Origin of the sequence: Pseudomonas sp. sp1636 (genome assembly GCF_030376615.1) — a bacterium.
Taxonomy (GTDB): Bacteria; Pseudomonadota; Gammaproteobacteria; order Pseudomonadales; family Pseudomonadaceae; genus Aquipseudomonas.
This window is the reverse complement of the sequence record NZ_JARRAB010000004.1, coordinates 1-114,321: the sequence shown is the minus strand read 5'-3', so window position 1 is coordinate 114,321 and position 114,321 is coordinate 1. Positions and strand designations below refer to the sequence as shown.

The window sequence follows — 114,321 nt, the reverse complement described above, 5'->3', positions numbered from 1 at the left end:
CCGGCTTCGATCAACCGGAAAGCCTCGGCAAACAGGAGTACGGCGGCACCATCGCTCTGCCGATCTGGATGAGCTACATGGGCAGCGCCCTCAAAGACAGCCCCAGCCACCCCCCCGCGGAACCCAAAGGCCTGCTGACCCTGCGCATCGACCCCTATAGCGGCCGTGCGGCCATGCCTGGAACCGCTGACGCCTACTTCGAGCTGTTCAAGAGCGAAGACTCGCCGCCACCGATGAGCGAACTCGATCCAGGCTTCCGCGCCCCGGGCAGCCCGCTACCAGCCGACGAATCGGCACCGATCGACTTGTTCTAGAGAACGAAAAACAGCGACAAGCCGCAAGCAATAAGTCCCGCTACCCAAGAATCCGGAGGCCTGGATTGCGCTCAGGCTTATCCAGGGTTCCGCAGCGGACGGTGACTGCCAGCCCGATTGAGGCCAGACGCATGGCTTGGAAGTATAAAAAAACCCGCCGAAGCGGGTTTTTTGTTTTTCCTGGCCGGCTTAGCCGTTGAACACATCATCCACCGAAGTCAGCGGATAGTGTTGCGGGTAGGGCAGCGTCGCCACACCGCTTTCGATGGCGGCCTTGGCCACGGCATCGCAGACCAGGGTGATCAGGCGCGGATCCATCGGCTTGGGAATGATGTATTCACGACCGAACGACAGCGCAATGCCGCCGTAGGCATCACAGACCTCCTGCGGCACCGGCAGCTTGGCCAGGTCACGCAGGGCCAGGGCGGCGGCGATCTTCATCTCTTCGTTGATGCGCGTGGCGCGAACGTCCAGGGCACCGCGGAAGATGAACGGGAAGCCCAGCACGTTATTGACCTGGTTCGGGTAATCCGAACGACCGGTGGCCATGATCACGTCATTGCGCGCGGCATGGGCCAGTTCCGGAGCGATTTCCGGATCGGGGTTGGAACAGGCGAATACGATCGGGTTGGCCGCCATACGCTGGAGGTCTTCCGCCTGGAGCAGATTGGCGCCGGACAGGCCGACGAACACATCGGCCCCCTCGAGAGCCTCGGACAGCGTGCGCTTGTCGGTTTCGGTGGCGAAGATCGCCTTGTACTGGTTCAGATCGTCACGACCCGCGTGGATCACACCCTTGCGGTCGATCATGTAGATGTTTTCGACCTTGGCACCCATGCTCACCAGCAATTTCATGCAGGATGTCGCCGCGGCGCCGGCGCCCAGGCAAACGATCTGCGCCTGCTCCAAGGTCTTGCCGGCAATCTCCAGGGCATTGAGCATGCCGGCGGCGGTAACGATGGCGGTACCGTGCTGGTCATCGTGGAACACCGGAATGTCACACTGTTCGATCAGCGTGCGCTCGATCTCGAAGCACTCGGGTGCCTTGATGTCTTCCAGATTGATGCCGCCAAAAGTGATGGAAATGCGCTTGACCGTGTCGATAAAGGCTTGCGGGCTTTCCGCGTCGACTTCGATGTCGAATACGTCGATACCGGCGAAGCGCTTGAACAGCACGCCCTTGCCTTCCATAACCGGCTTGGAGGCCAACGGGCCGAGGTTGCCCAGACCGAGAATCGCAGTGCCGTCGGAAATCACCGCGACCAGATTACCTTTACCGGTATAGCGGTAAGCCAATTCAGGGTCACGGGCGATTTCACGCACCGGCTCGGCCACACCCGGGCTGTAGGCCAGTGCCAGATCGCGAGCAGTGGCGGTGGGCTTGGTCAGCTCGACACTCAGCTTGCCCGGACGGGGCTTGGCATGATATTCGAGAGCGGCAGTTTTCAGATCAGACATAGGGGCATTTCCGCTTTTTGGCTGTTGAACAGGCAGGCGGCCGAGGATACGCAAGTTGTATACATCTGCACAAGACTGTTGAGCCTTGCCTGGCTACACGTCGCTAACGCACGACCTTGAGCCAGCTGCCAGGGGCCGGCTCACCCGCAGGGTAGAGATTATTGAGCAGGCGCAAGGTCGCCTGGGCATCGCCCGGCAACTTGCTTTGCTTAGCCAGGGCCGCCATGTCCTGCCCGCTTTGCGCCTTGACCAGATGCAGGCGTAGCGGCTCCGCCAGACGCCGTTCGGCCGCGGTCAGCGGACGCAAACTATTGATCACCTTGAGAAATTTGTCATCCTGAGCGCCCAGCGATGCGCGCCCGCGCAGCGCCGCGACAAACAGGTAAGCCCGCTGCCCGTGCAGCAGCACTGCGACACGCTTGGCGGCAGCACCGGGGATGATGGCGCTGTAGCCTGGCAATCCGGCCTGCTGCAATTCGCCCTCAGCTTCCAGGCGCTGCCCACCGACGCGCTGGCGCAGCAGTTGCGCCGCAGAGAGGCGCTGCGGATTGGCCTGCTGGGTCATGACAATGAAGGCCTGCTGATCGGCACTGTGCCCGATCAGCGCATCCGGTCGATTGACCATGCTCCAGCCCTGCGGGAATGCCAGGGTCAAGCCCAGCTCGGCATGGTAGAAGTGCTGGCCACGGCGTACCCCACTGGCGGCGGAGTCGCCAAATGGCAGCCCATCCAAACGCTTGAGAAAGGCATCACGATTAATCTCTTGCTGCCCGGTCGCCAGCGCCCGCGCAGGCCCCAGAACCTGCTGCAAACGTCGATCATTATCCGGATGGGTATCGAATACGCCGTGATAACCGCCCGCCGGCTGCGCCTGACCGCGCTTGGCCGCCTGTTCACGGGCGAAGTCTTCCTGATTCTTCAGCACCTTGACCACTTCGCTCATCGCCTGCGGATCATAGCCACTGCGCGCCAGGTACTGAGCCCCCAGACCGTCGGCCTCCAGCTCCATGTCGCGACCGTAGCCACGCACAAAGGCGCTACCCAGCACATCGGTCAGGTCAGCCGCCGCCCCGACTCCGGTGCCGATGGCCAGCGCCTGGCCGAGAATGCCCCAGGCACTCGCCTGACTTTGCTGCTGTACGCTGTGCCGCGCGGTGACATGCCCGACCTCGTGGCCCAATACCGCGGCCAACTCGGCTTCCGAGTTGAGATAGGCGAGCAATCCACGGTGAATGTAGATGTAGCCGCCCGGCAGGGCGAAGGCGTTGATATCCGGGCTGTCCACCACGGTGAACTGGTAATTGAGTTGGCTGCGATGGCTGTGCTTGGCCACCCGCTCGCCGACTTGCTGAACGTAAGCCTGCAATGTCTCATCGGCGTAACGGGGGTATTGCTTGAGGATTTCCTGATTATGGCGCCGGCCGAGCTCCAGCTCCTGCTGCTCACTCATCATCACGAAATTGCTGCGCCCGGTGGCCGGATTGAGCGCACAACCGCTCAGTTGCCCGAGCATCAGCAGCCCTACCGCCCAATAACGCACGCTCATGGCAGCACCTCCAGCATCGCCTCATGGGTCACGGACAACATCCAGCGCGCCTGCCCTGGTTTTACCCCGGCGCGCCGGGAGCGGTCAATCACCCAGCCCCGGGCTTCGACCTGGCGCCCAGCCAAGCCTTGCAACTGACGCATATCGAAGCCGTTCAGCGCCTGCGGCGGCACACGCAGAACCAACGAATCGCCCAGCTCCAGCCAAACCCCGCCGCGATTGCGCTCGACTCGCGCGACCCGCCCCTCGATCAGGGCAAAACCGCCGCGACTCAACTGCCTGGGCGTTTGTACCGGCGAGCGCCGCCAGAGACCGAGGCGCGACTGCCGGGCAACCCGTTCGGCCGCCTGCTGGCACTCGACCAGCGCCACATTGGGCGCAATCGCCACCAGATAGCCCAGCCCCTCGGCCAACAGTTGCGCTTCGAGGTTGCGCCCCTGGCCGTCGTAGGCATGCGCCAGGGTGCGTCCGTAGCGATCCTTCGCCTCACCGCCAAGCTGCAAACCGACACGCCCGTCATTGGCCGCCACCAGCTCGCTCAAGCGCCGGCGGGCGGCCTCGGCAAAGGGTTCGGCGCTGCGCCCCTCACGCCCGAGTTCGGGGCTGTTCAGACCGATCAAGCGCACACTGCGGCCATCGTCCAGGCGCAAGGTGTCGCCATCGACGATCCGCTGCACGCCGAAGCTCGGCAATTGGCCGGGCTCCGGGCAGAACGCCTGGGCAGAGGCCAGGCAAAACGCGGACACAAAAAAGGCGCCCACCAGGGACGCCTTTTTCACTAGCGAGGAACCACCCATCAGGGCATCCGTCGCTGCGCGCAAACTTACTGCTTGGCGCCGAACATGCCGAAACGCTGCTTGAAGCGATCGACGCGGCCGCCGGTATCCAGCATTTTTTGCTTGCCGGTGTAGAACGGGTGGCACTCGTTGCACACGTCCAGGCTCAGCGGCTTGGCCAGGGTGGAGCGGGTTTCGATCACGTTGCCGCAGCTGCAGGTAGCAGTGAGGGCTTCGTAGTTCGGATGGATATCGGCTTTCATGGTGTATTCCTCGGGGCTGACATGCCGCCACCCGACACTATTGTCGAGTACCGCACTGAATTAGGCCGGCGATGATACCAGAGCTCTGCCACGACGCAAGCCGCTGCTGACGCCGGCCGTCGCCGGGCCTCGTGCTAAGATCGCGCCCTTCTGCCTGGAGCCCGCCGCGTGCCCGACGCCATTTTGCGCATTGCTCTGCCCTCGCCGCTGCGCCGCCTGTTCGACTACCGTGCCCCGCCCGGTGTGCCGCGCAGCGCCCTGCAGCCGGGCGCACGACTGCGCGTGTCCTTTGGCCGGCGCGAACTGATCGGCATCCTGATCGAGGTGACGGATCACAGCGAGGTTCCAGCCGACAAGCTCAAACCCGCCCTGCAACTGCTCGACGCCCAATCACCGTTGCCGCCGGCGCTGTTCAAGCTGTGCCTGTGGACAGCGCAGTATTACCAACACAGCCTGGGCGACACCCTCAGCTGGGCGCTGCCGGTACTGCTGCGCCAGGGCGAGCCGGCGGAAGTTCGCCAGGAGCGCTTCTGGCACCTGAGCGAAGGCGCCCAGCTGGACGACCCGCGCCTGGCCCGTGCGCCGCGCCAGCGCGAGGCCCTGAAAACCATCGCCCAGCACCCGCACGGCGTCGCCCATCAGCTGCTGGGCCAGCTGCAACTGAACAAGGAAAGCCTCGGCCTGCTGCGCGAGAAAGGCCTGGTGCGCCTCGAGATACGCCGGCATGCCGCCAGCGCACGCCACCGCAACTGGCTGGCGGAAGCGGAACTGCCCCTCAACCCGGAGCAGCGGGCGGCCGCCGAAGCGGTTCGCACCGGCTTCGGCCGCTTCAATGCCTTCCTCCTCGCCGGGGTCACCGGCAGCGGCAAGACCGAGGTCTACCTGCAGCTGATCCGCGCGACCCTGGAAGCCGGCAAACAGGCCCTGGTACTGATCCCGGAGATCAACCTCGGCCCGCAGACCCTGGCGCGCTTCGAACGGCGCTTCAACGCGCGGATCGCCCTGCTGCATTCCGGGGTCAACGACCGCGAACGCCTGGACGCCTGGCTGGCCGCCCGCGACGGCGAGGCCGACATCATCATCGGCACCCGCTCGGCACTGTTCACCCCGATGCAACGCCCCGGCCTGATCATCATCGACGAGGAGCATGACGCCTCCTACAAGCAGCAGGAAGGCCTGCGCTACCACGCCCGCGACCTGGCGGTGGTGCGCGCGCACCAGGAAAACATCCCGATCCTGCTCGGCTCGGCCACGCCCTCCCTGGAAAGCCTGCACAACGCCCACGGCGGCCGCTACGCCCTGCTGCACCTGCACCAGCGCGCCGGCGGCGCCCAGCAACCGCGCTTTCTGCGCCTGGACGTGAAGAGCCGGCCGCTCGACTCCGGCATTTCCGGCCCCATGCAGCAAGCCATCGGCCAGACCCTGGCGGCCGGCCAGCAGGTGCTGGTGTTTCTCAACCGCCGCGGCTTCGCCCCGACCCTGCTCTGCCACGACTGCGGCTGGCTGTCGGAATGCCCGCGCTGCGATGCGCGGATGACCGTGCACCAACGCTCCGCCGAGTTGCGCTGCCATCACTGCGGGCACCTCGAGCGCCAGCCGAGCAACTGCCCGACCTGCAACAACGTCGACCTGCGCCCGGTCGGCGCCGGCACCGAGCGCGCCGAAGAGCGCCTGGGCATTCTCTTCCCGCAGGTGTCGGTATTGCGCGTGGATCGCGACAGCACCTCGCGCAAGGAGGCCATGACCAAGCTGTTCAACACCGTGCAACGCGGCGAACCGTGCATCCTGGTCGGCACCCAGATGCTCGCCAAGGGTCATCACTTTCCCCGCGTGACCCTGGTGGCGATCCTGGATGCCGACGGCGGGCTGTTTTCCGCCGACTTTCGCGCCAGCGAGCGCATGGCCCAGCTGATCGTCCAGGTCGCCGGCCGCGCCGGCCGCGCCGAGGAACCCGGCAAGGTGATCATCCAGAGCCACCTGGCCGACCACCCGTTACTGGTGCAGCTGACCGAGCAGGGCTACTTCGCCTTCGCCGAGCAAGCCCTCAGCGAGCGCCGCGGCGCCGGCCTGCCGCCGTTCTGCCACCTCGCCCTGCTGCGCGCCGAGGCGCACAGGCCGGGACAGGCCGAAGGTTTTCTCGATGCGGCCTGCAGCGAAGCCGAACTGCTGGTAAACGAACTCAAGCTGAGCGGCATCGAACTGCTTGGCCCGGTACCGGCACCGATGGAAAGGCGCGCCGGCCGTTACCGCGCGCAACTGCTGGTGCAAGCCAACGCCCGCGCGCCGCTGCACCGCCTGCTCAGCTCCTGGATGCCGGCCCTGGAGCAGATGCCCGGCGCTCGCGCCGTGCGCTGGTCGCTGGATGTCGACCCCATCGATCTGTTCTAAGGTAGGGTGCGCCATGCGCACTCTACAGCTGCTTGTGGCTTGCCGCTTGCCGCTGCTCTTATAATGCGCAGTTTTCGACCAATGCCCATGGGCGATCCGAGAGACCATGAAAGACACTATTCGCCATCTGATCCAGCAAGCTCTGACCCGCCTCACCGCCGAAGGCGTGCTGCCCGAAGGGCTGAGCCCGGCTATTCAGGTGGAGAACACCAAGGACAAGGCCAACGGCGACTTCGCCAGCAATATCGCCATGATGCTGGCCAAGCCGGCCGGCCTGAAACCGCGCGAGCTGGCGGAAAAGCTGATCGCCGCGCTGCCCGGCGACGAGCAGATCAGCAAGGTCGAAATCGCCGGCCCAGGCTTTCTCAACTTCTACCAGAACAGCCAGGCCCTGGCCGGTCGCCTGGACGCCCTGCTGGCCGATAGCCGGCTCGGCGTGCGCAAGGCGGGCAAGCCGCAGACCGTGGTGATCGACCTGTCCTCGCCGAACCTGGCCAAGGAAATGCACGTCGGCCACCTGCGCTCGACCATCATCGGCGACGCCGTGGCACGGGTGCTGGAGTTTCTCGGCGACCGCGTGATCCGGCAGAACCACGTCGGCGACTGGGGCACCCAGTTCGGCATGCTGCTGGCCTTTATGGAGGCCAACCCGGCGGCCGCCGAGAGCGAGCTGGCCGATCTGGAAGGCTTCTACCGCGCGGCGAAGAAGTGCTTCGACGACTCCAGCGAGTTCGCCGAGCGCGCCCGCGAACTGGTGGTGCAGCTGCAAGCCGGCGACGCCGAATGCATGCGCCTGTGGCACCGTTTCAACGCGATTTCCCTGTCGCACTGCCAGAAAGCCTATGACCGTCTGGGCGTCAAGCTGAGCCCGGCCGACGTCAAGGGCGAGAGCGCCTACAACGCCGAACTGCCCGGCATCATCGACGCCCTGCGCGACCAGAACCTGCTCAGCGAGAGCGACGGCGCCCAATGCGTGTTCATGGACGAGTTCAAGAACGCCGAAGGCAATCCGCTGCCGGTGATCGTGCAGAAGGCCGGCGGCGGCTACCTGTACTCGACCACCGATCTGGCCGCCATGCGCTACCGCAGCCAGGCGCTCAAGGCCGACCGCGCCCTGTATTTCGTCGACCAGCGCCAGGCCCTGCACTTCCAGATGGCCTTCGAAGTGGCGCGCCGCGCCGGCTTCGTGCATGACGGCATGCAACTCGAACACATGGGCTTCGGCACCATGAACGGCGCCGACGGCCGCCCGTTCAAGACCCGCGACGGCGGCACGGTGAAGCTGATCGACCTGCTCGACGAGGCCGAAGAACGCGCCTACAGCCTGGTCAAGGGCAAGAACCCGGAGCTCGATGAAAGCGAGTTGCGCAGCATCGCCCACGCCGTCGGCATCGGCGCGGTGAAGTACGCCGACCTGTCCAAGCACCGCACCAGCGACTACCGCTTCAACTTCGAGCAGATGCTCAGCTTCGAGGGCAACACCGCGCCTTATTTGCTGTACGCCTACACCCGGGTCGCCAGCGTATTCCGCAAGCTGGGCAACAGCGCCATCGAGGGGCCGATCATCCTCGCGGCCGAACAGGAGCTGGCGCTGGCCGGCAAACTGGCGCAATTCGGCGAAGTGCTGAATAACGTCGCCGACAAGGGCGAACCGCACCTGCTCTGTGCTTATCTGTACGATGTGGCCGGGCTGTTCTCCAGCTTCTACGAACACTGCCCGATCCTCAGTGCCGAGGATCAGGCCACCCAGCAGAGCCGCCTGCGCCTGGCCGCCCTCAGCGGCCGCACGCTCAAGCAGGGCCTGGAACTGCTCGGTCTGGAAACCCTGGAGCGCATGTAAGTGGCCGCGCGCAAAAAGCCCCCAGCCAAACGCGGCGCCAGCCGCTACAAGGCACCGCCGAAGCAACCGGTGCCCGGCTGGATCTGGCTGGCCTGCGGCCTGGTCGTCGGCGTGTTCGTCATGTTGCTGATGAACCTGCAGCCGGGTGGCGATGCGGTCAAACGCAACAAGGCCGAGAGCGCCCGCGCCAGCAGCCAGGCAAAACCGAAAGCCGCCACGCCGGCGCCGAGCAAGCCCAAATACGACTTCTACACCCTGCTGCCCGAGTCGGAAGTCATAGTGCCGCCGGACGCCCTGCCGCCACCCGCCCCCGTGCAGCAACCGGTGACCCCGGAACAAGCGGCGAAGATCGACGCCGCGCGCGCCCAGGCCGCACTCAACGGCGAAACACCGCCACCGGCACCGCCGGTAGCCCCCGTCCCGCCAGTTGCCCAGGCGCCGCTGAGCACCCAGTTTTTCCTCCAGGCCGGCTCGTTCCGGCGCAAGGACGATGCGGAAAGCGTGCGCGCGCAGATCATCCTGCTCGGCCAGAACGTGCGGGTGGAGTCCGGCAGGGTGCGCGAGGAGACCTGGTACCGCGTGCTGGTCGGCCCCTTCGCCAACCGCGAACAACTCGCGGTCTCGCAAAAAGCCCTGGCGGCCAACGGCTTCAGCAATCTGCTGCTGCAGCAACGCCAGAACCGCTGACCCTCGCCCCGACCGGTTCGACAGGAGCCGGCCAGGACTTTTCCCGATCGCCCGCACCCTGCCGCGGCAATCTGCGGTTACAGCCGCGGCAATAGCGTTTGGTCGAGAATCATCCGCCGCCGGTTGAAAAGCAGCCCACGCCCCCCCATCTGAATCTGCATTGGGCATTTTCGCCCCACTGCGTGGAGACTCTCCCCTTGACCACCATCGTTTCAGTGCGCCGCCACGGCAAAGTCGTCATGGGCGGCGACGGCCAGGTTTCCCTGGGCAACACCGTGATGAAAGGCAATGCGAAAAAAGTTCGCCGCCTCTATCACGGCCAAGTGCTGGCCGGTTTTGCCGGCGCCACCGCGGATGCCTTCACCCTGTTCGAACGCTTCGAAGGCAAGCTGGAGAAACACCAGGGCCACCTGGTGCGCGCCGCCGTCGAACTGGCCAAGGACTGGCGCACCGACCGCTCGCTGAGCCGTCTGGAAGCCATGCTCGCCGTGGCCAACAAGGACGCCTCGCTGATCATCACCGGCAATGGCGACGTGGTGGAACCGGAACACGGCCTGATCGCCATGGGCTCCGGCGGCGGCTTCGCCCAGGCGGCGGCATTGGCCTTGCTGGAGAACACCGAGCAGATGTCGGCCCACGAAATTGCGCAAAAGGCGTTGAACATTGCCGCGTCCATCTGTGTCTTCACCAATCACAACCTGACCATCGAGGAATTGGACTCGGCCATCTGAGCCGATTTCCGTTCGGAGCCGCCTGCCATGTCCATGACGCCCCGCGAGATCGTTCACGAACTCAACCGCCACATCATCGGCCAGGACGACGCCAAGCGCGCCGTGGCCATCGCCCTGCGCAACCGCTGGCGACGCATGCAACTGCCGCTGGAATTGCGCGCCGAAGTGACGCCGAAGAACATCCTGATGATCGGTCCGACCGGCGTCGGCAAGACCGAGATCGCCCGGCGCCTGGCCAAACTGGCCGGCGCCCCCTTCATCAAGGTCGAAGCGACCAAATTCACCGAAGTCGGCTACGTCGGCCGCGATGTCGAATCGATCATTCGCGACCTGGCCGACGCGGCGGTGAAAATGCTCCGCGAGCAGGAGATGGTCAAGGTGCGCCACCGCGCCGAGGACGCCGCCGAAGAGCGCATCCTCGATGCCCTGCTGCCGCCTCCGCGTGCCGGCTTCAACGAAGACCCGGCGCCGAGCGGCGACTCCAATACCCGCCAACTGTTCCGCAAGCGCCTGCGCGAAGGCCAGCTGGATGACAAGGACATCGACATCAAGGTGGCCGACAGTCCGGCCGGTATCGAGATTATGACTCCGCCGGGCATGGAAGAGATGACCAGTCAGTTGCAGAGCCTGTTCTCCAACATGGGCAAGGGCAAGAAGAAGAGCCGCACGCTCAAGGTCAAGGAAGCCCTGAAACTGGTGCGCGACGAAGAGGCCGCGCGCCTGGTCAACGAGGAAGAGCTGAAAGCCCGCGCCCTGGAGGCGGTGGAGCAAAATGGCATCGTCTTCATCGACGAGATCGACAAGGTGGCCAAGCGCGGCAACGTCGGCGGCGCCGATGTCTCCCGCGAAGGCGTGCAACGCGACCTGCTGCCGCTGATCGAAGGCTGCACGGTCAACACCAAGCTGGGCATGATCAAGACCGACCACATCCTGTTCATCGCCTCCGGCGCCTTCCACCTGAGCAAGCCCAGCGACCTGGTGCCGGAGCTGCAAGGCCGCCTGCCGATCCGCGTGGAGCTCAAGGCGCTGTCGCCGGAAGACTTCGAGCGCATTCTCACCGAGCCGCATGCCTCATTGACCGAGCAGTACATCGCCCTGCTCCACACCGAGGGCTTGAACATCGAGTTCGCCGCAGACGGCATCAAGCGGCTCGCCGAAATCGCCTGGCAGGTCAACGAGAAGACCGAGAATATCGGCGCGCGCCGCCTGCACACCCTGCTCGAACGCCTGCTCGAAGAGGTGTCCTTCAGCGCCGGCGACCTGGCCACCCAGCATGACGAGAAACCGATCCGCATCGATGCCGACTACGTCAACGGCCACCTCGGCGAACTGGCCCAGGATGAAGACCTGTCGCGTTATATTCTTTAACGTAGCGGAAAGCGGCAAGCTACCAGCAGCCAGTAAGAGCGCTTGTAGCTTGCCGCTCGCTACTTGAGGCCAAGCCCATGCACATCCCCAGCGCAGTCAAACTGCACAAGGCATCGCGAACCCTGGAACTGCAGTACGGCAGCGCCAGCTACAGCCTATCGGCAGAGTTCCTGCGCGTACACTCGCCCTCTGCGGAGGTGCAAGGCCATGGCAAGCCCATCCTGCAAACCGGCAAGCTGCACGTCGCCCTGAGCGGCGTCGAACCGGCCGGCAATTACGCCCTGAAACTCTGTTTCGACGATGGCCACGACAGCGGGCTGTTCAGCTGGGACTACCTCTATCGGCTGGCCACCCATCAGGACAGCCTGTGGGCCGACTACCTGGCCGCGCTCGCCGCAGCCGGAAAATCCCGCGACCCCGACGAGTTCGTGGTCAAGTTGATGCTCTAGCAGGCGTGCCAGAACCTCTCCGCCTGTTCCTGCCGCCTGCAACGGGTGGACGGATTCACGCGCAAGCCCTTCCCTCGCCGAGGTTAGAGCGCACTTTCTAATCTATCTCGGCATAATCTGCGTGCATGTGCCCATATCGCGGCAAACTTGCGCAAATTCACAAACTCGGGTAACCAAGGAACTGGCAGGTTCCCTGCATTTGGCCAAGCCAGGTGCATAGATTTGATGCGGAGTAACTCCGCCCCCGGTAACCCGAGCAATACCCGGCCTGCGCCCTCTGTCGCCTTGCACAGCAACCAGCCGGTATTCGCCTCAGGACAATGGAGCGTCGTAGATGACTGAAAAAAATGATGATCTGAAACAGCAAGCGTCGGAGAACACCCTCGGCCTGAACCCGGTCATCGGCATCCGCGGTAAAGACCTGCTGACCTCGGCGCGCATGGTGCTCACCCAGGCCATCCGGCAGCCGCTGCACAGCGCCAAACACGTGGCTCATTTCGGCGTGGAGTTGAAGAACGTCATATTCGGCCAGTCCGAGCTGCAGCCCGAAGGCGGCGACCGCCGCTTCGCCGATCCGGCCTGGAGCCAGAACCCGCTGTACAAGCGCTACCTGCAGACCTACCTGGCCTGGCGCAAGGAGCTGCACGACTGGGTCGAGGAAAGCAACCTGACCGCGCAGGACGCCAGCCGCGGCCATTTCGTGATCAACCTGATGACCGAGGCCATGGCCCCGAGCAACAGCATGGCCAACCCGGCGGCGGTCAAGCGCTTCTTCGAAACCGGCGGCAAGAGTCTGCTCGACGGCCTCTCGCACCTGGCCAAGGACATCGTCCACAACGGCGGCATGCCCAGCCAGGTCAACATGAACGCCTTCGAGGTCGGCAAGAGCCTGGCCACCACCGAGGGTTCGGTGGTCTTTCGCAACGAGGTGCTGGAGCTGATCCAGTACCGGCCGATCACCGAACAGGTGCATGAGCGCCCGCTGCTGGTGGTGCCGCCGCAGATCAACAAGTTCTACGTGTTCGACCTGTCGCCGGAGAAGAGCCTGGCGCGCTTCCTGTTGCGCAATGGCGTGCAGACCTTCGTGGTCAGCTGGCGCAACCCGACCAAGGCGCAGCGCGAGTGGGGCCTGTCGAGCTATATCGAGGCGCTGAAGGAGGCCATCGAGGCGATCACCGCGATCACCGGCAGCAAGGACATCAACATGCTCGGCGCCTGCTCCGGCGGCCTGACCACCGCCTCGCTGCTCGGCCACTATGCGGCGCTAGGCGACCAGAAGGTACACGCCCTGACCCTGCTGGTCAGCGTGCTGGACACCAAGCTGGACACCCAGGTGGCGCTGTTCGCCGACGAGAAGACCCTGGAAGCGGCCAAGCGCCGCTCCTATCAGGCCGGCGTGCTGGAAGGCAGCGACATGGCCAAGGTGTTCGCCTGGATGCGCCCCAACGACCTGATCTGGAACTACTGGGTCAACAACTACCTGCTCGGCAACGAGCCGCCGGTGTTCGACATCCTCCACTGGAACAACGACACCACCCGCCTGCCGGCCGCGCTGCATGGCGAGTTCATCGAGATGTTCAAGAACAACCCACTGACCCGCCCCGGCGCCCTGGAAGTCTGCGGCACGCCGATCGACCTCAAGCAGGTCACCTGCGACTTCTTCTGCGTCGCCGGCACCACCGACCACATCACGCCCTGGGACTCCTGCTACAAGTCGGCGCACCTGTTCGGCGGCAAGTGCGAGTTCGTGCTGTCCAACAGCGGGCACATCCAGAGCATCCTCAACCCGCCGGGCAACCCCAAGGCGCGCTACATGACCAACACGCAAATGCCGCTCGAGCCGAAGGACTGGCAGGACAGCTCGACCAAGCACACCGACTCCTGGTGGCTGCATTGGCAGACCTGGCTGGCCGAACGCTCCGGCGCCACCAAGAAGGCACCGAACAGCCTGGGCAACAAGCGCTACCCGGCCGCCGAAGCTGCCCCCGGGGTCTATGTCCACGAGCGCTAGAAGAGCGTGCATTGCGCAACATCGCCCGCGGCACGGGGAAGTGCCGCTCGCCTCAGGCATGGCCGCCGGGCGACCAACCAGGCGTTTGCCTGGTGATTCTGCGAGTGGCCGGGAAGGCCACTCGCAGCGATTTAACTGATAGGGCCTGCGCGCATGTCGTTACCATTTGCCTTTCGCACCATCGACCTGGATGGCCAAACCATCCGCACCGCCGTTCGTCCAGGCAGCGGAAAGATGGCACCACTGCTGATTTTCAATGGCATCGGCGCCAACCTGGAGCTGGTCATGCCCTTCGTTCGGGCACTCGACAGCGATCTTGAAGTGATCGCCTTCGACGTACCCGGGGTGGGTGGTTCCTCGACCCCCAGCACGCCGTTCCGCTTTCCCGGCCTGGCCAAACTGGCCGCGCGCATGCTCGATTACCTGGACTACGGCCAGGTCAATGTGATCGGCGTGTCCTGGGGCGGTGCCCTGGCGCAACAGTTCGCCCATGACTACCCGGAACGCTGCAAGAAGCTGGTGCTGGCCGCCACCTCGGCCGGGGCGGTGATGGTGCCGGGCAAGCCCAAGGTGCTCTGGCGCATGGCCAGCCCGCGGCGTTATGTGCAGCCGTCGTATGGCGTACAGATCGCTCCGGACATCTATGGTGGCGCCTTCCGCCGCGATCCCAAGCTGGCCCTGGCCCACGCCAGCAAGGTGCGTTCGGGCGGCAAGATGGGTTACTACTGGCAAATGTTCGCCGGCCTCGGCTGGACCAGCATCCACTGGCTGCACCGGATCCGCCAACCGACCCTGGTACTGGCCGGCGATGACGACCCACTGATCCCATTGATCAACATGCGCTTGCTGGCTTGGCGTATCCCGAACGCCGAACTGCACGTAATCGACGATGGCCACCTGTTCCTGGTGACTCGCGCCGAAACAGTGGCGCCGATCATCATGAGTTTTCTCGCCGAAGAACGCCAACGGGCCATCATGCATCCACAGCCTGCTCGCCAACACTGAATGGCGGTGAGCAAACGCTCGCCTAGGACGTTCGACACCTGCCCAAACACCGAGCCAACGGGAGCATGGACGCGACCCTGGCGCCCCGTCTCGGTGCAAACTTGATGGCGTCGCCACTCAAGCGACCGTTGAAAAACCACCCAGGTTGCCGATACGCCGTTCAAAACGGCCTGTTAAGTGCCGAAGCAGTCGCCCCTCCGGGAACAACCTGCGCTAGTCTAGGAGGCTGTCGGACTTGACCGTTCGCCGCGTGGAAAAGCCCGGTTTGAAGTGGTTATGCGCGCGTTCGAGGCGAATAGCCGCTTTCTGCAACGGCAACACGCGCAAAAAACGAGCAGACCCGGCTTTTCCGCAGTAGCACAGTGTGAAGTCCGACAGCCTCCTTGGGTGCGCCTTGGCCACCTTTGGGTATAAGTCTTGCTGTATGCCATGCCTCCTTGATCACGGATAGTTTTGGAGTGTCGCCTTATGCACAAACAATTCCCGACACGCAGCCTTCCGGCCTCGGCCGGCTCGATGAACGCCCAGAATGCCGCCGCGGGCCTGCGCGCCAGAGACATGCTGTCCACCCTGCGCAACCTGGCCTTCCAAGGCGTGCGCCAGCCGGTTCACAGCGCCCGTCACGTGCTGGCCCTGGGCGGACAGCTGGGGCGCGTCCTGCTCGGCGACACGCCGTACAAGGTCAACCCGAAAGATCTGCGCTTTGCCGACCCGACCTGGCAGCTCAATCCGTTTTACCGGCGTAGCCTGCAGGCCTATCTGGCCTGGCAAAACCAACTGGGTAGCTGGATCGACGAGAGCGATCTGGGCGCCGACGATCGCAGCCGCGCACGATTCATCGTCGGCCTCCTCGGCGATGCCCTGTCGCCCTCCAACACCCTGCTCAATCCAGTAGCGCTCAAGGAGCTGTTCAACAGTGGCGGCAACAGCCTGGTCAAAGGCCTGAGCCACCTGTTTGACGACCTGCTGCACAACGACGGCCTGCCCCGCCAGGTCAACAAGCGGGCCTTCGAAGTCGGCCGCAGCCTGGCCGCCACCCCCGGCGCGGTGGTGTTTCGCAACGAACTACTGGAGCTGATCCAGTACAAGCCGATGAGCGAGAAGCAATACGCCCGGCCACTGCTGATCGTCCCGCCGCAGATCAACAAGTACTACATCTTCGACCTCTCCAGCGACAAGAGCTTCGTCCAGTACGCGCTGAAGAACGGCCTGCAAACCTTTATCGTCAGCTGGCGCAACCCCGATGCGCGGCACCGCGAGTGGGGCCTGTCGAGCTACGTGCAGGCTCTCGAAGAGGCCGTCGATGTGTGCCGGGCGATCACCGCCAGCAAGGAGGTCAACCTGATGGGCGCCTGCGCCGGCGGCCTGACCATCGCCGCCTTGCAGGGGCATCTGCAAGCCAAGCGTCAATTGCGCAAAGTTGCCAGCGCCACTTACATGGTCAGCCTGCTGGACAGTCAGATCGACAGCCCGGCCATGCTCTTCGCCGACGAAAAAACCCTGGAAGCCGCCAAACGCCGCTCCTACCAGCAAGGCGTACTGGACGGCCGCGACATGGCCCGGGTATTCGCCTGGATGCGCCCCAACGACCTGATCTGGAACTACTGGATCAACAACTACCTGCTCGGCAAGCAGCCGCCAGCCTTCGACATTCTCTACTGGAACAACGACAACACCCGCCTGCCGGCGGCCTTGCATGGCGATCTGATCGACTTCTTCAAACACAACCCCTTGCTGCGTGCCGGCGGCCTGGAAATCTGCGGCACCCCGGTCGACCTGCAAAAAGTCACGGTCGACAGCTTCAACGTCGCCGGGATCAACGACCATATCACCCCCTGGGACGCGGTATACCGCTCGGCCCTGCTGATCGGCGGCAACAAGCGCTTCATCCTGTCCAACAGCGGGCATATCCAGAGCATTCTCAACCCGCCGGGCAACCCCAAGGCCAACTACCTCGAGAGCGGCAAACTCAGCAGCGACCCGCGCGCCTGGTACCATGACGCCCAGAAGCACGACGGCAGCTGGTGGCCGCAGTGGCTGAGCTGGGTTCAGGAACACGCCGGCGAGCAACGCGACAGCCTTCTGGCCCTGGGCAGCGTGGATTACCCGGCGCAGGAAGCGGCGCCCGGCACCTACGTGCACGTGCGCTAGCAGAGCGGCAAGCGAACCACACCGAACACTGGCCGAAGCCACCTTCGGCCGGCTATCTTCCAGCCTCCCCTGCCAGCATAAGAAGACCGGATGAAAACCCGCGATCGTATCCTCGAATGCGCGCTGATGCTGTTCAACCAGCAAGGCGAACCGAACGTCTCCATCCTGGAGATCGCCAATGAACTGGGGATCAGCCCGGGCAACCTGTACTACCACTTCCACGGTAAGGAACCGCTGATTCTCGGCCTGTTCGAGCGTTTCCAGGCGGAACTGGCGCCACTGCTCAACCCGCCCGCCGATGTACGCCTGGATGTCGAGGACTACTGGCTGTTCCTGCACTTGATCGTCGAGCGCATGGCGCATTACCGCTTTCTATTCCAGGACTTGTCCAATCTGGCAGGGCGCCTGCCCAAGCTGGCCCGCGGCATCCGCAACTGGCTGAGCGCATTGAAACGCACCCTGGCCTCGCTGTTGGCGCGACTGAAAGCGGAAAACCAGCTGGCCAGCGACACCCACTCCCTCGGCCAGTTGGTCGAGCAGATCACCCTAACCCTGCTGTTCTCCCTCGACTATCAGCGCATCATCGGCCGCGAGGGCGAGAGCCGCCTGGTGGTCTATCAGGTGATGATGCTGGTGGCGCCACACCTGACTAGCGAATCACGCTTCGCTGCCGAGCATCTGGCGCAACGCTACCTGGAAGCCTGAGGCTGCAAACCCGATGCGGGGATAAACGCCAACGCCCGGCACCAGGCCGGGCGTGTCGATGTCCAGGCTGAGCCATATCGCGCCAGGGCAAACCTTCGCCCTTGGCCGGATCAGCCGTCAGGCAACAGCAGGGCCAATATGCTTTCGGTCATGACCAGGGATCGACGAATGCGCGTCTGCTTTTCGTCCGCTTGCCAGTGCCGTGCGTTGGTCATACCAGGGGCGTTGCATGCGCTGCACCAGGCCATCGATCTGCGGCACCAGCAGGTTGGCGGCGAGGACGGCGAAGCAGAGACCATCGGCGTACAGCCCGAATTCGCGAATCAATTCGGTCAGCACGCCAATGACAGCGCCGAACAGGATGCGCCCGGCACGCGTATCGGGACTGGTGACCGGATCGGTGGCGATGAAAAAGGCGGTGAACAGATAGCCGCCGAGGCTGAGGCTGTACAGGCTTTCCTGCAGGGTATGGCCGGCTGCCAGGCACAGCAATGCCGTGCTGGCGAGCATCGCCAGCGGAATCTCGATGCGGATCACCCGCAAGACAGCCAGTATTAAACCGCCGGCGACATAGCCGAGCCCCGACAGATTGGGGGTGGTCGGAGTGAACTGCCCCAGGGCCAGCTGGGTGGCGCCAGCGAACGCATCGAGGCTGAGGCGCGGTGCCAGCTGCAACTGCTGCAGAAGAACCTCTTTAGCGTCCAGGGCGAAGGTCCATGGGGCCTGATTCGATGGCGCGGGGTACAGCTGTTGGTAAAAGCAGATGGCGATGATTCCCAGGCCAACCATGGCGGGATTGAGACGGTTGCGGCCAAGCCCCCCACTGCCGTGTTTACACAATGCGAGGGCGGCAAAGCTGGCCAGCGCGATCATCCACAGCGGCACCAGCAGCGGCAGTGCCCGAGCCAGAATCAGGCCCAGCACCAGCCAGCTCAGATCGCTCAAGCCCTCGCGTACATTACGTCCGCGCAGACGCAGCAGACCGGCTTCGAAGCCAAAAGCCAGCAGCACGCACCAGAAGGTCTGCAGCCAGACCACGACACCGAATTGCCAGGCATAAAGAACGGTGCCCGGCAGCAGGCACAGACTGACCAGCAGCATCAGCGTGCTGAGTCGCTGCGGGGTAGGACGGCGTACCAGGCTCATTGGGACATCTCCATCTTGCTCTGGCGAAAGCGCTCGCGCAGCGGCAGGTTGCTGGGGCAGGTGCTGCTGCAGCTGCCGCACTCGATGCAGGCATCCAGGCGCAGCGTCTGCAGGGTCGCGTGGTCATCGCGTTCGGCAGCGGCGTAGAGATCCAGGGGGCGCAACGACATCGGGCAGACGTCGACGCAGCGTGTACAGCGAATGCAACTGCCCGCGGGTTCGGCGGCCGGCAGGTAGCGCTCGGCGGCAAAGATCAGGCAACTACTGGTCTTGCTGATGACCGCGGCGGGATCCGGTAACGGCTGTCCCATCATCGGGCCGCCGACCTGGGTCAGCTGGCCTTCGGGATCGGCGCCGGCAATCTTGCGCAGTGCGCTGACCGGATAACCCACCGGCACCTCGACGTTGCCGGGGCGTTCACAGCCCCCGGTCAGCGTCAGTACACGCGTGATCAGCGGCTCGCCGTGGAACACGGCGCGTCCCAGTGCATAAAGCGTCGCGACATTCAGCGCCAGCACGCCGATCTCGGCCGGCCGGGCACCCGGCGCCAGATTACGGCCGCTCAGGCTCTTGATCATCAACGGTTGGCCGCCTGCCGGGTAGCGCGTCGGCAGCGGGCAAATCTCGACCTGGGTGCGCGCCTGACGGGAGGCGTCGCGCAACGCCGCCATCGCCTCCGGCTTGTTGCTTTCGATGCCGAAGCGGGTCTGCGCGATGCCCAGCAGGCTGGCGAGATAGTCGGCGGTCTCGATCAGCGCCTCGGCACGTTCGCGCATGAGTCGATCGTCGCAGGTCAGGAAGGGTTCACATTCGGCACCGTTGATCAGCAACAGGTCGGGCTGCTGGGCACCGGCCAGCTTGAGGCCTGTGGGGAAGCCCGCCCCACCCAGGCCAACGATGCCCATCTGCAAAGCCCGTTCGACCAGCGACTCGGGCGATTGCGGTGGCGTCAGCACGGGACGCACGAGCCACTCATCCAGACCGTCTGCGTGCAGCATGACCGCCATAACCGGCTCGGCTGAGTCGGCCGCGAAGGCGGGGCCGATCTGTACCACGGTGCCGGAGGTGCTGGCATGCACCCAGGGGGTGTTGCCATCGCCCATGCCGATCACCTCGCCCTTGCGCACATACTGCCCCGGCTGCACGCAGGGCTGAGCGCATCGGCGCCCCCGCTCGAGCGGGATCGCCAGCTGTATTGATCCGACCGCGACCGGGGCAATCGGCGTGGTGTTGGATAATTGCTTGTAGCCTCTGAGCTTGAGGCCGCCGCGCCAGCTACGTTGTGCAGGCGTGGCGATGGCGAACAGGCGGCGCCAGAAGGGCTTCGCTGGCGACTGGCGCTGGCTTAGCAACGCTGGCTGCATGCGCTCGGCGCTCTGAAACGAATGACTAGACATTTTCCGTCCTTCAATTTTTTGGCATAAAACACCCCCTGCGCGGCAATGCACATAAGAGAGTTTTGCTCCGGGTATTTGAGGGAAAAGCGAGGCAGGACACTCAATCACTCACGAGATTATGTGAGCGAATAATGAGCACTATGTTCATTTTTTGATCAAATCTGCCGACAAACGGCAGATCAGGTGCCGGCCAGTATGATGATCGGCAGGTGCACTTCGAGGCGCCGCAGGGCAACTTCCAGGCGGAGAGCGAATGCCCGCACATCCGACGCGGCATGGGTTCGAGGCCTGCCAGGCTCCGACGACCCACTGCAGCACTAACAGTGCTGTTGAAAAACTACCTACGTTGTTCGACAGCCTGCTAACCGGCCGTTGAACAACTACGGCGCCTGGTGATGCCGCGTTGCAACGCAGCGAAGCGCAGGAGCAGGCTGGATCGCGGGGCGAGCCAAGCGGGTGACCTTGCCCTGCCCCCGCTCGCCCCCCCCTTCAACGCCCTGCTAAGGCCGTAAAACGCCAACGCCCGGCACGGGGCCGGGCGTTGGCGTTTGCGGCTGCGGGTCTTTAGGACTGGCTGGCCGGCGTTGCTGGCGCCGCTACGGGCGTCGGAGTCGGCGCAGGAGCAGGAGCAGGAGCAGCAGCTGCCTCAGGGGCAACCGGGGCGGCAGGTTTTACCGCCGGCTTGGCAGCGGCTTTTACCGCAGGCTTGGCGACGGATTTAGCGGCCGGCTTGGCCGCAGCCTTGACGGCCGGTTTAGCGGCGGTCTTGGCCGCAGGCTTGGCTGCAGTTTTAGCAGTCGGTTTAGCGGCGGCCTTGACTGCAGGTTTGGCGGCGGGTTTGACCGCCTTGAGCGAAACACCGGTCAGTTGCTCGACCTGCTTGGTCAGGCTTTCGACCTTGGCGTTGAGCGCTTTCACTTCATTACGGCTCGGTACGCCGAGACGCGAAATGGCGTTGTTCAGACGCTTGTCGAAAGCCTCTTCCAGCTCGCCCCACTTGCCAAGCGCCCGATCCTTGACCTCGTCGACCTTGGACTTGGTGCTGCCCACTTTCGACTCGACAGTGGACTTCACGGCATCGACTTGTTTCTCGACTTCGCTCTTGGCCAGTTTCTCGGCTTTTTCGCCGTCCTTGACCAGAGTGTCGAACAGTTTGGTGCCATCCTTGCTGACCTTGGAGTAAGCACCCAAACCTGCCAACCAGATCTGCCGCGAGTATTTCTCAACCTCACCGATCCAGGAGCTGGTCTGCTTTTCGGTTTTCTTCTTAACGGCCATGCTGTTCTCCTTATTTGGTGCGCGCGGCGTGTTCGAGCAACTCGCTCAGCTGATCAAGCTTAGCAGAGAGTGCGGCAACATCCTGCTTGGACGGGATACCGATACGGTTGAGTGCGGAGGCCACGCGGTTGTCGAAAGCCTTCTCGATTTTATCGAGCTGCACTTCGACTTTGCCTTTCACGCTATTGACGTTGCTGGTCACGCTGGTCTTGACGCTGTCGATCTGGCTGTTGGCTGCTTCGACCTGCTCATTGACCAGCGTTTTGCCTTGCTTCTCGGCGCTTTCGCCGCTCTTGACCAGCTCTTTGAAATACTCGGCGCCCTCCTGCCCGGCCTTGGCATAGGCACCCAGACCGGCCAGCCAGATCTTGCGGGCATAACCTTTGACGTCGGTCAGCACGGTGGCTTTATCTTCGGCTTCGGCTTCGGCTTCGGCTTCGACTTTCTTCTTCACGATAACTTTCGACATGGTGCACCTCACGCGCAGTGGTTTGAGGAAACGCCCACGGGATGCAGGCTTGACTGCACGGTATCGGGGAAAATTAGAAACCACATACTAGTCGCAAAAAAATGCAACCCGCGCCTCAGGCCTTGAGGCTCTTATCCAGCACTTCTTCGATTTCACGCTTGATGCTGCCGCTCATGGCCGACAACAGCAGGCCGAGGTTGAGCTGCACCCGCACCCGATCCTCGGCCACCTCGATGCGACCATCGGCACCGCTGCGTTTGAACTCCAGGGTGTCGCCGTTCCAGCTGTAACGCACGGCGTACTCGCGGGCCAGGCGTTCGGCCAACTGCTCGGCTTTTGCCCGGGCGACCTCGCGACCGAGCGAATGGGGGCGTTGCACATCAATTCTGGCCATCACGTCTCTCCTGACAGACTAACTGCGACCTTAAGTCGCGCGACTATAGCAAGAGCGAGGCGGCAAGCTCGAATCAGTGTGCGGCCGGGCCAAGCTCACGCTTATGGCTTGCAGCTTGCCGCTACCTTTTCGGTTTAGAATAGCCGCCACTTTGATTCAGCCTCTCTATATTCAGGTAAGGGCGAGATGAACGACCCGCGCAAGAACAGCGACAGCGAACCCACCACGCATTTTGGTTTCCAGGATGTGCCGGAAAGCCAGAAGGCGCAGAAAGTCGCCGAAGTGTTTCATTCGGTGGCGGCCAAATACGACCTGATGAACGATCTGCTCTCGGGCGGCCTGCATCGATTGTGGAAACGCTTCACCATCGAACTGTCCGGCGTACGCACGGGTAACCGGGTGCTCGATATCGCCGGTGGCACTGGCGACCTCGCGCGCAAATTCGCCAGCCTGGTCGGGCCCACGGGCGAAGTGGTGCTGGCCGACATCAACGAATCGATGCTCAAGGTCGGTCGCGACCGCCTGCTCGACCGCGGCGTGGCGGGCAATATCAGTTTTGTCCAGGCCGACGCCGAGAAGCTGCCGTTCCCGGACAACCATTTCGATTGCGTGACCATCGCCTTCGGCCTGCGTAACGTCACCCATAAAGACGACGCCATCCGCTCCATGCTGCGCGTGCTCAAGCCCGGCGGCCGCCTGCTGGTGCTGGAGTTCTCCAAGCCCTCGAGCAGCCTGCTGTCGAAGGTCTACGACAGCTACTCGTTCAACTTCATGCCGCTGATGGGCAAGTTGATCACCAACGATGCCGAGAGCTACCGCTACCTGGCCGAGTCGATCCGCATGCACCCGGATCAGGACACCCTCAAGGCGATGATGGTCGAGGCCGGCTTCGAGCGCGTGACCTACCACAACATGACCGGCGGCATCGTCGCCCTGCACCGCGGCATCAAACCCTGATGCTCAGCACCGCCCTGCTGGCCGGCATCGAACTCGGCCTCAACCGGGTGCTGGCCCTGGACAGCACGGCGCTGCCGCGCCTGGCACGCCTGGGCGGTCGGATCATCGCCGTGGACTGCACGGCACCGGCGCTGCAGCTGTTCATCCTGCCCAGCGGCGAAGGCTTGCAGCTGGCCGGGCAATGGGCCGGTGCGGTCGATTGCCGCCTGCGCGCACCCGCCACGAGCCTGGTGCGCCTGGTCACCGGCAAGGACAAAACGGCGCTGCTGCATAGCCCGCAAGTCGAACTGGACGGCGACAGCGCCGCCCTGCTGGAACTGGCCGGCATCCTTCAGGATCTGGAGCTGGACTGGGAGTACGAGCTGTCGCGCTGGCTCGGCCCGGTCGCCAGCCAACTGCTGGGCAGCCATATCCGCAGCCGGGCCAACTGGGCCGGCCAGACCCTCGACAGCCTGCGCCTGAATCTGGCCGACTACCTCAGCGAAGAATCGCGTAGTCTGGTCGGCCAACGGGAGGCCGATGCCCGCTTCGCCGAACTGGATCGACTCAAACTCGACCTCGACCGTCTCGATGCCCGCATCGAGCACCTCATCCAATCGCATAAGCCCAACGCATGAAGCTGCTCGCCGTTCGTCGTCTGCTGCGTATTCAACGCGTGGTCATCCGCTACCAACTGGATGACCTGCTGTTCGCCCAACCCTTGCCGCTATGGCTGCGCGCCCTGCGTTATGCCCTGCCGTGGCACTGGCTGCCGCGCAAAGCCCTGCACTTGTCGCGCGGCACCCGCCTGCGCCTGGCCCTGGAAGAGCTGGGGCCGATCTTCATCAAATTCGGCCAGTTGCTCTCCACCCGCCGCGACCTGCTGCCGGCGGATATCGCCGATGAGCTGGCCAAGCTGCAGGATCAGGTGCCGCCGTTCGATCCGGAACACTCGAGGGCGCTGATCGAAGCGCAACTCGGCGCCAAGGTCAGCGATCTGTTCGCCCGTTTCGACGCCCAGCCGCTGGCCTCCGCCTCGGTGGCGCAAGTGCATGGCGCGCAACTGAAGAGCGGCGAAGAAGTGGTGGTCAAGGTAATCCGCCCCGGTCTCGAACCGGTGATCCGCCAGGATCTGGCCTGGCTGTTCCTGCTCGCCAAACTGGCCGAAAAAGCCTCTGCCGATGCGCGCCGCCTGCGCCCGGTGGAAGTGGTCGGCGACTACGAAAAAACCATCTACGACGAACTCGATCTACTGCGCGAGGCGGCCAATGCCAGCCAGCTTCGGCGCAACTTCGAAGGCTCGCCGTTGCTCTATGTACCCCAGGTGTACTGGGAACTGTGCCGGCCCAAGGTGCTGGTGATGGAACGGATCTACGGCATCCAGGTCACCGACCTGGCCAGCCTCGCCGACCAGCGCACCGACATGAAGCTGCTGGCCGAGCGCGGCGTGGAGATTTTCTTCACCCAGGTGTTCCGCGACAGCTTCTTCCACGCCGACATGCACCCCGGCAACATCTTCGTCAGCACTCGCCAGCCCTGGAACCCGCAGTACATAGCCATCGACTGCGGCATCATCGGCAGCCTCACCGCGCAAGACCAGGACTACCTGGCGCGCAACCTGCTGGCCTTCTTCAAGCGCGATTACCGCCGCGTGGCGCAGTTGCACATCGACTCCGGCTGGGTGCCGGCCGAGACCCGGGTCAACGACTTCGAGGCGGCGATCCGCACCGTCTGCGAGCCGATCTTCGAGCGGCCGCTGAAAGACATCTCCTTCGGCCAGTTGCTCCTGCGCCTGTTCCAGACCGCGCGGCGCTTCAACATGGAGGTGCAGCCGCAGCTGGTGCTGTTGCAGAAGACCCTGCTGAATATCGAAGGCCTGGGCCGCCAGCTCTACCCGGAGCTGGATCTGTGGACGACCGCCCAGCCCTTCCTCGAACGCTGGATGCGCGAACGGGTCAGCCCGCTGCATTTGCTGCGCAACCTGCAACAGCAGGCCGAGCAGGTGCCGTACCTGTCGCAGATGGCCCGCGACACCCTGGAACGGCTCAACCAGCAGCCCCAGGACAAGCCCGCCGAATCGAGCGACAAGCCGCATTGGCCGGTGCGCCTGCTCGGCGTCGTGCTGATTGGCGGAGCGGCCACTCAGGGTCTGCTGCTCAGCCTGGCCGCCTGGCCAAGCTGGGCGATGCTCGCAGGCGGGGTGTATCTGGTCATGCACCGATAGCCACGCCCGAGCCGCACTGGCACACTAGGACTCTACCGAGAAGGCCCGCAACCAGCGGAAATGGCGATGAACGACTGGCTCGACGAAATCAACTGGAACAGCGACGGCCTGGTGCCGGCGATTGCCCAAGATCACCAAACCGGCCGCGTGCTGATGATGGCCTGGATGAACCGCGAAGCCCTGGCCCTGACCGCCAGCGAGCAGCGCGCGATCTATTGGTCACGCTCGCGCGGCAAGCTGTGGCGCAAGGGCGAGGAGTCCGGGCATGTGCAAAAACTGCATGAATTGCGCCTCGACTGCGACGCCGACGTGATCATCCTCAAAGTCGAGCAGTTGGGTGGCATCGCCTGCCACACCGGCCGGCCAAGCTGCTTCTATCGGGTGTTCGACAACGGCGTCTGGAAAACCGTCGATGCGGTGCTCAAAGACCCGCACGCCATCTACGCCAAAGGACACCGCCATGACTGACACCCTGAGCCGCCTGGCCGAGGTTCTGGAGGCGCGCAAAGATGCCGCGCCCGACAGCTCCTATGTCGCCAGCCTGTACCACAAGGGCCTGAACAAGATTCTCGAAAAAGTCGGCGAGGAGTCGGTGGAAACCATTCTCGCCGCCAAGGACGCCGCCGTCAGCGGCGACTGCAGCGAACTGATTTACGAAACCGCCGACCTGTGGTTCCACAGTTTGATCATGCTCGCCGCCCTCGGCCAGCATCCGCAAGCGGTGCTAGACGAGCTGGATCGCCGCTTCGGCCTGTCCGGGCATGCGGAGAAAGCCGCACGCCCGCAACCCTGACCGACTTACAATCCAAGCCGGCTTACAATCCCGATCAACTTATCACTGAGGAGTACGCATCATGGGTTTCGGTGGCATTAGCATTTGGCAACTGGTGATAATCCTGCTGATCGTGGTCATGCTGTTCGGCACCAAGCGCCTCAAAAGCCTGGGCTCCGACCTCGGCGACGCGATCAAGGGCTTCAAGAAATCCATGGGTAACGACGACGGCGACAAGCCTGCGGTGGAAGAGCCCAAGGGCCAGACCATCGACGCCCAGGCGCGCAAGGTCGAAGACCCGACGAAAAAAGACTGAGCCATGTTCGACATAGGCTTTACCGAGCTGCTGCTGATCGGCGTGGTCGCCCTGGTCGTGCTGGGCCCTGACCGCCTGCCCGGCGCCGTGCGCACGGCCGGCTTATGGATCGGCCGGATCAAGCACAGCTTCAGCACGATCAAGGCGGAAGTCGAGCGCGAGATCGGTGCCGACGAAATTCGCCGGCAATTGCATAACGAGCAGATTCTCGAGCTTGAGCGCGAAATGAAGGCGATGAAACAGAGCGTTAACGCGCCCCTCAGTAGCCTGATCGAACCCGGCCCTGCGGGCGAAGCCGCTGCCAAGGCCGAGACAGGCACCAGCACCAGCCAGGATAAAAACCCGCAACCATGAGCCAAGCTTCCGACAGCGATCAGGAAATGCCCCTGGTCTCGCACCTGACCGAATTGCGCACGCGCCTGCTACGTATTATCGGGGCCGTGCTGCTGCTGTTTGCCGGGTTGTTCTACTTCTCCCAGGAGATCTACGCGCTGGTCGCCGCGCCCCTGCGGGCTTATCTGCCGGAAGGCGCGACCATGATCGCCACGGGCGTGGCCTCGCCCTTCCTGACACCGTTCAAGCTGACCATGATGGTCGCCCTGTTTCTCTCGATGCCGATCGTCCTGCATCAGGTCTGGGGCTTTATCGCGCCGGGCCTGTACAAGCACGAGAAGCGCATCGCCATCCCCTTGCTGATTTCCAGCATCCTGCTGTTTTACGGCGGCATGGCCTTCGCCTACTTCGTGGTGTTCCCGATCATGTTCGGCTTCTTCGCCAGCGTGACCCCGGAAGGCGTGGCGATGATGACCGATATCGGCCAATACCTGGACTTCGTCCTCACCCTGTTCTTCGCCTTCGGCGTGGCCTTCGAGATCCCGGTGGCGACCTTCCTGCTGATCTGGGTCGGCATCGTCGATGTCGCCGCCCTGCGCAAAGGCCGTCCCTATGTGATCGTCGGCTGCTTCGCCGTGGGCATGGTGCTGACCCCGCCCGATGTGTTCTCGCAGACCCTGCTGGCCGTGCCCATGTGGCTGCTGTTCGAGGCGGGCCTGCTCTGCGGCAGCCTGGTCAAACGCCGTGACGAACACGACGCCGAAGCCGCCGGGCAAGAGCACAACGACCAGCCGCCTAGCACCCAACCGTGAACCTGCTGCTGCTGGAAGACGGCGACTTTATCGCCGCCGACCGCGTGCGCCTCAGTGGCCGCCGCCTCAAGCATGTGCATGAAGTGCATCGCGCCGAAACTGGCGACAGCCTGCGGGTGGGGCGCCTGAATGGCCTGATGGGCAGCGGCACCTTGCAGTGCCTGGAGCCCGATCACGCCGAGCTGTCGATCCGCCTTGAGCACGCCCCGCCGAGCAAACTGCCGCTCACCCTGCTGCTGGCTCTGCCGCGACCGAAGATGCTGCGCCGCGTGCTGCAAACCGTCAGCGCCATGGGCGTACCCAGAGTGGTGCTGCTGAACAGCTATCGGGTCGAGAAAAGCTTCTGGCAGACGCCCTTTCTCGAGCCGGCGGCGATTCGCGAGCAACTGATCCTCGGCCTGGAGCAGGCCCGCGATACCGTGCTGCCGGAAATCATCATCGAGAAGCGCTTCAAACCCTTCGTCGAAGACCGCCTGCCGGCGCTGGCCGCCGGCAGCCTCGGCCTGATCGCTCACCCCGGGGGCCATCCGCCCTGCCCCCGCGCCGTCGAACAGGCCGTGACCCTGGCCATAGGCCCGGAAGGCGGCTGGATTCCCTACGAAGTCGAGCTGCTGCACAACGCCGGGCTGCAACCGGTGCAGCTGGGCGAGCGCATTCTGCGGGTGGAAACCGCCGTCACCGCCCTGCTGGCACGTTTATTCTGAGTTCGTAGCCGGCTGGGCGTGCCAATGCGCCGAGAGCAACTGGCCCTTAGCTTGCAGCAGGGCAGCCTGCGGCTCGTCGCCGCCGGAACACACCGGCACGCCCTGTTTGTCGGCAGCTCGAGGTTTTCCCAGGATCGCCTCGACTTCGGCGCCCGGCAGCCGCGAGGTGCAATGCCGCGACAGCGGCGTTAGGGTCAATCAGTCGCCACCTGGAGCCAACGGCCATGCACCCCCTGACCATCGATCTACAGAGCCTCGAACAGGCACTGCTCAACCAGGACGACGCCGAGCAGTACCTGGATCTTGAAACCGGCACGCTGCGGCGCCTCGCCCCCGGTGCGCCGGCCCCGGGGGCCGAAGAAAAATACGCTGTTCAGCCGGATCGCTACCTGGCCATAGCCCCCTTGGCACTGGACGATCTGCTGGCCATGCGCGCAGCCTTTCTGTTCAGCCTGCCCGACCCGCACACGCATACCCTGCTCAGCCATGCCCTGAGCGGGCGCAGAGCCTTGCGCACCTTCGACTATGAGCTGGAAAAGCTGCCGCAGCTGCAGCGCACCTGGCAGGCCTATCAGGCACAACAAATACGCGAACTGGCGCTCGAGTGGCTGCAGGCCAATGGCCTCGAAGCGGCGGACTAGCCAGGGCGGCATGGCGACGCGGGAGCCCGGAATCCCCGAGAGACCAGCGGGCTGCTCAGATGCTTAACCAGCCGCGCTCCAGTGCGTATTTAACCAGTCCGGCCGGGGTATCGATGCCCAGCTTGCGGCGAATGCTGAGCCTGTGGGTTTCGACGGTGCGCACGCTGATCTCCAGCGTGCGGGCGATGGCCTTATTGCTCAGGCCCTGCACGAGCATTTGCAACACCTCGCGCTCACGCGGAGTCAGTTCGTCGGCGGCGACGGCCGGCAGGCTAACGGTCTTTTCCAGCAAGTCGGCGCTGTAGTAGGTCGCGCCGGCGGCAATCGCATCGATGGCGGCGACTATTTCCCGCGAGGCCGCATCCTTCAGCACATAGCCGCGCGCACCGGCACGAATCGAGCTGGTCACGTATTCGGCGTGGTCGTACATGCTCAGGATCAAAACCTGAATGCCGGGGTAGTCGCGGCAGAGGATCTCGGTCAGCTGCAGGCCGGTCATGTCCTTCATGCCGATGTCGACCAGCAACAGATCGGGGCGAATCCGGCTGACCAGGGTGAGCGCCTCGGCACCGCTACTGGCTTCGCCCACCACCTCCAGCTGCGGCATGGCCGTCAACAGCGCACGCAGGCCATCGCGCACCAGTTCGTGGTCATCGACCAGGGCAACACGGATACGCTCGGAATGCAGGGGCAACTTGGACATGGCTTAACCCGGTAGCGGCAGACTCACCGTAAGCTCGGTGCGGCCTGGCGTTGAAGATAGGCTGAAACGGCCGCCCAGATGCTCGACTCGTTCGCGCATGTTGCGCAGGCCGATGCCGCTACTGCGCGTCTGCTCGATCCGGGCGATGTCGAAGCCGATGCCGTCATCGCGCACCCTCAGCTGCACCGTCGGCCCATGCTGGGCCAGGCTGATGCCGACCCGGCGGGCCTGGGCGTGCCGCGCGATATTGGCCAGCGCCTCCTGCACGATGCGAAACAACGCGACCGACTCGGCATCGGCCAACCGCAGCATCCCCAGATTCTGTTGGTACTCGACCGGCAGCCCGCTGCGTTGCTCGAACTCGATCGCCAACTGGCCGATGGCCGCCGGCAGGCCGAAGCTGTCCAGCAGAGAAGGACGCAGGTCATGGGAGATACGCCGCACCTCGGCGATGGCCCCCGCCAGCCGCGCCAGCCCGCCGCGCAGGGTCTCCAGCGCCTGACTGCGGCCGTGTTCCAGTTCGTGACAGGCCAGTTCGAGGCGGAACTTGACCGACACCAGCAACTGGCTGATGCCGTCGTGCAGCTCGCGGGAAACCCGCGAGCGCTCTTCCTCCTGGGAACTGACGATGCGTTGCGCCAACAGCTGCAGTTTGCGGTCGGCCAGGCGCTGCTCGCTGACGTTGAGCATCAGCCCAGCAGCGGACACCAGCAACACCGCCACCAGCGCCACGCCGGCCAGCACCCACATGGTGCTGCGGATGTTCTCCGCCACCTTGGCCCGTGCCTGCTGGGTGGCCTGTTCGACATCATCGAGATAGAGGCCGGTGCCGATCATCCAGTCCCAGCGCTCGAGCATCACCACGTAGGCGAGCTTTTCGGTCAACTGACCGGAGGAGGGTTTCTCCCATTGATAGCGTTGAAAGCCATCGCCGCTACGTGCGCTGAGCAGCAGCGCCTGGATCGCCTGCACCCAGTGCGGGTTGCTCATGTTCACCAGGTCGCGCCCCGTCAACTCCGGCTGGCGCGGGTGCATCAGGTTGCGGCCCTTGCCGTCGTAGACGAAGAAATAGCCATCGCTGCCATAGTCGAGGCCGCGCAGGATGCTCAGCACCTGCTGCTGGGTGACCGCATCGTCGCGGTCGCTGGCATATTGCGCCGCGACAGCGCTCAAGCCCAGCTCGACGTAGTGCTGCAGCTCGGCCTTCTTGCTGGCGATGATGCTGGTTTCGATCAGCCGCTCCTGCTGCTCGCCCAAGCGCTTGGCGTGCGACAGCAGCAGCGCGCCGATCACGGCAATGGCCAGCAGCAGCGGCAGAATGGCGAGGGCGACGATCTTTTGTTTGAGCGGCATAGGATCCGTTGGTGGCGGTGCGGCTACGTTGCCTGCGTAGCCGCAGGCGGATGGCGCGTGGGATTTTAGCAAAGCATGACGGCGCGCCAGCGAGCCGTCATCTCGGCGGATTTACCGGCGCAACCGGCAGGGCCCGGCGGACGCTCATCGCCGCCGGCCAAGACACGCCCTTCAGACCTCGAGGAGAAAGGTCACCGGGCCATCGTTGACCAGATGCACCTGCATCTCGGCGCCGAAGCGGCCGCAGGCGACCTGCGCATGCTTGCTCCGGGCCTGCTCGACCAACAGCTCGAACAACGCGGCGCCCAGGGCCGGCGGCGCGGCGCTGGAAAAACTCGGACGCAGGCCGTTGCGCGTGTCCGCCGCCAGGGTGAACTGCGAGACCAGCAGCAGACCGCCGGCGACATCGCCGAGCGAGCGATTCATCTTGCCGTCGGCGTCGCCGAACACCCGGTAGTTGAGCAGTTTGTGCAGCAGTTTGGCGACGCTGGCCGGGTCGTCCTGCGGCTCGACCGCGACCAGGGCCAGCAAGCCCCGATCGATGGCGCCGACCACCTCGCCGCCCACTTCCACCCGCGCGCCGCTGACGCGCTGGATCAGCGCCTTCATGCTTCGTCGGGCGACAGGTCGAGCAGGCGCCGGGCGATCTGCTTGGTGGCACGCACCAGGGCGTCGGTGATGCCCACCTCGGAGGCGGCGTGGCCGGCGTCGCGGATGATCTGCAGCTCGCTGTTGGGCCAGGCCTGGTGCAGCTCCCAGGCATTGTCCAAGGGGCAGATCAGATCATAGCGGCCATGCACGATCACCCCCGGCAGGTGGGCGATTTTCGGCATGTCGCGGAGCAGCTGGTCGGCTTCGAGGAAGGCGTTGTTGATGAAGTAGTGGCACTCGATCCGGGCAATCGACAGCGCCCGGTGCGAATCGCTGAAGCGCTCCACCACGTGCGGGTTCGGCCGCAGCGTGGCGGTGCGGCCTTCCCAGGTCGACCAGGCCTTGGCCGCGTGCATCTGGGCGATCTGGTCGGAACCGGTCAGGCGTTTGTAGAACGCCTGGATCAGTTCGCCACGCTCCTCCGGCGGAATCGGCGCCAGGTAGTCCTGCCAGTAGTCGGGGAACAGGCGGCTGGCGCCTTCCTGGTAGAACCAGTGAAACTCCTGCGCACGACAGAGGAAGATGCCGCGCAGGATCAGCGCCTGCACCCGCTCGGGGTGGCGCTGGGCGTAGGCCAGCGCCAGGGTCGAGCCCCAGGAGCCGCCGAACAGCACCCACTTGTCGATGCCCAGGTGCTCGCGGATACGCTCCAGGTCGGCGACCAGATCCCAGGTGGTGTTGTTTTCCAGGCTCGCATGGGGCGTGGAGCGCCCGCAGCCGCGCTGATCGAAGGTGACGATGCGGTACAGGTTGGGGTCGAAGAAGCGCCGGCTCAGGGCATCGCAACCCGCGCCCGGACCGCCGTGGATGAACACCACCGGCAACCCCTCCGGCGTGCCGCTCTCGTCCACATAGAGCACATGCGGCGCCTCTACCGCCAGCTCGTGGCGAGCGTAGGGTTTGATCTCCGGATACAAAGTCTGCATGGTGCGCTCCTGGATGTATACGTAGGGTACGGCGCCAACTCGTGTGCAAACGGCCCGATAGCGCTTCCCGCTCTGCCTCGCATCATAACCATGTAAAAGGAATTCAGCATGTCAGCTCGGCGATTTGCCTTACTTTTAGTCATACCGTTGATTCTGTTGAGCGCTTGTGGCGCCAAGGATGACCCACAGGCGAGCCTGGAAGCGGCGGTACAGCGCCTGCAGGACAACCTGGAAGCGAAACGCACCGGTGCCGTTCTCGAGCAACTGCACCCGCAATTTTCCGCCCAGCAGGAATTCGACCGCGACTGGGCCAAACGCACCATGACCCTGCTGTTTCTGCGGCACAAGCACGTCAGGGTGCTCGCCCTGAGCAAGACTAGCCAGCTCGACCCGACTTACCGCGAGAAAGGCCACACTGAAGCCCAGGTGGCGCTGACCGGCGCCGAAGGGCTGATCCCCGACAGCGCGCGGCACTATGCGGTCAAGCTGGAGTGGTGGCGCGAAGACGATGAATGGCAGCTCGCGCGCTTGAGCTGGCAGTGAGGCCAGCCGCGCCTTGGCGCGCGGCTGGCTGACGCTCTACCAATCCCAACTGAGGGACAGGTTGACGCCATGCTGACGGTCGTCGGTGCCGCGGAACTGATAAGCCGCACGCAGCTGCAGCTCCTCGGCTAACGCATGACTGATGCCCACTCCGGCGAGGGTCTGGCCACTGGCCGGGGTATGCCCCTGCAGCTCGAAGCTGTTGCCGGCAACCGAATTGAGGCCCATGCGCAGATCGCGGCTATCGTCCTCGAACTCACGTTCACGGGCGATCTCGGCAAACACCTGGGTCGCCGGGCTTAGCCGGTAATTGGCTTGCAGGCCCAGGCCCAGCCGCGTGCTGTCGCGCTGCTGATCGTCGTAGTTGAGCGCCGTCGAACTGGAGCCGCGCTCGCGATAGCCGTCCACATCGACCTTGGCATAGTCGGCACTGATGAACGGGCTGACCCGCCAGCCGGTGTCGGCATTGGCCAGGTCATAGCCCAGACGCCCGGACAGCGCCCAGAGCTGGCCATCGCTATCGCCCTTCTCGCTGCGTTCGGTGACGCCCAGGGCGAACTGCCGATTGAGGTCGCTGTAGTCCAGGTGGCCCAGGCTGAGACTGGCATCGGCCCACAGGCGATCCTGCTGGTATTGGGCGAAGGCACTGAGCAGGTAGCTGCGCAGGTCGTATTCGGAGTCGGCCGCGCCCACCTCGAGGGTCTGCTGCTGCAGGCCCAGGGCCAGGCCCAGGCGCCACTGTTCGCTCAGCCGGTAGCTGCTGCCCAGGTTAACGCCCAGGCCATCGCTGTCGCCGCTGGCCACCGCCTCGCCACGCTCGAACTGCTGGCGCTGACCGCTGGCGCCGACGAAGCTGCGCCACTGGCCCACGGCTTGCCAGGCACCGCGGTCGGCCTGCCATTCGCTGCGCAGCTGTTGCTGGTGGCCGTTGAGGCTGGCCATGGCCATTTCCGGCAGCAGCGACACTTCCCAAGGCGCCGAGAGGATCGAATAGATGTAATCGGCGGTGATTTGCTGGGTGGCGCCCGATGGGTGAATGCCATCGTTGAACAGCAGCTTACTCGGATCGGCGCTGAGGCTAGCGATGCCCCAGGTGGGGTCTGCATTGCAGTTCACACCGGCGATGGGGGCGCCATCAAAACAGACCGCTGTTTGCACGACGCTGGGGTCGAAGCCATACGCGGCCAGATCGCCTTGCACCTCGGCCAGCAGGCCACGCACGTTCAGACGCACGAGATTGCCGCCCAACGCGGAGAGTTGGGCATTCAGCGCCTGATTGAACAATGCCGAGTTTGCCGAGCGGGTGGCAACGGTGCCGGCGCCAAGCATCGCGCTTTCAGGCGTCATGCCCACATCGGGCAGGTCGGAGACAATGATCGCCCGTGCGCCAGCGGCCTGCAGCGCCGCTACGGCGGCCACCAGGTTGCTGGCGGAAACTGCCGCACTGGCCTGATCGACGACCACACCATTGCGCACGTCGTTGCCGCCGCCGTTGACGTAGAACAAGGCGTTGGGATCGACCCGCGGCACATCCACCAGGTAACCGTTGCGGGTGCGAACGAAGGGCCCGCCGGCATTGACCACCGAACCGCCGGGGTCTTTGACCGATGCCAAGATGGCGGCAGTTTCATAGCCGCCCACCGCATAGTTGGTGCCGTCCGGGTTGCCGGTCAAAACCTGCGGCAGTACCGGTGTGGAAGGCAAGGCCTGCAGACCCAGCAGACCAGCCAAGCGCTGCGTAGAAACCTCCGCGTAATACTCGCTGCCGTTGTGCCGATACGTCGGCCCGGTGCGGTTGGTAAAGCGCGTGCCGCCAGTCGGGTTACCCGCCAACAGCGGGCTGCCGATATCGGGAAACTGGCCGCTGTCGCTCAGCGAGTCGCCGAAGATGATCAGTTGTGAATACGGCATGGCGTGGGCGGCGGCTGGCAGGCCGGCCAAGAGTACTGCCGCGGTCAACGCTTTGATGGGGAAAGTCATGGCTACTCCGTCTTGTTGTCTTGCCGGTAGGCAAGCGCGGCAGAGTAGCCAGTAAGTTCAGTTTCGACGCTCCCCCAAATGGGTGAACGCCACGAGCGGGAACGGCTTGTGGCTAAGCGCCATAGCGCTCTCTTCCCCAGTCGAGCATGGCCTGGAGCAACTGGCGCAATACCGCCCGGGTCGGCTCGGCGAGGTCTTGGCGATAGTCGAAGGGCAGCTGTTCTTCCATGTACGTGCACTGCGCCAACTCCAGCTGCACGGCATGTACATGCGCCTGCGGCTGGCCGTAGTGGCGGGTGATATGGCCGCCCTTGAAGCGGCCGTTGAGCACGTGGCTGTAGTCCTTGGCTCCGGCGCAGACCGCCAGCAGACGCTCGCTCAGTTGCGGGTCGCAGCTGGCGCCGGCATTGCTGCCCAGGTTGAAGTCCGGCAGCAGGCCGTCGAACAGGTGCGGCACGCAGGAGCGGATCGAGTGCGCATCGAACAGCAGCGCATAGCCGAACTCGTCTTTGATCCGCGCCAGTTCGGCGGCCAGGGTCTGGTGATAGGGCTGCCAGATCTCGGCCAGATAGCGCGCGCGCTCCGCACTGGACGGCTCGAGCCCTGCGCGGTACAGCGGCTCGCCGGTGAACAGGGTCGCCGGAAACAGTCCGGTGGTTGCGCTGGCGTAGAGCGGCTGGTCGTCCTCCGGGCGGTTGAGGTCGATGACATAGCGCGAGTAGTAGGCCTCCAGGGTGCTGGCGCCCAACTCATCGGCGAAGTCATACAGCAGCGGGATATGCCAGTCGGTATCCGGGCGTTCTTGCGCCTGCGCCACCAGGCCGGCCTCAACGGCAGGCGTCAGCAGGATGCCGGGGTGCGGCATGCTGATCAGCAGCGGTGTGCTACCGCGACTGAAACTGAGTACGTTATTCATGCTCGATCTCCTGCGCGTGGCGGATCACCCGCTTGGGCAGATCGCCACCTAACCAATAGGCCAGCTCCGCCGGCCGCTGAATGTCCCAGGCAACGAAATCGGCGAGCTTGCCCACCTCCAGGCTACCGCGACTGGCCGCCAGGCCCAAGGCCTTGGCGGCATTCAGGGTCACCCCGGCCAGGGCCTCCTCCGGGGTCAGGCGGAACGAGGTGCAGGCCATGTTCAGCATCAGGCGCAGCGACAACGCCGGCGAGGTGCCGGGATTGAGGTCGCTGGCCACCGCCATGGCCACGCCATGGCGGCGCAGCAACTCGATCGGCGGCACTCGGGTCTCGCGCAACAGGTAGAAGGCGCCGGGCAGCAGCACCGCCACGCTGCCGGCCTTGGCCATGGCGATCACGTCGGACTCGTCCATGTACTCCAGATGATCGGCCGACAGCGCCCGGTGGCGCGCCGCCAGGCTGGAGCCGTGCAGCGAGGACAGCTGTTCGGCGTGCAGCTTGACCGGCAGCCCCAACGCCTGGGCGGCGACGAACACCCGCTCGACCTGGGCCGGGGAAAAGCCCAGGTGCTCGCAGAAGGCATCCACCGCATCCACCAGTCCTTCGCCCGCCAACTCCGGCAGGATCTCGCGACAGACCCGCTCGATATAGGCGTCGGCCCGACCCGCATATTCCGGCGGCACGGCGTGAGCCGCCAGGCAGGTGGCGCGCACGGTCAGCGGCAGCATCTCGCCGAGACGGCGGATCACCCGCAGCATCTTGCGCTCGCTGGCCAGATCCAGGCCGTAGCCGGACTTCACCTCCAGGGTGGTGACGCCTTCGCGCAGCAGTTGCCGCGCCCGCCGCAGCGCGCCGGTCAACAACTCGCCCTCGCTGGCCTCGCGGGTGGCGCGCACGGTGCTGGCGATGCCGCCGCCGTTTGCGGCGATCTCGGCATAGCTGACGCCCTCGAGGCGCTGCTCGAACTCGCCACTGCGGTCGCCGCCGAACACCAGGTGGGTGTGGCAGTCGATCAGCCCGGGGGTCAGCCAGGCGCCGCCGAGGTCGTGGGTTTCGGCATAGTCGCCGGCGGGCAGTTCGGCGCGCGAGCCGATCCAGGCAATATGCGCGCCCTTGGTAACCAGCGCGGCGTCCTCGATGATCGAGTAGCGCCCGCCGGCCAGGGTGGCGGCATGGCAATTGAGCCAGAGGCGTTGCATAAGGGGTGTTCCTCCTCGCGGTGCATGGCGGCCAGCCGCCTGCTGCAATGATCAGCATCCGAACCGGGATGGCCTTTACCACAAGCATGGCCGCCGCCTCGGCAAAGGCAATCGCGGCCCGCTTGAAATGCGGGTAAAACCGCCAGCGCCAGCCCGACTGAACGTGTTAGCACGGCCGGTTAATAGCCAAAACGCGCCCCTGCCCCGTCGCAATCGACGGGGCAGGGGCGCGCATCCGGCGGGCTTAGGCCTGGGACGGCAGCAACTGCGCCGGCAGCAGGCCGCTCAGGCAGCGCGACGCCAACAGTTCGCTGGCCGCCTCGATATCCGGGGCGAAGAAGCGATCCTGCTGGTAGTGCGAGACGCGCTCGCGCAGCGCCGCGCGCGCCTGCTCCAGCTTCGCCGAAGTCTTGCGCCCTTCGCGGAAATCCAGGCCCTGGCAGGCGCCCAGCCACTCGACCGCGAGGATGCCGCGCACGTTGTCGGCCATCTCCCACAGGCGCTTGCCGGCAGCCGGGGCCATGGACACGTGGTCTTCCTGGTTGGCCGAGGTCGGCAGGCTGTCGACGCTGTGCGGATGGGCCAGCGCCTTGTTCTCGCTGGCCAGGGCGGCGGCGGTGACCTGGGCGATCATGAAGCCGGAGTTGACCCCGCCATTGGCCACCAGGAACGGCGGCAGCTGCGACATGTGCTTGTCCATCATCAGCGAGATGCGCCGCTCGGACAGCGCGCCGATCTCGGCGATGGCCAGGGCCAGGTTGTCGGCGGCCATGGCCACCGGTTCGGCGTGGAAGTTACCGCCGGAAATCACATCGCCTTCGGCGGCGAACACCAGCGGATTGTCCGACACCGCATTGGCCTCGACCGCCAGCACCTCGGCAACCTGACGAATCTGGGTCAGGCAGGCACCCATGACCTGCGGCTGGCAACGCAGCGAATACGGATCCTGCACCTTGTCGCACTGTTCATGGGAGCGGGAAATCTCGCTGCTGGCGGTGAGCAGATCGCGATAGGCCGCCGCCGCATCGATCTGCCCACGCTGGCCACGGGCCGCGTGAATGCGCGGGTCGAACGGGGCGCGCGAGCCGAGCATGGCCTCCACGCTGAGGCCGCCGCAGACCAGCGCCGCAGCGAACAGGTCTTCGGCCTGGAACAAGCCGCGCAGGGCGTAGGCAGTGGAGACCTGGGTGCCGTTGAGCAGCGCCAGACCCTCCTTGGCCGCCAGGGTCAGCGGCTCGAGGCCGGCCTTGGCCAGCGCCTCGGTGGCCGGCAGCCATTCGCCCTGATAGCGCGCCTTGCCCTCGCCGAGCAGCACCAGCGACATGTGCGCCAGAGGTGCCAGGTCGCCGGAGGCGCCGACCGAGCCCTTGAGCGGAATGTGCGGATAGACCTCGGCATTGATCAGGGCGATCAGCGCGTCGATCACCAGCCGACGGATACCGGAGAAGCCACGACTCAGGCTGTTGACCTTGAGCAGCATGATCAGCCGTACCAAATCGTCGTCCAGCGGCTGGCCGACGCCGGCGGCGTGGCTCAGCACCAGGGAACGCTGCAGATTCTGCAGGTCTTCGCTGGCGATGCGGGTCGACGCCAGCAGGCCGAAACCGGTGTTGATGCCGTAGGCGGTGCGGTTCTCGGCGAGGATCTGCTCGACGCAGGCGACGCTGGCCTCGATGCCTGCACAGGCGCTGTTATCCAGGGTTACGCGGATCGGTGCCTGGTGGACTTGACGCAGTTGGGCCAGGGTCAGTTGGCCGGGCAGCAGATTCAGGGTGTTCATGTTCAGGCTCCTTTAACCGGGGTAATCATCGGCAGGTTGAGACCCTGCTCCTTGGCGCAATCGATGGCGATCTGGTAACCGGCATCGGCGTGACGCATCACCCCGGTGGCCGGGTCGTTATGCAGCACCCGAGCGATGCGTTCGGCGGCTGCATCGCTGCCGTCGCAGACGATGACCACCCCGGAGTGCTGGGAGAAGCCCATGCCGACCCCGCCGCCGTGGTGCAGCGAGACCCAGGTGGCGCCGCTGGCGGTATTCAGCAGGGCGTTGAGCAGCGGCCAGTCGGATACGGCATCGGAGCCGTCCTGCATGGCTTCGGTTTCGCGGTTGGGGCTGGCCACCGAGCCGGAGTCGAGGTGGTCGCGACCGATCACCACCGGCGCGGACAGCTCGCCGCTGCGCACCATCTCGTTGAACGCCAGACCGAGCTTGGCGCGCTGGCCCAGGCCGACCCAGCAGATACGGGCCGGCAGACCCTGGAAGCTGATGCGCTCGCGGGCCATGTCCAGCCAGTTGTGCAGGTGGGCGTCATCGGCAATCAGTTCTTTGACCTTGGCATCGGTCTTGTAGATGTCCTGCGGATCGCCGGACAGCGCGGCCCAGCGGAACGGACCGATACCGCGGCAGAACAGCGGGCGGATATAGGCCGGAACGAAGCCGGGGAAGTCGAAGGCATTGGCCACGCCCTCTTCCTTGGCCATCTGGCGGATGTTGTTGCCGTAGTCGAAGGTCGGCACGCCCTGCTGCTGGAAGTCGAGCATGGCCTGCACGTGCACCGCCATCGACTGCTTGGCCGCCTTGACCACCGCCGCCGGCTCGCTCTGCGCGCGCTGGCGATACTGTTCCCAGCTCCAGCCGATCGGCAGGTAGCCGTTGAGCGGGTCGTGGGCGCTGGTCTGGTCGGTGACCATGTCCGGGCGCACGCCGCGCTTGACCAGTTCCGGGAGAATCTCGGCGGCATTGCCCAGCAGGGCGATGGAGATGGCCTTGCCTTCGGCGCAGTACTTGGCGATACGTGCCAGGGCGTCGTCCAGGTCGCGGGCTTGCTCGTCGACGTAACGGCTGCTGAGACGGAAGTCGATGCGGCTTTGCTGGCATTCGATGTTCAGCGAGCAGGCACCGGCCAGGGTCGCGGCCAACGGCTGGGCGCCGCCCATGCCGCCCAGACCGGCGGTGAGTACCCAACGGCCCTTGAGGCTGCCCTGGTAATGCTGGCGGCCGGCTTCGACGAAGGTTTCGTAGGTGCCCTGGACGATGCCCTGGCTGCCGATGTAGATCCAGCTGCCGGCGGTCATCTGGCCGTACATGGCCAGGCCCTTGGCATCCAGTTCGTTGAAGTGTTCCCAGGTCGCCCAGTGCGGCACCAGGTTGGAGTTGGCGATCAGCACGCGCGGCGCATTGCTGTGGGTCTTGAACACGCCGACCGGCTTGCCGGACTGCACCAGCAGGGTTTCGTCGTCGTTCAGTTGCTTGAGGCTCTCGACGATCTGGTCGTAGCACTCCCAGTTGCGCGCGGCGCGGCCGATGCCGCCGTACACCACCAGCTCCTTGGGGTTCTCGGCCACTTCGGGGTCGAGGTTGTTCATCAGCATGCGCAGCGGCGCCTCGGTCAGCCAGCTCTTGGCGGTCAGCTGGGTGCCGCGCGGGGCGCGGATTTCGGTGTCACGGAAACGGGTGGGGTTACTCACAAGAAATCCTCCAGGGAAAAACCGCCGTCAGCCTGAGTAGTTTGGCGCGTTACGGCTGGGCATGCGTAAATATAAACATGTATATACAACCTGGATCAAGCAAAATTCTCTCCGCTCGTCGAGCAATCTGCGACGTCCGCCCGCCCTTGGCAAAAACGACAGCGCAGGATCGCCGCCCGCACCAGCAACAACGCCGCCACGAACGCCTTTTGCCCAGCAATTACGCGACATCCAGTGAGTAAACGCTGCCTCCCCACTGCCGAAACGAGCCTGAGTCAAACCCGCCACCTGATGTTTAGACCATAGCCACGGGCCTTCAACGCGGCCCTGCCGCCCTCTCCGCGCGCCGCGCGCGGAGCAATTCCGGTCTGGAAACAGGTCTTTCATCCATGCATGTCTATACATGTATGGCATATAGGGGTATACCTGCCTGCGGCTTCGGCCTCCCCCATCCAATAAAAAGAGAACCTTCATGAAAAAGCTCTTTTCCGCACTGCTGCTCACCGCCACCGCCTTCAGCGGCCTCAACGCCCATGCCGGCGCCATCGACGACGCCGTCAAGCGCGGCAGCCTGCGGGTCGGCATGGATCCGACCTACATGCCCTTCGAGATGACCAACAAGCGCGGCGAGATCGTCGGCTTCGAGGTGGATCTGCTGAAGGCCATGGCCAAGTCCGCCGGGGTCAAGCTGGAAGTCGTCTCCACCTCCTACGACGGCATCATCCCGGCCCTGCTGACCGACAAGTTCGACATCATCGGCAGCGGCATGACCCTGACCCAGGAACGCAACCTGCGCATCAACTTCTCCGACCCCTTCATCGTGGTCGGCCAGACCCTGCTGATCAACAAGGCGTTGGAGGGCAAGATCAAGTCCTACAAGGATCTGAATGACGGCCAGTACCGGATCACCTCGAAGATCGGCACCACCGGCGAGATGGTCGCCAAGAAGCTGATCGGCAAGGCCCAGTACCACGGTTTCGACAACGAGCAGGAAGCCCTGCTCGACGTGGTCAACGGCAAGGCCGATGCCTTCATCTACGACGCGCCCTACAACGCCGTGGCAGTGAACAAGGCCGGCGCCGGCAAGCTGGTGTACCTCGACCAACCCTTCACCTACGAGCCCCTGGCCTTCGGCCTCAAGCGCGGCGACTACGACAGCCTCAACTGGATCAACAACTACCTGCACCAGGCCAGGGAAGACGGCACCTACGCGCGCATCCACGCCAAGTGGTTCAAGAGCGTCGCCTGGCTGAAGGACATGGAATAGCCAGTCAAACCCGCCGCCGAACCGCGGCCTGCCCTGGTTCGGCGGCTTGCGACCTTTAAGTAAGCCCGCGACCGAGATCCTCCCCATGAATATGCAGAAAGTACTCGCCCTGCCCCGGCAGGCACTGACTCGCCAGCCCGCGGCGCGCAAGCGGCGGCGTCCGCGGCAGTGGCCCTGGCACGCGCTGACCGTGCTGAGCCTGATCGCCCTGATCTATTGCATCTGGCTGTCCACCTCGATGATCGCCTACGAATGGCGCTGGAATCGCATTCCCCAGTATTTCGTCTACCAGGCCGAGGAGATGGAGCGCGCCAACGAGCCCGGCCGCATCGACTCGATCGAAACGCTCGGGAAAACCGCCCGCGTGACCCTGGCCAGCGACGGCGGCAGCCAGCAGGTGCTGACGGTGGCCGCCGACAGCCTGCTGCTGGGCGAGGGCGATGAGGTCGACGAAGGCGATGCGCTGGGCTTCAACCGCCACTGGACGGCCGGCCCGCTGCTCTGGGGGCTGTGGAACACCCTGTGGATTTCGGTAGCGTCCGGCGCCGCCGGCCTGCTGATCGGCATGCTCACCGGACTCTGCCGGCTGTCGCCCAACCCGACCCTGCGCGACCTGTCGACGGTTTACGTCGAAGTGGTGCGCGGCACGCCGTTGCTGGTGCAGATCTTCATCTTCTATTTCTTCATCGGCACCGTGCTCAACCTGTCCCGCGAGTTCGCCGGGGTCGCCGCCCTGGCGCTGTTCACCGGCGCCTACGTCGGCGAGATCGTCCGCGCCGGGGTGCAGTCGATTGCCAAGGGCCAGAACGAAGCCGCCCGCTCCCTGGGCCTGAGCGCGCCGCAGGCGATGCGCCACGTGATTCTGCCGCAGGCCTTAAAACGGGTGCTGCCACCGCTGGCCGGCCAGTTCATCAGCCTGGTCAAGGACACCTCGCTGGTGTCGGTGATCGCCATCACCGAGCTGACCAAGAGCGGCCGCGAGGCGATCACCACCTCGTTTTCCACTTTCGAAATCTGGTTCTGCGTCGCGGCCCTGTACCTGCTGATCAACTTGCCGCTGTCGCAGATCGCCAACCGTCTGGAGCGGAGGCTCGCGCAAAGTGATTAAAGTCCGAGAACTGGTTAAAACCTTCAACGCCCGCGGCCAGCTGGTGCGCGCGGTGGACAACGTCGACACCGAGGTCGCCAAGGGCGAAGTGCTGGTGGTGCTGGGCCCGTCCGGCTCCGGCAAGTCGACCTTCCTGCGCTGCCTGAACGGCCTGGAAACCCTGGACTCCGGCTCGGTGAGCATCGACGGCGTCGACCTGGCCGACGCCAGAACCGACGTCAACGCCTACCGCCGCGAGGTCGGCATGGTGTTCCAGCACTTCAACCTGTTCCCGCACATGACCGTGCTGGAGAACCTCTGTCTGGCGCAGAAGGTGGTGCGCAAGCGCAGCAAGCGCGAGTGCGAGGACAAGGCCCGTGCCCTGCTGGACAAGGTCGGCATCGCGCAGAAGGCCAACGAGTACCCCTCGCACCTGTCTGGCGGCCAGCAACAGCGGGTGGCCATCGCCCGCGCACTGTGCATGGAGCCCAAGGTGATGCTGTTCGACGAGCCCACCTCGGCGCTCGACCCGGAGATGGTCGGCGAGGTGCTGGACGTGATGAAGACCCTGGCCCTGGAAGGCATGACCATGGTCTGCGTGACCCACGAGATGGGCTTCGCCCGCGAAGTGGCCGACCGCGTGCTGTTCTTCGACCACGGCAAGCTGCTGGAGGATGCCGCCCCCGCGCAATTCTTCCAGCAACCCCAGGATCCGCGCGCCCAGGCCTTCCTGCGCCAGGTGCTGTAAGCCCTAGCGGGAGCCCCGCCGGGGGCTCCCACTCCCGCGAGGCGCTAAAGCGCGATCAATTCGATCAGGCAGCACGCCCCCGGCGTATCCGCCGCCAATTGCAACTCGACCAGGCCGATGGCGCGCTCGATCTGCAGACAGTCGTAGCGCCCCAGCAGCGCGCAGTCGGCGTCATCGACCGTCACCTGCAGCGCATCGACCGCACCGAACAACAGCAGCGTGCTGGCCGAGCTGAACAGGCGCTGCGACCGCGCCAACGCCAACCACTGCAAGCGCACGCGGTAGCGCTGCGGCGCATAGATCAGGTTGAAGTCGCGGATGGCGCCGGCCAGCAACTGGCACTGCACCCGGCTGTCGCCACTGAAGGCAAAGGGATCGAACGGCAACAGCGGCCGCGACGGCACGCCGTCCACCTGCAACTGCATGCCCGCGCCTTCCAGCACGGTGATGATGCGCTGGTAGCCGGCAAAGGCGGAAAAGCCGCCCGACTCGCCGATATCGGCGAGCGACAGGCGCCAACCGAACCCCTCCAGGCCTTCGCCCTGGTCGCGGGCGATTTCCAGGGTACTGCCGCCGCCGTTCTTCCAGGGCATGCGCGGATAGTCGGCGGCTCGATGGAGATGAATCTGGCTCATGAACTGAAACGCCCCTCCAGGCGATGGCGCGAGCCCGGATGCAGCAGGCGCGCCGAGGTTACGGCCTGGGAACCGGACCAGGTGCGCCGGCGAATCAACAGGCAGGGTTCGCCGCGCTCGATCTGCAACAGCCGGCACTCCTCGGCCTCGGCGAGAATCGCCTCGACCACGTGCTCGCCCTCGCTCAGCGGCGCGACGCGCGACAGGTAGGCGTAGGGCGTGAGCTGGGTGAAATCCTGCTTGAGGTAATCCGGCGCCACGGCCGCATTGACGTAGCGATCCTCCAGCTGCACCGGCACATCGTTCTCGTAGTGCACGATCAGCGAGTGGAATACCCGCTGGCCTTCGCGCAGATCCAGCGCCATGGCCCGCTCCGGGCTGGCCAGCTCCTCGCCCAGGCGAATCAGCTTGCTGTGGTGACGATGGCCGCGCGCGGCAATCTCGTCGGCGATGTTGTTCACCGCGAACAAGGCCGAACGCCCCTTGGGCTCGGCGACGAAGGTGCCCACGCCTTGCATGCGCAGCAGCAGGCCGTCATTGGTCAACTCGCGCAAGGCGCGGTTGATGGTCATGCGACTGAAACCCAGCTGCTCCACCAGCTCGCTTTCCGAGGGCACCCGGTGGTGCGCCGGCCAAGCGCCGCTGTGGATCTGCTGGACGATCATCTGCTTGACCTGGGCATACAGCGGTGCCGGTGCTTCACTGAGCTGACCGGCAAGAGCGGACGGCTTCGACAATGTTTTTACCATGCATCTCTCCTTGTCGCCTGATCGGTAGTTTACCCTCGACGCAAACACCTGTATATGTATATACAAATAAATACCAGCAAGTGGACTAGCATTATGCCTGCATTCTTCGCCCCCCGCGCCCTGCTCGCCCAAGGCTGGGCACAGAACGTCCGCCTAGAGGTCTGCGCCTCCGGCATCCTGCAAAGCATCAGCGTCGGCGCCTCGGCCGCGGGTGCCGAACGCCTGTGCGGCCCGCTGCTGCCGGGCATGCCCAACTTGCACTCGCACGCCTTCCAGCGCGCCATGGCGGGCCTCGCCGAAGTGGCTGGCAACCCCAACGACAGCTTCTGGACCTGGCGCGAACTGATGTACCGCCTGGTCGGCCAGCTCAGCCCCGAACAGGTCGAGGTGATCGCCCGCCAGCTGTATATCGAGATGCTCAAGGCCGGCTACACCTCGGTGGCCGAGTTCCATTACGTGCACCATGACCCGCAGGGCCAGGCCTATGCCGACCCGGCCGAGCTGGCCCTGCGCATCAGCCAGGCCGCCCTGGATGCCGGCATCGGCCTGACCCTGCTACCGGTGCTCTACAGCCACTCGGGGTTCGGCGGGCAACCGGCGAATGCCGGGCAGCGGCGCTTTATCCACAGCAGCGACAGCTACCTGGCCCTGCACCAGCGCCTGCAGCCCCTGCTCGAACAGCGTCCGGCGCAGCGCCTGGGCCTGTGTTTCCATTCGTTGCGCGCGGTAACCCCGGAACAGATCGAGACGGTGCTGGCGGCGCACACCAGCGACAGTCCGATCCATATCCATATCGCCGAGCAGCAGAAGGAGGTCGACGACTGCCTGGCCTGGAGTGGCCGCCGCCCCCTGCAATGGCTGTACGAGAACGCGCCGGTGGATCAACGCTGGTGCCTGGTGCACGCCACCCATGCGCAGGCCGACGAAGTCAGCCTGATGGCGCGCAGCGGCGCCGTGGCCGGACTCTGCCCGAGCACCGAGGCCAACCTCGGCGACGGTATCTTTCCGGCGGTGGACTTTCTCGCCCAGGGCGGTCGCCTGGGCATCGGTTCGGACAGCCATGTCTCGGTCAGCATGAGCGAAGAGCTGCGCTGGCTGGAGTACGGCCAACGCCTGCGCGACCAGCGGCGCAACCGCCTGTACCGCAGCGACCAGCCGCTGATCGGCCGTAGCCTGTACGACGCGGCCCTGGCCGGCGGCGCCCAGGCGCTCGGCCAGCCGGTGGGCGAACTGGCCGTCGGCAAGCGCGCCGACTGGCTGGTACTGGATGGCGATGACCCCTATATCGCCACGGCCAGCGACGATGCCCTGCTCGGTCGCTGGCTGTTCGCCGGCAGCGCGCGACAGATCCGCGATGTCATGGTCGGCGGCCGCTGGGTGGTTCGCAACGGCCAGCACCCCGGCGAAGCGGCAACCGCCCGCGCCTTCGCCGGGGTGCTGCGCGAGCTGCTGGGTTAACCGCATCGGCCACGCTGCAGCGGCGTTGATCCGGGATCGCTATCCCGGATTGCGCCGCGTACCGCGACTTATCCAGGCTACAAAACCTGCAAGGCGATGGCTGACAACCCCACACATAGGCGCGGCGCCTTATTTCAGCCCCTTGCCCGAGAACATCAGCACCTTGTCGCCGGCGTACTGCACGCTGATGAAACTCTGCTCGTCGCCCCAGGTGCAACTGCTGAGGCCCAAGACGCCCGTGCACTCGCTGGGCGCGCCGAGCAACTGCTCGACCTCCGGCTTGCTCATCCCGGCTTTGAGCCTGGAATAATTGTCCTGATTGACCTTGCTGCAGGCAGCCAGCAACAGACAACACAACAGCACGGCGAAATAGCGCAACGACATGGCGCAGGCTCCAGAATGGCAAAGGGCGGGCAAGCTTGGCACAGTGCCGCAGCAGCCGTGCGATAGGACGTCAGAAACGCGCCCCGGGTTCCTGCAGGAAGGCCAATTCTTGCGGGGTCGAAGATCGACCCAACACGTCATTACGATGGGGAAAGCGGGCAAACCGCTCAATCACCCGCCGATGCCGCTCGGCGTAATCCAGGTAATCGGCAAACAATCCACGCTCGGCAAGCGCCGCGACGGACAGTAGCTGAGTGAAGCGGCGCACCGCTTCGTCTTGCAGGAGCAGGTCTTCGGCATGCTCCAGAACCAGGTAGACGAACACCCGCTGGATCGGCGCCAGCGCCTCTTCCCGCTCCCCGTCCAACCCCCCGAGCACCAATTGCCGGGCTCGGCCGTCGCCGGCAAACGCCTGCGGACTGTCGCGAAAGATCATCCGCGGCAACTGGTCGAGCAGCAAAATCAGCGCCAGCCAGCCGTGCGCCGACTCCGCCCAGCCATCCAGTTCGCCGGCCAGCGCCTGCGCCACCAGCCCGCCGAAGCGCTCACGTGCCTCGGCGTCCTGGCTATCCTGCTTGCCGAACCACAGCGCAGAGCGCGTCGCCGCCACCTCGACGGCGGCTGTCCCGGTACCGAACCACCAGTCGAACAACGGCTGCCAAGGTTTGCTCATGACTCACTCCTGATGGTAAGCGGTCACCCGCGCGACTTCTTCCTTGGAGCCAAGGAAGACCGCCACCCGCTGATGCAGGGAAGTCGGCTGGATATCGAGAATGCGCTGGGTGCCATTGGTCGCCGCGCCTCCCGCCTGCTCGATGATGAAGGACATCGGATTGGCTTCGTACATCAGGCGCAACTTGCCAGGTTTCTCCGGCTCGCGACTGTCGCGCGGGTACATGAACAGGCCGCCACGGGTGAGAATACGGTGCACGTCGGCCACCATGGAGGCGATCCAGCGCATGTTGTAGTTCTTTTCCAGCGGCCCGCTTTCGCCGGCCAGCAGCTCGCCCACATAACGCTGCACCGGCGCTTCCCAGTGGCGCTGGTTGGACATGTTGATGGCGAACTCCTGGGTGGTTTCCGGCACCTTGATGTCGTCGTGGGTCAGCACGAAACTGCCCAGCTCGCGATCCAGGGTGAAGCCCTTGACGCCTTCGCCCAGGGTCAGCAACAGCATGGTTTGCGGGCCATAGATCGCATAACCGGCGGCAACCTGCTGGGTTCCAGGCTGAAGAAAGGCTTCTTCACCCAGGTCGCCCGTGGCGCCGTTGCGATCCGGGCAACGCAGCACCGAGAAGATGGTGCCCACCGAGACGTTGACGTCGATGTTGGACGAGCCATCCAGCGGGTCGAACACCAGCAGGTAAGCGCCTTTCGGGTAGCGACCGGGAATCTGGTAAGCCTTGTCCATTTCTTCCGAGGCCATGCCGGCCAGGTGGCCGCCCCACTCGTTGGCCTCGAGGAGGATTTCGTTGGACAGCACGTCGAGTTTCTTCTGCACTTCGCCCTGCACGTTCTCGGTTTCCATGCTGCCGAGTACGCCGCCCAGGGCACCCTTCGAAACCTGATGGCTGATGGCCTTGCAAGCCCGCGCCACCACTTCGATAAGGAAGCGCAGATCGGCGGGGGTGTTATGGCTGCGGGTCTGCTCGATCAGATAGCGGCTCAGGGTAATGCGGGACATGGATGGCTCCGGGAAGGAAAGAAATCGTGCGCAGTTTAACCGGTTACGGGCGCCGGCGCCTCCTGCCGCCGCCCGTCGGTTGCCATCCGCCCCAAGCCGGCGACAGACCGACACCGCCCCCTACGCGGGCTCTGGCAACCTGTCGCAACCCGGCAGCGGCTTTAGCCAAGAAAACCGACCAGCCGGCAGATGTTGGTTCACAAATCCGTCAACGCCGTTATCATCGCCCGCTGCCCAGCCAACACGCGCCCATAGCCCCATGAAGAACAACCTGATCGCCGCCGCCGAACTCGACCGCCTGGACACCTGGGCCAAATACACCAGCGACATGTGCCACAGCTGCATCTCCAGCTGCTGCACGCTGCCGGTCGAGGTGCGCATCGGCGACCTGATCCGCATCGGCGTGGTCGACGATTTCGAGCGCGGCGATCCGCCGAAGAATATCGCCAAGCGCCTGCAAAAAGAGGGCATCGTCGAGCGTTTCAACCAGAAGTCGGGGATCTTCACCCTGATCCGCATGAGCAACAACGACTGCCTGTACCTGGATCGCAAGAGCCGCCTGTGCACCATCTACGACAAACGCCCGGACACCTGCCGCAACCACCCGAAAGTCGGCCCACGGCCCGGCTACTGTGCGTACAAGCCGAAGGCGCTGAGCTGAATAGTGCCAGCTAAAAGCCCCCGCCAGCCGGGCTGACGGGGCTTTTAGGCTCAGGGCGCGGCGGGCCTGGTCCGCAGCAGACTCAGGGCCATCAGCACCAGCAGGCCGACCCCGGCGAACAAAACGCCCCATAGCGCCAGGCGCTTCCAGTCCCAACCCGCCGGCTCGGCGCTTGCCGCCGCTTCGACCTGTTTCGGCTCAACCGCAGTCGCCAGCCCCAGCGTGGCCAAGCGCTGGTCGTCATAGCCCGGAATCAAGGTGCTCAGCGGCAGATTGGCCGACTTGCCGCCTGGGCTGCCGATAGCCAGCACATAGGGCGGCGTGCCGCGGGTGAGAAAGACCACCTGGGTCGCGCGGATGCCGACCCTGATGGTCGGTGCGTCGCCGCCCAGGCCGCCGCCACGTTCATCCACCTGCACACGCAGCTGCTGCACCGGCGCACCCTGCAGTTCCAACTCATCCTGCACGACCTCTTTGCCATCCTGCGGCAGGCGATAGAGCAGACCGCGCGCCAGCGGCTGCCACTGTACCCGGCCTTCACGCCGGCCCGCGACGCTTACCGGCGCCAGGGTATTGGCCTGCCCCAGCTCGACCCGCAAGCGCTGCAACGGCAAGGCCAGGGGCAGGTTCCAGCTGTACTCCCCGGCCTTGGCACTGCTCGGCGACAACGCGGCCGACCAGGTCAGGGGCGCCGCCAGCATGTCGCTGCGGGCACTCAGCAGCCGCGCGGACAACAGCTGCGGAGCCTGCCGAGGGCTGCTCCAGAGCAGGCGCAGGTAACGGGCGGACTGGCCCGGCAGGCGGATTTCGCGCTGCTCGATACGCTCATCGGCAAACGACAGCCGGGCAATCTGCCCATCGCCCCAGGCGCGCCACTGCTGCAGGTCGTCGCTGGCCTCGATGGAAAAGCGCTGAAAGCCTTCGTCCCCGGAGCTCCAATCGAGAATCAACCGGTGCAATGGCGCCTCGATGCCGCTGGTATCGAGCAACCAGCCGCGCAGCACCTCTGCCTGGGCATCCGCTGCCGCCTCCCCCAGCACCTCGACCAGGGTGCCACTGCTGCTGCGCTGCACACGCACGTTCGGGGCCTGTTCGGCACTCAACGGGCCGCGCAAGGGGAACCACTTCACCGCCGTGTCCTTCGTCTCACTCTGCCGGGCACTGCCCAGGGTCAGGGCATAAGCCAGGGCCTCGCCTTCGCCGTTGAACACCCGCAGGTCGCGCAGGTCGGCGTAACGCGCGGCCAGATGCGCGGCCATCGGCAGTTCCAGGCGGTACCAGGGGCCCTCGCCGCTCAGGCTCAGCGGCACCTTGAGGGCATAGTCGCTGGCGTTTTCCTGACCCAGCGCCAGAGGGGCGAGCAAGGCCAGCAACGTCAGCAGCAAGCCGCGCATACCGATCAATCCACTCATAGCTGCACCTGCTCCGCTTCAGGCACCGACTGCCGGGGCGGCAGCGGCGCGAAATAACCGACGATCAACAACAACACGCCCACCCCGATAAAGGAGACGATGCGCTCCAGCCCGCCCTGATTGCCCAGTTCGACGAAGAACAACTTGGCCACCACCACGCCGATCAGGCTCGCACCGACCAGCCACAGCTCGCGCCGCGCACGCAGGTGGCCGCCGATCATCAGCGCCAGGGCGATCAGCGTCCAGACGATGGACAACCCCGCCTGCACCCGCATCGATTCGAGCAACCCCGGCAACCGGTAAGGCACATCGCCCCAATGGTGGGCCGCGCGCAGCACCGCCGCCGTGAGCAGGGCAAACAGCGAAACGCCCGCCAGCAACTGGGCCAGTTGGCCCCGCGCCATACTCGCCAGGCCGAGTTGCGCCAAGGCACCGCGCAGCCAGTGGAACACCGCGAACAGGGCAATCAGCAAGCCCAGCTCCAGCGGATTGAGCAAGGGCAGATAAGGCAACGGCTCGGCACCGCCATCGCTGGCGATATTGGCCAGCCAGAACCAGGCCAGCATCAGCAGCGCCAGCGGCGCCGCCGCCAACAGACGGTATTCGCGCGCATACGCCGCTATCGGCCACGGCCACTGACGGGGTGCCGCCATCAGCAGCAGATACAGGCTTGGCAGCAACGCCCAACCCAGCCAACGCCAGGCGTTGTAGTGCTCCGCCAGCAGATAGAGCAGGTAGCGCAGCTCAAGGGCCAAGACCCCGAGAAGCAGCCAACAGCCCAGCACATGGGCGGCACTCAACACCCCGGCCGGCAGCAGGCCGCTCAGGCGCCGCAGCGCCAGTAGGTGCACGGCGAACAGGGCGCCCCAGCCGAGCCAACCGAAGTTCGCCAACGGGTGATACTCGAGGTGCCAGGCAGACAGCAGGATTAGCGCGGCCGCGGGAATCAGCAGCGTGCATAGCAGCGCCAGCGCCCGCCACTGCAGGCGCGCGGCAAGCAACAACCACAGCGCCACACTCAGGGCCGCGCCGAGCAACAACAGCGACGCCTGCACCTCGGCCGCGGCGAACCGGACAATTTCGCCACTCAGGGTCAGCACCCACCAGCCGCCGCCCCACACCAGCAACAGTTGCGACAAGCGCTGCAGGCTCCGGGCAGACAGCGTGGCGGCCTGCTCACGGCGCGCCACCTGCTGCAGTCGCCAGGCACCGATCAAGGCGGCAATGGCCAGCACGGCGGGCGTCCAGAACCCGGCGTGGGCCAGCGGACGCAGGCCTTCGCTGGCGAACGAGGCGAACAGCAGCGGGCTGGCGACCAGGAAAGACAGGCCGCCGAACAGCTGCAACAACAGACCGAAGATGAAGCTGGCGCGCTGCTGCAACTGCAGGCTGAGCCAGACGATCAACAAGCCGCTGCCGCCCCAGACCGCGCTGGCGCTCTGCCAAGGCAGGACGAACAGCACCGCCAGGTTGATAAACAGCAGCCCGATCAGCAAGACCGCCGACAGCCCGCGCATCAGCCGTCGATCGCCGCTGACCTGCCGATCCCGCGCCGCCAGCAGCATGCCGCCGATCAGCGCCAGACCGATCAGCGAGGCGCTCAGTAAGCCGCGCCAACCGGCAGCGGACGCCCCGGAGCCGATCCCCGAGGCGGCGTCCAGTTGCAGCAGAAACAGCGCCCCACCGAGCAACTGCACGGCAAAGGCGCTGAACAGGAAGCTGCGCGACTGCAGGCGCAGGCCGATAAACAAGCTGGCCAGGCCGGCCAGGGCCCAGCTGATCGCCGTGGCCTCGGCGTTGAAACACAGCGGCGCGAGCAGGTAGAGAAAAGCCAAGCCGGCGCCGGCCAATAGCGGCAAACCGCGCCGCTCCCAAGCCGAGGCCTGAGCGTCAGCCGCCTGACGCAGCCTGTAGAAGCTGAACAGCAGCGCCGCGCCGAGCATCAGCGCGCCCAGCGCCGGGCCAGCCAGCAGGCTGTCCACGCCGGGCCGCAGCTCACCGAGAAAGGCCAGCGCCGCCCCCGCCTGCAACAACAGGGCGAAGGCCCGGGCCAGGCGGCGCCGCTGGCGTAATCCCAGCCAGAAGATGCCGGCGCCCTCCACCGCCCAGGCGGCGGACGTCCAGCGCGCATCCAGGCCCAAGGGAATCGCCAGGGTGCCGAACACCAGGCCCAGCGCCAGGCAGGTTTCCACCAGCAGCAAGGCGCGCCCTTCCGTGCGCCGGGCCAGCAGCAGCGCCAGGCCCAGATAGAACAACCCCAGCGCCAGCGCACTGAAGGCGGCGGCGAACTCGAGATGCTGCACCAGCGCGTATTGCAGACCAAAACCCACCAGCGGCGGGCCGAACAGCACGCTACCGTCGACATAATCGCCCTGGCGCGTCGACCAGCGCAGCAGTTCATCGCGACCCTCGGGCGCATCCCCGGCCTCGCGCAGCTTGCGCCGGGCGAACAACAGGCCGATGGCCACGTACATCAGGAAGAACAACAGCAGAAACGGCTCGGTACTCCCCAGCAACTCCGGGGTGTAGGCACGCAGCCCCCAGGCGAAACCGATGCCGAAGGTGCCGACGAAGCCGATCAGGTTGAGCAAACGCCAGGCCTTGAACCAGGCGATGGCCAGGATGGCGCTGTTGAGCAGGATGAAATAGGAAAACAGCGCGACATGGTCGCCGCTGCCGGTCGAGGTCAGGATCGGTGCGGCAAAACCACCGAGCGCGGCCGCGGCCGCCAAGCCCAGGGCGTTCTGCGCCACCGCCAGAATCGCCGAGCAGAGGGTCACGAGCAACAGCAGGGCGAACGCCTGCGCCGGCGCGAGCAACGGGTGCAGGCGCATGGCCGCGAAGATCGTCAGGTACAGCACGGCAATGCCCGCGCCTTGCAGCATCAGGCCGTAGTTCGGGTTGCGCAGACGCAACCACCAGCCCAGGCCGAGCAAGCCGACGGCACTGGCCGCTACCCCGGCGTAACGCAACTGCACCGGCACCACCATGCCTTCGGTGGCGTAGCGCAAGAGGAAGGCCAACCCGAGAAATAGCAGCAACACGCCGATGCGCAGCACGGTATTGCCGCCGAACAGCCAGGCCTGAGCCAGATCGATGGCGCGCGCGATCGGCGAAGGTTCGCGCGGCTTGGTCGGCTGGCGCGGAGCCGGCGTGGCACGCGGCTCCTCCGCGCCCTGCGTCCAGGCATCGGCAGCACTCGGCGCCGGCCCGGGTTCGAGTGGCTCAAGAGCCTCCGCCGGCAACTCCCAGCTCAGCTCGGGCTCGGGCTCGGGCTCGGGCTCGGGTGCAGCGGGCGCCATCTCGACCGGCGCCGCCATGGCCGGCGGCGACTCATCCGCCGCCGCAGGCTGCGCTTCGACCTTGCACAGGCGCTCATGAACGGCCTGAGTACCCTGTTCGAAGCGCTCGGCGAAACTTTTCAGCTGCTTCGCCAGCTCGGCGTTCTGCGCTTCCAGCCCTCTGAGCTTGAGCGCCTGAACAATACCCAGCCCGACCAAGCCGCCCAACAGCGCGCCCGTCAGCGACTCTGCAACCAGAGCCCCCAGCACCAGCCCGACCAGCATGAAGATCCATTGCATGCGCTAACTCCTAGACGGATTGAACCGAACCACAGGCTTCCCTGCACTGCGCGCACCCGCGCCTGGGGCGTGCCGCGAGTATAGCGACCCGGCCTCCCCGCCTCCTACAGACGAGTGTCGGGCATATCACAGGCACGGCAATTTCACTCACCTGCAGGCGCGCAACAACACAAAAAAGCCCCATCAACCAGGATGGCGGGCGGGGCTTCGTTGGCAGCGGCCGATGCATTAAGACCGCGAAAAGAACACTGACACGCCACAACAGCGCGACACAATCTGACGCGCTGCCAGGGCAAGCTATATCCATCGCGAGAGCAACCAAGGAGGCCGCCCATGCCAAATGCCCTGACCCATTTCTGGCAAACCTGTGATTGGCACGAAACAACACAGACATTGCAGGCAGATACCTACAGTCACTGCCCACGCTGCCGATCCAGCAAACTCAACCAACGCCCAGCAACCCGCCTCGAACTCATTGCCGCAATGATTCCCACCCATGCCCCGCAACAAGCGCCACCCCGTCCGCTTCGCGCTCAGCTAATCCGGCAAGAGGAAATCATCCGAACCTGGACGCGCCAATAATCGGGCAACAGAAACGGAAAGGACGCAACAGCGCGAGATTGAGTGCGTGCAACCCGGCCTGACGCGCGCCATATAGCAAAGAGCCATCAAGCACGCTAAAGTCGCCACAAGAATGGCGTCATCCTAATGGCGGAAGCCGGCAACAGCACAAGGTAGTCACGATGTCCGATGCAAAGGATACGCTGCTCAGGCAACTCGCCCTGCTCCGCCTGATACCCCGCGAACCCCAGCGCCGCGCCACCACCACCCTGTTGGAAAAGCTGCGGGAGCAAGGCTTTTCCGTCAGCCAGCGTACCCTGCAGCGCGACCTGGCCAATCTGTCGCTACCCTTCGCCCTGCAATGCGAAGTCCAATCTTCCGGCAATCGCTGGAGCTATATGCGCGATGCTCCACTCGACCTGGCCGCCATGGACACGCCTACCGCGCTGGCGCTCTACCTCGCCGAGAACCACCTCAAGCCCCTGCTGCCGCAGATCGTCCTGGATCAGCTCGCACCACAGTTCAACCGAGCCCGCAACCACCTGGACGGCCTGCAGCGTAATGAACTGGCCCACTGGGCACGTCGCGTACGCGCCATACCTAATGGCAAAGCGCTGCATCCCGCTGAAATCAATCCGAATGTCTGGGGCGAAGTTTCCACCGCCCTGCTGGAACGCCGCCAGCTCAAGGTCACCTACCTCAGCCGCAGCAAGTCCGAGCACAAGGTACTCACCTTGCACCCGGCCGGTTTGGTATCGCGCCACTCGGTCAGCTACCTGATCGGCACGGTCAACGGCTACAGCGACCTGCGCCAGTTCGCATTGCATCGCATAGATATGGCCGAAACACTCGATACCCCAGCCCATGAAGCCGAAGCCCTGGACATCGACCGCTATATCCAGGGCGGCGGCTTCAATAACCCCGGCCCGGCCGAAGAAACCGAGCTGGTCGCCGACGTATCCCCACAGATCGCCTGGTTGCTTAGCGAAACACCGCTTAGCGCAGAACAGAATCTAGAACCACTACCAAACAACGACTGGCAGCGCCTGCGCGCCAGAGTGCCGATGGATCAGGAAACGCTGTGGTGGATATTCGGGCTGAACGACCATATCCGCGTACATGCGCCGCTGGTGTGGGTGGAGGAGATCAGGGGGAAGGTGGAAAGGATGCGAGAAATCTATGCCGCAGGTTAAGAGTGCGGGTGTACCTGCACTTTGAGAACGGGGCGTTTAGGAGAAGTACAACGGCGATGAAAAGTGGGTTCTTGACCTATGTCCCATCAAACACAGCGCGCAGTGGACACCGTCGCCGTCAGCGTCGCGCACGTGTTGGTTTGAGCCTTTAGGTCTAAGCCCAGCAGGAAAACCAAATCGTCCGATAAACAGCCTTGGACATTAGTGTTTGCGCAACGGGGCTGAATCAAGCATTAACACAAGGAACAGCAATGAACGCGCCTCAAGATCTCAACCGCCTGTACTCCGACGTTTCCGACAGCATCGCCAGCGCCATGGCGGATATTCTGGATTTGAATGTCGAACACAAAGACGGCAAGCGCGAGCTTGGCAACATGACTGAGAAGCTCCGCGGCATCCAAGCCCGCTTCGATGGTGAACTCGTCCAGCTGAAGACCCATGCCGAGTGGGACATGTTCACCATGGCATTTTTTGGCGAAACCAACGCGGGCAAGAGCACGATCATCGAGTCGTTGCGCATTTTGTTCAAGGAGGAATCCCGGCAAGCATTGCTGGAACAGCACGCCCACGACCTGGAGAAGTTCGAGAGTGCCCTGGCCGATCATATCGAACGGCTGCGCGAAGGATTGAACGCGGTTTATGCGGAATATGCAGCAGAAATCACTGCCATCAATCATGGAATGGCCAAGCTTTCCCAGATTTTGCTGGACGAAGCTACAGCCAGGAATCGGATCGCCGAAGCCGAGGCTGATGCCAGAACCCAACATGCCGAGCAGGAAACCAGCGCCCGACTGAAGGCAGAGCAGGAGGAATCCGCCCAACGCCTGCGACTTGCCCAGGAACAGGCCAATTCCAGTATCAGGATAAAGCTGATCCTTTTCGCCACTGGCGGACTCATCCTCGGAGCAGCCACTGCGGCAGTACTCATGAAGCTGGCAGGAGCCTGAGATGAGCGGAGTTGAACTGGACGAGTTGTTTGATGAAGCGACCTTAACCTCTGCACCTGAGGAGCTCATTGCCAAACGGCCCTTTACACCCATCGAGGTGACCTCGACCTCCCTGGACGAAGTGCTGAACCATCGACTGACCGGTCTTTTTTCCGGGATCGTGGAACATGAACGGCAAAAGGCGTTGGCACTGCGGATAGACGGCCGAATCATCGGCACGGGCGAAGCGGACTTCACCAAAGGCAACACGTTCTACACCCTCAATTACAAGGGTAAACGCTTCCAGTTGATTGATGTGCCCGGCATCGAGGGCGACGAAGGCAAATACGCCCATCTGGTCCGTGAAGCGGTGGCCAAGGCGCATCTGGTGTTCTACGTAAACGGCACCAACAAGAAGCCTGAGAAGGCCACGGCGCAGAAGATTCGATCCTATTTGCGCCTCGGCACTCAAGTGTGCCCCTTGCTGAACGTGCGCGGTAATGGCGACGCTTATGAGGATGAGGAAGACCGGCAAACCCTCGAAAGCCACGGGGATTCGGCAAAAGCCTTGCGCCAAACCGTGGACGTGCTTGAGTCAGTGCTCGGCACCGAGGCCATGCAGCAAGGTCACTGCGTCCAAGGGCTGCTGGCCTTCTCGTCTCTAGCGACAGACACCAAGACCGGGAATACCACGATTCACCCTTCCCGGGCTCAGGATCTGGTCATTCAGCAGCGTAGTTACCGGAAGCGTTTCCCATCCTCGAAGGCTATGTACGAATTCAGCCAGATCAAGTCGGTCGCCCGGGTGCTTCATGGAAAGCTAGGGACGTTCAAAGAGGACATGATCGAAAGCAACAAGACCAAGGTGCATGAGTTGCTGGTGGAAAATCTCGGCATCCTGCAAGAACTCCACGCCAGCCACGAGGCGTTCGTGGCCAAGACCGAGCCGGAATTCGACAAATGCCGCACCGCCGTCAAAGACGCACTGGAGACGTTCGAGCGGCTCGTGACGGCGGGCCGAAAGAATCTCTGGAGCGGACTGTTCAATGACCTGAGCGCGGCCGCTGACACTACCGTCGAGGACAATTTCGGCGACAACGAAATCATCTCAAGCAAGATCAAACGCGCGTTTCGGGATCGCCAGGAACAGTTGAAAGAGGATCTGCAGACGCAGTTCGCCAAGTACCTGACGGAGTTGCAAGACGACCTTGTCCAGGCCATGCAACGGCTGTTGGAGGATGTCTCGCGGGTTGAATTCGAGCAGGCACTCACCTTCGCAGACGGCGACCTGAACGTTTCCTACAAGCCCCCCGAGCTGGGTCTTGGCCTGGACCTTAGCGATTATGGCTGGATGGCGTTCAACATCGGTTCCTATGCCCTGGGGGGCGCCTCAATCGGCACATTATTCCCCGTCATCGGTAACATCATTGGCGCGGTGGCCGGCGCCCTGTTGGGCGTTCTGATCAGTGCCGTGCAAATCTTCGTTGGCAAGGAAAAACGTATTCGCAAAGCCCAGGCCAGCGTTCAGGAAAAGATCGACGAGGCGCGCGCTCAAGCCATCGGTTCACTGCGCGAAGATCTGAAAAACCTGCTCGCTCCCGTTCGCAGTCAGATCGAGGGAAAAATCCTCGGTCAGGTAAACGATATCCATGCATCCCTGACCCGCCCCCTGCATATCATCAAGCAGCAGATGGCATTGATGGACCGTACTAAAAATCAATTGGAGAAAATGCCTCATGGAACAATTCACGCAATTCAATGTTGATAAGCAGGCGGCGATCAAAGGCCTGGATCAGCTTCGGGCGGTATTGAACGAGCTGAGAGAGATGGGCGCTGACGTCGAGACAGAACTGCAGAAGATCGACGACGCAGTAAAAGCGATCGAAGCCGATGCGCTGCGCATTGCGCTGCTGGGCGCCTTTTCCGACGGCAAGACCAGCGTGGTCGCAGCCTGGCTGGGTAACGTGATGGCCGACATGAAGATTGACATGGACGAGTCCTCCGACCGCCTGGCGGTCTACACCCCGGAAGGGCTGCCAGGCAAGTGTGAAATCGTCGACACCCCCGGGCTGTTCGGCGACAAGGAAAAGACGGTTGACGGCGAACAGGTGATTTATGAAGACCTCACCAAACGCTATATCTCGGAGGCGCACCTGATTCTCTATGTCGTGGACGCCACCAACCCCCTCAAGGAAAGCCACAGCGCGATCGCCAAATGGATCCTACGGGACTTGAACAAACTGTCTTCGACGGTCTTCGTAATCAACAAGATGGATGAAGTGACCGACCTAACTGAACAGGCGCTGTTCGATACTCAGGCCACCATCAAGAAGGACAACCTGAAGGTCAAGCTCCAGCGGGCAGCCAACCTGACCCCGGACGAACTGGCGCGCCTGAACATCGTCTGCCTAGCCTCGAACCCCAACGGCCGAGGGCTGGCGTACTGGTTCGGCAAACCCGAACAATACGAGAGCCGTTCACGGATCAACGATCTGAAAGCCATGACCACCCGTATCCTGCAGGACAATGTACCGGCGGTATTGATTGCCAAGACAGGCATGGATGTCGTGCGCGATGTGGTGGGCCAGCACGTCATCAGGGCCGAAGACCAACTGAGCAGGCTGAGTTCCTTTGCGCAACAGAACGCCGAGGAATCCGCGCGCATCAACCAGGATATTTCCAAAGGCCGCCGAGAAGTCAAACGCCTTGCAGGCGAGCTTTTCGAGGAGCTGCAGAATATCGAAAACGGTATGTTGGGTAAGCTTCGGCCGCTGTCGCTGGAGGATATCCGTGGTTTCCTCGAAGACGAGATCGGTTACACCGAAGAGGGCGTCGGCTACAAACTCAACCTGAAGATCAAAGCCGCCATCGATCGTTCATTCGATCAGTCATCCAAAGTCACCAGCCGAATCTCCCAAGACATCGGCCGTCAGCTTAACTCAAGCGAAAGCTTCCTCAATGCCATGAGCGAGGGCGCACTCAAGTCCATGGGCGGCGCAGCCAAAGGCATTGCCAACCTGAGCCCAGACATCATCAAGGGGGCAGTATTTGCCGCACGCGATACGCTCGGCAAACTGACCGGAGTGGCAATCAAGTTCAAACCGTGGCAGGCGACCAAGATTGCCGGCGCCATTTCCAAGTGGGCTGGCCCCGCTGGTGCAGCCTTCAACCTGACTTCGGATCTTCTCGGTGCCTACAAGGCCCATGAACTTGAGCAGGAACTGAAGACCGCCAAAGACTCCATCGCAACCGTTATCAAGAGTTCGTTCAAGGACATCTACGACCTTATTGGCGACGATGAAAAACTGCTCGACTTCTTTGCCCCACAACTCAAAGAGTTTGAAAAGATCGTCGCAGCTGTTGATGAACGCTCGGAATTCATCCGCTCCAGCCAGAAAAAACTCATTCGAGTGCAAGAAAAACTAAGCGCCTTGGCGCTTCCGAGTACGACAGAGTCTTCAATGCTAGAGGTGACTGCTTAACTGAGACTTGAAAGCCGCCAGGTGTCGAACACTGGCGGCCACCCCCCCAATAACAACCCGTCACTCCCCCGAATTCACCCACACATAGAAAAGCACTCAGGATCAGAGTCGCGGCCGAATGACACTGACTTAAGTGCGGGCCACGGCTAGCCCGCCGTTATCCCGTCACCACCGGATAACAAGCCTCCCCCCACAAGCTATCCGGGTTATCCATCATCAACTCGATAACCAGCGGCACCAGTTTGCTCATCAGGCTGGTGCAATCTCTGAGCTGCTGGCGGTTGACCGAGCCGCCCCAGGTGGCACCTCCGTGGATCAACTGGTTGCGCAAGGTGTAGATGCGGTTGAACACCACCCCGAGCAATGCCGGCGTATTGCTCCCGGCCAGGGCCGTCTGGGCGCGTTTCTTGCCAATGGCGAAGCGCTCCTTCCAGTCCGCCTCGCTGATCTTGCCGCACTGGTGCTCCCAGAAACTTTGAAAGACGTAGGGGTTATCCAGCAGCAGGCGAATGCTTCCGGAAAACTCCTTCCAGACCAGCCCGTCAATGCGCTTGCCGCTGTCCATGGCGCAGAGCTTTTCCAGAAAAGCCCGGAATGCGCCTTGCTCGGACAGACGATGGTCTTCATCGATCTCGGTGGCATAGGCCGCATTGAAGGCGATCCACAGGAAGATAAAACGGCCATCGACGTCATCGCTCTGCTCGGCGCGGTTCAACCAACTCAGGGCACGGTGCACGCGCAGGCTCAGATTGGGCTGTTGCTGGTCGCGCTCCTGCCGATGCCGCGCCTTCAATACTGCGTACTGCATGTTCTCTCTCCTTGTTGTGATGGCACGACGATACTGCAGGCGGCTGCCCGCAGCCACTGATCAGCCTGATTGCAGAATGCGCGACATGATCTGTCGCCCCCTGCCTGGATACTGGAGCCAACCTGCCGAGACAGGTTTCTCCCTCACCGTTACGCCCAAGGAGTACGCCATGCACAACATGGATGAAGGCTGGTTCTACGAAGATAAGGGCGAGCGCAAGCGCGCTGCCTCAGCGTTAGAACTGGCCGGTCTGATCGAGTCGGACACCCTGAATCGCAGCAGCCTAGTCTGGAAGCAAGGCTTCGATGACTGGCAGCGCCTGGGGGGGCGATACCGAGTTGCGTCAGCACCTGAGTACACAGAACCCACCGCCCCTGGCGGGACAGCTTGTGAACAATACCCTGGTCTGGGTACTGGCCTTCGCACCTATGATTGGCTACATGCTGGAGTGGATGCTGGCGTTCGCCATCCATGACAACGAGTTCCGCGCGGAAAAGGTCATGGCAGAAGGTGGTTGAAGGTGGTTACTGGTATATCACCCTGGCCTTGAACATTCTGCTGGGCATCTTCGATGAAAAACGCCTGCAGAAGGCCGGACACAACACCGCGCGCTTCAAAGGCTGGGTCTGGCTGGTACCGGTCTATCTCTACCAGCGCGCCCAACACCTGCAGCAGAACCTGGCCTACTTTATCGTCTGGCTGGTTTGTTTCGTGCTGGCACTGATTGCCTAACCAAGGAGCACTCGAGATGCTGAAGAACCTACTCGCTGCAATCGGCTTGTTCGTTGTAGGGCAAAAGAGCTATGAGCTATATCGGGAATACAGCTCGCTCAAACGCGAAAAAGAGCAGCGGCAACAGACCGGCCAGCCCGCGACGTGCCAAGAGTAAGACCTATGCCAATACGTCCCGCGCCCATTACCCTGGTCTGCCCCAAGTGCAATTGGCAATACACTCTGGCGTCGCGCAGCGACGCCATATTCCCTGACGAATGGCCCGAGCACTGCCCACACTGCCGGCATGAACAACTGCAGAAGCGGGCAGCCACCTGGGTGGAAGCTCTGCTAGCCAAGCTACCCAAACGAGATAGACGCTAATACGCCCCCTTGCTGCCCAACTGATAGTTACTGTGCACATGCAAAAAGCCCCCGCCAACTCAGGTTGACGGGGGCTTTTCAGTCACCGGGCCTCAGGATCAGGCCTTGGATTTCTTCGCGGCGCGGTTACGCTCGCCTTCGTCGAGGATCTTCTTGCGCAGACGGATCGACTTCGGCGTCACTTCACAGAGTTCGTCGTCCTGGATGAATTCCAGCGCCTGCTCCAGGGTGAAGCGCACCGGCGGCACCAGGGCGATGGTTTCGTCCTTGCCCGAAGCACGCATGTTGTCGAGCTTCTTGCCTTTGGTTGGGTTGACGCCCATGTCGTTGTCGCGACTGTTCAGACCGACGATCTGGCCGTTGTAGATTTCCTGGCCGTGCTCGACGAACAGCTTGCCGCGCGCCTGCAGGGTTTCCAGGGAATAAGTCAGGGCCTTGCCGGTATCGATGGAGACCAGTACGCCGTTCTGACGACCGGACATGTCGCCGGACTTCATGGTGTCGTAACGATCGAAGATCGAGGTCAGAATGCCAGCACCGTTGGTCAGGGTCAGGAATTGGTTACGGAAACCGATCAGACCGCGAGCCGGGATGTTGTACTCCAGACGCACACGGCCCTTGCCATCCGGCACCATGTTGGTCAGGTCGCCCTTGCGCAGGCCCATCTCTTCCATGACCTTGCCCTGGGAGTCTTCCGGGGTGTCGATGGTGACGTTCTCGAAGGGCTCCTGCTTGACGCCGTTAACCTGACGGATGATCACTTCCGGACGACCCACGCCCATTTCGAAGCCTTCGCGACGCATGGTTTCGATCAGCACCGAGAGGTGCAGTTCGCCACGGCCGGAGACCTTGAACTTGTCGGCACTGTCGCCCTCTTCGACACGCAAAGCCACGTTGTACAGCAGCTCCTTGTCCAACCGCTCCTTGATGTTGCGGCTAGTGACGAACTTGCCTTCCTTGCCGCAGAACGGCGAATCGTTGACCTGGAAGGTCATGGATACGGTCGGCTCGTCGACGGTCAGCGGCTTCATCGCCTCGACGTTGTTGATGTCGCACAGGGTGTCGGAGATGAACAGTTGATCCATGCCGCTGATGCAGACGATGTCGCCGGCGGTGGCTTCTTCCACGTCGACGCGGTGCAGGCCGTGGTGCCCCATCAGCTTGAGGATACGACCATTACGGCGCTTGCCGTCGGCATCGATGGCAACCACCGGGGTGTTCGGCTTGACCTTGCCACGGGCAATACGGCCCACACCGATAATGCCGAGGAAGCTGTTGTAGTCCAGTGCCGAGATTTGCATCTGGAACGGGCCGTCGACGTCAACGGCCGGGGACGGCACGTTATCGACGATGGACTGGTACAGCGGGGTCATGTCTTCGGCCATCTCGGTGTGGTCGAGACCGGCAATGCCGTTCAGGGCCGAGGCGTAGACGACCTTGAAGTCCAGCTGTTCTTCGGTGGCGCCGAGGTTGTCGAACAGGTCGAAGATCTGATCCAGCACCCAGTCCGGACGCGCGCCTGGACGGTCGACCTTGTTGATCACCACGATCGGACGCAGACCGGCTTCGAACGCCTTCTTGGTCACGAAGCGGGTCTGCGGCATCGGGCCGTCTTGGGCGTCGACCAGCAGCAGCACCGAGTCGACCATCGACATCACGCGCTCGACTTCGCCGCCGAAGTCGGCGTGGCCGGGGGTGTCGACGATGTTGATGTGGTAGCCGTTCCAGTTGATCGCGGTGTTCTTCGCCAGAATGGTGATGCCGCGCTCTTTCTCCTGGTCGTTGCTGTCCATCACGCGCTCGTCGTTGAGCTCGTTGCGCTCGAGGGTGCCGGACTGGCGCAGGAGTTTGTCCACCAGGGTGGTCTTGCCGTGGTCGACGTGGGCGATGATGGCGATGTTGCGTAGATTTTCGATCACTTGTGTATCTCGATCAGAGGATTCGGTTTGCCGCATAGTCTACGCGGCGGAGATTAACTAAATACGAATTCGGCCAGACGGTGTAAAAGCGCGGCGGCTTTCACCCCCGCCTGCAGTCGGGAGGGCGATGGCGGATGCTGCCGCCATTCAACCCCGGCGTCTTATGCCGGACGATAAACGCGCACATTGGCATGTCCCTCGCTGAGCAGGTGGTGGGCATGCAGACGGCTCATCACACCCTTGTCGCAATACAGCAGGTACTGACGATTCTCATCCAACTCTTTGAAGCGGCTGTTCAGGGCATAGAACGGCAGCGTTTGCACTTCGACACCGGGCAACTCGAGAGGCTGCTCTTCGGCGGCATCGGGGTGGCGGATATCAATGATGACATGACCGGCCAGGGCTTCGCTGACTTCCTCGACCTTGACGTCCTTGCCCAGCTCGTCGATCACCTTGTCGATCGGCAGCAAGGTCGCGCGTTCGAGGGCGCGCTGGAGAATCGCCATATCGAACTGACGCTCTTCGTGTTCGATGCGGTCTTTCTTCGCCCGGGTGGTCGGGTTCACCGAGATCACCCCGCAATACTCCGGCATGTGCTTGGCAAACTCGGCAGTGCCGATGGCGCTGGCGGTGTCGATGATGTCCTGCTTGTGGCTGGCGATCAGCGGGCGCAGCACTAGCATGTCGGTGGCCGAGTCGATCACCGAGAGGTTCGGCAGGGTCTGGCTGGAAACCTGGGAAATCGCCTCGCCGGTGACCAGCGCATTGATCTGCAACTGCTCGGCCATGTGGGTGGAGGCGCGCAGCATCATGCGCTTGAGGATCACGCCCATCTGGCTGTTGTCGACCTTGCCGAGAATCTCGCCGAGCACTTCCTCGAAGGGCACGCTGATAAACAGCACGCGCTGCGAGCGACCGAACTTCTGCCACAGGTAATGGGCGACTTCCATCACCCCTAGCTCGTGGGCGCGGCCGCCGAGGTTGAAGAAGCAGAAATGGGTGACCAGGCCACGGCGCATCATCTGGTAGGCGGCGACCGTGGAATCGAAACCGCCGGACATCAGCACCAGGGTCTGCTCCAGCGAACCCAGCGGGTAACCGCCCAGGCCCTGGTGCTGGTTATGGATCACGAACAGGCGCTGGTCGCGGATTTCCATGCGCACTTCGACTTCGGGCTGCTTCAGGTCGATCCCGGCCGCGCCGCATTGCTGGCGCAATTGGCTGCCGACATAGCGCTCGATGTCCATCGAGCTGAACGCATGCTTGCCGGCGCGTTTGCAGCGCACGGCGAAGATCTTGCCCGGCAGCTGGTCGGCGAAATGCGTCTTGCATTTGTCCAGCACGTCGTCGAAGTCGCCCAGCGGGTATTCGTCGACCTGGAGAAAATGGGTAATCCCCGGCGTGCAGCTGAGCCGCTCGATCATGGCCTGCAGGGTTTTCGCCTCGCTGATCGCCGTTTCGACTTCCAGGTTGTCCCACACACCGCTAACCAGCAGCTGCGGATCGAGATCGCGCAGCACCGAGCGGATGTTCTTCGCCAATTGCCGGATAAAGTGCTTACGCACCGGCCGGCTTTTGATGGTGATTTCTGGAAAGACTTTAACGATCAGTTTCATTAAAACAGCGCATACCGAGACGGCTAAAAAACAGGGGCGCGGATTATAGCGGAAATTGTGCAAGCTTTGACCAAAAATACCACCACCCCACCGCAACGCACTCAATTGGTGCGCACAAGGTTTGCAAGGATCCATTTTGGTGCATTAATTGTGTCTCCTGTTCCGCGCAAGCCTCGCCACACCTGAGTTTCAGCCACTCAGCCCATTCCCGTGCACTGGCATGCAATTTGCTCCCTTGTGAGGCAGGTTATCCTGGCGGACTATCGCGCCGGACCGTACACCATTATCGAGGGCTCACCATGGCGAGCCTTATCCACCTGGAGGACAGCATGTCGAAGTCGATTCAACTGATCAAAGAACACGACGTGAAGTGGGTAGACCTGCGCTTCACTGACACCAAGGGTAAGCAGCACCACATCACCATGCCCGCGCGTGATGCACTGGACGAAGACTTCTTCGAAATCGGCAAGATGTTCGACGGCTCCTCCATTCATGGCTGGAAAGGCATCGAAGCCTCCGACATGATCCTGATGCCGGTCGACGACACCGCCGTGCTCGACCCGTTCACCGAAGAGCCGACCCTGATCCTGGTCTGCAACATCGTCGAGCCGAGCACCATGCAAGGCTACGATCGCGACCCACGCTCGATTGCCGCCCGCGCCGAGGAATACCTCAAGTCCACCGGCATCGGCGACACCGTGTTCGTTGGCCCGGAGCCCGAGTTCTTCATCTTCGACGAGGTGAAGTTCAAGTCCGACATCTCCGGCTCGATGTTCAAGATCTACTCCGAACAGGGTTCCTGGATGTCCGACCAGGACGTCGAGGGTGGCAACAAGGGCCACCGCCCAGGCGTCAAAGGCGGCTATTTCCCGGTTCCGCCGTTCGACCACGACCACGAAATCCGTACTGCCATGTGTAATGCCATGGAAGAAATGGGCCTGGTCATCGAAGTGCACCACCACGAAGTGGCCACTGCCGGCCAGAACGAAATCGGCGTGCAGTTCAACACCCTGGTAGCCAAGGCTGACGAAGTTCAGACCCTGAAATACTGCGTGCACAACGTGGCCGACGCCTACGGCAAGACCGCCACCTTCATGCCCAAGCCGCTGTATGGCGACAACGGTTCGGGCATGCACGTACACATGTCGATCTCCAAAGACGGCAAGAACACCTTCGCCGGCGAAGGCTATGCCGGCCTGTCCGACACCGCCCTGTACTTCATCGGCGGCATCATCAAGCACGGCAAGGCCCTGAACGGCTTCACCAACCCGGCGACCAACTCCTACAAGCGCCTGGTTCCGGGCTTCGAAGCACCGGTGATGCTGGCCTACTCGGCGCGTAACCGCTCCGCCTCGATCCGCATCCCCTATGTGACCAGCCCGAAAGCCCGCCGCATCGAGGCGCGCTTCCCGGATCCGGCCGCCAACCCGTACCTGTGCTTCGCCGCGCTGCTGATGGCCGGCCTGGACGGCATCCAGAACAAGATCCACCCGGGCGATGCCGCCGACAAGAACCTCTACGACCTGCCACCGGAAGAAGGCAAGCTGATCCCGCAAGTCTGCGGCAGCCTGAAAGAAGCCCTGGAAGAGCTGGACAAGGGCCGCGCGTTCCTGACCAAGGGCGGGGTATTCTCCGACGACTTCATCGACGCCTACCTCGAACTGAAGAGCGAAGAAGAAATCAAAGTCCGCACCTTCGTTCACCCGCTGGAATACGACCTGTACTACAGCGTCTAAACCGGCAAGCAAGATCAGAGGCCACCTTCGGGTGGCCTTTTTTGTGACGACTCATCGCACCCTTAGGCTGAACCGCCGATTTGTTGCACCAGTCCCGTTCGCGACATCAGCGCCCTTGCCAGCGCGCTTCGCCAGTGCAAGTCTTAGCAGCACATCCATCGGGAGAATGGCCATGCGCCTGATACTCACCTGCCTGCTGCTGACCCTGGCCTTGCCGGCCAGCGCACAGATCTACAAATACACCGATGCCAACGGCAATACCGTGTTCACCAATCAGCCGCCCGAAGGCGTGGCCACGCAAGCCGTCGAACTGCCGCCAACCAACACCGTGGACATGCAGGCGCCCAGCGCCGCCACCAGCGACAGCCCCAAGACCAGCCAAGAAGCCTTCTATCGAACCCTGCAACTGACCGACCTGCCCAGCAGCGAAGCCCTGCGCGCGAACAACGGCACCTTCAGCGTCGGCGTCGACCTGGAGCCCCGCCTGGCCAGCAGTCACCGCCTGCGCTTGTTACTGGATGGCCGGCCCTACGGCCAACCGAGCAGCGTGCCGCGCCTGCAATTGAGCAATATCGAGCGCGGCGAACACAGCCTGGCGGTCGAGGTGCTGAGCGGCGAGCAATCGATTCAACAGAGCGCCAGCGTCGTCTTCACCCTACAACGGGTCAATACCAGCAGCCCAGCGCTGCGCCCGCCACCACCCAAGCCCAAACCCAAACCGGCCTCCTGAACCATGCGCAACCTCCTGCTTTGCCTGCTGCTGACCTGCTTGCCGGCCGCCGCCCAGGTCTACACCTATATAGACGCCGAGGGTAACCGGGTCTTTACCGACAAACCCCGACAGGGCAATGCCGAACGCCTGCAATTGGCGCCCACCAACGGCATGAGCAGCGAGCTCAGCCCGGTGCCGCCAACAGTTGCGCCGATCAGCACACCGGCACCGAGCTACCAGATGCTGCGGATTCTGGTACCGCAGCCCGATGCGACCATTCGCGACAGCGCCGGCAACCTGATCGTCACCGCCACCAGCGAACCGGCACTGCACAACGGCCACAGCTTTCGCCTGCTACTGGACGGCCAGGCGATGGGCGAAGCCGGCCGCAGCCCGGTGTTCCCACTGGAGAATATCGACCGCGGCACTCACCAGCTGGCCGTGGAAATCGTCGACGCTCAGGGCCGCACCGTGGAGCGCACCCCGAGCCAACCGCTGCACATACTGCGCATCTCCCTGGCGCAGAAACGCCTGGCCAGGCCCTGCATGAAAGGCGATTACGGCGTGCGCCCGGAATGCCCACTCAAGGACAAGCCCGCGGAAAAGAAAGACATCCCCTTCGTGCCCTTTATCTGACCGCGCAGACACCGCACCATATTGGTGCGCGTCGCCGCACCACAGGCTATGCTGTCCCTGTTTTGGTTCGCCCGCACCCCTGGCGGCCAAACTGAAACGCTCCCAAGTCGCCGCCACGGCTTATTGCGCGGGTCTTTTCGGCGCTTTGGTTTGCTTCTTGCATTTTCCTGCTGCATTGCCGGAAGCCTCTGCCTATGACTATCAACGACGCACTGCACCGCCTGCTGCTCGACAACCTGACCACCGCCACCCTGCTGCTCAACGCCGACCTGCGCCTCGAGTACATGAACCCGGCGGCGGAAATGCTCCTGGCCGTCAGCGGCCAACGCAGCCACGGACAATTCATCAGCGAGCTGTTCACCGAATCGGCCGAGGCGCTGAGCGCCCTGCGCCAGGCCGTCGAGCAGGCGCATCCGTTCAATAAACGCGAGGCGGTACTCACCGCCGTCACCGGCCAGACCCTCACCGTCGACTACGCGGTAACGCCGATTCTCAACCGCGGCGAGACCCTGCTGTTGCTGGAGGTACACCCACGCGACCGCTTGCTGCGCATCACCAAGGAAGAGGCGCAGCTGTCCAAGCAGGAAACCACCAAGATCCTGGTGCGCGGCCTGGCCCACGAGATCAAGAATCCGCTCGGCGGCATTCGCGGCGCCGCCCAATTGCTGGCCCGCGAGCTGCCGAACGAAGGCCTCAGGGACTACACCAACGTCATCATCGAAGAAGCCGACCGCCTGAGAAATCTGGTCGACCGCATGCTCGGCTCGAACAAGCTGCCGTCGCTGGCGATGACCAACGTGCACGAGGTGCTGGAACGGGTCGGCAGCCTGGTCGAGGCAGAAAGCCAGGGCAGCATCATTTTGGTGCGCGACTACGACCCGAGCATTCCCGACGTGCTGATCGATCGCGAACAGATGATCCAGGCCGTGCTCAATATCGTGCGCAACGCCATGCAAGCGATCGGCTCGCAGAACGAATTGCGCCTGGGCCGCATCACCCTGCGCACCCGCACCCTGCGCCAGTTCACCATCGGCCATGTCCGCCACCGGCTGGTGGCCCGCCTGGAAATCATCGACAACGGCCCCGGCATCCCCGCCGAGCTGCAGGACACCATCTTCTATCCCATGGTCAGCGGGCGTGCCGACGGCACCGGGCTGGGCCTGGCCATTACTCAGAACATCATTAGCCAGCATCAGGGCTTGATCGAGTGCGAGAGCCATCCTGGTCATACCGTGTTCTCGATCTTCCTGCCGCTTGAACAAGGAGCATCTCCGCCATGAGTCGCAGCGAAACCGTATGGATCGTCGACGACGACCGCTCCATCCGCTGGGTGCTGGAAAAAGCCCTGCAACAGGAAGGCATGACCACCCAAAGCTTCGACAGCGCCGACAGCGTGCTCAGCCACCTCAGCCGGCAACAACCGGATGTGATCGTCTCGGACATCCGCATGCCCGGCTCCAGCGGTCTGGAGCTGCTGGCGCGGATCCGCGAACTCTACCCGCGCCTGCCGGTGATCATCATGACCGCCCATTCCGACCTGGACAGCGCAGTGGCCTCCTACCAGGGCGGCGCCTTCGAGTACCTGCCCAAGCCGTTCGACGTCGACGAGGCGGTTTCCCTGGTCAATCGCGCCTATCAGCACGCCCAGGAGCAGCAAGGCCTGCAGGCGCCCGTCGAGCAGCCGCGCACCCCGGAAATCATCGGCGAAGCACCGGCCATGCAGGAGGTGTTCCGCGCCATCGGCCGGCTCTCCCACTCCAATATCACCGTCCTGATCAACGGCGAATCCGGCACCGGCAAGGAGCTGGTCGCCCACGCCCTGCACCGTCACAGCCCGCGGGCCGCCTCGCCGTTTATCGCCCTGAACATGGCGGCGATCCCCAAAGACCTGATGGAATCCGAGTTGTTCGGCCACGAAAAGGGCGCCTTCACCGGAGCCGCCAACCAGCGCCGCGGTCGCTTCGAGCAAGCCGACGGCGGCACCCTGTTCCTCGACGAGATCGGCGACATGCCGGCCGACACCCAGACCCGCCTGCTGCGCGTGCTGGCCGATGGCGAGTTCTACCGGGTCGGCGGCCACACCCCGGTCAAGGTGGACGTACGAATCATCGCCGCCACCCACCAGAACCTGGAAACCCTGGTGCAGGAAGGCAAATTTCGCGAAGACCTGTTTCACCGCCTCAATGTGATCCGCATCCACATCCCGCGGCTGTCCGACCGCCGCGAAGACATCCCGACCCTGGCCCGCCATTTCCTCACGCGCGCCGCCCTGGAGCTGGCCGTCGAACCCAAGTTGCTGAAACGCGAGACCGAGGACTACCTGCAACACCTGCCCTGGCCCGGCAACGTGCGCCAGCTGGAAAACACCTGTCGCTGGATCACCGTGATGGCCTCCGGACGCGAGGTGCATGTCGGCGACCTGCCGCCGGAACTGCTCAGCCAGCCGCAGGACAGCGCCCCGGTGAACAATTGGGAGCAGGCCCTGCGGCAATGGGCCGACCAGGCGCTGACCCGCGGCCAGTCGGATCTGCTCGGCCGCGCGGTACCGGCCTTCGAGCGAATCATGATCGAAACGGCACTCAAGCACACCGCCGGCCGCCGCCGTGACGCCGCCTTGTTGCTGGGCTGGGGGCGCAACACCCTGACCCGCAAGATCAAAGAACTGGGCATGCGGATCGATGGCGTCGACGACGACGAAAACGACGACAGCTGAGCGGCTGCAACAAACGCTGGGGCCCGCACAGGCACCAGACCCAGCGGGCCCCGAGCCCGCTTTTTCTGCCCGCGCGCATGCCCCCTAGCGGCACCACCCTGCACCAGGATGCACTCCGGCGGCTCATTCTCGCGCCCGAGGCCGCCCCTGAGCGCAGCCCTCAGCACCGCTGCAGGCCCCGAAACATGGGGGCCGCCGCCAGCCGAAGCGATCTGGCACAGCCCCTGCATTGATCCAAGCAATCCCGGTTTTGGGGACCTTGGTACAGGCAGGCCGGGGATTCCCCACTTTTATTCGTGCTCCAGGCTGACCGTCAGCCGCCACCGCCCGTCCAGCTCTTCGGCGCGCCATTGCCCGCGCAGCGGACGGGTCGCCACCACCCGCAGCAGCAACTCCCGCCCCTCGCGCCGCACTCGCCACTTGGCGACCTTGCCCTGCAGGCGCAACTGCCCCTGCCGCTCGCGCCCCAGGCTCTCGACGCGCAGGAAGAATGCACCCTGGATATGCGCGACACGCACCTTAGGTTCGACGTTGAACCACAGCTGCAGGCCCTGCTCCACCACCTCGACACTGGCCAGACGCAGCGGGTCGGGCTGCAGCATACGGCCGATCATCAAGCCGATCAGAAAACCGAACAACGCCAGGGAGCCGATCACCCGCGCCCAAGGACGCGGCCGCGGGCCCGGATCAGGAGTAGAATGCCGACCGTCTTCAGGCTTGGAGCCGCGCATGTTTCACGTGATCCTCTTTCAACCGGAAATTCCGCCGAATACCGGCAACATTATCAGGCTCTGCGCCAACAGCGGCTGCCACCTGCACCTGATCGAGCCGCTGGGCTTCGAGCTGGACGACAAGCGCCTGCGCCGCGCCGGTCTCGACTACCACGAGTACGCCACCCTGCAGCGCCATGCGGATCTGCCCAGCTGCCTGGAGAGCCTCGGCCAGCCGCGCGTCTTCGCCTTCACCACCAAAGGCTCCCAGCTCTATCACCAGGTGCGCTATCGGCCCGGTGACGCCTTCCTGTTCGGCCCGGAAAGCCGCGGCCTGCCCGAGGATATCCGCGACAGCCTGCCCGCCGAGCAGCGTCTGCGCTTGCCGATGCGCCCGGGCTGTCGCAGCCTGAATCTGTCCAATACCGTGGCCGTGGCGGTCTACGAGGCCTGGCGTCAGCAGGACTTCGCCACCCCCTGACGCGAACCCACCCGGCACCGTCGCCAGGTTTGCCGTACAAAAAAACGCCCCGCAGGGCGTTTTTTTATCCGACGACGACGGCTCAATGAGCCGTAGTGGCCTCGCCAGCCTGCTGCTGAATGCGTTGCAGTTCTTGCGCGTAGAGTGCGTCGAAGTTCACCGGCGCCAGCATCAGGGCCGGGAAGGAACCGCGCACCACCAGGCTGTCCAGGGTCTCGCGCGCATAGGGGAAGAGGATGTTCGGGCAGAACGCGCCCAGGGTGTGGCTCATGGAAGCGGCGTCCAGGCCCTTGATCAGGAAGATCCCGGCTTGCTGGACTTCGGCGATGAAGGCGGTTTCTTCGCCGTTTTTCACGGTAACCGAGAGGGTCAACACCACCTCATGGAAGTCGCCATCCAGCGGCTTCTGCCGGGTATTCAAATCCAGGGCAACGCTCGGCGTCCATTCCTTGCGGAAGATTTCCGGACTCTTCGGCGCCTCGAAGGACAGGTCGCGGACATAGATGCGTTGCAGGGAAAACTGCGGGTTCTGTTCGCCCTGGGCGGCGGCGCCGCTGCTAGCTTGTTCGGTCATGGCAAAGCCTTCTTTCGTGGGTACTGAGAGATGGGGAGAGTACTAGCAGGCTGTTGAAAAATGTAGCGAGCGATGGCTAGGCAAGGCGAAATCAGCCGAAAAAGCGCAGTGTACGAGTTGTACATGAGCATTTTGAGGCTGATTTCAACGCAGCATAGCGCGCGAAGCCCGCAGTAGTTTTTCAGCGGCCTGCTAAGCCTCGAGCAGCGCATCCAGCTTACCCGCGCGCTCCAGGGCATACAGATCGTCGCAGCCACCAACATGGCTGCTGCCGATCCAGATCTGCGGCACCGAGGTCTGACGCGCCTTGCGGGTCATCTCCGCGCGCACCTCAGGCTGGCCGTCGACCTTGATTTCATCGAAGGTCACGCCCTTCTGGGTCAGTAACTGCTTGGCACGCATGCAGTAGGGGCACCAATCGCTGGAATAAATGACGACGGCGGACATATCACTTCACCAGCGGCAGGTTATCGCCACGCCAGCTGGCAATCCCGCCCGACAGCTTGGCGGCGTTGAACCCGGCTTTTTTCAGGTCGCGGCTGACCGTACCGGCGTGCTGGCCCAGGGCATCGACCACGATCAGGGTCTTGCCTTTGTGCTTTTCCAGCTCGCCGATGCGGCTGGTGATCTTTTCATAGGGGATATGCAGCGCGCCGACGATATGCCCGGCAGAGAAATCCTTCTGCCCGCGCACATCCAGCACCAGGCCTTGCTCGTTGTTGATCAGGGCGGTCAGCTCGCGGCTGCTCAGGCTTTGCCCGCCTTTACGCAGCTCCGTGAAGACCAGCAGCGCCAGCAGGACAACGAACAATCCGCCCAAGACATAGTGGGTAGAGGCAAAATCAATCAGATTGGCAAGCATGTGGTGGTTCCGGGACGGTAAAATCCCGGCAGTATACACAGCCCCGCAGGTCGGCCACACCCCGCCCAACGGTGACGGGCCTGCCACTTGGCCTTAAAATGCACGGCCTTTTTGTTCCTTATGCACAGCGAGCCCGATTAATGAGCGCCACGCCCAAACCTTTGCTCCTGATCATTCTCGACGGCTTCGGCCACAGTGACAGCACCGAATACAACGCCATCCATACCGCCCACACGCCGGTCTACGATCGCCTGCGCGCCAGCCAGCCGCACAGCTTGATCTCAGGCTCAGGCATGGACGTCGGCCTGCCGGACGGGCAGATGGGCAACTCCGAGGTCGGCCACATGAACCTCGGCGCCGGCCGCGTGGTGTACCAGGACTTCACCCGGGTGACCAAAGCCATCCGCGATGGCGAATTCTTCGACAATCCGGCGCTCACCCGCGCGGTGGATCAGGCGGTGGGCGCCGGCAAGGCCGTGCACATCCTCGGCCTGTTGTCCGACGGCGGCGTACACAGCCACCAGGATCATCTGGTCGCCATGGCCGAACTGGCCGCCCGACGCGGCGCCGAAAAGATCTACCTGCATGCCTTCCTCGACGGCCGCGACACCCCGCCGAGAAGCGCCCAGGCCTCCATCGAACTGCTCGACAGCACCTTCGCCAAGCTCGGCAAGGGCCGCATCGCCAGCCTGGTCGGCCGCTACTTCGCCATGGATCGCGACAACCGCTGGGATCGCGTCGAGCAGGCCTACAACCTGATCGTCGACGGCCAGGGCGAGTTCAACGCCGCCAGCGCGCTCGATGGTTTGCACGCCGCCTACGCGCGTGGCGAGAACGACGAGTTCGTCAAGGCCACCACCCTCGGCGAGTCGGTCAAGGTCGAGGACGGCGACGCCGTGGTGTTCATGAACTTCCGCGCCGACCGCGCCCGCGAACTGACCCGCGCCTTCGTCGAGCCCGACTTCCAGGAATTCCCGCGCGCGCGCCTGCCGCAACTGGCCGGCTTCGTCATGCTGACCCAGTACGCCGCGAATATTCCGACGCCCAGCGCCTTCGCCCCGGCCAGCCTGACCAATGTGCTCGGCGAATACCTGGCCAAGCACGGCAAGACCCAACTGCGCATTGCCGAGACCGAGAAATACGCCCACGTCACCTTCTTCTTCTCGGGCGGGCGCGAAGAGCCGTTCGCGGGCGAGGAACGCATCCTGATCCCGTCGCCCAACGTCGCCACCTACGACCTGCAACCCGAGATGAACGCGCCGCAAGTCACCGACCGGATCGTCGAGGCCATCGAGCAGCAGCGTTACGACGTGATCGTCGTCAACTACGCCAACGGCGACATGGTCGGCCATACCGGCGTGTTCGACGCCGCAGTCAAGGCCGTGGAGTGTCTGGACAACTGCGTCGGGCGCATCGTCGAAGCGCTCGACAAGGTCGGCGGCGAAGCCCTGATCACCGCCGACCACGGCAACGTCGAGCAAATGGAGGATGTCTGCACCGGCCAGGCGCACACCGCCCACACCTGCGAGCCGGTGCCCTTCATCTACGTCGGCAAGCGCCGGCTGAGCATGCGCGAAGGCGGGGTACTGGCCGACGTGGCCCCGACCATGCTGACCCTGCTGGGCCTGCCGATCCCGGCGGAAATGACCGGCACCAGCATTATCGAGCTGAGCTAAAAACCCCAAACGGCAAGCGCGACCATGCCAACCATCCCCCGGTTGGCATGCCGCGCCCTTGCTGTTTACGACTTGCAGCTTGCCGCTGGATTTTTAGGCATACTAAGTCCGTCTCCCGCCCAGGTGTCGCCAGTACCATGTTTCGCCTCCTTGCCCTGATTTTCCTCGCCTGCCTGCTGTCGCCGACCTTTGCCGACGAGAAGGCCGACACCCAGAAGCAGCTGGAAGCTGCGCGCAGCGATGTGGCCGAGCTGAAAAAGCTGCTGGAGAAGTTGCAGCAGGACAAATCCGGGGTGCAGAAAGAGCTGCAGAAGACCGAAACCGAAATGGGTCAGCTGGAAAAGCAGGTCAAGGATCTGCAAAAAAGCCTGAAAGACGGCGAAGGGGAAATCCAGCGCCTCAACCAGGAGAAAAAAAAACTCCATGACGCGCGCCTCGAACAACAACGTCTGATCGGCATCCAGGCCCGCGCCGCCTACCAGAGCGGCCGTCAGGAATACCTCAAGCTGCTGCTGAACCAGCAGAACCCGGAAAAATTCTCGCGCACCCTGACCTATTACGACTACCTCAGCGAAGCGCGCATGGAGCAGTTGGCCACGTTCAACGAAACCTTGCGTCAACTGGCCAACGTCGAGCAGGACATCGTCAACCAGCAGAACCAGTTGCTGGAACACAAAAGCACCCTGGACGCTCGCGCCGAACAACTCGCCCAGGCGCGCCAGGAGCGCCAACTGGCCCTGGCCCAACTGAACCGGGAATATGCCGCCCGCGACCAGAAGTTCAAGGCCCGCCAGCAAGAGCAGGCGCAACTGGCCCGGGTGTTGAAAACCATCGAAGCCACCCTCGCCCGCCAGGCGCGCGAAGCCGAACAAGCGCGGCAACGGGCCTTGATCGCGGCGCGCGAGCAACAGCAGCAACGCAACAACCGCTCAGCACTGAGCCCCAACAGCGGCCCATTGGTCAGCGCCGGCAGCACTTACGGCGGGCCTTTCGCCCAGGCCCGCGGCAAGCTGCCATGGCCGGTCGACGGCCGCCTGGTCGCCCGCTACGGCACCCCGCGCGGCGCCGACGCGCGAACCAAGTGGGACGGCGTGCTGATCGGCGCCACGGCCGGCAGCCAGGTGCGTGCCGTGCATGGCGGCCGCGTGGTGTTCGCCGACTGGTTGCGCGGCGCCGGGCTTCTGGTCATTCTCGACCATGGCCACGGCTACCTGAGCCTGTACGGGCACAACCAAAGCCTGCTCAAAGACGCCGGCGATGTAGTCAACGCTGGCGAGCCTATCGCCACAGTGGGCACCAGCGGCGGGCAAGACACCCCCGCGCTGTATTTCGCGATTCGCCAGCAGGGCCGCCCCAGCGACCCGGCGCAATGGTGCCGCACGCAAGGATAAGCGTTGCGCTCACCTCTCTAGGAGTTAGTTCGACATGCAGCATCTGCCTCGCCTCACCTCTCTGACCCTGGCTCTCGCCCTGCTCGGCGCCCCCCCGATGCTGCAGGCCGCCGAAGCGCCGCCAGCGCCTGCCAGTGCGAACGACAAGGCACCGCTGCCGCTGGACGACCTGCGCACCTTCGCCGAGGTGCTCGATCGCATCAAGGCCGCCTATGTCGACCCCGTCAGCGACAAGACCCTGCTGGAAAACGCGATCAAGGGCATGCTCAGCAATCTCGACCCGCATTCCGCCTACCTCGACCCGCAAACCTTCCGTGAGCTGCAAGAAAGCACCAGCGGCGAGTTCGGCGGCCTGGGCATCGAAGTCGGCATGGAAGACGGCTTCGTCAAGGTGGTCTCGCCGATCGACGACACCCCGGCCTCGAAAGCCGGCATTCAGCCGGGCGACCTGATCGTCAAGATCGACGGCCAGCCGACCAAGGGCCTGTCGATGCTGGAGGCCGTCGACAAGATGCGCGGCGAAGCCGGCAGCAAGATCCTCCTGACCCTGGTGCGCGAGGGCGGCAAGCCGTTCGACGTAACGCTGACCCGCGCGGTGATCAAGGTCAAAAGCGTCAAGAGCCAGCTGCTCGATGACGGTTACGGCTACCTGCGCATCACCCAATTCCAGGTCAACACCGGCACGGAAGTCGGCAAGGCGCTGAACAAACTGCGCAAGGACAACGGCAAGAAACTACGCGGCCTGGTGCTGGACCTGCGCAACAATCCGGGCGGCGTACTCCAGGCCGCGGTCGAGGTCTCCGACCACTTCCTCAAGAAAGGCCTGATCGTCTACACCAAGGGGCGCATCGCCAACTCCGAGTTGCGCTTCTCCGCCGACCCGGCAGATGCCAGCGAAGGCGCCCCCCTGGTCGTACTGATCAATGGCGGCAGCGCTTCGGCCTCGGAGATCGTCGCCGGCGCCCTGCAAGACCACAAACGCGGCGTACTGATGGGCACCGACAGCTTCGGCAAAGGCTCGGTACAGACGGTACTGCCGCTGAACAACGACCGCGCCCTGAAACTCACCACCGCCCTCTACTACACCCCGAACGGTCGCTCGATCCAGGCCCAGGGCATAGTGCCGGACATCGAAGTGGCCCGCGCCAAGCTGACTCGCGAGCAGGATGACGCCAGCATCAAGGAGGCCGATCTGCAGGGCCACCTGGGCAACGGCAACGGCGGCGCGGACAAACCGAGCCAGAGCAAAGCCGGCCAGCCGGCACGGCCACAGGATGACGACTACCAGCTGAGCCAGGCGCTCAACCTGCTCAAGGGCCTGAGCGTCACCCGCGGCGATTGAGGCGCTGGCGCAGAACGCAAACAGCCCGGACGCGATGCCGGGCTGTTTGTTTTCTGCCGGGATTAGCAGGCCGTCGAAAAATGTAGGCGAGGCAGCCGAGCCTGTTTTTTAACGACGCTTCGGCAACGCAGGTAGTTTTTCAACGGCCTTAGGCGCTACAGATAGCTATTGGTCATGTCCTCGATAAAGCCTTCGCTGCGCAGCTCGTCCAGTGCCTTCTGCAAGCGCTGCACCACCTCGTCCGGGGTGTCCTTGTTCAGCGCCAGGTACAGCTCGGCCTCATTGAAACGCAGCACGGTGGTCAGGCCGCTGACGCCTTCCTGTTTGGCCAGGTAGCGGCCAACCGGGTCGGTGGTGGCCCACAGGTCGATCTGCCCCTTGATCAGCTTTTGCACGTTCTGCTGGTCGCGTAGCGCATTGATCGGCGCCAGCCCCTGGCTTTCCAGATGCTGGCTGACCGCATCGTTCTTGTAGGCACCGATCTTGTATTGCCCCGCTTCCTTCAGGCTCGCCACGCTGAGGTTATTGCCTGGCGCGGCCAGCAGCACCCAGCCAGTGTTGGCAACCGGCCCCACCCACTTGAACAGCGGCTGGCGCTCCGGGGTAAAGGTGGTGGAAAACAATCCATAGTTGGGCTTGTCCAGGGTCAGCCGGTACAGCCGATCCCAGGGAAAGCGCAGGCTCAGGCTGTAGTCGATCTTGGCGCGCTTGAACATGGCTCGCACGATCTCGGCGCTGATCCCGTCGATGCCGTCGTCACGGGCGAAGTTCTTGTCGTCGACCGACATATTGAACGGCGGGAAGTTCTCGGTCAGCAGCACCACCTTGTAGCCATAGGGCAACTCGGCATGGGCCGCGCAGGCGCTTAAGATGAGGCCTAACAACAGACTGCTTTTTATGATTTTCAACATTAGTCTTCCCGCTCGCAAGTGTTGTGATTATGGCTAGCGGCAGCTCGGCTCGTGGCCAACCTGCGGTGTTCCGTTTTACAGATAGCTGTCGAGGATGTCATCGACGAATCCTTCGCTGCGCATCCGATCCAGCTCAGCCTGTAGCTTCTGCACCACCTCGTCGGGCACATCCTTGTTCAGCGCCAGGTACAATTCGGCGCTGTCGAAACGCAGGATGGTTTTCAGTCCGGAGACACCTTCCTGCTTCGCCAGATAACGCCCGGCAGGATCACCGGTGGCCCACAGGTCGATCTTTCCGGCCACCAGCTTCTGGGCATTGAGCTGGTCGCGCAAGGCCGTGATCGGCTCAAGGCCTTTCTCGACCAAGTACTCGGCAATCGCGTCGCCCTTGTAAGCCCCGACCTTGTACTGCTTGGCGTCCTCCAAACTGTTCAGGGTAATCGGGCTGTCGCTCTTGCCGAGCAACACCCAGTCGTCCGGGCCGATGGGCCCCACCCATTTGAACAGCGCCTCGCGCTCGGGCAGCCGCGCCGTGACGAATACGCCGTAGCCCGGCTTCTCCAATGCCAGCTTGTAGATGCGCTCCCAAGGGAAGCGCAGGGTCATGTTGTACTTGATGGCCGAACGCTTGAACATCTCGCGGATGATATCCACGGCGATGCCATCGATATTGTCTTCCTGGGCGAAATTCTTGCCATTGATCGACATGTTGTACGGCGGGAAATTTTCCGTCAGCAGCACCATGCGGTAATTGGGGTCGATCTCTGCGCGAACACTGCCGGCCAGCATAAGCAGGGTGCCGGCCAAGGCGATTAGGGTGCGTTTGAACATAGGGGCTCTCATTACCGGTGGCAGACTGTGCCATGCAGAATAACCAGCACAGCCACAACAGGCAAAATCTGCCATGGAAAAGTGCCGCGCCTATTGGTAAGGCGCGGCGATTGCCCCCAGTCGACCCTCGGCACGCAAGCCCTCCAGAGCGCCCTGCAGCTTCTCTACCAGCGCATCCGGGGTGTTCTTGTTGAGTGCCAGATACAGCTCGGCCGTGCGAAAACGCTGCACCACCTTGAGCGCCGTAACCCCCTCTTTCCTGGCCATATACAGGCCCGCCGGGTCGGAGGTGACCCAAAGGTCGACCTGACCATTGACCAGCTTCTTCAGGTTCTGCTTGTCACGCAACGAGGTGTGCACGGTCAAGCCGCGGTCGATCAGGTATTGGCTGATCGCATCGCCCTGGTAACCGCCAATCCGGTAGGGCGCGGCCCCCTGCAAATCATTCAGCACGATAGGGTTGTCCGCCTTGGCGATCAGCACCCAGTCGTTGCTGGCAATAGGGCCGACCCACTTGAACAGCGACTCACGCTCGGTGGTTCGCGCGACCGAGAACAGACCGTAACCAGGGTCGTTAAGCGTTTGCTGGTAAACCCTGGCCCAGGGGAACCGCAGGATTTGCTGACACTCCACCTGCGCCCGCTCGCAGACTGCCCGCAAGGTATCGGAGCTGATGCCGCTCACGCCTTCGCCTTTGGCGAAATTACTGCCACTGACGGCCATATTGAAAGGCGCTAGATTCTCGGTGAGCAGCACCAGAGACTCGGCTCGCGCCCAGCCTGCGCTGCCAAGCGCGGCCATGACGGCCAGCATCCGGAAAACGGACATAGAAACCTCATATCGCAAGAATAGAGAAGATGGGCCTGGCCACGCGCACCAGGCGCGCAGCGGCAGCAAACGATGGGCTATGTCCCGATTACATGGTGCAGAGGGGTCGTGCTCTTGTAGGCGCGGACTCATCCGCGCAGGTCGCGGCTGCAGCAGCTCCTACCGGGAGACCCTCACGCCTAGCAGGCCGTTGAAAAATGCAGGCGAGGCATCGGCAACGCAGGTAGTTTTTCAACGGCCTGCCAAGCGTGTTTGCAACAGTTAACGGGGGCAGAGCCAAAAGATTCGGCGCAGAGTCTAATCGAGTGCCTGCCGATTTATTGTCGACTTGCCCGCAGCAGTGGCCGGTAGCAGCACCGGCCAGGTCGATTTAACGCACCACTATGCCGCGACTGGCCAGATAGGCCTTGGCTTCCGGCACCGTGTACTCGCCGAAATGGAAGATGCTCGCCGCCAGCACCGCATCGGCCTTGCCTTCGAGGATGCCGGCGGCCAGGTGTTCGAGGTTGCCGACGCCGCCGGAGGCGATCACCGGGATGCCGACCAGCTCGCTGATGGCACGGGTGACGCCGAGGTCGTAGCCGCGCTTCACCCCATCCTGATCCATGCTGGTGAGGAGGATTTCGCCGGCGCCGAGGTCTTCCATCTTCTTCGCCCAGAGCACCGCATCCAGGCCGGTCGGCTTGCGCCCGCCATGGGTGAAGATTTCCCAGCGCGGGGTCTCCCCGGGGCCGGAAACCTTCTTCGCGTCGATGGCGACGACGATGCACTGCGAGCCGAAACGCGCGGCCGCCTCGCCGACGAACTCGGGGGTGAACACCGCCGCGGTGTTGATCGAGACCTTGTCCGCCCCGGCATTGAGCAGGTTGCGGATGTCCTGCACGCTGCGCACGCCGCCGCCCACGGTGAGCGGGATGAACACCTGGCTGGCCATGCGCTCCACCGTGTGCAGGGTGGTGTCGCGGCCGTCGACGCTGGCGGTGATGTCGAGGAAGGTGATCTCGTCGGCGCCCTGCTCGTCGTAACGGCGGGCGATCTCCACCGGATCGCCGGCGTCGCGGATGTTCTCGAACTGCACGCCCTTGACCACGCGGCCGTTGTCCACGTCGAGGCAGGGGATGATGCGTTTTGCCAAAGCCATAGCAGTGTTCCCGTAGGGCGGACTCAGGAGCGAAGCGAACAGTCCGCCGGTTGGCGATGGCGTACTGCCTGCGGCGAGTACGCCCTACGTGTTACTTATTGAAGTTGTCGCAGACGGCCTGCGCCTCGGCTACATCGAGGGTGCCTTCGTAGATCGCCCGACCGGTGATCGCGCCGATGATGCCGGGGGTGCGTGCGTCGAGCAGGGCCTGGATATCGCCGAGGTTGTGGATGCCGCCGGAAGCGATCACCGGAATCCGCGTGGCGTTGGCCAGGGCCACGGTGAAGGGCAGGTTGCAGCCCTGCATCATGCCGTCCTTGGCGATGTCGGTGTAGACGATGGCGGACACGCCGTCGGCTTCGAAGCGCTTGGCCAGGTCGATCACCTGTACCGTGCTGACCTCGGCCCAGCCGTCGGTGGCGACGAAACCGTCCTTGGCATCCAGGCCGACAATCACCTTGCCGGGAAACGCCTTGCACGCCTCGGCGACGAACTCGGGCTGCTTGACCGCCTTGGTGCCGATAATCACGTAGCTCACGCCTGCACGCACATAATGCTCGATGGTTTCCAACGAGCGAATACCGCCGCCGATCTGGATCGGCAGGTGCGGGTAGCGCTTGACGATGGCGGTAACCACCTCGCCGTTGACCGGCTGGCCCTCGAAGGCACCGTTAAGGTCGACCAGGTGCAGACGCCGGCAGCCGCCGTCCACCCACTTGGCGGCCATGCTCACCGGGTCGTCGGAAAACACCGTGGAGTCGTCCATACGGCCCTGGCGCAGGCGCACGCAAGCGCCGTCTTTCAGATCGATAGCGGGAATAATCAGCATCGGTTGAACCTGTTCAAGTCGTTGGATTCGGTGGGATCAGCTCTTCTCGAGCGCCCAGAGGTCGCTTTCGATGCTGTCGAACCTGTCCTTGAGGACGGTCTGCACATCGAAAATCGCCCGGTTGTAATAGTGCGGAGCAATTTCGCGGGTAAACAGCTCGAGAATTTCCGCGGCCTCGAACGAACCCAGCTGCAGTTCGAAGCGCTCTTCCATGAAGCGCTTGATGGTGCTGGTCGCCTCACGCTCCTGCTCCGGCGCCAGGCTGAGAATCGGCGCTTTGCTCTTGGCCCGGCTCATCTACCAACGCCCATCCCAGGCGGCGAAGTTCTGCAGCAGCTGCAGGCCGTGGGTGTGGCTCTTCTCCGGGTGGAACTGCACGGCGAAACGCGAACCCTCGGCCAGCGCCGCGGCGAAGTCCTTGCCGTAGTGACCGCGACCGACCACCTGCTGCGGCTTGCCGGCCTCGACGTAATAACTGTGCACGAAGTAGAAGCGCGCCAGATCCGGAATGTCGTGCCACAGCGGATGCTTGACCGCCTGCGCCACTTCGTTCCAGCCCATGTGCGGCACCTTCAACTGCTCGCCGTCCTCGACCATACCCTTGCCGAAGAAGCGCACCTGGCCGGGGAACAGGCCGATGCAATCGACGCCGTCGTTCTCTTCGCTGCGTTCGAGCAGCGCCTGCATGCCGACGCAGATGCCGAGAAACGGCCGATCCTGACTGACCTCGCGCACCAGCGCATCGAAGCCCAGGCGTTCGATCTCGGCCATGCAGTCGCGAATCGCGCCGACGCCGGGAAACACCACGCGATCGGCTTCGCGGATCACCTGGGCATCGCTGGTCACCAGCACCTTGCCGGCGCCGACGTGCTCCAGAGCCTTGGCCACCGAGTGCAGGTTGCCCATGCCGTAATCGATGACGGCTACCGTCTGCATCTAGAGCACACCCTTGGTCGAGGGCATCTGCCCGGCCATCCGCGGATCCAGCTCGACGGCCATGCGCAGGGCGCGGCCGAAGGCCTTGAATACGGTCTCGATCTGGTGGTGGGTGTTAGTGCCGCGCAGGTTGTCGATGTGCAGGCTGACCAGAGCGTGGTTGACGAAGCCCTGGAAGAATTCCTGGAACAGGTCGACGTCGAAGCCGCCGACCACCGCGCGGGTGAAGGGCACGTGCATCTGCAGGCCGGGACGCCCGGAGAAGTCGATCACCACCCTGGAGAGCGCCTCGTCCAGCGGCACATAGGCATGGCCGTAGCGGGTCATGCCCTTCTTGTCGCCGATGGCCTGGGTAAAGGCCTGGCCGAGGGTGATGCCGACGTCCTCGACGGTGTGGTGGTCGTCGATATGCAGGTCGCCCTGGCACTGGATATCCAGGTCGATCAGGCCGTGACGGGCAATCTGATCGAGCATGTGCTCGAGGAACGGCACGCCAATTGCGAACTTGGCCTTGCCCGTGCCATCCAGGTTGATCGAGACCTTGATCTGGGTCTCCAGGGTATTGCGCTCGACGGATGCCGTACGTTCGGCCATCACCAGCTCCAGAAATTGCCCACGGAAAAAGGCTGCCATTATAGGGCCAAAGCCGCCGCGGGGATACGCGCCCATCCGCGTCCGCCGAGCGCCCAGCGCAGCGGCCATGAGCGCGACACTCATAGCCGCCACGCAGATATTGCTATGCTCGCCAGCCCAACCCACCAAAGCCCGACAGCGCACACGCCATGGACAGTATCGACACCCTGATTATCGGCGCCGGCGTTCTCGGCCTGGCCTGCGCCGCACGCCTGGCCAGGCCGCAGCAGAGCTGCCTGATCGTCGAAGCGGAAAGCCTGATCGGCAGCCACGCCTCCAGCCGCAACTCCGAGGTGATCCACGCCGGCCTCTACTACGCGCCCGGTTCGCTGAAAGCCGAGCTGTGCCGGGAAGGCCGCGAACGCCTGTACGCCTGGTGCAGCCAGCACCGGGTGGCGCACCGGCGCATCGGCAAGCTGCTGGTGGCGGTCAGCGCGAGCGAACGCGGCCGGCTCGAAGCGCTGGCCGCCAATGCCCAAGCCTGCGCCGTGCATGACCTGGAATATATCGCGCCAGCCCGGCTCGCCGCACTGGAACCGGCCGTACGCGGCGTCGCGGCGCTGCTGTCGCCGAGCACCGGGATCATCGACAGCCATGCCTACCTGCAATCGCTGCTCGCCGCCGCAGAGAACCAGGGCGCGCAACTGGTGCTGCAGACCCGCGTCGACCGGCTCGAGCCCGGCCCCGACGGCTGGATCGTCAGCGGCACCAGCAGCGGCGAAGCCTTCCAGCTCAGAGCGCAGCGGGTGATCAATGCCGGCGGCCTGTTCGCCCAACGGCTCGCTACCCACACCCAAGGCCTCCACGACGTACCGCCCCTGCACCTGTGCCGCGGCCGCTACTTCGGCTACAGCGGCCGCGCGCCCTTCCAGCACCTGATCTATCCGCTGCCGGAGGCCAACACCTCGGGCCTGGGCATCCACGCCACCCTCGACCTCGGCGGCCAGCTGCGCTTCGGCCCGGACACCGAATACCTCGAACATATCGACTACCGGGTCGACGAACAGCTGCGCGAGCCCTTTGCCAAGGCGATCCGCCGCTACTTCCCGGGCCTCGACAGCACGCGCCTGACGCCCGGTTACAGCGGCATCCGGGCGAAACTCGCAGGCCCCGGGGAACCGGCCGCCGACTTCCTGATCCAAACCGCCAGCGATCACGGCCTGCCGGGGCTGGTCAATCTGTTCGGCATCGAGTCGCCAGGGCTGACCGCCAGTCTGGCAATTGCCGAGCGCGTGGTCCGCGAGCTGTAACAGCCGCTTGCAAAATCGCCGCCCAACCGGGACTTTCGCCGGTCTATTGCGGTTGTCGGCGCTATACTCGCCGACTCAATCCAAGTCATTCGAAACAAGGAATCGTCCATGAAAGCGCTCGGCAAAATCCTGGGTCTGTTTTTTCTCGGGCTGTTGCTGATCCTGGTGGCGCTGGGCTTTGCCCTGACCCACCTGTTCGATCCCAACGACTACAAAGACGAGATTCGCCAGCTGGCCCGCGACAAGGCCAACCTGGAGTTGACCCTCAATGGCGACATCGGCTGGAGCCTGTTCCCCTGGCTCGGCCTGGAGCTGACCGACGCCACCTTGGCCAGCGCCACCACCCCCGAGCAGCCATTTGCCGACCTGCGCCTGCTCGGCCTGTCGGTGCGCGTGCTGCCGCTGCTGCGCCGCGAAGTGCAGATGAGCGACATCCGCATCGACGGCCTCAACCTCAACCTGCAGCGTGACGAAAACGGTCACGGCAACTGGGAAGACGTCGGCCGCCCGGCACAACCTGCCGCGGCCGCGAACCCAGCCGCCAGCGCAGCGCCCGCAGAAAGCGCCGCCGAGCAGCCCGCGAGCAGCAAACCCGGCACCCCGATCAAACTGGATATCGACAGCCTGATCGTCAACAGCGCACGCATCGATTACCGCGACGCCAAGAAAGGCCAGCAATTCAGCGCCGAAAGCATCCAGCTGACCACCGGCGCGATCCGCGAAGGGGCGGCCATCCCGCTCAAACTCAGCGCCTTCTTCGGCACCAACCAACCGGTCGTGCGCGCGCGCAGCGAACTGCAAGGCGAGCTGCGCTTCGACCGCGCGCTCAAACGCTACCAACTGGAAGACGCCAAGCTCTCCGGCGAAGCTTCCGGCGAACCCTTCGCCGGGCAAACCCTGACCTACTCCCTGCAAGGCCAACTGCTGGTCGACCTGGCCGCGCAGGTCGCCGAATGGAACGGCCTGAAACTCTCGGCCAACCAGCTGCGCGCGCTCGGCGAAGTGAAAATCCGCGACCTGGATACGGCGCCGAAACTGAGCGGCGGCCTGTCCATCGCGCCGGTCAACCTGCGCGAGTTTCTCACCACCATCGGCCAGCAACTGCCGCCGCTGCACGATGGCAAAGCCCTTGGCCAGTTCGAGTTGGTCACCCGCCTCAGCGGCAGCCCGACCAGCCTGACCCTGGAAGAGCTGAAGCTGAAGCTCGACGACAGCAGCTTCAGCGGCCAGATCGGCATCGCCGACTTCGCCAAGCAGGCCCTGCGCGTGCAGCTCAAGGGCGACCAACTGGATCTCGACCGTTACCTGCCGGCGAAATCCCAGGACAGCCAGGATGCCAGCGCCGCGCGCCAGGCCGAGGTCAAGCAAAGCGTCGCCAGCGCCGGCCAAAGCGGTAGCACCCCACTGCCCAAGGCACCGACCCAGCACGCCTGGAGCGCCACACCAGCGCTGCCGATCGAGCGCCTGCGCAGCCTCGACCTGCACCTGGCGCTGGGCCTCGACCAACTGACCGTCGACCAGCAAGCGATTGACGCCTTCAGCCTCAAAGCCAAGAGCCGAGCCGGCCTACTGACCCTGGAAGAAATGCGCGGCAACCTCGGCAGCGGCAATTTCGACGCCAAGGCGACGCTCGATGTACGCCCGAGCATCCCCCTGCTGAGCCTGCAAAAACGCCTGAGCCGGATCAGCGTAGAACCCTTCCTCAAGAGCGAACAGCAGCCCTCGCCGGTCAAAGGCCTGCTCGACCTGCAGGCCGACCTGAACACCAGCGGCAACAGCCAGAAAGCCTGGATCGACGGCCTCAACGGCACGAGCCACTTCGCCCTCAGCGACGGCGTGCTGGTTGGCGCCAACCTCGAACAGCAGCTCTGCCGCGGGATTGCCGCACTCAACCGCAAGGCCCTGAGCAATGCGCCGCGCAACCAGGACACACCCTTCGAAACCCTGCAAGGCAACCTCAGCTTCCTCAACGGCGTGGCCCACAACCCGGATCTCGAGGCCCGCCTCCCCGGCCTGACGGTCAGCGGCAATGGCGACCTCGACCTGCGCGTACTCGGCCTCGACTACCGCATCGGCATCGCCCTGATCGGCGACCAACGCGCAATGCCCGACCCGGCCTGCCAGGTCAACGAGCGCTATGTCGGCATCGAGTGGCCGATACGCTGCCGCGGCCCACTGGAAATGGGCGGCAAGGCCTGCCGCCTGGATCAGGACGGCATGGGCAAGGTCGCCGCCAAGCTGGCCGGCAACAAGATCAACCAGAAGCTCGAAGAGAAGCTCGGCGACAAAGTCAGCCCCGAACTGAAAGACGCCCTCAAGGGCCTGTTCAACCGATGAGCCCCGAGCAGTTCGCAAGCCGCGTACTCGACTGGTACGACCAGCACGGACGCAAGGACCTGCCCTGGCAACAGGGCATCACGCCGTATCGCGTGTGGGTCTCGGAAATCATGCTGCAACAGACCCAGGTCGGCACCGTGCTCGGCTACTTCGAGCGCTTCATGGCCGCGCTGCCGACCGTGCAGCAGCTGGCCGAAGCGCCCGAGGACGAAGTGCTGCACCTGTGGACCGGCCTCGGCTACTACACCCGCGCCCGCAACCTGCAGAAGGCTGCACGGATCGTCATGGCCGAATACGCCGGCGCATTCCCCGCCGATGTCGAGCGACTGACCGCGCTACCCGGCATCGGCCGCTCCACCGCCGGCGCCATCGCCAGCCTGAGCATGGGCCTGCGCGCACCGATTCTCGACGGCAACGTCAAGCGCGTGCTGGCGCGCTACCTGGCCCAGGAGGGTTACCCGGGCGAGCCGAAAGTCGCCAAACAGCTGTGGGACGTGGCCGAACGTTTCACCCCGCACACGCGAACCAACCACTACACCCAGGCGATGATGGATCTCGGCGCCACCCTCTGCACCCGGAGCAAACCCAGTTGCCTGCTCTGCCCGCTGCAAAGCGGCTGTCAGGCCCACCTGCTCGGCCTGGAGATTCGCTACCCGATCGCCAAACCGCGCAAGACGCCACCGCAGAAGCGCACCCTGATGCCGATCCTGCTCAACCGGGCCGGCGAGGTTCTGCTCTACCGCCGGCCCTCCAGCGGCCTCTGGGGTGGCTTGTGGAGCCTGCCGGAACTGGACGACCTGCCCAGCCTCGACCTGCTGGCCAACCGGCACGCCCTGCAACTGGGCGAACGCCGCGAACTGGCCGGCCTGCACCACACCTTCAGCCACTTCCAACTGGCCATCGAACCCTGGTTGATCCGCGTCGAAGCCGCGCCATCGGCCGTGGCCGAGGCCGACTGGCTCTGGTATAACCTCGCCACACCGCCGCGCCTGGGCCTTGCCGCCCCAGTGAAGAAACTGCTGAAACGCGCGGCCGACACACTCAATGTCGGACTGAACACCGGAGAGCAGCCATGACCCGCACCGTAATGTGCCGCAAGCACAAGCAAGAACTGCCCGGCCTCGACCGCCCCCCTTATCCGGGCGCCAAAGGCGAAGACATCTACCACAACGTCTCCAAACAAGCCTGGGACGAATGGCAGAAACACCAGACCCTGCTGATCAATGAACGTCGCCTGAACATGATGAACGCCGAGGATCGCAAATTCCTCCAGGGCGAGATGGACAAATTCTTCTCCGGCGAAGATTACGCCCAGGCCGAAGGCTACGTGCCGCCCAGCGAGTAACCAAGCGCCGCAATCCCGTAGCCCGCACACAATGCCGCTCACTTAAGCCAGGTGAGCGGCATTTTTTTGTAGCGCCTATGTCCATGTGTCCATGTGCAAGGTCTGCGAAAGCGCAGGGTGGATTGCGCCTCACACGAAACCAGGATCGCCGCGTCCCCGCGTAGCAGGCACGAACCGCGGCGCATGCGATCCGCAGGGCTGCCGGCGATGTGCTAGCAAAGACTTCGCCCCGGGTCGAACCTCCGGCAAAAGCGGAAGGCCAAGCAGGCCACACGACCTGCGGCGAACGCAGCCGTAGCCCCGATGAAATCCAGGGAAGCCCGGCGCCTGAAAAACCGCACCCGGATTGCATCCGGGCTACACAGCGCCGCCAGCTTTTTCCGCTGCCTGAACCTAACCGCCCGTAATAACTAAATATTTTTCAAACTCACGCTTGACACCTACCCTGCAAATCCGTCTAATAGCGCCCCGTTGGCCCAGGTAGCTCAGTCGGTAGAGCAGGGGATTGAAAATCCCCGTGTCGGCGGTTCGATTCCGTCCCTGGGCACCATAAATAGCGAAAAAGGCTCACAGCGATGTGGGCCTTTTTTCTATCTGCAGAAAGAGCTGGCGACCTCGTTCGCCGTGCACCATGTTCAGCACCGTCAGTCACCAGGGACGCCCGCTGCCATGCATGATCCGACGCTCTACAGCACCGATGGCGGCAAGCTCGCGCTACCCCTGCGCGCCTGCGCGATCCGGCGGCAAAGCGCCGAGCGCTTTGCCAGCCGCAAGCACAACATCAGCCTGCCTATGCGCACCATTTCCGACCGGGGCGGCTGCCAGGCCAAGCGCCCTGCTCAGCCAACCTCGACATGATCCGCGCCCTTGGCTAGCGGCCTGCCGTTGCGCCAGCGGGACAGCTCCACGAACCGCCATTCCCCACACTGCACCATGAGCGGCTGGACGAGGCGTTCGCCGATGCCGACGCGGATGCGATTGTTGCAGCCATCTCGGCAATCAACCGTAGCGCCGCCTAGGGTACAGGGTGGATTACGCACCACAGGAGCCGAAGAACAACTGCCCACCGGCCAGCGCCGGGGCAGGCTGGACGACGAGGCCGAGGCGTCAACCCGCGCCGCTACCCCACCCTACACACCGCCGACTTAACCCGAACCACGAGATGACCGCATGAATACCGACCCGCTCAGCGAAGCCGAACTGGATTATGTCGAGAGCATCCTGCTCAAGTACGGCAACGACGAATCGATACTCGACGCCTCCGAGCTGGACGGCTTCTTCACCGCGCTGATCTCCGGCCCGGAGATACTGCCGCCCAGCCGCTGGCTGCCGGCGCTGTGGGGCGGCGAGCTGCCCGAGCAGGATTGGAGCGGCGCCGAAATGCAGCGTTTTATGGCCCTGCTGATCCAGCACATAAATAACTGCGTAATGATGCTGATGGAGTACCCGGCCGAGTTCGAGGCGCTGTTTCACCAGCGCGAGCAAGACGGCGAAACCATCGCCATCGTCGAGGAGTGGTGCTTCGGTTATATGCACGGCGTAGCCCTGGGCCAATGGCCGCAACTGCCGGATGCCGAGGCCGCACACCTGGCGGCGATCGAGCTGCACGGCAACGAGGCCTTCTTCCCGTTGCTGGAGCAAATGAGCCAGGCCCAGCACCAGCAGTCGGTGAAGGACATCGAACCGGCGGTGCGCGCCCTGCACGCCTACTGGCTTCGCCAGCGCAGCAGCCACGCCCGGCCGACTCGAAGCCCTGTGCGCGCCGCCCCTCAACCGGGCCGCAACGCTCCCTGCCCCTGCGGCAGCGGGAAAAAATTCAAGCAGTGCTGCCTGCACTAACAGTGCCGTCGAAAAACGTAGGCGAGGCAGCCGAGACAAGGCGCAACGACCAACGGGAGTAACAGCCGAAGGCTGGCCCGAAGGGCGAGCGCTAGCGAGTCGAAACAGGCGAGGAAGCGGAGTTTACGAGCTGTAAATGAGCATGACTCGCTTCGCTCGCCCCTGCGGGGTCGCGCTAAAGCGCGTTAGCCACAAGCGGCTTGCCGAACCTGTTTTTAACGCCGTATCGGCACATGGAAAAGGCGCTGTCCCAATTATGTGTTGCAGGCGCGATCTCTTGTCGGAGGGCCGCGCCTGTTCCTGACAGGCTAGCGGCATTTCCCACCTCCATGTGGGTCACGCGCCCCGCGGCGAATGCAGCCCGCAGGGCCGCCTGCCCATCGTTTCGCGGTATAGGTCGGGCCTCCTACGGATCGCAGGCAGTTCGCGCCTGGTGGCACAACACCTAACGGGTACAGAGCCATGGAAAAGGCCGCTTATCCCACGCCGCAAGCCCTCAAGGCCGAGCTGCGCACGGCCAGTATCCTGAAAGGCAGCCGGGCGGTGTTCAACATCGCCGGGCACAAGCACCGGGTCATTCTGGCCATCGACCATGAGCGCCAACTGGCGTTTATTCGCTTTGTCGGCAGCCACGCCCAGTACGATCCGATCGATGCCGGACTGGCAGCCGATCAAGACGCGCCTGAACGGCAGGCTCGAGCGCTATCTCGACGATGTGCGCTAAGCGCAATATTGCGTCTGCGCGACAGTCAGCAGCAGTCAGGCGACACCTGTGACCCAAGCAGCCCCAGGCGGCCAGTAAACGGCTTGGCGGTCAGCGAAACGCTATGCTAGCTTGACGCCTTCGCCAGGAAGGCCAAGCAACGCCTGAGCGCATCCGAACAAGAAGAGGACACCCCATGGCCGAGGCCACGCCCGCGCTGGAAATCCGCAATCTGCACAAACGCTATGGCGACCTTGAGGTGCTCAAAGGCATCTCCCTCACCGCCCGCGATGGCGATGTGATCTCGATTCTCGGCTCTTCCGGCTCCGGCAAGTCGACCTTTCTGCGCTGCATCAATCTGCTGGAAAACCCCAACCAGGGTCAGATCATCGTCGCCGGCGAGGAGCTCAAGCTCAAACCCGGCAAGCAGGGCGAACTGGTCGCCGCCGATGGCAAGCAGATCAACCGCCTGCGCAGCGAACTGGGCTTCGTCTTTCAGAATTTCAATCTCTGGCCGCACATGAGCGTGCTCGATAACATCATCGAAGCACCGCGTCGGGTGCTCGGCCTGAGCAAGGCCGAGGCCACCGAGCGGGCCGAGGCGCTGTTGGCCAAGGTCGGCATCGCCGACAAACGCCACGTCTACCCCAACCAGCTCTCTGGCGGCCAGCAGCAGCGTGCGGCCATCGCCCGCACCCTGTGCATGGAGCCCAAGGTGATCCTGTTCGATGAGCCGACCTCGGCTCTCGACCCGGAAATGGTGCAGGAAGTGCTTAATGTGATCCGCGCGCTCGCCGACGAAGGCCGGACTATGCTGCTGGTGACCCATGAGATGGGTTTCGCCCGCCAGGTGTCCAGCGAGGTGGTGTTCCTCCACCAGGGCCTGGTCGAGGAACAGGGGCCACCGGCCCAGGTGTTCGACAACCCGAGTTCGGCGCGCTGCAAACAGTTCATGTCCAGCAATCACTAAATGGAGCTACATCGCATGCAGAAATATAAGAAGATCCTGCTGGCTGCGGCCGCCACCCTGGCCTTCGGCACCAGCGCCGTCGCCGCAGACAAACTCAAGATCGGCACCGAAGGCGCCTACCCGCCCTTCAACCTGATCGACGCCAGCGGCCAGGTGGTCGGCTTCGACCTCGATATCGCCCAGGCCCTGTGCGCCAAGATGCAGGCCGAATGCGAAGTGGTCACCTCCGACTGGGACGGCATCATCCCGGCACTGAATGCCAAGAAATTCGACGCCATCGTCGCCTCCATGTCGATCACCGAGGAACGCCAGCAGGCGGTCGATTTCACCGAGCCCTACTACACCAACAAGCTGCAGTTCATCGCCGCCAAAGGCAACGATTTCAAATCCGACAAGGCCAGCCTCAAAGGCAAGGTGATCGGCGCCCAGCGCGCCACCATCGCCGGCACCTGGCTGGAAGACAACATGGGCGACGTGGTCGACATCAAGCTGTACGACACCCAGGAAAACGCCTACCTCGACCTGACCTCGGGGCGCCTCGACGGCGTGCTGGCCGACACCTTCGTCAACTGGGAATGGCTCAAGAGCGATGCCGGCAAGGGCTTCGAGTTCAAGGGCGAGCCGGTGTTCGACAACGACAAGATCGGTATCGCCGTGCGCAAGGGCGATCCGCTGCGTGAGAAACTGAACGCGGCGCTGAAGGAAATCGTCGCCGACGGCACCTACAAGAAGATCAACGACAAGTACTTCCCGTTCAGCATCTACTGAGCAGCCTGCTCTGCGTCGCCCGCCCGGGCGGCGCAGGCTTCTGAGCCCCCATGACCTTCGACCTCTACGGATTCGGCCCGGCCCTCGCCGCCGGCACCCTGATGACCATCAAGCTGGCGCTGTCGGCGCTCAGCCTGGGCCTGGTGCTCGGCCTGCTCGGCGCTCTGGCCAAGACTTCGCCGTACAAGCCGCTGCAGTGGCTCGGCGGCACCTATTCGACCATCGTGCGCGGTATCCCCGAGCTGCTCTGGGTGCTGCTGATCTACTTCGGCACCGTGCAGCTGATGCGCAACCTGGCCGACCTGCTCGGCATCGACAGCCTGGAACTGAGCGCGTTCGCCGCCGGCACCATCGCCCTGGGCATCTGTTTCGGTGCCTATGCCACCGAAGTGTTTCGTGGCGCCATCCTCGCCATCCCCAAGGGCCATCGCGAGGCCGGCCAGGCGCTGGGCCTGTCCAAGCCGCGGATCTTCTGGCGCCTGATCCTGCCGCAGATGTGGCGCATTGCCCTGCCCGGCCTGGGCAACCTGTTCATGATCCTGATGAAGGACACCGCCCTGGTGTCGGTGATCGGCCTGGAAGAAATCATGCGCCGTTCGCAGATCGCCGTGACCTCCAGCAAGGAGCCCTTCACCTTCTTCCTGGTGGCGGCCTTTATCTACCTGGGCCTGACCATCCTCGCCATGATCGGCCTGCACTTCCTTGAACAGCGTGCCGGCCGTGGCTTCATCAGGAGCAACTCATGAACTGGGAAGTGATCATCAAATGGCTGCCGCGCCTGGCCGAAGGCGCCGTACTGACCCTCGAACTGGTCGCCATCGCGGTCGTCGCCGGGCTGATCCTGGCGATACCCATGGGCATCGCCCGTGCCTCCAAGCATTGGTTCGTCCGTGCCGTGCCCTACGGCTATATCTTCTTCTTCCGCGGCACCCCGCTGCTGGTGCAATTGTTTCTGGTCTATTACGGCCTGGCCCAGTTCGACGCCGTACGCCAAGGCCCGCTCTGGACCTATCTGCGCGACCCATACTGGTGCGCCATCCTGACCATGACCCTGCACACCGCCGCCTATATCGCCGAGATCCTGCGCGGCGCGATTCAGTCCGTACCGCCGGGCGAAGTGGAAGCGGCCCGCGCGCTGGGCATGGCCCGCTGGCAAACCATGCTCTACATCGTCCTGCCGCGCGCCGCGCGTATCGGTCTGCCGGCCTACAGCAACGAAGTGATCCTGATGCTCAAGGCCAGCTCCCTGGCCAGCACCGTCACCCTGCTGGAGCTGACCGGCATGGCGCGTACCATCATCGCCCGCACCTACCTGCCGGTGGAAATATTCTTCGCCGCCGGCATGTTCTACCTGCTGATCGCCTTCCTGCTGGTGCGTGGTTTCAAGCTGCTGGAAAACTGGCTAAGGGTCGACGCCTGCCAGGGCCGCTGACGCGATGGGGCGCTCGCTGCCCCATCCAGGCTTGACGACACGACCATGAACGACTCCCCCCTCAGCGGCGCCGCCCTGCTCCAGCGTTTCCAGGCGCTGGATGAATTCTTGTGGCAACACCAATCGCTGTGGCGACCGCGGCCATTCAGCCAACGGCAACTGCCGTGGGAAAGCCTGCACCCCGAACTCGCCCGCTGGCTCAGATCGCGCAGCCTGGAACAGGCCGAGGTCGCCCACACTGAACCGCACCTGCTGAATGCCCCCGCCCCCTTCGCCGGACTCGCCGCGCAAGCCAGCAGCCTGAGTCGAGTCGGCGCCTTCGCGCCACAGCCAACGCCACAACTGCCGGCACGCTTCTCGGTCGACGTGCCCGGGCGCAAATGGCAACAGATCCAGGCCTTCGCCGGCTGCCTGCAGTTTCACCAACCCGCCCAACACTGGCTCGACTGGTGCGCCGGCAAAGGCCATCTCGGTCGCCTGCTGGCGCATGACGGCCGCCCGCTGACCTGCCTGGAGCACAACCCCGAACTGGTACACAGCGGCCAACTGCTCAGCCAGCGCCAGCACCTCAACGCCCGGCATCTGCAGCAGGATGTACTCGCGGCCGATGCCCATAACCAGCTCAAGCGCGAACACACCCCGGTCGCCCTGCACGCCTGCGGCGACCTGCATGTGCGCCTGATCCAGCTCGCCAGCGCGGCCGGCTGTCAGCAATTAGCCATAGCGCCGTGCTGCTACAACCGCATCGCCACGCCCAATTACCAGGCGCTCTCCGCTGCCGCCCAGGCGTCTGCCTTGCAGTTATCGCTGGAGGATCTGGCCCTGCCCCTTAGCGAAACCGTCACCGCCGGCGCCCGCGTGCGCCGCCAGCGTGATCGCTCCATGGCCTGGCGCCTGGCCTTCGACCTGCTGCAGCGTGAGCTGCGCGGCATCGACCACTACCTGCCCACCCCCTCCCTGCCGACGGCCTGGCTGGGCAAAGACTTCAGCGATTACTGCACCGACCTCGCGGCCCTAAAGCAACTGCCCACGCCAGAAGCCGCATACGACTGGGCGCAACTGCAAAGCCAAGGCTGGCAACGGCTGGCCCAGGTACGCAACCTGGAACTGCTGCGCGACTTGTTCCGCCGCCCGCTGGAACTGTGGCTGCTACTCGACCGCGCGCTCTACCTGCACGATCAGGGCTTCAGCGTGCGCCTCGGCAGCTTCTGCCCACGCCAACTCACCCCGCGCAACCTGCTGCTGCTCGCCGAACGCCGCTAACCTCAGCCCAAGTTGCCCACATTATCTGTGGATAACTGTGTTGATAGATTCTGAGCAGACTCGCCTAACGCCTCTGCCATCGGCCCTGAAGGCGCCTGTTCGTTTTTTAAACAGACCACAAAGACCAATTAAAACAGACACTTATAAAAAGCCGAGAAATGCCGCACAAAAACTACATGCGCGCTCAGCAAACGCCACTCGCTTGTGCATAAGGATTTCGCAGCTAATAGCCAGACCAGCAATAAACTACGCGCAGACGGCTTTACTCGGCCAGGTGAATGGATATAATGGCGGCCCTGAAATGCCGGTATAGCTCAGCTGGTAGAGCAACTGACTTGTAATCAGTAGGTCCCGAGTTCGACTCTTGGTGCCGGCACCATATAAAACAACGACTTAGGCTCACCGCGAGGTGGGCCTAAGTCGTTTCTGGCTTCCCGAAACCAAAATTTTCCCCCGTTCGTTCCCCGTTTCACTTACGGATCTCCGCGGTTACCGGACTATGGCACTCACGATCAAGGCTGCCTATAACTGCCTGGTTATTGGCCGGTACGCATTGAGCCGTTGAGTGACTCAATGCCATGGTCAAACTCTGCCTACCTTGGTTAAGCTGCCGCAAACTCCGCGTAATAAAGCCAAGCGTGGCGTACTGAGTGGACACGCAACCGAAGGATCGATCATGGCAGCCAGCAGTAATTTCGCCTTTCTCCAGGAACACGATCCCGTCTTCCTGCAGCTTGCCAGTACGGCCGAACAGGTCTTCGCCAGCGACCCCAACACCACCCTGATCAAACTGCGCCAACTCGGCGAGGCCCTGGCTCAGGACTTGGCCAGTCGCGCCGGTATCGAGTTCGATGCCACCACCACTCAATCCGACCTGCTCTACAAGCTCAGCCGCGAGATCCAGCTGGATCAGAACATCCGCAGCCTGTTCCATACCCTGCGCGTCGAGGGCAACAGAGCCACCCACGAATTCCGCACCCAGCACCGCGAGGCCATGGATGGACTGAAGGTCGCCCGCGCCCTGGCCATCTGGTATCACCAGTGCTTCGGCAAGAACACCCACGCCTTCAAGTCCGGCCCCTTCATCACGCCAGCAGACCCCAGCGCCCCGCTGCGCGACCTGCAAAGCCAGATCGAACAGCTCAAGGCCCAGTTGAGCGAATCCAGCCAGCAACTGGAGAGCAACCAGCAACTGGCCGAGCTGCACAAGCGTGAGGCCGAGGAATATGCAGTCCTCGCCGAGCAGATGGATGTCGAATCACGCACTCACAAACAACTGGCCGCCGAGCACGAAGCAGCGCTGCATCGGCTGCGCTGCGAGCATGAGCAACGCATCAAAGCCCTGCAACTGCAACTGCTGACCCAGCCCCAGACGGCACAGCAGGTCATGCACAAGACCCTACAGGCCACCAGCAGCTTCGACCTCTCCGAAGACCTGACCCGTATCCTAATCGACCAGCAGCTGATCGACGCCGGCTGGGAAGCCGATTCCCTCGACCTCACCTACAGCAAAGGCGCACGCCCCGAGAAGGGTAGGAACAAGGCCATCGCCGAGTGGCCCACCAGCAGCCCCAAAGCCTGCGCCGACTACGTGCTGTTCGCCGGCCTCACGCCCATCGCCATCGTCGAGGCCAAGCGTAAGCGCATCAACATTGCCGACCGTATCCCCCAGGCAGAGCGCTATGCCCGCGAGTTCAAACTCAGCGCCGAGCAGCAGCAATCCTGGCTGTTGGCCGGTCTAGCGCAGCCGTGGGGCGATGGCCAGGGTGGCAGCTTCAATGTGCCCTTTGCTTTCGCCTGCAACGGTCGGCCTTTTATCAAGCAGCTCGCCGAGCTTTCCGGCACCTGGTTTCGTGATCTGCGCAGCCCGGCCAATACCCGCCGCCCGTTGCAAGACTTTCATACCCCAGCTGATCTAGAAAACCTGCTCAAGCGCAGCCAGGCCGACGCCGAGGCCAAGCTCAAGACCGAAGGCTTCGCCTACCTCAAGCTGCGTGACTACCAGGAGAAAGCCATCCAGGCCGTCGAGCATGCCCTGGCCCACAACCAGCGCGACTGCCTGCTGGCCATGGCCACCGGCACCGGTAAAACCCGCACCATCATTGGCCTGATGTATCGCTTCCTCAAGGCCGAACGCTTCAAGCGCATCCTGTTTCTGGTCGACCGCAGCGCCCTGGGTCAGCAGGCCATCGACTCGTTCAACGACACCACCCTCGAGCAGAACCACAGCCTGGCGCAGATCTACGACGTCAAGGAACTGGGTGACATGGCCGCCGAGGCGGAAACCCGCGTTCAGGTGGCCACCGTGCAAGCCATGGTCAGCCGCATTTTCCGCTCGGATAACCCGCCGCCGATTGGCGAGTTCGACTGCATCATCGTCGACGAGGCCCACCGCGGTTACACCCTCGACCAGGAGATGACCGAAGGCGAGCTGGCCGTGCGCGACCACAGCCAGTACCTCTCGCAATACCGCCGTGTGCTCGATCATTTCGATGCCTGCCGCATCGGCCTCACCGCCACCCCAGCCAAGCACACCAGCGAAATTTTCGGCAAACCGGTATTCACCTATAGCTACCGCGAGGCCGTGGCCGACGATTGGTTGATCGATCACGAACCGCCGATCCGCTATGAAACCCAGCTCAGCCAGCACGGCATCCGCTTTGAAAAGGGCGAGTCGGTCAGCGTCATCAACACCCAGACCGGCGAGATCGACGTAGCGGAACTGGAGGACGAACTCAGCTTCAACATCGAGTCGTTCAACCGCCGCGTCATCACCCCGGCCTTCGACAAGGTCATCTGCGACGAACTGGCCAAGGAGCTGGATCCGTTCGGCGAAGAGAAGACCATGATCTTCTGCGTCAACCAGGCCCATGCCGAGCGGGTGAAGAACCTGCTCGACGAGGCCTTCAAGGCTGCCTACGGCGAGCAGTACAACGAAGCGGCGGTGCGCATCATCACCGGTCAGAGCGACAAGGTTGAGCAACTGATTCGCCGCTACAAGAACGAACCGCACCCCAGCATCGCCATCACCGTCGACCTGCTCACCACCGGCATCGACGTGCCGACAATCTGCAACCTGGTGTTTATGCGCCGGGTGCGCTCGCGCATCCTCTACGAACAGATGAAAGGCCGCGCCACCCGCCGCTGCGACGACATCGGCAAGACCGTGTTCCGCATCTACGACCCCGTCGACCTCTACGCCAGCCTGGAGGCGGTCGACACCATGAAGCCCCTGGTGAAGAACCCCAACATCTCCCTGGAGCAACTGGTCAGCGAGCTCACCGGCGGCGCCAGCTTTGACGCCCCCGGCAGCCAGGACGACAGCAACCACGCCCATGACGTGCTCGACCAACTGAGTCAGCGCGTCATGCGCATCCTGCGCAAGGCTCAGCACAAGGCCGAGAGCAAACCGAGCCTCAAGCAGAAACTCGATGAGCTACAGGATGCCTGGGGCGTCGAACCAGCCAAGCTGCACAGCCACCTGCATGAACTCGGCCCGCAGCAAGCCGCCAACTTCGTGCGCCAGCACAGCCAACTGCTCAACCAGCTCGCCGCCGTCAGCGCCCTGCTCGGCTCGGAGAACTACCCGGTAATCTCCACCCACAGCGACGAGCTGATGGTTCGCGAGCAAAACTACGGCCAGAACCAGAAGCCCGCCGACTACTTGGATAGCTTCCATGACTTCATTCACAAACAGCTCAACCAGTCCGCCGCTCTGGGTGTGGTGGTCAACCGCCCCAAGGATCTGACCCGCAAGCAGCTGCGCGAAGTACGCCTGCTGCTCGACCAGCACGGCTTCAGCGAAGCCAGCCTGAAGAGCGCCTGGCGCAACCAGACCAACCAGGAAATCGCCGCCAGCATCATCGGCTATATCCGGCAGGCCGCCATCGGCGAAGCCCTGCTGCCCTTCGACCAACGCGTGGCCAAGGCCATGCAGACCATCTACGCCCAGCAACCCTGGACGCCCGTGCAACGCAAATGGCTGGAGCGCCTGGCCAAGCAACTGGTGCACGAAGTGATCATCGACCCGCAGCAGGTCAACGATGCCTTCCGCAACGATGGCGGCCTCAAAGGCCTGGATCGCAACCTGGGCGGCAACCTGGATCGGGTGCTGGAAGCCCTGAATGACAACCTGTGGCACGCGGTTAGCTGAGCCTTGTGGGTGGGTTAGCGGCGCTGAGCCCTGAGCGATCAAGCGACGCCGAGGTGGTGCGCCGCGCAACCCACCAAGCGCCTCGCCTCGAAACTGGGCCGAGTTGCGCCGCTGGTGGGTTATGGCGCAACGGATCTCGCTGAATCATCGCTATTGGCTGCGTGCGCCTAACCCTACGAGAGGCCGCTTAACCGCACGGGGATCTGTGTCGCGACACTCGCACTACCTGCACTTCACGCTTGCCAAATAAACAGCAAAGAGCAAGAATCAACGAAATTTTGTTGGAACAGTGAAAATATGATCAGCTCTTTGCGCTTTTCCAACTTCTACAGCTTCGCTGAGGAAACTCGGCTCGATTTTACCGTGGGCAAAAAGCCCACGCCGTCAGGCTTCGATATCAACCTGCCCGAGACCCGCCTGAACAAGGTCATCGCGGTGGTAGGCGCCAACGGCTCGGGGAAAACCCAGCTGATCAAGCCGCTGGCCTTCCTCGGCTGGTTTATCTGCGATTCGTTCCTGCAAGGGGATCCCGACCAAGACATCGCATACCAGCCCCACCGCCTGCACGCGGAGCTGGACACCAGTATTGAGATCGACTTCTTTCTGCAGGGCATCCAGCACCGCTATCAACTGGTGCTCAATGCCGGCAAAGTCGTCAGCGAGGTGCTGCTCAATCGCACCAGCACCCAGTTTAGCTACCTGTTTCGCCGTGAGCGCAGCCCTGAAGGCTTCACCTTCAAGCACAAAGGCTTCCCCTTTCCCAAGGCCCAGGCACAGAGCTTGCGTGCCAACTGTTCACTACTGGCGGCGGCACACAGCTACGACATCAAAGAAGCCCGCCCTTTTATTGAGTTCTTCCGCCGCATCAACAGCAATGTCGCCAGCCATGGCCGGCATCATTTCCAACGCGGTGCACTGGTCAGTGCGGCTGAACTCTACGAGGCAGCCCCAGCCATCAAATCGCGCATGGTTGCAGCCATGCGCGAGTTTGATCTGGGCTTGTCCGACGTCGTCATTCGACCGATGGAAGTTGTCGACAAGGAGGGTAAAGACAGCACTATTTACATGCCGTTTGGCATACATCAGAGCCAAAATGGCAAGGCTTTCGAGCTGAGCCTCTTTGAGGAGTCCAGCGGTACCCAGTCGGCCTTCGTCCTGCTTGAGCACCTGCTGACCACCCTAGAACAGGGTGGCATGGCGATCATCGACGAGATCGACAACGACCTGCACCCACACCTAATGCCTGAGATCCTTGATTGGTTCCGCTTTGAGCACAGCAACCCGCACCAGGCGCAGTTGATCTTCACCTGCCATACCCCGGAAGTGCTCAACCGCCTGCAAAAACACCAGGTGTACCTGTGCGAGAAACAAGACCAATGCTCAACCGCCTGGCGGCTGGATGAGGTGCAGGGGCTGCGCGCCGATGACAACCTGTACGCCAAATACATGGCTGGCGCGCTGGGCGCGGTTCCTGATCTATGAGCCCGAAGCACAAAGGAGTCAGGCAGGCTGCGTTGCAGACAACACTGCTGGTCGTCGGAGAGGGGCCGGATGACAAGGCCTTCATCAGTCACATGAAGCAGCTGTACTGCCCTCGTGGCTGCGGTGTCAGCGTCAAGGTTCAGGCACAGGATGGTGGCTCGCCCGGCAACATCATCAGCAACGCCATCCGCAGCTATCGCAATACCGAATATAACCGCCGCATCCTGCTGCTGGATGCCGATCTGCCGCCCAGCGATGCCGAGTACAAGCGCGCAGCAGTGGCCGGCTATACAGTTATTCTCTGGCGTCCGCAGTGTCTGGAAGGTGCCCTGCTGGAGGCGCTGGATGAGCCCGTGCAGGCCCACGAAACCAGCCAGCAACTCAAGCAGCGCTTGCATCCAAGACTTGATGGCAGGCACACCGAGCCGGCAGCCTACGCTGAGTTGTTTACCCGGCCGGTACTGGATGCCACAGGCAATCACTCGATTGTCACGCTGCGCATGGCATTGCTGAAGCCCTGAGTCAGGGCGCATGTCTGCATGCCGGCCAGCAAACTTGCCAAATCGCCTGCCGAACAATAACCTCGTCCGCAACATACCCGCCATGCCTCTGACTGCCCCCGGCAGCCACGCACAAATCGTGCGGGTTTTTTATTTCAGGCCAGGAAGCCCCATGACCAACTCCGACATCGTCCAGAAGCTCTGGAACCTCTGCGACGTGCTGCGCGACGACGGCATCAACTACAGCGACTACGTTACCGAGTTGGTGCTCTTGCTGTTTATCAAGATGGAATACGAGCAGGTGCAGAACAACGCCAGCTTTGCCCACAAGCTACCGATAGGCGCGCGCTGGCCGGATCTGGCCGATAGATCCGGGCTCAACCTGCTCGACCACTACCGGCAGCTGCTGCTCGACTTGGGCAAGAACAGCGACCCGCTGATCGCCGCCATCTATGCCGATGCGCAGACCCGCCTGAAAGAGCCGCGCCACCTTGAGCAGCTGATCAAATCACTGGACGGCATCGACTGGTTCAGCGCCCGCCAGGACGGCCTCGGCGACCTCTACGAAGGCCTGCTGGAAAAGAATGCCAGCGAAACCAAATCCGGTGCCGGCCAGTACTTCACCCCGCGTCCGCTGATCGACAGCATCATCAACTGCATCCAGCCGCAGCCGGGTGAAACCATCCAGGACCCCGCCGCCGGCACCGCCGGTTTCTTGATTGCCGCCGACGCCTATATCAAGCGCCACAGCGACGATCATTACGACCTCGACGACAAGGCCCGCAGCTTCCAGCGCAACCGCGCCTTTGTCGGCATAGAACTGGTGCCCGGCACCCGCCGCCTGGCGCTGATGAACACCCTGCTGCACGGCATGGAAGGCGACGCAGAAGGCGTGGTGCACCTGGGCAACGCCCTCGGCCAAACCGGCGCCAGCCTGCTCAGGGTCGATGTGATCCTCTCCAACCCGCCGTTCGGCACCGCCAAGGGCGGTGGCGGCCCGACCCGCGACGACCTCACCTACAAGACCAGCAACAAGCAGCTGGCCTTCTTGCAACACATCTACCGCGGCCTCAAGCCCGGTGGCCGCGCCGCCGTGGTGCTGCCGGACAACGTGCTGTTCGAAGCCGGCGTCGGCACCGAGGTGCGCCGCGACCTGCTGGACAAGTGCAACCTGCACACAATCCTGCGCCTGCCCACCGGCATCTTCTACGCCCAGGGCGTAAAGACCAACGTGCTGTTCTTCCAGAAGGGCAGCGCCACCAACCCACGCCAGGAACAAGGCTGCACCCAGCGTGTCTGGGTGTATGACCTGCGCAGCAATATGCCCAGCTTCGGCAAACGCACCCCCTTCGGCGCCGGCCACCTGAAACCCTTCGAAGACGCCTACGGTGCGGATGCCAACGGCAACAGCCCGCGCGCCGAAAACGTCGAAGGCATCGGCGAACTCAGCCGCTTCCGCGTATTTACCCGCGCCGACATCGCCGCCCGTGGCGACTCCCTGGATATCAGTTGGCTAAAAGATGCCGATAGCCTGGACGCCAGCGAACTACCGGCACCCGAGGTGCTGGCCGGCGAGGCCATGGCTGAACTAACCGAAGCCCTGCATGAGCTGGAAGAGCTGATGAAAGCGCTGGGCGCCGGCGATGAAGTGGCGGCGCAGAAGCAGTTGATGGCGGAGGTGATGGGGTTGGCGGTGGTTGAGGGGAATGGGGAATGAGTGGCGAGCTGCCGGCCGGCTGGACGAGTTTTTCGCTGACAGATATCGGGGGGGTTTCGGGTGGCAAAACTCCTTCAAAAGCCAACCCTGAATTCTGGTCTAGCCCTGATATTCCTTGGGTATCGCCCAAAGACATGAAGAAAGACCTGCTGAATGACTCCGCAGACAAGATTTCACAAACTGCCATGGATAAAGCTGGGATGGTGCTATATCCGACCGGATCGGTATTGATGGTGACCCGGAGCGGGATTCTTCAGCACACGTTCCCGGTTGCCCTAGCGGGCGCAGATGTGACGGTCAATCAGGACATCAAAGTGCTGAGACCAAACGAAGGCATATCACCGAAATTATCCTTTTACATACTCAAGAGCTTTGGACAGGAAGTCCTTTCGGCATGCGCCAAAGACGGGACAACCGTACAAAGTATTGATTCGGAGAAGCTCGAAGCGTTTCCGTTGCCCTTGCCACCACTCGCCGAACAAACCCGCATCGTCCAAAAACTCGATGAACTGCTGGCCCAGGTCGACACCCTCAAAGCCCGCCTCGACGCCATCCCCGCCCTGCTCAAGCGCTTCCGCCAATCCGTCCTCACCGCAGCGGTTTCCGGGCGGCTGACGGAGGAGTGGCGCGTAGCCCGGATGCAATCTGGGGAGACCTATGCCCCGGATTCCGCTCAGCTCCATCCGTGCTGCTACGAAACTGACAGTGATGACGCTACCTCTGCACCGGTTAGTTGGGTGTTAACTCGCTTGGATCAGTGTGCGCACGCTCAGAATGGAAAGGCTTTTCCAAGTGCAGACTATCGAGATGCAGGAGTCAGACTGATCCGCCCCGGTAATCTCCATGTGGCCGGTCGAATAGTTTGGACTGACAGCAATACGGTTTGTTTGGATGAGGCCTACTTGCCTGGAAATGACAGATATCTTGTCCGAGCTGGCGATATTGTCATGAACTTGACAGCGCAGTCTCTGAAGGATGACTTCCTTGGGCGCGTATGTATTTATATTGATGAAATTCCTGCCCTTTTGAATCAGCGTCAATGTGTTTTCGTGTTCGATGGTAACTCCCCGTTGATGAAGGAGTATTTATTTTGGTATTTCCGATCTCCTCAGTTTAGGGCGTTCGTTGATACGCTAGATTCAGGGTCTTTGATCAAGCACATGTACACCAAGCAGCTTTCAGATCATGAGATTGCTACCCCCTCTGCCGAAGAACAAACCGAAATCGTCCGCCGCGTCGAACAACTCTTCGCCTTCGCCGATCAACTCGAAGCCAAAGTCGCCTCGGCCAAAAGCCGTATCGACCGCCTGACCCAAAGCATCCTGGCCAAGGCCTTCCGTGGCGAACTGGTGGCGCAAGACCCCAACGACGAACCGGCCAGCGTGCTGCTCGAACGCATTCAAGCCCAACGCGCCGCCGCGCCCAAAGCCAAGCGCGGCCGGAAGAGCGCGTAACCCCTTCACCGCAAAAGAAAATGCAACCCATCAGGGCGCGGAAGACGCCCGTTTAACCCCAACACACTGACAACAACTGGAAATCAAAAAGTGAATATGGAAGCCAACATCAAGAGCACTCCCGCAAAACTACTGGCCTGGCTGACAGGCGGCTTATCCAGCGTGATAGGCATCTGCTGGGCAATCATTACCTATGTATTCCCGGATCCCTCGGTTTTCGGGTTGGGCGTCGTTAACTGGAAGAACTTCCTGTCCTTCTTTGCCGCCTTCGTGTTCATGATGGCCATGATGATCGCCATGGTTGCTTGGCGGCTGCCCACCATTCCACGTCGCATGGTCAACTTCACATTGGCTGCTGGCCTGTCGGCCGGCTTCTTCGTGATCGGCATGGAGTACGCCAAACCTTCGTTCGAGTTCGCCAAGGCTCAAGAACGTATCGTCGAAAACGACAGCCCGACACTTTTTGGCAAGCGCATGGAGATGGTCGATAGCGTGCGCATCAGCTTGGTCAACTGCAACTTCATCGCCCAGACACCCTCCTGCGTATTCGAGTTCAACAGCACCAACAAAGACCGCGAGGTTCAGGTGCGTAGCGTGAGCGCGGTGTTCGAACCGGATGGCAACAACCTGCGCCTGGAAAAAACCCTGGTGGGCAATGAGGAGCTGAAGTACGGCTCTATCGAGTTGGTACGCAACCTCAACACCAAGGTCACCTTGATCTTCAAGCAAACGCGCAACGACCTGAGCACCATTCCCTCGGTCAAGCTGGTGCTTAACGGCTTGGATAACTACGAGCGGGTGATCAAGTTCAATGAAGTCAGCGCTGCCAGATAGACAGCCGGCGGCATCATGCGGATAGGTCGCTATCACCCAAATTGCCCGTACCTGGCCAACTATGTCAGCAACTACGCGCATGCAGATAACCCCGCCATCTACCAGATCGTCAAAACGGTCGGGCAGATGACGGCTGTTCTGGAGCTAACCGCAGATACGCGCTACGCGCTGCCCCAGATTAAGCGGTAACGGCCTCCTCGGGGTTCGATCCAGCAATTCGCGGCGGGGCTGTTCCTGCTCGCGTAACGCACGAGCCAGGTCACGCAGCCGCGGTCTGACGCCTCCTTTCCAGGCGTTATGCGCTGCAGCGGCCCCCGCCGTTGTTCACCTGAACCTGGTTGCCGATGCTGGCCTGTTTTACCAAGGCTACCGGCCTGGGTGTCTTGAGTTCGCCGAGGGGTTGCAGGGTGGCGCGAGCCTGATTCTGTGCTTTGAGCGCCAGCACCCCTGCCGGCATCCAGCGCTTGCGGCCGGGGCGTTCAGCCGACAAGCTAAGTCGGATGCTCACAGCATGTCGAAGAAGGCACTCATTTCATGCGTATTCTGCTCACTGGCGGCGCCGGCTTTATCGGTTCGGCGCTGATTCGCCATCTGCTCAACGACACCCAGCACCAGGTGCTCAACCTCGACAAGCTGACCTACGCCGGTAACCTCGAGTCGCTGGCCAGCGTGGCGGACAACCCGCGTTACCAGTTTCTCCAGGCGGACATCGGCGACAGCGCGACGCTGACTCGGGCCCTGGCCGAGTTCCAGCCGGACGCCATCATGCACCTGGCCGCCGAGTCGCATGTGGATCGTTCCATCGACGGCCCGGCGGCCTTTATCCAGACCAATATCGTCGGCACCTACGCCTTGCTGGAAGCGACCCGCGCCTATTGGCTGCAGCTGGACGAGGCGCGCCGGCAGGCCTTTCGCTTTCAGCATATTTCCACCGACGAGGTGTACGGCGACCTGCATGGCGTCGATCAACCGTTCACCGAGAGCACGCCCTACGCGCCCAGTTCGCCCTACTCGGCGAGCAAGGCGGCCTCCGATCATCTGGTGCGCGCCTGGCAGCGCACCTATGGTCTGCCGGTGCTGATCAGCAACTGCTCGAACAATTACGGGCCTTATCACTTCCCGGAAAAACTGATCCCGCTGGTGATCCTCAATGCGCTGGATGGCAAACCGCTGCCGGTGTACGGCGACGGTCAGCAGGTGCGTGACTGGCTGTATGTCGAGGATCATGCCCGGGCGCTGCTGAAAGTGCTGAGCGAGGGTCGGGTGGGCGAGACCTACAACATTGGCGGACACAACGAGCAGACCAATCTGCATGTGGTGCAGAGTATCTGCGCGCTGCTCGATGAACTGGCGCCGCGACCGGCCGGCGCCTACAAAGAACTCATTGCATTTGTGCAGGATCGCCCCGGCCACGACCGACGCTACGCCATCGACGCCGGCAAGATCGAGCGCGAACTGGGCTGGACGCCCGCAGAAACCTTCGCCAGCGGCCTGCGCAAGACCGTGTGCTGGTACCTGGACAACCTCGACTGGTGCCGCCGCGTGCAGGATGGTAGCTATAGACGCGAACGACTGGGCGCACTCGAGGAGCATTCCGCATGAAAGGCATCGTCCTCGCCGGCGGCTCCGGCAGCCGCCTGCACCCGATCACCCTGGGCGTGTCCAAGCAACTGCTGCCGGTCTACGACAAGCCGATGATCTACTACCCGATCTCGGTGCTGATGCTCGCCGGCATCCGCGAGATCCTGATCATCTCCACCCCCGAGGATCTGCCCAATTTCCGCAAGATGCTCGGCGACGGCAACCAGTTCGGCGTGCGCTTCAGTTATGCCGAGCAACCGTCGCCGGATGGCCTGGCCCAGGCCTTTCTGATCGGCGAGTCGTTTATCGGCGACGATTCGGTGTGCCTGATCCTCGGCGACAATATTTTCCACGGCCAGCACTTCGGCGACCAACTGGCGCGGGCCGCGGCTCATCCCTCAGGCGCCAGCATATTCGGCTACTGGGTGAAGGATCCCGAGCGCTTCGGCGTGATCGAGTTCGACGCCGACGGCCGGGCTCTTTCCATCGAAGAGAAACCCCAGCAGCCGAAGTCCGGCTACGCGGTCACCGGCCTGTATTTCTACGACAACGCGGTGGTCGAGATCGCCAAGGCGGTCAAGCCGTCGGCCCGTGGCGAGCTGGAGATCACCGACGTCAACAACGCCTACCTCAAGCGCGGCGAGCTGCGCGTCGAACGCTTCGGCCGCGGTTTCGCCTGGCTCGATACCGGCACCCACGACAGCCTGCTGGAGGCCTCGCAGTACGTGCAGACCATCGAGCATCGGCAAGGCTTGAAAGTCGCCTGCCTGGAGGAAATCGCCTTGCACAATGGCTGGATCGATCGCGCACAGTTGCTCAAGCAAGCCCAGGCCTTCGGCAAGACCGGCTACGGCCAGTACCTGTTCAAACTGGCGCAGGAGTACCCATGCAGGTAATAGCCACTGCACTGCCGGAGGTGTTGATCCTCGAACCTAAGGTGTTCGGCGACGAGCGCGGCTTCTTCTACGAGAGCTTCAACGCCCGCGCCTTCGCCGAGGCCACCGGCCTGACCCGCGCATTCGTCCAGGACAACCACTCGCGCTCGCAGCGCGGCGTGCTGCGCGGCCTGCACTACCAAGTGCAGCAAACCCAGGGCAAGCTGGTGCGGGTGACGGCCGGCGAGGTGTACGACGTGGTCGTGGATATCCGCCGCGGCTCGCCGGATTTCGGCCGTTGGGTCGGCACGCACTTATCTGCCGAGAACAAGCGCCAGCTGTGGCTGCCGGAAGGCTTCGCCCATGGCTTTCTGGTGCTCAGCGAGTTCGCCGAATGCCTCTACAAGACCACCGACTACTACGCGCCTGAACATGAGCGCTGCATTCGCTGGGATGACCCGAGCCTGGCCATCGACTGGCCGCTGAGCGCAGCGCCGCAGCTGTCCGGAAAAGACCAGGCCGGCCTCAGCCTGACCGATGCGGAGCTGTTGCCATGAAGATTCTGCTGCTCGGCCAACACGGCCAAGTCAGCCGCGAATTGCAGCTGAGCCTGCACGGGCAAGGGGAACTGATCGTGCGCGGTCGCGCTCAACTCGACCTGGCCGATCCTGCGCAGATTCGCCAGCAGCTGCGCCAATTGCGCCCCGACTTGATCATCAACGCCGCCGCCTACACCGCGGTCGATCAGGCCGAAAGCGAGCCCGAACTGGCCTTCGCCATCAACGCCACGGCGCCGGGCATTCTCGCCGAGGAAGCCGCTGCGCTGGGGGCACCGCTGATCCATTACTCCAGCGACTACGTGTTCGACGGCACAAAAAACACGCCTTATAGCGAGGAGGACGCGCCCAACCCGCTCGGGGTCTACGGCCGCAGCAAACTGGCCGGGGAGCAGGCGATCCAGGCGGTTGGCGGCGCCCACCTGATCCTGCGCACCAGCTGGGTCTACTCGCTGCACGGGCGCAACTTCCTGCTGAGCATGCAACGCCTGCTGCAGGAGCGCGACGAACTCAAGGTAGTGGCCGATCAAATCGGCGCGCCGACCTGGGCCGGCAGCATCGCCGCCGCCACCGCGCAGGTGATCCAACACTGGCACGCCGGTCAGGCCGGCCCCTGGGGCCTGTATCACCTCAGCGCCCAGGGCGAAGTGTCCTGGTTCGGCTTTGCCTGCGCGATTGCCGAGCGACTGCGCATGCAAGGCAAACCCACCGCGGCCCTGCAGCCCATCCCCGCCAGCGCCTACCCCACGCCCACACGGCGTCCGCTCAACTCGCGGCTCGACTGCGCGCGTCTGCAACGCGACTGGCAGATCCAACTGACCGACTGGCACAGCGCCCTGCTCGAGTGTCTGCACAGCCCGCGCCAGGCATAACGCACCCAGCGCGGAGCGCATCAGGCCGCCGCCCGGCGGCAAGGCGGGTTGCCGGGAAAAATGTCGAGGGAAGCCGCCCAGACTCCTGGCACAACCCTTGCTAAAGTTCGAAGATGCATACTACCTGCGACCCCCAGGCGCCTAATTCCATGAGCACAACCATCCGCACGCCCAAACGTCTTCGCTGGCGCAGCCTGGTGTTGCTTGCCCTGCTCCTGGCACCGCTGCTCTGGCCGCTGCAACAACTGGCCGAGCGTTATTACCGCGGCGGGCTGAGCGAACAGAACCGGCAGACCCTCGACCTCTACGTCGCCAACCTGCTCGGCACCCTGAACCGCTACGAGGTGCTGCCGCCGATCCTCGGGCAACTGCCGACCCTGCGCCAACTGTTGCAGGACAGTGCCGATGCTCAACTGCGCGACCGGGCCAACCGCCTGCTCAGCGGCCTACAGGAGCAGACCGGCGCCGACGTCATCTACCTGATGGCCCCCGACGGCCAGACCCTGGCGGCCTCCAACTGGGCGCAGGAGGACAGCTTCGTCGAGCGCAACTTCTCCTACCGCCCCTATTTTCGCGAGGCCATGCAGGGCCGCCCTGGACGCTTCTTCGGCCTCGGCACTACGTCCCGCAAGCGTGGCTACTTCTTCGCCGCCGCCGTGCGCGAGGGCACGCAGATCCTTGGCGTGCTGGTGGTCAAGGTCGACCTCGACCATACCGAGACCCTGTGGGGCCAGCGCCCGGAGCAACTGCTGGTCACCGACAACTACGGCGTAGTGATCCTCACCTCGCAGGCCGACTGGCGCTTCCATGCCACCCGCGAGCTGGACAATGCCGAGCGCGCCGCGATTGCCGCCACCCAGCCCTACCGCATCCAGTCGCCGCCGCCGCTGCAGCTCGAACCCGAGGCCTGGCTGCGGCAGAGCCGCCGCCTCGCTGACATCGGCTGGACGGTGAGCATTCTGGCCCCGCGCCTGTTGCTCGACCGTCCCGTGCGCAGCGCCGTCGCCATCGGTGGCGCGGCATTACTGGTGCTCATCCTGCTCCTCGGCCTGCTGATCCAGCGCCGCCGCCATTACCTCGAACGCATCGCCCTGGACGCCCAGGCGCGCCAGGAACTGGAGCAGCGCGTGCAGGAACGCACCCAGGATCTGGAGCTGCTCAACAGCCGCCTGAAACAGGAAGTGCTGGAGCGCGAACAGGCCCAGCAGGAACTGCTGCGCGCCCAGGACGAACTGGTTCAGGCCGGCAAGCTGTCGGCGCTGGGCACCATGAGCGCGAGCATCAGCCACGAGCTCAATCAGCCGCTGGCGGCGATTCGCAGCTACGCCGACAACGCCGGGGTGCTGCTCGACCACCAGCGCAGCGACGATGCCCGCGCCAACCTCAAGCTGATCAGTCAGATGACCGAGCGTATGGCCTCGATCATTTCCCACCTGCGCGCCTTCGCCCGCCGCGACCGCCACGCCCCGGAAAGCGTGGCCCTGCAACCGGCTCTCGACGACGCCCTGGCGCTGCTGGCCAAACGCCGCCGGGCGATGCAGGTCGAGCTGACTCGCGACCTGCCGGACGCCACCCTGTGGGTGCAGGCCGGCGAGACCCGCCTGCGCCAGGTACTCGGCAACCTGCTGGCCAATGCCCTCGATGCGCTGAGCGAAAAAGCCCCGCCGCGACACATCTGGCTCAGCGCCGAACGCACCGCCGCGGGCGTCGACCTGCACCTGCGCGACAACGGCCCGGGCTTCAGCGCCGAAGCCCTGCAGCGCGCCCGCGAGCCCTTCTTCACCACCAAGACCAGCACCCAAGGTTTGGGTCTGGGCCTGGCGATTTGCGATACCCTGATGCGCGCGCTCGGCGGCGAACTGCTGCTGGCCAATCACCCCGCCGGCGGCGCCCTGCTGACCCTGCGCCTGCGCGCCGCCGAACATGGCGTTAAAACCCAGTCGCCCGAGGATTTTCCCGTATGACCAGCCTCGACCCACGCACCCAGGTGCTGTTGATCGACGACGACCCCCATCTGCGCCAAGCCCTCAGCCAGACCCTCGACCTGGCCGGCCTGAAAGTCGTCAGCCTGGCCGACGCCCGTGGCGTTAGCGCGCGTATCGGCCGCGATTGGGCCGGCGTGGTGGTCAGCGATATCCGCATGCCCGGCATCGATGGCCTGCAACTGCTCGAACAGCTGCACGAACAGGATCCCGACCTGCCGGTACTGCTGATCACCGGCCATGGCGATGTGCCGCTGGCGGTGCAGGCGATGCGCGCCGGCGCCTACGACTTCCTCGAGAAGCCCTTCGCCAGCGAAGACCTGCTCGCCAGCGTGCACCGTGCCCTGGCCCTGCGCCGCCTGGTGCTGGATAACCGCTGCCTGCGCCTGGCCCTGGCCGACCGCCAGCAGTTGAGTGCGCGCCTGGTCGGCCAGTCGCCGGCCATGCAGCGCCTGCGCGAGCAGATCGGCGCCCTGGCCGGAATCAGTGCCGACGTGTTGATCCTCGGCGAAACCGGTGCCGGCAAAGAAGTGGTCGCCCGCGCCCTGCACGACCTGTCGAACCGCCGCAGCGGCCCCTTCGTCGCCATCAACGCCGGCGCCCTGGCCGAGTCGGTGGTGGAAAGCGAACTGTTCGGCCACGAACCGGGCGCCTTTACCGGCGCGCAAAAGCGCCGTATCGGCAAGTTCGAATTCGCCAACGGCGGCACCCTGTTCCTCGATGAAATCGAGAGCATGAGCCTGGAAGTCCAGGTCAAGCTGCTGCGCCTGTTGCAGGAGCGGGTGGTCGAGCGTCTGGGCGGCAATCAGTTGATCCCGCTGGACATCCGGGTGATCGCCGCGACCAAGGAAGACCTGCGCCAGGCCGCCGATCAGGGGCGCTTCCGCGCCGACCTGTATTACCGCCTGAACGTCGCCCCGCTGCGCATCCCGCCCCTGCGCGAACGCGGCGAAGACGCCCTGCTGCTGTTCCAGCACTTCGCCGATGGCGCCAGCGCCCGCCATGGCCTGCCCGGCCGCGAACTGCAACCGGGGCCGCGCGCCCTGCTCTTGCGTCACCCCTGGCCGGGCAATGTGCGCGAACTGCAGAATGCCGCGGAGCGCTTCGCCCTCGGCCTCGATCTGGGCCTCGAACTGAGCCTGGACAGCCCGCAGAGCGGCGTACCGCCCAGCGGCAACCTCAGCGAGCAGGTGGAAGCCTTCGAGCGCGCCATGATCGCCGCCGAACTGAGTCGCGGCCATGCTTCGCTGCGCAGCCTGGCCGAAGCCCTCGGCGTGCCGCGCAAGACCCTGCACGACAAATTGCGCAAGCACGGCCTGAGCGTCAGCGACACTGGCGGAAGCT

Annotated in this window: 107 protein-coding genes, 2 tRNA genes and 2 pseudogenes (1 of these 111 only partly in view); 70 read left to right on the top strand and 41 right to left on the bottom strand. The window is 63.6% G+C overall.

Annotation, left to right across the window (positions count from 1 at the left end; genetic code table 11):
• Positions 1-314, top strand: the 3' end of a protein-coding gene (locus P8H27_RS05675; protein ID WP_289635742.1) for a penicillin-binding protein 1A. 2,122 nt of this gene lie to the left of the window's left edge; the window shows 314 of its 2,436 coding nt (coding positions 2,123-2,436); its start codon lies beyond the left edge, outside the window; the stop codon is at positions 312-314.
• 189 nt (positions 315-503) lie between these two features.
• Here P8H27_RS05675 and P8H27_RS05670 read toward each other — a convergent pair whose 3' ends face one another.
• The 4 genes from P8H27_RS05670 to rpmE form a co-directional block, all read right to left on the bottom strand.
• Positions 504-1,772: a malic enzyme-like NAD(P)-binding protein gene (locus P8H27_RS05670; RefSeq protein ID WP_289635741.1), complete on the bottom strand. Its 1,269-nt coding sequence runs from the start codon at positions 1,770-1,772 to the stop codon at positions 504-506.
• A gap of 103 nt (positions 1,773-1,875) precedes the next feature.
• Complete coding sequence (locus tag P8H27_RS05665) at positions 1,876-3,318, bottom strand: M48 family metalloprotease (protein WP_289635740.1); 1,443 nt, start codon at positions 3,316-3,318, stop codon at positions 1,876-1,878.
• Complete coding sequence (locus tag P8H27_RS05660; protein WP_289635739.1) at positions 3,315-4,115, bottom strand: thermonuclease family protein; 801 nt, start codon at positions 4,113-4,115, stop codon at positions 3,315-3,317. The genes P8H27_RS05665 and P8H27_RS05660 overlap by 4 nt, the downstream gene beginning before the upstream one ends.
• A gap of 26 nt (positions 4,116-4,141) precedes the next feature.
• Positions 4,142-4,357 carry a 50S ribosomal protein L31 gene (gene rpmE / locus P8H27_RS05655; RefSeq protein ID WP_238040374.1) on the bottom strand — a complete coding sequence of 72 codons (216 nt, stop codon included), beginning with the start codon at positions 4,355-4,357 and terminating at the stop codon, positions 4,142-4,144.
• A gap of 168 nt (positions 4,358-4,525) precedes the next feature.
• On the opposite strand from rpmE, the gene P8H27_RS05650 reads away from it, so the two are divergent.
• The 10 genes from P8H27_RS05650 (at position 4,526) to P8H27_RS05605 (ending at position 17,692) form a co-directional block, all read left to right on the top strand.
• Positions 4,526-6,745 (top strand): primosomal protein N', encoded by a 2,220-nt coding sequence (locus P8H27_RS05650; RefSeq protein WP_289635738.1) that lies wholly within the window; start codon positions 4,526-4,528, stop codon positions 6,743-6,745.
• A gap of 106 nt (positions 6,746-6,851) precedes the next feature.
• A complete protein-coding gene (gene argS / locus P8H27_RS05645) occupies positions 6,852-8,585 on the top strand; it encodes an arginine--tRNA ligase (RefSeq protein WP_289635737.1) in 1,734 nt (577 codons plus the stop codon).
• Entirely contained in the window at positions 8,586-9,272 is a 687-nt protein-coding gene (locus P8H27_RS05640) for an SPOR domain-containing protein (protein WP_289635736.1), read from the top strand.
• A 197-nt stretch (positions 9,273-9,469) separates the two neighbouring features.
• Positions 9,470-10,003 (top strand): ATP-dependent protease subunit HslV, encoded by a 534-nt coding sequence (hslV, locus tag P8H27_RS05635; protein WP_289635735.1) that lies wholly within the window; start codon positions 9,470-9,472, stop codon positions 10,001-10,003.
• Positions 10,004-10,030: 27 nt separating this feature from the next.
• Positions 10,031-11,371: an ATP-dependent protease ATPase subunit HslU gene (hslU, locus tag P8H27_RS05630; RefSeq protein ID WP_289635734.1), complete on the top strand. Its 1,341-nt coding sequence runs from the start codon at positions 10,031-10,033 to the stop codon at positions 11,369-11,371.
• Between the two features lie 77 nt (positions 11,372-11,448).
• Positions 11,449-11,820 carry a DUF971 domain-containing protein gene (locus tag P8H27_RS05625; protein ID WP_289635733.1) on the top strand — a complete coding sequence of 124 codons (372 nt, stop codon included), beginning with the start codon at positions 11,449-11,451 and terminating at the stop codon, positions 11,818-11,820.
• 334 nt (positions 11,821-12,154) lie between these two features.
• Positions 12,155-13,831 carry a class II poly(R)-hydroxyalkanoic acid synthase gene (gene phaC / locus P8H27_RS05620; RefSeq protein WP_289635732.1) on the top strand — a complete coding sequence of 559 codons (1,677 nt, stop codon included), beginning with the start codon at positions 12,155-12,157 and terminating at the stop codon, positions 13,829-13,831.
• Positions 13,832-13,984: 153 nt separating this feature from the next.
• Positions 13,985-14,836, top strand: coding sequence for a poly(3-hydroxyalkanoate) depolymerase (gene phaZ / locus P8H27_RS05615; RefSeq protein ID WP_289635731.1), 852 nt, complete (start codon positions 13,985-13,987; stop codon positions 14,834-14,836).
• A 468-nt stretch (positions 14,837-15,304) separates the two neighbouring features.
• Positions 15,305-16,987: a class II poly(R)-hydroxyalkanoic acid synthase gene (gene phaC / locus P8H27_RS05610; protein WP_289635730.1), complete on the top strand. Its 1,683-nt coding sequence runs from the start codon at positions 15,305-15,307 to the stop codon at positions 16,985-16,987.
• Positions 16,988-17,077: 90 nt separating this feature from the next.
• A complete protein-coding gene (locus P8H27_RS05605) occupies positions 17,078-17,692 on the top strand; it encodes a TetR/AcrR family transcriptional regulator (RefSeq protein WP_289635729.1) in 615 nt (204 codons plus the stop codon).
• A gap of 117 nt (positions 17,693-17,809) precedes the next feature.
• Here the strand turns inward: P8H27_RS05605 and P8H27_RS05600 are convergent, their stop codons facing one another.
• The 5 genes from P8H27_RS05600 to P8H27_RS05580 all read right to left on the bottom strand — a co-directional run bounded on the left by P8H27_RS05600 (position 17,810) and on the right by P8H27_RS05580 (position 22,376).
• Entirely contained in the window at positions 17,810-18,838 is a 1,029-nt protein-coding gene (locus P8H27_RS05600) for an RnfABCDGE type electron transport complex subunit D (protein WP_289635728.1), read from the bottom strand.
• On the bottom strand, positions 18,835-20,235 hold the full coding sequence (gene rsxC / locus P8H27_RS05595) for an electron transport complex subunit RsxC (RefSeq protein WP_289635727.1): 1,401 nt from the start codon (positions 20,233-20,235) through the stop codon (positions 18,835-18,837). Before rsxC ends, P8H27_RS05600 begins: the two co-directional genes overlap by 4 nt.
• Before the next feature lie 564 nt (positions 20,236-20,799).
• Positions 20,800-21,513 (bottom strand): phasin family protein, encoded by a 714-nt coding sequence (locus P8H27_RS05590; protein ID WP_289635726.1) that lies wholly within the window; start codon positions 21,511-21,513, stop codon positions 20,800-20,802.
• 10 nt (positions 21,514-21,523) lie between these two features.
• Complete coding sequence (locus P8H27_RS05585) at positions 21,524-21,982, bottom strand: phasin family protein (RefSeq protein WP_289635725.1); 459 nt, start codon at positions 21,980-21,982, stop codon at positions 21,524-21,526.
• A gap of 115 nt (positions 21,983-22,097) precedes the next feature.
• Positions 22,098-22,376, bottom strand: coding sequence for a polyhydroxyalkanoic acid system family protein (locus P8H27_RS05580; protein ID WP_289635724.1), 279 nt, complete (start codon positions 22,374-22,376; stop codon positions 22,098-22,100).
• Between the two features lie 186 nt (positions 22,377-22,562).
• Here P8H27_RS05580 and ubiE point away from each other — a divergent pair, with 186 nt between their 5' ends.
• The 9 genes from ubiE (at position 22,563) to P8H27_RS05535 (ending at position 28,473) form a co-directional block, all read left to right on the top strand.
• Complete coding sequence (gene ubiE, locus P8H27_RS05575) at positions 22,563-23,333, top strand: bifunctional demethylmenaquinone methyltransferase/2-methoxy-6-polyprenyl-1,4-benzoquinol methylase UbiE (RefSeq protein ID WP_289635723.1); 771 nt, start codon at positions 22,563-22,565, stop codon at positions 23,331-23,333.
• Positions 23,333-23,950: an SCP2 domain-containing protein gene (locus P8H27_RS05570; protein WP_289635722.1), complete on the top strand. Its 618-nt coding sequence runs from the start codon at positions 23,333-23,335 to the stop codon at positions 23,948-23,950. Before ubiE ends, P8H27_RS05570 begins: the two co-directional genes overlap by 1 nt.
• Complete coding sequence (gene ubiB / locus P8H27_RS05565) at positions 23,947-25,536, top strand: ubiquinone biosynthesis regulatory protein kinase UbiB (RefSeq protein WP_289635721.1); 1,590 nt, start codon at positions 23,947-23,949, stop codon at positions 25,534-25,536. Before P8H27_RS05570 ends, ubiB begins: the two co-directional genes overlap by 4 nt.
• A gap of 66 nt (positions 25,537-25,602) precedes the next feature.
• On the top strand, positions 25,603-26,004 hold the full coding sequence (gene hisI, locus P8H27_RS05560; protein ID WP_289635720.1) for a phosphoribosyl-AMP cyclohydrolase: 402 nt from the start codon (positions 25,603-25,605) through the stop codon (positions 26,002-26,004).
• The gene (locus P8H27_RS05555; protein ID WP_289635719.1) at positions 25,997-26,329 is read left to right on the top strand and encodes a phosphoribosyl-ATP diphosphatase; all 333 of its coding nucleotides are present in this window, start codon (positions 25,997-25,999) and stop codon (positions 26,327-26,329) included. Before hisI ends, P8H27_RS05555 begins: the two co-directional genes overlap by 8 nt.
• Positions 26,330-26,390: 61 nt before the next feature.
• Complete coding sequence (tatA, locus tag P8H27_RS05550; protein ID WP_289635718.1) at positions 26,391-26,624, top strand: twin-arginine translocase TatA/TatE family subunit; 234 nt, start codon at positions 26,391-26,393, stop codon at positions 26,622-26,624.
• A gap of 3 nt (positions 26,625-26,627) precedes the next feature.
• Entirely contained in the window at positions 26,628-26,978 is a 351-nt protein-coding gene (tatB, locus tag P8H27_RS05545) for a Sec-independent protein translocase protein TatB (RefSeq protein WP_289635717.1), read from the top strand.
• The gene (tatC, locus tag P8H27_RS05540; protein WP_289635716.1) at positions 26,975-27,769 is read left to right on the top strand and encodes a twin-arginine translocase subunit TatC; all 795 of its coding nucleotides are present in this window, start codon (positions 26,975-26,977) and stop codon (positions 27,767-27,769) included. The genes tatB and tatC overlap by 4 nt, the downstream gene beginning before the upstream one ends.
• Entirely contained in the window at positions 27,766-28,473 is a 708-nt protein-coding gene (locus P8H27_RS05535) for a 16S rRNA (uracil(1498)-N(3))-methyltransferase (RefSeq protein ID WP_289635715.1), read from the top strand. The genes tatC and P8H27_RS05535 overlap by 4 nt, the downstream gene beginning before the upstream one ends.
• On the opposite strand, the gene P8H27_RS05530 is transcribed toward P8H27_RS05535, so the two are convergent.
• Positions 28,465-28,671: a hypothetical protein gene (locus P8H27_RS05530; protein ID WP_289635714.1), complete on the bottom strand. Its 207-nt coding sequence runs from the start codon at positions 28,669-28,671 to the stop codon at positions 28,465-28,467. The genes P8H27_RS05535 and P8H27_RS05530 overlap by 9 nt on opposite strands.
• A gap of 26 nt (positions 28,672-28,697) precedes the next feature.
• On the opposite strand from P8H27_RS05530, the gene P8H27_RS05525 reads away from it, so the two are divergent.
• Positions 28,698-29,114 (top strand): UPF0158 family protein, encoded by a 417-nt coding sequence (locus P8H27_RS05525; protein WP_289635713.1) that lies wholly within the window; start codon positions 28,698-28,700, stop codon positions 29,112-29,114.
• A 55-nt stretch (positions 29,115-29,169) separates the two neighbouring features.
• Here P8H27_RS05525 and P8H27_RS05520 read toward each other — a convergent pair whose 3' ends face one another.
• The 4 genes from P8H27_RS05520 to pip all read right to left on the bottom strand — a co-directional run bounded on the left by P8H27_RS05520 (position 29,170) and on the right by pip (position 32,747).
• Positions 29,170-29,817, bottom strand: a complete 648-nt coding sequence (locus P8H27_RS05520) for a response regulator transcription factor (protein ID WP_289635712.1) — start codon at positions 29,815-29,817, stop codon at positions 29,170-29,172.
• Between the two features lie 3 nt (positions 29,818-29,820).
• Positions 29,821-31,170 (bottom strand): cache domain-containing protein, encoded by a 1,350-nt coding sequence (locus P8H27_RS05515; RefSeq protein WP_289635711.1) that lies wholly within the window; start codon positions 31,168-31,170, stop codon positions 29,821-29,823.
• Positions 31,171-31,341: 171 nt separating this feature from the next.
• Positions 31,342-31,779 (bottom strand): D-aminoacyl-tRNA deacylase, encoded by a 438-nt coding sequence (dtd, locus tag P8H27_RS05510; protein WP_289635710.1) that lies wholly within the window; start codon positions 31,777-31,779, stop codon positions 31,342-31,344.
• Entirely contained in the window at positions 31,776-32,747 is a 972-nt protein-coding gene (pip, locus tag P8H27_RS05505) for a prolyl aminopeptidase (RefSeq protein WP_289635709.1), read from the bottom strand. The genes dtd and pip overlap by 4 nt, the downstream gene beginning before the upstream one ends.
• Positions 32,748-32,855: 108 nt before the next feature.
• Here pip and P8H27_RS05500 point away from each other — a divergent pair, with 108 nt between their 5' ends.
• Positions 32,856-33,290 carry a hypothetical protein gene (locus P8H27_RS05500; protein WP_289635707.1) on the top strand — a complete coding sequence of 145 codons (435 nt, stop codon included), beginning with the start codon at positions 32,856-32,858 and terminating at the stop codon, positions 33,288-33,290.
• A gap of 36 nt (positions 33,291-33,326) precedes the next feature.
• On the opposite strand, the gene P8H27_RS05495 is transcribed toward P8H27_RS05500, so the two are convergent.
• From P8H27_RS05495 to hutU, 5 genes are all read right to left on the bottom strand, one after another.
• Positions 33,327-35,270, bottom strand: a complete 1,944-nt coding sequence (locus tag P8H27_RS05495) for an autotransporter domain-containing protein (protein ID WP_289635705.1) — start codon at positions 35,268-35,270, stop codon at positions 33,327-33,329.
• A gap of 112 nt (positions 35,271-35,382) precedes the next feature.
• A complete protein-coding gene (gene hutG, locus P8H27_RS05490) occupies positions 35,383-36,186 on the bottom strand; it encodes an N-formylglutamate deformylase (protein WP_289635703.1) in 804 nt (267 codons plus the stop codon).
• The gene (gene hutI, locus P8H27_RS05485; protein ID WP_289635701.1) at positions 36,179-37,387 is read right to left on the bottom strand and encodes an imidazolonepropionase; all 1,209 of its coding nucleotides are present in this window, start codon (positions 37,385-37,387) and stop codon (positions 36,179-36,181) included. Before hutI ends, hutG begins: the two co-directional genes overlap by 8 nt.
• Before the next feature lie 244 nt (positions 37,388-37,631).
• A complete protein-coding gene (gene hutH, locus P8H27_RS05480; protein ID WP_289635699.1) occupies positions 37,632-39,167 on the bottom strand; it encodes a histidine ammonia-lyase in 1,536 nt (511 codons plus the stop codon).
• Positions 39,168-39,169: 2 nt separating this feature from the next.
• The gene (gene hutU / locus P8H27_RS05475) at positions 39,170-40,855 is read right to left on the bottom strand and encodes a urocanate hydratase (protein ID WP_289635697.1); all 1,686 of its coding nucleotides are present in this window, start codon (positions 40,853-40,855) and stop codon (positions 39,170-39,172) included.
• Positions 40,856-41,327: 472 nt separating this feature from the next.
• Between hutU and P8H27_RS05470 the strand changes: the two genes are divergently transcribed.
• The 3 genes from P8H27_RS05470 to P8H27_RS05460 all read left to right on the top strand — a co-directional run bounded on the left by P8H27_RS05470 (position 41,328) and on the right by P8H27_RS05460 (position 43,957).
• Complete coding sequence (locus tag P8H27_RS05470; RefSeq protein WP_289635695.1) at positions 41,328-42,122, top strand: transporter substrate-binding domain-containing protein; 795 nt, start codon at positions 41,328-41,330, stop codon at positions 42,120-42,122.
• 91 nt (positions 42,123-42,213) lie between these two features.
• Positions 42,214-43,230 (top strand): amino acid ABC transporter permease, encoded by a 1,017-nt coding sequence (locus P8H27_RS05465; protein WP_289635876.1) that lies wholly within the window; start codon positions 42,214-42,216, stop codon positions 43,228-43,230.
• A complete protein-coding gene (locus tag P8H27_RS05460; RefSeq protein ID WP_289635694.1) occupies positions 43,223-43,957 on the top strand; it encodes an amino acid ABC transporter ATP-binding protein in 735 nt (244 codons plus the stop codon). The genes P8H27_RS05465 and P8H27_RS05460 overlap by 8 nt, the downstream gene beginning before the upstream one ends.
• Positions 43,958-44,001: 44 nt before the next feature.
• Here the strand turns inward: P8H27_RS05460 and P8H27_RS05455 are convergent, their stop codons facing one another.
• Together P8H27_RS05455 and hutC are read right to left on the bottom strand one after the other, a co-directional pair.
• Entirely contained in the window at positions 44,002-44,592 is a 591-nt protein-coding gene (locus P8H27_RS05455) for a HutD family protein (RefSeq protein WP_289635692.1), read from the bottom strand.
• Entirely contained in the window at positions 44,589-45,341 is a 753-nt protein-coding gene (gene hutC / locus P8H27_RS05450) for a histidine utilization repressor (protein ID WP_289635691.1), read from the bottom strand. The genes P8H27_RS05455 and hutC overlap by 4 nt, the downstream gene beginning before the upstream one ends.
• A 93-nt stretch (positions 45,342-45,434) precedes the next feature.
• On the opposite strand from hutC, the gene P8H27_RS05445 reads away from it, so the two are divergent.
• Positions 45,435-46,799: a formimidoylglutamate deiminase gene (locus P8H27_RS05445; protein ID WP_289635690.1), complete on the top strand. Its 1,365-nt coding sequence runs from the start codon at positions 45,435-45,437 to the stop codon at positions 46,797-46,799.
• Between the two features lie 129 nt (positions 46,800-46,928).
• On the opposite strand, the gene P8H27_RS05440 is transcribed toward P8H27_RS05445, so the two are convergent.
• From P8H27_RS05440 to P8H27_RS05430, 3 genes are all read right to left on the bottom strand, one after another.
• A complete protein-coding gene (locus P8H27_RS05440) occupies positions 46,929-47,183 on the bottom strand; it encodes a hypothetical protein (RefSeq protein ID WP_289635689.1) in 255 nt (84 codons plus the stop codon).
• 70 nt (positions 47,184-47,253) lie between these two features.
• The gene (locus tag P8H27_RS05435) at positions 47,254-47,856 is read right to left on the bottom strand and encodes a DUF924 family protein (protein WP_289635687.1); all 603 of its coding nucleotides are present in this window, start codon (positions 47,854-47,856) and stop codon (positions 47,254-47,256) included.
• Positions 47,857-47,859: 3 nt separating this feature from the next.
• On the bottom strand, positions 47,860-48,867 hold the full coding sequence (locus P8H27_RS05430) for a class 1 fructose-bisphosphatase (protein WP_289635686.1): 1,008 nt from the start codon (positions 48,865-48,867) through the stop codon (positions 47,860-47,862).
• Positions 48,868-49,126: 259 nt separating this feature from the next.
• Here P8H27_RS05430 and P8H27_RS05425 point away from each other — a divergent pair, with 259 nt between their 5' ends.
• Positions 49,127-49,528, top strand: a complete 402-nt coding sequence (locus tag P8H27_RS05425) for a YkgJ family cysteine cluster protein (RefSeq protein WP_289635685.1) — start codon at positions 49,127-49,129, stop codon at positions 49,526-49,528.
• A 50-nt stretch (positions 49,529-49,578) separates the two neighbouring features.
• On the opposite strand, the gene P8H27_RS05420 is transcribed toward P8H27_RS05425, so the two are convergent.
• Entirely contained in the window at positions 49,579-50,922 is a 1,344-nt protein-coding gene (locus tag P8H27_RS05420; protein ID WP_374761332.1) for a DUF3999 domain-containing protein, read from the bottom strand.
• Between the two features lie 14 nt (positions 50,923-50,936).
• The gene (locus tag P8H27_RS05415) at positions 50,937-54,521 is read right to left on the bottom strand and encodes a DUF2339 domain-containing protein (protein WP_289635683.1); all 3,585 of its coding nucleotides are present in this window, start codon (positions 54,519-54,521) and stop codon (positions 50,937-50,939) included.
• A 743-nt stretch (positions 54,522-55,264) separates the two neighbouring features.
• On the opposite strand from P8H27_RS05415, the gene P8H27_RS05410 reads away from it, so the two are divergent.
• From P8H27_RS05410 to P8H27_RS05395, 4 genes are all read left to right on the top strand, one after another.
• Complete coding sequence (locus P8H27_RS05410; RefSeq protein WP_289635681.1) at positions 55,265-56,275, top strand: YafY family protein; 1,011 nt, start codon at positions 55,265-55,267, stop codon at positions 56,273-56,275.
• Positions 56,276-56,526: 251 nt separating this feature from the next.
• Positions 56,527-57,222 carry a hypothetical protein gene (locus tag P8H27_RS05405; protein WP_289635679.1) on the top strand — a complete coding sequence of 232 codons (696 nt, stop codon included), beginning with the start codon at positions 56,527-56,529 and terminating at the stop codon, positions 57,220-57,222.
• Position 57,223: 1 nt separating this feature from the next.
• Positions 57,224-58,966 (top strand): hypothetical protein, encoded by a 1,743-nt coding sequence (locus tag P8H27_RS05400; protein WP_289635677.1) that lies wholly within the window; start codon positions 57,224-57,226, stop codon positions 58,964-58,966.
• A complete protein-coding gene (locus P8H27_RS05395; protein WP_289635676.1) occupies positions 58,938-60,683 on the top strand; it encodes a LeoA/HP0731 family dynamin-like GTPase in 1,746 nt (581 codons plus the stop codon). The genes P8H27_RS05400 and P8H27_RS05395 overlap by 29 nt, the downstream gene beginning before the upstream one ends.
• A gap of 157 nt (positions 60,684-60,840) precedes the next feature.
• Here the strand turns inward: P8H27_RS05395 and P8H27_RS05390 are convergent, their stop codons facing one another.
• Positions 60,841-61,491, bottom strand: a complete 651-nt coding sequence (locus tag P8H27_RS05390; protein WP_289635674.1) for a HEPN domain-containing protein — start codon at positions 61,489-61,491, stop codon at positions 60,841-60,843.
• Here P8H27_RS05390 and P8H27_RS20560 point away from each other — a divergent pair.
• The 4 genes and pseudogenes from P8H27_RS20560 to P8H27_RS05370 form a co-directional block, all read left to right on the top strand.
• Positions 61,490-61,756 (top strand): annotated as a pseudogene (locus P8H27_RS20560) (hypothetical protein); the annotation flags it as partial. The gene P8H27_RS05390 and the pseudogene P8H27_RS20560 overlap by 2 nt on opposite strands.
• A gap of 40 nt (positions 61,757-61,796) precedes the next feature.
• The gene (locus P8H27_RS05380; RefSeq protein WP_289635884.1) at positions 61,797-62,009 is read left to right on the top strand and encodes a hypothetical protein; all 213 of its coding nucleotides are present in this window, start codon (positions 61,797-61,799) and stop codon (positions 62,007-62,009) included.
• A complete protein-coding gene (locus P8H27_RS05375) occupies positions 61,963-62,223 on the top strand; it encodes a hypothetical protein (RefSeq protein ID WP_289635673.1) in 261 nt (86 codons plus the stop codon). Before P8H27_RS05380 ends, P8H27_RS05375 begins: the two co-directional genes overlap by 47 nt.
• Positions 62,224-62,239: 16 nt before the next feature.
• Positions 62,240-62,380: a hypothetical protein gene (locus tag P8H27_RS05370; RefSeq protein ID WP_289635671.1), complete on the top strand. Its 141-nt coding sequence runs from the start codon at positions 62,240-62,242 to the stop codon at positions 62,378-62,380.
• 304 nt (positions 62,381-62,684) lie between these two features.
• Here P8H27_RS05370 and typA read toward each other — a convergent pair whose 3' ends face one another.
• A complete protein-coding gene (gene typA / locus P8H27_RS05365) occupies positions 62,685-64,505 on the bottom strand; it encodes a translational GTPase TypA (RefSeq protein WP_289635669.1) in 1,821 nt (606 codons plus the stop codon).
• 161 nt (positions 64,506-64,666) lie between these two features.
• Positions 64,667-66,121, bottom strand: coding sequence for a tRNA uracil 4-sulfurtransferase ThiI (gene thiI, locus P8H27_RS05360; RefSeq protein ID WP_289635667.1), 1,455 nt, complete (start codon positions 66,119-66,121; stop codon positions 64,667-64,669).
• A 329-nt stretch (positions 66,122-66,450) separates the two neighbouring features.
• On the opposite strand from thiI, the gene glnA reads away from it, so the two are divergent.
• The 5 genes from glnA to ntrC all read left to right on the top strand — a co-directional run bounded on the left by glnA (position 66,451) and on the right by ntrC (position 71,918).
• On the top strand, positions 66,451-67,857 hold the full coding sequence (gene glnA / locus P8H27_RS05355) for a glutamate--ammonia ligase (RefSeq protein ID WP_289635875.1): 1,407 nt from the start codon (positions 66,451-66,453) through the stop codon (positions 67,855-67,857).
• 172 nt (positions 67,858-68,029) lie between these two features.
• Positions 68,030-68,587 (top strand): DUF4124 domain-containing protein, encoded by a 558-nt coding sequence (locus P8H27_RS05350; protein ID WP_289635665.1) that lies wholly within the window; start codon positions 68,030-68,032, stop codon positions 68,585-68,587.
• 3 nt (positions 68,588-68,590) lie between these two features.
• Positions 68,591-69,205 (top strand): DUF4124 domain-containing protein, encoded by a 615-nt coding sequence (locus P8H27_RS05345; protein WP_289635664.1) that lies wholly within the window; start codon positions 68,591-68,593, stop codon positions 69,203-69,205.
• 194 nt (positions 69,206-69,399) lie between these two features.
• Positions 69,400-70,485: a nitrogen regulation protein NR(II) gene (glnL, locus tag P8H27_RS05340; RefSeq protein WP_289635662.1), complete on the top strand. Its 1,086-nt coding sequence runs from the start codon at positions 69,400-69,402 to the stop codon at positions 70,483-70,485.
• Positions 70,482-71,918, top strand: coding sequence for a nitrogen regulation protein NR(I) (gene ntrC, locus P8H27_RS05335; RefSeq protein ID WP_289635661.1), 1,437 nt, complete (start codon positions 70,482-70,484; stop codon positions 71,916-71,918). Before glnL ends, ntrC begins: the two co-directional genes overlap by 4 nt.
• 290 nt (positions 71,919-72,208) lie before the next feature.
• Here ntrC and P8H27_RS05330 read toward each other — a convergent pair whose 3' ends face one another.
• Positions 72,209-72,649, bottom strand: a complete 441-nt coding sequence (locus P8H27_RS05330) for a hypothetical protein (RefSeq protein ID WP_289635659.1) — start codon at positions 72,647-72,649, stop codon at positions 72,209-72,211.
• On the opposite strand from P8H27_RS05330, the gene trmL reads away from it, so the two are divergent.
• On the top strand, positions 72,648-73,109 hold the full coding sequence (gene trmL / locus P8H27_RS05325; RefSeq protein ID WP_289635657.1) for a tRNA (uridine(34)/cytosine(34)/5-carboxymethylaminomethyluridine(34)-2'-O)-methyltransferase TrmL: 462 nt from the start codon (positions 72,648-72,650) through the stop codon (positions 73,107-73,109). The genes P8H27_RS05330 and trmL overlap by 2 nt on opposite strands.
• An 82-nt stretch (positions 73,110-73,191) precedes the next feature.
• On the opposite strand, the gene secB is transcribed toward trmL, so the two are convergent.
• The 3 genes from secB to P8H27_RS05310 form a co-directional block, all read right to left on the bottom strand.
• A complete protein-coding gene (secB, locus tag P8H27_RS05320) occupies positions 73,192-73,683 on the bottom strand; it encodes a protein-export chaperone SecB (RefSeq protein ID WP_289635656.1) in 492 nt (163 codons plus the stop codon).
• Positions 73,684-73,875: 192 nt separating this feature from the next.
• Positions 73,876-74,130, bottom strand: coding sequence for a glutaredoxin 3 (grxC, locus tag P8H27_RS05315; protein WP_289635655.1), 255 nt, complete (start codon positions 74,128-74,130; stop codon positions 73,876-73,878).
• A gap of 1 nt (position 74,131) precedes the next feature.
• Complete coding sequence (locus P8H27_RS05310) at positions 74,132-74,545, bottom strand: rhodanese-like domain-containing protein (RefSeq protein ID WP_289635653.1); 414 nt, start codon at positions 74,543-74,545, stop codon at positions 74,132-74,134.
• 140 nt (positions 74,546-74,685) lie between these two features.
• On the opposite strand from P8H27_RS05310, the gene gpmI reads away from it, so the two are divergent.
• The 3 genes from gpmI to P8H27_RS05295 all read left to right on the top strand — a co-directional run bounded on the left by gpmI (position 74,686) and on the right by P8H27_RS05295 (position 78,954).
• Positions 74,686-76,221, top strand: coding sequence for a 2,3-bisphosphoglycerate-independent phosphoglycerate mutase (gene gpmI / locus P8H27_RS05305; protein ID WP_289635652.1), 1,536 nt, complete (start codon positions 74,686-74,688; stop codon positions 76,219-76,221).
• Between the two features lie 137 nt (positions 76,222-76,358).
• The gene (locus tag P8H27_RS05300) at positions 76,359-77,612 is read left to right on the top strand and encodes a murein hydrolase activator EnvC (RefSeq protein WP_289635650.1); all 1,254 of its coding nucleotides are present in this window, start codon (positions 76,359-76,361) and stop codon (positions 77,610-77,612) included.
• Between the two features lie 34 nt (positions 77,613-77,646).
• Positions 77,647-78,954 (top strand): S41 family peptidase, encoded by a 1,308-nt coding sequence (locus tag P8H27_RS05295; RefSeq protein ID WP_289635649.1) that lies wholly within the window; start codon positions 77,647-77,649, stop codon positions 78,952-78,954.
• Between the two features lie 155 nt (positions 78,955-79,109).
• Here the strand turns inward: P8H27_RS05295 and P8H27_RS05290 are convergent, their stop codons facing one another.
• The 8 genes from P8H27_RS05290 to hisB all read right to left on the bottom strand — a co-directional run bounded on the left by P8H27_RS05290 (position 79,110) and on the right by hisB (position 85,024).
• The gene (locus P8H27_RS05290) at positions 79,110-79,865 is read right to left on the bottom strand and encodes an ABC transporter substrate-binding protein (protein ID WP_289635648.1); all 756 of its coding nucleotides are present in this window, start codon (positions 79,863-79,865) and stop codon (positions 79,110-79,112) included.
• A 75-nt stretch (positions 79,866-79,940) separates the two neighbouring features.
• Positions 79,941-80,696, bottom strand: a complete 756-nt coding sequence (locus tag P8H27_RS05285; protein ID WP_289635646.1) for an ABC transporter substrate-binding protein — start codon at positions 80,694-80,696, stop codon at positions 79,941-79,943.
• A gap of 90 nt (positions 80,697-80,786) precedes the next feature.
• Positions 80,787-81,524: an ABC transporter substrate-binding protein gene (locus tag P8H27_RS05280; RefSeq protein ID WP_289635644.1), complete on the bottom strand. Its 738-nt coding sequence runs from the start codon at positions 81,522-81,524 to the stop codon at positions 80,787-80,789.
• Positions 81,525-81,894: 370 nt separating this feature from the next.
• Positions 81,895-82,665, bottom strand: a complete 771-nt coding sequence (hisF, locus tag P8H27_RS05275; RefSeq protein ID WP_289635643.1) for an imidazole glycerol phosphate synthase subunit HisF — start codon at positions 82,663-82,665, stop codon at positions 81,895-81,897.
• Between the two features lie 91 nt (positions 82,666-82,756).
• The gene (gene hisA, locus P8H27_RS05270) at positions 82,757-83,494 is read right to left on the bottom strand and encodes a 1-(5-phosphoribosyl)-5-[(5-phosphoribosylamino)methylideneamino]imidazole-4-carboxamide isomerase (protein WP_289635641.1); all 738 of its coding nucleotides are present in this window, start codon (positions 83,492-83,494) and stop codon (positions 82,757-82,759) included.
• 36 nt (positions 83,495-83,530) lie between these two features.
• Positions 83,531-83,791, bottom strand: a complete 261-nt coding sequence (locus P8H27_RS05265; RefSeq protein ID WP_289635640.1) for a DUF2164 domain-containing protein — start codon at positions 83,789-83,791, stop codon at positions 83,531-83,533.
• Positions 83,792-84,430: an imidazole glycerol phosphate synthase subunit HisH gene (gene hisH / locus P8H27_RS05260; protein ID WP_289635638.1), complete on the bottom strand. Its 639-nt coding sequence runs from the start codon at positions 84,428-84,430 to the stop codon at positions 83,792-83,794.
• Positions 84,431-85,024, bottom strand: coding sequence for an imidazoleglycerol-phosphate dehydratase HisB (gene hisB, locus P8H27_RS05255; protein WP_289635637.1), 594 nt, complete (start codon positions 85,022-85,024; stop codon positions 84,431-84,433).
• A gap of 188 nt (positions 85,025-85,212) precedes the next feature.
• Here hisB and P8H27_RS05250 point away from each other — a divergent pair, with 188 nt between their 5' ends.
• The 26 genes and pseudogenes from P8H27_RS05250 to P8H27_RS05125 form a co-directional block, all read left to right on the top strand.
• Entirely contained in the window at positions 85,213-86,313 is a 1,101-nt protein-coding gene (locus P8H27_RS05250; RefSeq protein WP_289635635.1) for an NAD(P)/FAD-dependent oxidoreductase, read from the top strand.
• Positions 86,314-86,421: 108 nt separating this feature from the next.
• Entirely contained in the window at positions 86,422-88,650 is a 2,229-nt protein-coding gene (locus tag P8H27_RS05245) for an AsmA family protein (RefSeq protein ID WP_289635634.1), read from the top strand.
• Positions 88,647-89,726 (top strand): A/G-specific adenine glycosylase, encoded by a 1,080-nt coding sequence (gene mutY / locus P8H27_RS05240; RefSeq protein WP_289635633.1) that lies wholly within the window; start codon positions 88,647-88,649, stop codon positions 89,724-89,726. The genes P8H27_RS05245 and mutY overlap by 4 nt, the downstream gene beginning before the upstream one ends.
• Complete coding sequence (locus P8H27_RS05235; RefSeq protein ID WP_289635632.1) at positions 89,723-89,995, top strand: oxidative damage protection protein; 273 nt, start codon at positions 89,723-89,725, stop codon at positions 89,993-89,995. The genes mutY and P8H27_RS05235 overlap by 4 nt, the downstream gene beginning before the upstream one ends.
• Before the next feature lie 474 nt (positions 89,996-90,469).
• Positions 90,470-90,545 (top strand) — tRNA-Phe (locus P8H27_RS05230).
• Between the two features lie 119 nt (positions 90,546-90,664).
• Entirely contained in the window at positions 90,665-90,853 is a 189-nt protein-coding gene (locus P8H27_RS05225; protein WP_289635630.1) for a hypothetical protein, read from the top strand.
• Between the two features lie 312 nt (positions 90,854-91,165).
• Positions 91,166-91,834, top strand: a complete 669-nt coding sequence (locus P8H27_RS05220) for a UPF0149 family protein (protein WP_289635629.1) — start codon at positions 91,166-91,168, stop codon at positions 91,832-91,834.
• A gap of 453 nt (positions 91,835-92,287) precedes the next feature.
• Positions 92,288-92,491: pseudogene (locus P8H27_RS20555) on the top strand (type II toxin-antitoxin system HigB family toxin); the annotation flags it as partial.
• A gap of 242 nt (positions 92,492-92,733) precedes the next feature.
• Complete coding sequence (locus tag P8H27_RS05210) at positions 92,734-93,507, top strand: ABC transporter ATP-binding protein (RefSeq protein ID WP_289635627.1); 774 nt, start codon at positions 92,734-92,736, stop codon at positions 93,505-93,507.
• Positions 93,508-93,522: 15 nt separating this feature from the next.
• Positions 93,523-94,275 carry an ABC transporter substrate-binding protein gene (locus P8H27_RS05205; protein WP_289635625.1) on the top strand — a complete coding sequence of 251 codons (753 nt, stop codon included), beginning with the start codon at positions 93,523-93,525 and terminating at the stop codon, positions 94,273-94,275.
• Positions 94,276-94,325: 50 nt separating this feature from the next.
• A complete protein-coding gene (locus P8H27_RS05200; RefSeq protein ID WP_289635624.1) occupies positions 94,326-95,021 on the top strand; it encodes an ABC transporter permease in 696 nt (231 codons plus the stop codon).
• A complete protein-coding gene (locus P8H27_RS05195) occupies positions 95,018-95,707 on the top strand; it encodes an ABC transporter permease (RefSeq protein WP_289635623.1) in 690 nt (229 codons plus the stop codon). The genes P8H27_RS05200 and P8H27_RS05195 overlap by 4 nt, the downstream gene beginning before the upstream one ends.
• Positions 95,708-95,752: 45 nt before the next feature.
• Positions 95,753-96,970: a methyltransferase gene (locus P8H27_RS05190; protein ID WP_289635622.1), complete on the top strand. Its 1,218-nt coding sequence runs from the start codon at positions 95,753-95,755 to the stop codon at positions 96,968-96,970.
• A gap of 303 nt (positions 96,971-97,273) precedes the next feature.
• Positions 97,274-97,349: transfer RNA gene (locus tag P8H27_RS05185), tRNA-Thr, on the top strand.
• Between the two features lie 297 nt (positions 97,350-97,646).
• On the top strand, positions 97,647-101,123 hold the full coding sequence (gene hsdR / locus P8H27_RS05180; RefSeq protein ID WP_289635621.1) for a type I restriction-modification system endonuclease: 3,477 nt from the start codon (positions 97,647-97,649) through the stop codon (positions 101,121-101,123).
• Positions 101,124-101,420: 297 nt separating this feature from the next.
• Positions 101,421-102,605, top strand: a complete 1,185-nt coding sequence (locus P8H27_RS05175; RefSeq protein WP_289635620.1) for an ATP/GTP-binding protein — start codon at positions 101,421-101,423, stop codon at positions 102,603-102,605.
• Between the two features lie 32 nt (positions 102,606-102,637).
• Complete coding sequence (locus P8H27_RS05170) at positions 102,638-103,126, top strand: hypothetical protein (RefSeq protein ID WP_289635619.1); 489 nt, start codon at positions 102,638-102,640, stop codon at positions 103,124-103,126.
• A 151-nt stretch (positions 103,127-103,277) separates the two neighbouring features.
• Positions 103,278-104,822 carry a class I SAM-dependent DNA methyltransferase gene (locus P8H27_RS05165; protein ID WP_289635618.1) on the top strand — a complete coding sequence of 515 codons (1,545 nt, stop codon included), beginning with the start codon at positions 103,278-103,280 and terminating at the stop codon, positions 104,820-104,822.
• Entirely contained in the window at positions 104,819-106,276 is a 1,458-nt protein-coding gene (locus tag P8H27_RS05160; protein ID WP_289635617.1) for a restriction endonuclease subunit S, read from the top strand. The genes P8H27_RS05165 and P8H27_RS05160 overlap by 4 nt, the downstream gene beginning before the upstream one ends.
• A gap of 90 nt (positions 106,277-106,366) precedes the next feature.
• Complete coding sequence (locus P8H27_RS05155) at positions 106,367-107,110, top strand: hypothetical protein (RefSeq protein ID WP_289635616.1); 744 nt, start codon at positions 106,367-106,369, stop codon at positions 107,108-107,110.
• 534 nt (positions 107,111-107,644) lie between these two features.
• Positions 107,645-108,712, top strand: coding sequence for a dTDP-glucose 4,6-dehydratase (gene rfbB / locus P8H27_RS05150; protein WP_289635614.1), 1,068 nt, complete (start codon positions 107,645-107,647; stop codon positions 108,710-108,712).
• A complete protein-coding gene (rfbA, locus tag P8H27_RS05145; protein ID WP_289635613.1) occupies positions 108,709-109,587 on the top strand; it encodes a glucose-1-phosphate thymidylyltransferase RfbA in 879 nt (292 codons plus the stop codon). Before rfbB ends, rfbA begins: the two co-directional genes overlap by 4 nt.
• Complete coding sequence (rfbC, locus tag P8H27_RS05140) at positions 109,578-110,123, top strand: dTDP-4-dehydrorhamnose 3,5-epimerase (protein ID WP_289635612.1); 546 nt, start codon at positions 109,578-109,580, stop codon at positions 110,121-110,123. The genes rfbA and rfbC overlap by 10 nt, the downstream gene beginning before the upstream one ends.
• Complete coding sequence (gene rfbD / locus P8H27_RS05135) at positions 110,120-110,995, top strand: dTDP-4-dehydrorhamnose reductase (protein WP_289635610.1); 876 nt, start codon at positions 110,120-110,122, stop codon at positions 110,993-110,995. The genes rfbC and rfbD overlap by 4 nt, the downstream gene beginning before the upstream one ends.
• Before the next feature lie 149 nt (positions 110,996-111,144).
• Positions 111,145-112,959 carry an ATP-binding protein gene (locus tag P8H27_RS05130; RefSeq protein WP_289635609.1) on the top strand — a complete coding sequence of 605 codons (1,815 nt, stop codon included), beginning with the start codon at positions 111,145-111,147 and terminating at the stop codon, positions 112,957-112,959.
• Positions 112,956-114,321: sigma-54 dependent transcriptional regulator (locus P8H27_RS05125; RefSeq protein ID WP_289635608.1), on the top strand; the 1,366-nt coding region annotated here is incomplete at its 3' end. The genes P8H27_RS05130 and P8H27_RS05125, both read left to right, overlap by 4 nt.

Coding starts and splice junctions, on each gene's coding strand:
- P8H27_RS05670 (WP_289635741.1), bottom strand. CDS start 1,772: ATGTCTGATCTGAAAACTGCCGCTCTCGAATATCATGCCAAGCCCCGT.
- P8H27_RS05665 (WP_289635740.1), bottom strand. CDS start 3,318: ATGAGCGTGCGTTATTGGGCGGTAGGGCTGCTGATGCTCGGGCAACTG.
- P8H27_RS05660 (WP_289635739.1), bottom strand. CDS start 4,115: ATGGGTGGTTCCTCGCTAGTGAAAAAGGCGTCCCTGGTGGGCGCCTTT.
- rpmE (WP_238040374.1), bottom strand. CDS start 4,357: ATGAAAGCCGATATCCATCCGAACTACGAAGCCCTCACTGCTACCTGC.
- argS (WP_289635737.1), top strand. CDS start 6,852: ATGAAAGACACTATTCGCCATCTGATCCAGCAAGCTCTGACCCGCCTC.
- hslU (WP_289635734.1), top strand. CDS start 10,031: ATGTCCATGACGCCCCGCGAGATCGTTCACGAACTCAACCGCCACATC.
- P8H27_RS05625 (WP_289635733.1), top strand. CDS start 11,449: ATGCACATCCCCAGCGCAGTCAAACTGCACAAGGCATCGCGAACCCTG.
- phaC (WP_289635732.1), top strand. CDS start 12,155: ATGACTGAAAAAAATGATGATCTGAAACAGCAAGCGTCGGAGAACACC.
- phaZ (WP_289635731.1), top strand. CDS start 13,985: ATGTCGTTACCATTTGCCTTTCGCACCATCGACCTGGATGGCCAAACC.
- phaC (WP_289635730.1), top strand. CDS start 15,305: ATGCACAAACAATTCCCGACACGCAGCCTTCCGGCCTCGGCCGGCTCG.
- P8H27_RS05605 (WP_289635729.1), top strand. CDS start 17,078: ATGAAAACCCGCGATCGTATCCTCGAATGCGCGCTGATGCTGTTCAAC.
- P8H27_RS05600 (WP_289635728.1), bottom strand. CDS start 18,838: ATGAGCCTGGTACGCCGTCCTACCCCGCAGCGACTCAGCACGCTGATG.
- rsxC (WP_289635727.1), bottom strand. CDS start 20,235: ATGTCTAGTCATTCGTTTCAGAGCGCCGAGCGCATGCAGCCAGCGTTG.
- P8H27_RS05590 (WP_289635726.1), bottom strand. CDS start 21,513: ATGGCCGTTAAGAAGAAAACCGAAAAGCAGACCAGCTCCTGGATCGGT.
- P8H27_RS05585 (WP_289635725.1), bottom strand. CDS start 21,982: ATGTCGAAAGTTATCGTGAAGAAGAAAGTCGAAGCCGAAGCCGAAGCC.
- P8H27_RS05580 (WP_289635724.1), bottom strand. CDS start 22,376: ATGGCCAGAATTGATGTGCAACGCCCCCATTCGCTCGGTCGCGAGGTC.
- ubiE (WP_289635723.1), top strand. CDS start 22,563: ATGAACGACCCGCGCAAGAACAGCGACAGCGAACCCACCACGCATTTT.
- P8H27_RS05570 (WP_289635722.1), top strand. CDS start 23,333: ATGCTCAGCACCGCCCTGCTGGCCGGCATCGAACTCGGCCTCAACCGG.
- ubiB (WP_289635721.1), top strand. CDS start 23,947: ATGAAGCTGCTCGCCGTTCGTCGTCTGCTGCGTATTCAACGCGTGGTC.
- hisI (WP_289635720.1), top strand. CDS start 25,603: ATGAACGACTGGCTCGACGAAATCAACTGGAACAGCGACGGCCTGGTG.
- P8H27_RS05555 (WP_289635719.1), top strand. CDS start 25,997: ATGACTGACACCCTGAGCCGCCTGGCCGAGGTTCTGGAGGCGCGCAAA.
- tatA (WP_289635718.1), top strand. CDS start 26,391: ATGGGTTTCGGTGGCATTAGCATTTGGCAACTGGTGATAATCCTGCTG.
- tatB (WP_289635717.1), top strand. CDS start 26,628: ATGTTCGACATAGGCTTTACCGAGCTGCTGCTGATCGGCGTGGTCGCC.
- tatC (WP_289635716.1), top strand. CDS start 26,975: ATGAGCCAAGCTTCCGACAGCGATCAGGAAATGCCCCTGGTCTCGCAC.
- P8H27_RS05525 (WP_289635713.1), top strand. CDS start 28,698: ATGCACCCCCTGACCATCGATCTACAGAGCCTCGAACAGGCACTGCTC.
- P8H27_RS05520 (WP_289635712.1), bottom strand. CDS start 29,817: ATGTCCAAGTTGCCCCTGCATTCCGAGCGTATCCGTGTTGCCCTGGTC.
- P8H27_RS05515 (WP_289635711.1), bottom strand. CDS start 31,170: ATGCCGCTCAAACAAAAGATCGTCGCCCTCGCCATTCTGCCGCTGCTG.
- dtd (WP_289635710.1), bottom strand. CDS start 31,779: ATGAAGGCGCTGATCCAGCGCGTCAGCGGCGCGCGGGTGGAAGTGGGC.
- pip (WP_289635709.1), bottom strand. CDS start 32,747: ATGCAGACTTTGTATCCGGAGATCAAACCCTACGCTCGCCACGAGCTG.
- P8H27_RS05500 (WP_289635707.1), top strand. CDS start 32,856: ATGTCAGCTCGGCGATTTGCCTTACTTTTAGTCATACCGTTGATTCTG.
- P8H27_RS05495 (WP_289635705.1), bottom strand. CDS start 35,270: ATGACTTTCCCCATCAAAGCGTTGACCGCGGCAGTACTCTTGGCCGGC.
- hutG (WP_289635703.1), bottom strand. CDS start 36,186: ATGAATAACGTACTCAGTTTCAGTCGCGGTAGCACACCGCTGCTGATC.
- hutI (WP_289635701.1), bottom strand. CDS start 37,387: ATGCAACGCCTCTGGCTCAATTGCCATGCCGCCACCCTGGCCGGCGGG.
- hutH (WP_289635699.1), bottom strand. CDS start 39,167: ATGAACACCCTGAATCTGCTGCCCGGCCAACTGACCCTGGCCCAACTG.
- P8H27_RS05470 (WP_289635695.1), top strand. CDS start 41,328: ATGAAAAAGCTCTTTTCCGCACTGCTGCTCACCGCCACCGCCTTCAGC.
- P8H27_RS05465 (WP_289635876.1), top strand. CDS start 42,214: ATGCAGAAAGTACTCGCCCTGCCCCGGCAGGCACTGACTCGCCAGCCC.
- P8H27_RS05455 (WP_289635692.1), bottom strand. CDS start 44,592: ATGAGCCAGATTCATCTCCATCGAGCCGCCGACTATCCGCGCATGCCC.
- hutC (WP_289635691.1), bottom strand. CDS start 45,341: ATGGTAAAAACATTGTCGAAGCCGTCCGCTCTTGCCGGTCAGCTCAGT.
- P8H27_RS05445 (WP_289635690.1), top strand. CDS start 45,435: ATGCCTGCATTCTTCGCCCCCCGCGCCCTGCTCGCCCAAGGCTGGGCA.
- P8H27_RS05440 (WP_289635689.1), bottom strand. CDS start 47,183: ATGTCGTTGCGCTATTTCGCCGTGCTGTTGTGTTGTCTGTTGCTGGCT.
- P8H27_RS05435 (WP_289635687.1), bottom strand. CDS start 47,856: ATGAGCAAACCTTGGCAGCCGTTGTTCGACTGGTGGTTCGGTACCGGG.
- P8H27_RS05430 (WP_289635686.1), bottom strand. CDS start 48,867: ATGTCCCGCATTACCCTGAGCCGCTATCTGATCGAGCAGACCCGCAGC.
- P8H27_RS05425 (WP_289635685.1), top strand. CDS start 49,127: ATGAAGAACAACCTGATCGCCGCCGCCGAACTCGACCGCCTGGACACC.
- P8H27_RS05420 (WP_374761332.1), bottom strand. CDS start 50,922: ATGCGCGGCTTGCTGCTGACGTTGCTGGCCTTGCTCGCCCCTCTGGCG.
- P8H27_RS05415 (WP_289635683.1), bottom strand. CDS start 54,521: ATGCAATGGATCTTCATGCTGGTCGGGCTGGTGCTGGGGGCTCTGGTT.
- P8H27_RS05410 (WP_289635681.1), top strand. CDS start 55,265: ATGTCCGATGCAAAGGATACGCTGCTCAGGCAACTCGCCCTGCTCCGC.
- P8H27_RS05405 (WP_289635679.1), top strand. CDS start 56,527: ATGAACGCGCCTCAAGATCTCAACCGCCTGTACTCCGACGTTTCCGAC.
- P8H27_RS05400 (WP_289635677.1), top strand. CDS start 57,224: ATGAGCGGAGTTGAACTGGACGAGTTGTTTGATGAAGCGACCTTAACC.
- P8H27_RS05395 (WP_289635676.1), top strand. CDS start 58,938: ATGGAACAATTCACGCAATTCAATGTTGATAAGCAGGCGGCGATCAAA.
- P8H27_RS05390 (WP_289635674.1), bottom strand. CDS start 61,491: ATGCAGTACGCAGTATTGAAGGCGCGGCATCGGCAGGAGCGCGACCAG.
- P8H27_RS05380 (WP_289635884.1), top strand. CDS start 61,797: ATGACTGGCAGCGCCTGGGGGGGCGATACCGAGTTGCGTCAGCACCTG.
- P8H27_RS05375 (WP_289635673.1), top strand. CDS start 61,963: ATGACAACGAGTTCCGCGCGGAAAAGGTCATGGCAGAAGGTGGTTGAA.
- P8H27_RS05370 (WP_289635671.1), top strand. CDS start 62,240: ATGCTGAAGAACCTACTCGCTGCAATCGGCTTGTTCGTTGTAGGGCAA.
- thiI (WP_289635667.1), bottom strand. CDS start 66,121: ATGAAACTGATCGTTAAAGTCTTTCCAGAAATCACCATCAAAAGCCGG.
- glnA (WP_289635875.1), top strand. CDS start 66,451: ATGTCGAAGTCGATTCAACTGATCAAAGAACACGACGTGAAGTGGGTA.
- P8H27_RS05350 (WP_289635665.1), top strand. CDS start 68,030: ATGCGCCTGATACTCACCTGCCTGCTGCTGACCCTGGCCTTGCCGGCC.
- P8H27_RS05345 (WP_289635664.1), top strand. CDS start 68,591: ATGCGCAACCTCCTGCTTTGCCTGCTGCTGACCTGCTTGCCGGCCGCC.
- glnL (WP_289635662.1), top strand. CDS start 69,400: ATGACTATCAACGACGCACTGCACCGCCTGCTGCTCGACAACCTGACC.
- ntrC (WP_289635661.1), top strand. CDS start 70,482: ATGAGTCGCAGCGAAACCGTATGGATCGTCGACGACGACCGCTCCATC.
- trmL (WP_289635657.1), top strand. CDS start 72,648: ATGTTTCACGTGATCCTCTTTCAACCGGAAATTCCGCCGAATACCGGC.
- P8H27_RS05330 (WP_289635659.1), bottom strand. CDS start 72,649: ATGCGCGGCTCCAAGCCTGAAGACGGTCGGCATTCTACTCCTGATCCG.
- secB (WP_289635656.1), bottom strand. CDS start 73,683: ATGACCGAACAAGCTAGCAGCGGCGCCGCCGCCCAGGGCGAACAGAAC.
- grxC (WP_289635655.1), bottom strand. CDS start 74,130: ATGTCCGCCGTCGTCATTTATTCCAGCGATTGGTGCCCCTACTGCATG.
- P8H27_RS05310 (WP_289635653.1), bottom strand. CDS start 74,545: ATGCTTGCCAATCTGATTGATTTTGCCTCTACCCACTATGTCTTGGGC.
- gpmI (WP_289635652.1), top strand. CDS start 74,686: ATGAGCGCCACGCCCAAACCTTTGCTCCTGATCATTCTCGACGGCTTC.
- P8H27_RS05300 (WP_289635650.1), top strand. CDS start 76,359: ATGTTTCGCCTCCTTGCCCTGATTTTCCTCGCCTGCCTGCTGTCGCCG.
- P8H27_RS05295 (WP_289635649.1), top strand. CDS start 77,647: ATGCAGCATCTGCCTCGCCTCACCTCTCTGACCCTGGCTCTCGCCCTG.
- P8H27_RS05290 (WP_289635648.1), bottom strand. CDS start 79,865: ATGTTGAAAATCATAAAAAGCAGTCTGTTGTTAGGCCTCATCTTAAGC.
- P8H27_RS05285 (WP_289635646.1), bottom strand. CDS start 80,696: ATGTTCAAACGCACCCTAATCGCCTTGGCCGGCACCCTGCTTATGCTG.
- P8H27_RS05280 (WP_289635644.1), bottom strand. CDS start 81,524: ATGTCCGTTTTCCGGATGCTGGCCGTCATGGCCGCGCTTGGCAGCGCA.
- hisF (WP_289635643.1), bottom strand. CDS start 82,665: ATGGCTTTGGCAAAACGCATCATCCCCTGCCTCGACGTGGACAACGGC.
- hisA (WP_289635641.1), bottom strand. CDS start 83,494: ATGCTGATTATTCCCGCTATCGATCTGAAAGACGGCGCTTGCGTGCGC.
- P8H27_RS05265 (WP_289635640.1), bottom strand. CDS start 83,791: ATGAGCCGGGCCAAGAGCAAAGCGCCGATTCTCAGCCTGGCGCCGGAG.
- hisH (WP_289635638.1), bottom strand. CDS start 84,430: ATGCAGACGGTAGCCGTCATCGATTACGGCATGGGCAACCTGCACTCG.
- hisB (WP_289635637.1), bottom strand. CDS start 85,024: ATGGCCGAACGTACGGCATCCGTCGAGCGCAATACCCTGGAGACCCAG.
- P8H27_RS05250 (WP_289635635.1), top strand. CDS start 85,213: ATGGACAGTATCGACACCCTGATTATCGGCGCCGGCGTTCTCGGCCTG.
- P8H27_RS05245 (WP_289635634.1), top strand. CDS start 86,422: ATGAAAGCGCTCGGCAAAATCCTGGGTCTGTTTTTTCTCGGGCTGTTG.
- mutY (WP_289635633.1), top strand. CDS start 88,647: ATGAGCCCCGAGCAGTTCGCAAGCCGCGTACTCGACTGGTACGACCAG.
- P8H27_RS05235 (WP_289635632.1), top strand. CDS start 89,723: ATGACCCGCACCGTAATGTGCCGCAAGCACAAGCAAGAACTGCCCGGC.
- P8H27_RS05225 (WP_289635630.1), top strand. CDS start 90,665: ATGCATGATCCGACGCTCTACAGCACCGATGGCGGCAAGCTCGCGCTA.
- P8H27_RS05220 (WP_289635629.1), top strand. CDS start 91,166: ATGAATACCGACCCGCTCAGCGAAGCCGAACTGGATTATGTCGAGAGC.
- P8H27_RS05210 (WP_289635627.1), top strand. CDS start 92,734: ATGGCCGAGGCCACGCCCGCGCTGGAAATCCGCAATCTGCACAAACGC.
- P8H27_RS05205 (WP_289635625.1), top strand. CDS start 93,523: ATGCAGAAATATAAGAAGATCCTGCTGGCTGCGGCCGCCACCCTGGCC.
- P8H27_RS05200 (WP_289635624.1), top strand. CDS start 94,326: ATGACCTTCGACCTCTACGGATTCGGCCCGGCCCTCGCCGCCGGCACC.
- P8H27_RS05195 (WP_289635623.1), top strand. CDS start 95,018: ATGAACTGGGAAGTGATCATCAAATGGCTGCCGCGCCTGGCCGAAGGC.
- P8H27_RS05190 (WP_289635622.1), top strand. CDS start 95,753: ATGAACGACTCCCCCCTCAGCGGCGCCGCCCTGCTCCAGCGTTTCCAG.
- hsdR (WP_289635621.1), top strand. CDS start 97,647: ATGGCAGCCAGCAGTAATTTCGCCTTTCTCCAGGAACACGATCCCGTC.
- P8H27_RS05175 (WP_289635620.1), top strand. CDS start 101,421: ATGATCAGCTCTTTGCGCTTTTCCAACTTCTACAGCTTCGCTGAGGAA.
- P8H27_RS05165 (WP_289635618.1), top strand. CDS start 103,278: ATGACCAACTCCGACATCGTCCAGAAGCTCTGGAACCTCTGCGACGTG.
- P8H27_RS05160 (WP_289635617.1), top strand. CDS start 104,819: ATGAGTGGCGAGCTGCCGGCCGGCTGGACGAGTTTTTCGCTGACAGAT.
- rfbB (WP_289635614.1), top strand. CDS start 107,645: ATGCGTATTCTGCTCACTGGCGGCGCCGGCTTTATCGGTTCGGCGCTG.
- rfbA (WP_289635613.1), top strand. CDS start 108,709: ATGAAAGGCATCGTCCTCGCCGGCGGCTCCGGCAGCCGCCTGCACCCG.
- rfbC (WP_289635612.1), top strand. CDS start 109,578: ATGCAGGTAATAGCCACTGCACTGCCGGAGGTGTTGATCCTCGAACCT.
- rfbD (WP_289635610.1), top strand. CDS start 110,120: ATGAAGATTCTGCTGCTCGGCCAACACGGCCAAGTCAGCCGCGAATTG.
- P8H27_RS05130 (WP_289635609.1), top strand. CDS start 111,145: ATGAGCACAACCATCCGCACGCCCAAACGTCTTCGCTGGCGCAGCCTG.